The sequence below is a fragment of the Allobosea sp. CRIB-10 genome (assembly GCF_900112185.1).
Classification (GTDB): Bacteria; Pseudomonadota; Alphaproteobacteria; order Rhizobiales; family Beijerinckiaceae; genus Allobosea.
On record NZ_FOKP01000018.1, the window covers coordinates 1 to 112,964 of the forward strand.

The following is a 112,964-nucleotide window of genomic DNA, read 5'->3' on the forward strand; positions in this document are numbered from 1 at the left end:
CGAAGCCGAGGAACGCTATTACGCGATGCTGGACGAGCCAGCCATCGCAGCCTGACTCAAACCAAACGGCCTCCGGCGAACCCGGGGCGGTTCACAGGCCTGATGGAGAACCGCGCTTGCGGCCAACTTTTTCTAGGGAGATCGAGCCTCGTAGCTGACGCCGCAATAGGCGCCGAATTGTGTGGATTTCGGATGCCATGGCGCTATGGTCAGCAGCCTCTGCAGTTCACATTTTCCTTTCACACAGCAACCTAAGCGGAAGTCGAAAAAGCCTTTATAATTCAGTACTTAGGTCGCTCTACTGGAGGTTCGAGTCCTCTCCTGGGCACCACTCTTTCTTCCTCAGCAGGAGAAAGAGTTACGCATTGACAAGAGGTTAGGTGGTATCCGCTTTGACACCGCGGTGTCACACCATGGCTCTTGCGATGCTTCGTCCCTTCGCTACCAAGTCGGGATCGTACTATCTCAATGTGAGGGTTCCCCTGGCCCTTCACCCGCTCGCCAAAGGGCAGCGGGTCAGCTTGCCTGCAGGCGACGAACACCGTTCCATCGGCATCGGTGACAAGGTCGTCTTCTCGCTCAGGACGAAAGCGCCCAAGGTCGCCAAGGAGCGCTTTCCCCTCGCGCTGAACGCCCTCAATGCCTTCTTCGAATCGCTTGGGCGCCCGCCCCAGTCCAGAAGGCGAATGCTGGGCTCGAGCACGATGTCATCGAACAAGGCGGCAGGCCAGGCTGCCGTTCTCGGCATGGAGCTTGGTGCAGCGGTCCGCCGAAGTCGTCGTCTTGCGTCGGGGAGCGGGCAGGTCGAGCAATAACCGAGCTCGGGGATGAGATAGCGAATGCAGCAGACGCGCCGCAGCCGTGTCGGACCGTCTTTGTATTCGGGATAGCGGACAGGGTCGAACAACCGGTTCGGCCGGCCGTCTGGCAAGCGCCTTGCCGCCATCAGTGTCAGCGCATCAGCAACTGGCGGCCGGGCACCGACCACCTGCTCGACACGCCTGACGATGAAGTCGAACATGTTGCCCGCATTGGGCCACGACCAGGGCCGAGAGCGAAACTGCGAGGCCGAGAGTGGCGAGCCGCGTCAGCGGCAACGACAGGCCCATGGCGCGTGCGACATCATCCTGCAACGCCAGGACCGTCAATGGCCGCACCAGCAGCGTAGCGAGCCCCGCAGCGACCGCGAGGGGAGGCAGCAAGGCCCGTACCGCCAGCCAGTTGTTCTGGTTGAGCGAGCCGGCCTGCCAAACGAAGAGATCGCGCAGCGCCTCCTGATGGAACAGCGCCAGCATGGCATTGATGCCGCTAAGATAGATCGTGACGACTAGTCCGGCGAGGATCAGCGCGAGGGAATCGAAGCGCTGGCGCCAGGCGGCACCGGCCGCCAGCAAGGTGCGTCTAGAGAGCAAGCCGCGCTCACCAGCGATAGCTGAGCGAGGCCGAGACGGTGCGCGGGTCGCCATAGCGGCGGCCGGTCGAGCCGGCGCAGGTCATGAACTGCTTATCGAGCAGGTTCTTGGCCGAAACCTGCAGTACCATGCCTTTGAGAGACGGCGCGAGCTTCTCGAAATCATAGCTCAGCATGGCGTCGATGACGGTGCAGCCGGGTATGTGATAGGCGAAGCCGATCAGGTTGGTGCCGCTGAGATAGCGCACGCCGCCGCCAAGCGCCTCCTGCGCCGCCCGCCCGTCATCACGCCTCCCTCCGACCGGGACCGGCTGAATCAGAGCTTTACGCCCGCAGCAACGCCGTTTTTTTTGCGACATCGGCGCTGTTCAGTCTCAAATCCCGTGTGCAGCAAACACATACGGACCCGACGCCGTGTTATCGATGAATGGCAGGATATACGCAGGCAGATCCGGATCTCTCGGCGCGTGCGGCCCGACGCGGCGCAGGTTCGCGATCAAATTCGACCGCGGCGGGGTCCGCTCCAGGAAAACGCGGACTGCGCAGGGAACATGATCCCGATTGGCCGAGACGCCGCTCGCGACGCCGTGCAGGGCCATCCGGCGAAAGCTGTGTCGACTTCGCCGCCACGGTCCCCGGCGTCAAGAGGGTGGGGCTGCTGGCCGAGAACACCGATTACGGCCTGCCCGCCTCGCAGCAGACCAAGGCCGGGTTCGACAAGCTGAACATCGCCAGCGTGACCTTCACGGTCGATATCGGCACGCAGGATTTCGCGGGCATCATCCAGCGCGTCAAAGCCGAAAAGCCTGCCATGATCATCCAGCTCCTAACGGCCGAAGGTTTCTATAATTTCACGCAGCAATCCGGCCGAAGCGGGGATCGGGCGGCCGGCAGCGGATGACCGAGATCGGACGCACCTTGATGGCAGAGCCCAAGGTGTTACTGGTCGACGAGCCGACGGCCGGCTTGTCCAAGATGTATGCCGAGGAGGTGTATCAGATGCTGTGCGACCTGCGCGACCGCGACAATCTCGGCATCCTGCTGGTCGACCAGGAAATCCGCCACGCCTTGCGGATCGCTGACTATGTCTACGTCCTCGAGCTCGGCCGCAACAAGTTCGAAGGCCCGCAATCCAGGTTCAGCGACCTCGCCAAGGCGCTCTGGGTCGGCTGAGATGCGGTTGTTGATCCATACCGGCGGCACCATCGGGATGGTGCCCTCGGACGGTGGCCTTGCGCCCGGCGCGGGCGTGGTCGAGGCAGCGATCGGCAGCCGGGCGCGCATCCATGCCTTCGACCCGCTCCTCGACAGCGCCGCGATCACCCATGCCGATTGGAACCGCCTGCTCGACCTGATCGAGGCCGAGGCCGGGCCGGTGGTGATCACGCATGGCACGGATACGATGGCCTATACGGGGGCGGCGCTGTCCCAAGCCCTGGACGGCTGGCCGCATCCTGTCATCCTGACCGGCGCAATGCAGCCTTTGGGCGCCGGCGGCGATGCCGAGGCCAATCTCGAGCTTGCGCTGACGGCTGCGCCCGAGCCCGGGGTCTGGCTGGCCTTCGCCGGCCGACTCCTGCCGGCGGGAGCCTTGGTGAAGCATAACAGCCACGCTGCCGATGCCTTCCGATCGGTGGCCGAGCCACCCGCACCGGGCCGCTTCCGGAGCCGCCGTTTCGCCGACCGCGCACTCGGCATCCTGACGCTGTCTCCCGGCATGACCGGCGCGATGATCGCTGGAGCGCTCGCGACGCTGGATGGCGCGGTGCTACGCGTCTTCGGCGCGGGCACGATCCCGGCGGAACCGTCTCTCGCCCGAGCCCTCGCCGAAGCCGTCGGGCAAGGGCGGCGCCTTCGCGCTGTGTCCGCCTGCGAAACCGGCGGCCTCGCCCTGGGGGCCTATGCCGCCGGGGCGGCCTTGTGGGCCGCCGGTGTCGAGAATGGAGCGCGCGAAACAGCCGAAGCGGCGCTGATCCGCCTGTGGCTGTCGCTGTCGCAGGAGACTTGAGGCAGGCAGCGGCGGCCTCGCCGGGCGCCGTCTCCCTTGCGAAAGCTGAGAATGCCACCCTGAGCGGCGCTGTGGTCGCGGCGGCCGAGCTCTTTCAGATCTCGAATATCGAGTACGCGGTGATGGCGATCGCGGAGAACCTGAGAGGACCGGCGGTCGGCCAGCCCTCGGCGGCCGATGCGCGGCGCTAGTGGTTGCAGGCCAAGCGCAGGCAGCTGACGCCCTATCTGTTCATCGCCCCGAACATGGGGCTGTTCTCGGTCTTCGTCTTCTTCCCGCTGCTCTATGCGTTCTACATCAGCCTGCGGGAGTGGAGCCTGATCGATACGCCGCGCTATATCGGGCTGGAGAACTATGCTCGGCTCGCCGGCGACACGCTGTTCTGGCAATCGCTCCGCCGCTCGCGCTCGTCGCCGATGCCTTCCTGCTTGGCCGACGTCGCAGCGTCGAACCGTTCGAGTATCGAGTCGAGCGTCTTCGGCTGCGATACGCCGCGGGAGACGGCCGTCGGCTTTCCCGACACCGGCAAGCCCACCATCGCCAAGGCCAAGGCAGTGCTGCAGGAAGCCGGCTACAAGGGCGAGAAGATCGTCATTACCCCCGGCGGCATCGCCTCCTTCGCGCCGCTGGCGCCGATGACGCAGCCGCTCCTGCGCCAGATCGGCATCCCTCCGAAATTCCGACGACGGAATGGGGCGCCTTCCTGGCCCGGCGCGCCAAGCTTGATCCCCTCGCGGAAGGCAGTTGAAACCTCGCCCATGGGGTCTTCGACGGGATCGACCCGATCTTGCCGCTCGGCTTCAACTTCGATGCGCGCGGCAAGGTCGCCTATGCTGGCTTCGTCGATGAACAGCCGAGCTTTGCAATCGTCTGAGACCATGGCGCTGGCGATCTATGGATTTCCCGCCATGGATTTGGGCGCCTAAGGGATGACCGGGGCGCGGTAGGCGAAGGTGTGCATCAGGGCGACCGCGAGCAGCATCATCACCGGGAAGTGGATGAAGAACTGCATCGAGGTGTAGCCGATCAGGTCCTTCGACTTCAGCTTGAGCACGCCGAGCAGCGGCAGCATCCAGAACGGGTTGATGAAGTTCGGCAGGGTCTCGGCGATGTTGTAGACCATCACGGTCCAGCCGAGATGCGCGCCGATCTCGTTGGCCGCCTTCATGATGTAGGGCGCCTCGATGATCCATTTGCCGCCGGCCGAGGGGATGAAGAAGCCGAGGATCGCCGAATAGACGCCGACGATGAAGGAGAACACGCTGGCATCGCTGGCGAGGCTGACGAACCAGTGCGCGATCGTGTCGGACAGCGAGGCGCCCTCGGCCTTCACCCGCGTCAGCATATAGGCGATGCCGCCATAGAACGGGAATTGCAGCAGCACGCCGGCAACGCTCGGCATCGCCTGCGAGAAGCTGACCAGAAAGCTGCGCGGCCGCCAGTGCAGCAGGGCGCCGACCAGCAGGAAGACGAAATTGTAGGTGTTGAGACCCGACATGGTGATCAGCGGATTGCCTGACTTGAAGGTCTCGTAGAACCAGCCGGCCGCCAGCACGACGATCAGGATGGTCAGGAGCGGGCTGAATTCGAGATAGTCGCCCGGCCGGGTCGGCTTCTGCTCGGCTTTGACGTCGGCGAGGTCGACGCCGAGATCGGAAGCGGTCCTGGCAGCCGCATCGGACGGTGTGGTGTAGTAGCAGATCGCCGCCGATAGCAGGGTGCCGACCACGATCACCAGCAGGTTCTGCCAGGTCAGGATCGTCTCGTAGAAGCTGATCACGCCGGTGATCGGCATCAGCGAGGGCGGGATGCTCGCCGGATTGGCCTGGAGCTGCGCCGCCGAGGAGCTGATGCCGAGGGTGAAGCCGAAGCCGAGCCCGAGATAGCCGGCCGCGCCCGCCGCGCGATAATCGAGGCGTATGTCCTTGCGCCGCGCGATCTCGCGCACCAGCAGGCCGGAGAAGATCAGGCTGACGCCCCAGTTCACCAGCGAGAGCAGGATGCTGACCACGCCGACGAAGACCACGGCGCCGCGGCCGGTCGACGGCACCGCGGCGGCCCGGCGCATCAGCGCCGCGACCGGCGGCGAGAGCGCCACGATGTAGCCGCCGATGGCCACCAGCGCCATCTGCATGGTGAACGGGATGATGCTCCAGAAGCCCTCGCCGAAGGCGGTGCTGACCGCGACCGGCGAGCCGCCATGCACGATCGCCGCGAGCGCCACCGCCACCGTCGCCAGCAGGACGAAGATATAGGCGTCCGGGAACCAGCGCTCGGAAAAGGCCACCATGGTCTGCGACAGGCGCACGAGGACGCCTTCGCGCGGCGCAGCCGCGCGTTCGTTCAGGATCGTATCTGTCATTGTCCCCTCTTATGGCGGTTTGCCGCCGTTGGTTTGCAGTCTAGGCGTCGAGAACGAGGTCGCTGAGCGGTACCGCGCAGCAGGTCAGGCAATCGTCGGGCGCGCCGTCATAGGGCGAGAGATGGCTGGCCGTGCCGGAGACGACGCGCAGGCGGCAGCTCTCGCATTGGCCGCTGCGGCAGCCGCTCGGCAGCGACAACCCTGCCGCCTCCGCGGCATCGAGCAGGCTGCCTGACTGCACAGACCAGTCGAACGCTTTCCCGCTGCGCTCCAGCACGATGCGGCGCGGCACCAGGTTTGAGGGCATCTCGATCTGCGAGACGAAGACCTCGCTGAAGACGTCGAAGCCCGGAAGGCCGATACTGGCCAAAGCGGCCCGGGTTTCGGTGACGAAGCCGTCGGGCCCGCAGAGATAGGCCAGCGGCCGTCGCGAGCCGGATGCGAGGCCGAGATCTGCGATATCCGGCCGGCCGGCACGGTCATAGTCGCGGCCGAGCCGATCCTGCGGCCGCGGCCGGGTGAACGCCCGGATCAGCCGCAGCTCCGGGATTCTGCCGGCGATCTTGCTTAGCCAATCGCCGAAGGGCTGCTCGACCCCGTTGCGGCAGATGTAGACGAGCTCGACCGAGGGTGGCCGCAGCTCCGGCGCGATCCTTGCGAGCGCAGCGAGATAGCCGGCGAAAGGGGTGATGCCGACGCCGGCCGCGACCAGGATCACCGGGCGGTTGCCGGTCACGGGCGGGGTGAATATCCCCGCAGGCGGCTGCAGGGTGACGATGCTGCCCGGCGCAAGCTCGTGCAGGCGCGTCGACATCCGTCCCGGCGGCATGCCTTCGCCGCCGGCCGCGATCCGGCGCACCGCCATCTCGTATTCAGTGGGGTTCTCGGTCGGCCCGGTCAGCGAATAGCTGCGCGACAATCCTGTCGCGGTCTCGGTCACTTGGACATGCTGGCCGGGCAGGAAGCCGGGCAGCGGCTCGCCATCGACGGGAGCCAGGCCGAAGGCGAGGACATCCGCGGCCTCCTGCCGGCGCGAGCTCACGCGGAAGGCGCGCTCGCCCGTCCACCAGCCACGCGAGGCCGCCTCGTCGCGGATGATCTCGCAGGCCACCGCCCGCAACGGCACCGAGCCGCTGATCGGGTCGCGGTCGCGATCCGTGAGGATCGCGTTGATGTTGCGCGTCGCCGCGCCCGTCACCGCCCCGCCGGGACGCCCGAGCGGCGTGCAGGCCTCCCACCAGCCGAACTCGGCGATCACGGTTCCGGCCGGCAGCGTCGGCTCCAGCTTGGCGCGCAGCTTCGCCTCGCCGTCGCGCGTGCGCACGGTCACCCAGTCGCCGGAGACGATGCCGCGCGCCTGCGCATCGGCCGGGCTGAGTTCGACCGAAGGGTCGGGAGCCTTGCGCCTGAGCGAGGCGACATGGCGATGCGACGAGTGGACGAACCAGCCGGACTTGGCGGTCGAGAGCAGCAGCGGCAATTCGGGTGGGCGCCCGGCTGCGCTCGCCGGCTCGACATGGCAGGGCAGCGCCGGATGGCCCAGCGCCAGCAATTGCTCTGAGTAGATCTCGACCCGCCGGCTCGCTGTCGGGAAGCCGGCGACACCGCCCTCCCCGCGAGGCGCGGCATATTTGCGCTGCGGATTCGGCTGCGGCACGCGGATGCCGCCCGGCGCCGCCCGCAATTGCGCGACACTCAGCCCGAGCGGTGCGAGTTGGTGATTCCAGCCGGCTTCGATCGAACCGCCGAAGAAGGCATCCGCATGGCCGAGCCGGCAGGCGAGTTCGAAGGCGATGTCATAGTCGGCCCGGACATCGCCGCGCGGCGGCACCATGGCCTGGCGCAACTGGATGTGCTCGACCGCTTCCTGCGTGATCTCGAAGCCGAGCCGGAGCGCTTCGCGCTCCCAGGGCATGCTCGCCGGCAGGACGATATCGGCCTGCTCGGCGGTCGGGTTCATGAACATGTCGACATGGACATGGAAGTCGAGCGCCTGTAGCGCCGCGCGGTTGCGCCCGGAATCGCCCTGCGACACCACGAAATTGGTGCCGAAGCTCATCAGCGCGCGGACGCGGTAGGGCTTGCCTTCGAGCACGGACCGGCAGAAGTCGCGGGCGGTGATCCAGCCCTTGGCCGGCGGACCCAATGGCAATTCGGCGAGGCCGAGCGCCTTGCGGCGCTGGGTTTCGGGCAGCAGGCCATAATCATTCACCGCGCGGAAGGGCGGCGCGCTCGTCCAGACATTGCCGCCGATACTGTCGCTCGCGCCGGTCAGCGCATAGAGCGTACCTATGGCGCGCTCGATCATGGTCGCATTCGAGTGCTGGCCGACGCCGGTCCAGGAGTGATAGGCGAGCCGGGGTGAGCCCTCGAACAGCGCGTAAAAGCGGGAGAGGTCGTCCGTCGCGAGCCCGGTGATCCCGGCGACATGCTCCGGCGTGAAAGCCGCGGCCTCGCGCGCCAGCAACTGCATCACGGTGGCGCAAGCGATCATCCGGCCATCAGCGCCCTGCAGCATTGCCTCGCCATCGAGGACGATGTCCTGCGGTCGCGCCAGCGCTCCTGATGTGTCATAGGTCACAGCCGAACCATCCGGGCGCAGCAGCACGAAGGCCTCGGCCTCGCCATCCGGCCAGAGGTCGCGCGCCCGCAGCAGGCGCCCCGTCGCGAGATCGACCAGCATCGGCGCATTCGTCCATTTCCGGACGAAACCATCGTCATAGCTGCGGTTGGTCAGGAGATGGCGGATCGCGCCCATGGCGAGCGCCCCGTCGGCGCCCGGGCGGATACCAAGCCAGAGATCGGCGCTCTCGCCGGCGCCGCCGCGCTTGGGATCGACCACCGCGACGGTCGCGCCGCGCTTGCGGGCCTGCGCGATGCGGGTCGCCTGCGCCAGCCAGGTCCGCGTCGGGTTGTGGCCCCAGAGCACGATGGCGTCGGCATTGTCGTAGTCGGCCGCGCCGATGCCGCGGCCATAGGTCAGGGCCTGGGCGAAATCCTTATGCCAGCCGCAGATCTCCACGGCGTAGATCAGGTTGGGGCTGCCGAAGCAGCGAATGAAGCGCTCGACCCATTCGAAGCTGTCGACCATCGGCGTGCCGCTCGGCGTCGTCACCGCGAAGGCGACGGTCTCGGCCCCGGTCTCGCGGCGGATCGTACCAAGCTGCTCGGCGATCTTGTTGAGCGCTTCCGACCATTCGACCTCGATCCATTCCGGCGTTTCCGCGCCGCGCGGCGTGGTCCGCTTCAACGGCTTGGTCAGCCGCAGCGGGCTGTCGACCAGCTCGGGCGCCGCCCGTCCCTTGGCGCAGAGCGCAGCCCCGGTCGGATGGGCCGGATTGGGCGAAACCGCTACGAGCCGCCCGTCCAGCACATGGTTCAGCGAACCACAGCGGGAGCGGCACAGGGTGCAATAGCCCTCTTTGATCTCGGCATTCCGCATATCGGACATAAGGTAGTGTATTACGCGTGACGCGCTACTTCAAGTCAGAGATGCGACTCGCCATATCCCGACTGATCGTGGCAGAGAGCGCGGACGATTGCGCGCAAGGTGGGGAACGGATGCAGCTGGTCTCGGGAGATGCCAATCTGCGCGAACAGGTCGTCGATCAGCTGCGGATCGCGATCGTCTCGGGCGAGCTGCCGCCGGGCACGGTCTGCTCGGTGCCCTCGCTGGCGCGCACGCTCGGGATCTCAACGACGCCGATCCGAGAGGCCCTGCTCCAGCTCACTTCGGACGGGCTGCTCCAGCCGATGCGCAATCGCGGCTTCCGGGTCGTCGATCCCTCTCTCGACGAACTGCGCGGCATCTTCGAAGTGCGCATGCAGCTCGAAGCCTCCGCCTTCCGCAAGCTGGTCAGGATGGGGGCCGATGACCTGTCGGAACTCGAGGCGCAGGCCGACGCCATCGCCGAATCCGTCGAAACCGGAGACGTGCCGCGCTATCTCGCCGCCGACAGGGCATTTCATGCGGAGTTGCTGGCGCTCGCCGGCAACGAGGTCCTGGCCGACATCGTCCTGCGCCTGCGCGACCGGATGCGGCTCTATGGAATCCGATCGCAGCACGGCCTTGAACGGCAGAAGGCGTCAGTGCCGGAGCACTACCGCATCATCGAGATCATCAAGCGGGGCCTCGAAGACGAGGCCGAGGCGCTGATGACCGGCCATATCATGGCTTGGGAGCCGATTTTCACCGAGGCCATTGCGCAGAGGAACGCTCAAGTTTAGCCGCACATGAAAGAATTCGCGAGCCGGGTTCCGCCCGGCCTCCGGAAGCTCCTCTGGCCGTCAATGCCCCCTGCGCAAGACCATGCCGATCGAGCTGTAGAAAAGCTCGAACAGAACCTTGAACGGTGCCGTGCTAACAACCTCATCTGCCCGAACTCAGTGTATTTCACCACTCCGAAAAACTGCTCGATACAGCTCTGGAACTTGCTGCCTCAATTGCGGCGCCGGCCGCGCACAGGCCTTCTGGCACGTCGTGCTGCCCAATACCGCGCCCGGCGTCGCCGCAGGGGCCGTCTTCTCCTTCCTGGCGTCCTTCGACGAGGCGACCGTGGCCTTTTTCATCTCCGGCATCGAAGGCAAGACGACCACGCGAAAACTCTTCGAAGACATCGACTACAACCTGACGCCCGTCATTGCGGCCGCATCGACCGTGATGGCGGCGCTGTCACTGGTGCTGATGGGCGGTGTCGAGCGGCCCCGCTCGCGCTCGGCGCGGACGAACATCCGACGTGATCCATTCCCAAATGTCAGCGACTTGTCATGCTCAAGCTCAACGACCCGTCCCTCCTGAAATCGCAATGCCATGTCGAATGGAACCGTTGCCGCAGCCGCGCGAGGCCATCCGTTCCTCTCGGCGCAGTGATGAACGCCGGCAATTGATGAGGGGCTTGCGCACGGCCCTACTGCTTGAACCCGATCAAGACCCCGTCTGCACCCAGGGAGAGCTGCAGGCCCCTCCTCTGCGTCGCCAGGCGCATCACCACGCCCTTGGCGTTACGGAGCCAGAGTGTCCCACGACCCTGCTGGCCGATCGCCCAGCCTTCGCGAATCTGCACATAGGCGCCGGCGACGTCCTCGACGTCCTTCAGACCATAGACCGCGCCGGTCGCCGTAAGCCGCGAGGCGCCGATTCCGCCGATGCCGAGCCCTCCGACGGTGAGGTCCTAGCTGTTGTTGCGGAAGCGCAGCGTGCCGCCGCCGATCGCGCCGGAACCGATGAAGGCGACCTGCAGCTGTTTGATGCGGATGGTTGCGCTGGGCGGTCCGGCGGGACGCGGCTGCGCCTCAGCGTGCGCACTGATCAGCAGGAAGCTCAGAAGGAAGGTGGCGATCCGGACAATCATGGTTCTTCTCCCGATCGTTCATCTATGGAGCGTCTGCGTCTGGAAGACTTGCCATTTCGCGCCAATCAACGGCTGGGCTCGCGACGACGCCGATGCCTATCGCAGCCTCGACTGTTCACGATATTGCCGCGGGGTAACTCCGGAAATCCGCCGGAAGGCGCGGGTGAAGTGCGCCGGGTCCACATAGCCCGACGAGAACGCGACCTCGATGATCTTGGCATCGCTGTCGCGCAGCAGCCTGGCCGCGTTGTCGAACCGGGCCGCGCCGAGCATGTCCGAGAATGTCAGGCCGACGCCCGAGAGCCTGCGTTGAAGGCTCCTGACGCTGGTGCCGACCATGTCGGCGACTTGCGCGACGGTCGGAGTTCCTTCGCCCAGATATGAGGGCAACATCAGTCTGAGCGTGCTGACGAAATCGCCATCGCCTGGTCCGGCTTCATCATCGGACGCAGCGGCCGGCTCTTTGTGCCCGAGATTGGGACGGCTCAGATCCGACGTCGGCACCTCGATCCAGGACGCCTTCTGGCCGGGCAGGAAGCGGGTATCTTGCCAGAAGGCCAGGGTATCGCGATGAGGCGTGTAACGGGCTTCAAAGCCCATCCTCGCCGGAACCCAGTCCGGTCCGGCAAATTCCCGGACGATGTGGATCGGAAGGACGTTCTGAAGCCATTGCGAGTGCTCGAGATGCGGCATCCCGGCGGTCCCGGCGAGCTTGCTGCAGAGCCTCACATGGTCATCGTCGCGCTCGAGCCACATGTGCAGGACCGTGTCCTCGAGCGAGGCCCATTTGCAGACGCGTTGGAGTGCGGTGAAGAGCGTCGGCGACGAACCGATCAGAGTCCGAAGCCCTCCGCTGAGATGGCAAAATTGCAGACGCCGCGAGGCCTGAAACCCCAGGTCGGCGATGCCTTGCGATCTCCCCGCGACTTCGGCGAAGCGTATCATCGGTAGCAAGGGCACGAAGTGGTCGGCTTTTTCTTCCAAGGAGGCAGGCAGCCGAAATTTCTCCAGAAGCGAAGTCGTCGGGCCACCTGCCTCGTCGTGGATGTCGGCGAAAGGAATGAGGAATTGGCAACGGGCTAAAGGAATCGCGCTCATACTGTCCGCCCCCCGGCTGCAGCATCGATCGGTTTACTGATCTGGTCATTCCACGGCTGGCAGGCTGCTCCGCGATGACGTCGCGTCGGCTATCTCAGGATGATGTCTGCTCTTGTTGGATTTTGGCGTCTGATGGCCAGACGGACGCAATCTTCAGTCATCAAATGGCCCAATCGTTCAAACGGTTTGCAAAGGTTTCAGCCTTTGACGACGTGGCCATGAAGCTAGTCCATCTGCCCTCCCGATATGCGGTGCGCGCGGCGATTGCAGCGTCGCTGCAACACAATGGCGCATCCCTCCAAGATACCGCAAGGGAATTGGGCGTGAGCGCGCGCTCGCTGCAGCGTCGTCTCGCCGAAATGGGCACCAATTACAGCGAGATCGTCGCCGAAGTGCGTCTCGACACCGCCTGCCATCTCCTTGCCGAGTCCAGCGAGCGCATTTCGCAGATCGCCTCGCGCATCGGCTATGCCGGTCCGAGCAGCTTCAGCCGCACCTTCATGCGGATGATGAAGACTCGACCCGCCGCTTATCGGCGCCGATACAGGAACGGCAAGATGTTCCGTAGCGAAAGCCCAAATACCGGCGGCTCACGCTGAGCCGCTGCGTTTGGCACGAAATGGCAAGACACGCCCTGCGGGCCGGCGCGAAATGGCCAGGCAGGACCAGCCATGATCGAAGCGCCGCCAGGGTGCCAAGGGAGACAGGCTGGCCCAAGGGGGCATGATGCGGCGCGCGGGATCGAGGAATATTCGGACGGCTCGCGCACTCGCCGGTGCTGCTGCCTGCATCGGCACGGCCTCTTTCGCCGCCGACCTGCCACCGCGTCCGACAACTCCGCCACTGCCGCCGGTGCCGACCTGGACCTACATCGCCATGCCCTATGGGTGGCTGCCATCGATCAATGGCACGACCACGGTCAGGGGCCGCTCCACCAAGATCGACGCCCCGCTCGGCGAGATCCTGGATCGCCCGATTCCGGAGGAGCTCTTCGGCCTGATGGGGGCCTTCGAGGCCCGCAACGGGCGCTTCGGCATCATGACCGACCTTACCTACATGAAGCTCGGCGTCTCCGACAGCGGCGCCCGCGCCCGCAGCGTCAACCCCGACATCGCAGGAACGTTGGCGGCCGCCGTCTCGGTCCAGTTCAAGATGTTCATCGCCGAGGCGGCGCTCGCCTATGAGCTGGTCCGCTGGGACGGCGCGACACCCGGAACCGGGACCTCGATCGATCTCTACGGCGGCGGCCGCTTCTGGTGGCAGAACGCCGAGGCCAGCCTGGCGCTGACGGCGGGTCTGTCGATCGCGGACCTGACATTGCGCCGCGGCCGCGCCCTCGCCGCATCCGGCGACGTCACCTGGCTCGACCCGCTGGTCGGCCTGCGCCTGCGCCATCATTTCTCGCCGGCGACCGAGCTCGTGCTGCGCGCCGATATCGGCGGCTTCGGCGCCGGCAGCGATCTCTCCTGGCAGGCCATGGGCTATCTCAACTGGGAGTTCGCCCGCACTGCGAGCACCTCCTGGAGCGGCATGCTCGGATACCGGGCGCTCTATGTCGACTTTTCCAAAGGGCGCGGCAGGTCGCACTACGAATACGACATGCTGACGCACGGACCGGTCCTGGGCCTGACGGCGCGCTTCTGATCGGCAGCGTCGGTGCGAAGGCGTGCCTTCAGGTCGATGTTCCACTCTCGATAACATTGAGGAGGCAGACAAATGAAGATCACCCGTCGTTCCGCCGCACTGGGCGGCATGAGCTTGCTCGCCAGCGCGGCGACGAGCAACGCGGCGCTCGCGGAACACGGAGCGTTCCTCGGCCTCGGCGAAGGTCTCGAGGAATTCTGGCTCGCGACCGACGCCTACATCTTCGGCTATCCGCTGGTGACGATGGAGATGACCCGTCGAATCATGACCAATGTCGCCGAGCCCGTCGGCACCCGGGCGCCGATGGGCCATATCATCAAGCTGCGCAACTATCCCGACGCCTCATTCAAGGACGTCACGGCGCCGAACGCCGACACGCTCTACACGACCGCCTTCTTCGATGTCGGCAAGGAGCCCTGGGTGCTCAGCGTTCCGGACATGAAGGGGCGCTACTTCCTGCTGCCGATGCTCGACGGCTGGACCACGGTGTTCCAGGTGCCGGGCAAGCGCACCACCGGCACCGGCGTGCAGACCTATGCGATCACCGGCCCCGGCTGGAAGGGCACGCTGCCGGAGGGCGTGAAGGAGTGCAAATCATCCACCGACATCGTCTGGCTGCTCGGCCGCATCTACTGCACCGGCACGCCGGAGGATTATGCCGCCGTGCACAAGCTGCAGGACGAGTTCAAGCTCGTTCCGCTGAGCGCCTACGGCAAGCCCTATACACCGCCCGCCGGCAAGGCCGATCCGTCGATCGACATGAAGACCGCGGTCCGTGACCAGGTCAACCGCATGGACGCGGTCGCTTATTTCACCTTGCTCTGCGAGCTGATGAAGGAGAACCCCCCTTCGGAAGCGGACGCCGCTCAGCTCGCGAGATTTGCCAGCATCGGCATTGTCCCCGGCCAGTCGTTCGATGCGAGCAAGCTCAAGGCGGACTTCGCCAAGCGCATTCCGGACATCGCCTTCGACAGGATCATGCTCCAGTTCAAGATCAACAAGGCGATCACGCAGCAGAACGGCTGGGCGTTCACCACGAAGACCGGCATCTACGGCACGGATTACCTGATGCGGGCGCTGATCACGGCGATCGGGCTCGGCGCCAACCGCCCGCAGGATGCGGTCTACCCGACCTCGAAGGCGGATGCCGACGGGCATAAGTACAATGGAGCGAACAAATACGTCATGCGCTTCCCCAAGGGGCGCCTGCCGCCGGTCGAGGGCTTCTGGTCGCTGACGATGTATGACGACAAGTACTTTTTCGTGAACAATCCGCTGAATCGATACTCCGTCAGCGCACGGCAAAACCTGCAGACCAATCCGGACGGCTCGACGGATCTTTACATCCAGAAGGATTCGCCCGGAAAGGACAAGGAGTCGAACTGGCTTCCCGCGCCGGCCGGCGATTTCATCCTGATGCTGCGGATGTACTGGCCGAACGAGACGGACCCTTCGATCATCAACGGCAGCTGGACGATTCCCGCGGCCCGGAAACTCACCTGACGATCCGGCTCCTGCCTTCTCTTGGGAAGGCAGGAGCCGCCCGCCCAGCCGTTCGTTCGTACAATTCGAGACATGGAGACGACATGATGATCCGCCAGGCCCTTGCCGCATCGGCCTTGAGCTTGCTGTTGCTGCAGGCCGCGGGCGCTCAGACCCGGTTGAGCGCCTATGCCGATGAGAAGGGCTTCATCGACGTCCAGAAGCTGACCTGCGCCCAGCTCGCGGGAACCTTCCAGGAAGACGCCGACATGCTCACCGCCTGGTACAGCGGCTGGTACAACGGCCTCGCCCGCAAGCATTTCCTCGACGTCAAGAAGGGCAAGGAAGCCGAGCACGAGGTCATTCAGTACTGCAAGGCCAACCAGGACAAGAAGATCATCGAAGCGATCGCCGTCGTGTTCAAGGACATGCGCGCGAAGCTCGGGATCGAGATGAAGCCGTAGCGTCCGCCCGGAGGATAACGCGCGTCATCCTGGAGCAGGCTCATGACGGTGGCCGATCGGCACTGATCTCGGCTCCCCGGCATCGCTCGATCATGTCGACAAGGCCCCGTTCGCCTTCAACGCCGAGATCGCCGAGATTAAGCTGGAATACCTGCAGTAACCATTGACCCGGGGCTCGGCTGCGCTGCGGCCGTGCCCCGGGGACCGACGGAACTTCCATCATCGACAAGGAGAGGCATCATGAAAACTCTGATCTCGGCTGCTGGCATGCTCGGGCTGGCACTGATCACCATCCCGGTGGAAGCGAATGCCGTCGTTTGTGCACGAGGTGTCGTGAGAGCAGGATGCGCCGGGCCCAATGGAGCTGTCGTCGCGCGCCGCCCCGTGCCCGGAGCTGTGGTCGTGAGACCGGCCCCGCGGGCCGTGGTCGTCAGGCCGGCGCCGGTGCGCTGCGCGATCGTCAATGGCCGAAGGGTCTGCCGCTGAGCCGAGGCCCCAGGCAGGTGAATCCTGGAGCAGTCGGAGATCGAGAAGCTGCAGCGGGAGGTCGCCAACCTCAAGGCGGAGCGTGACATCCCAAAGAAGGCCGCAGCCTGCTTCGCGAAGGACGCGACATGAGGTTCGTGTTCATTGCGAAGCACAGCAATCCTCATAGGACAGCGGACCGGCGGGCTCGGCCCTGAGCATCTGCTATCACTCTTCGCGGCGGACCAGTTCATCGATATGAGCCCCGACATCGACGTCGAGGCTCAGCGAGCGTTCCGAAAAGATAGCCAAGGAGCCGACATCATCGACTACTTGGCGGTCCACTTTGGCAGCAAGGGCGCCCCCACGCGAAGGAGCGCTCGTCGGCGGGATATGCCGGAGTGTCCAGTCGTCGCAGCCGGGATCGCTGCAGCGACTCGTCACACGCCCTTCAGCAACTTTTCCAGCTTTGCGATATAGGCCGGCGGCAGCTTGTTGGCGCGCGCGCCCTTGAGCAGGGGCTCAACATAGTGCGCCGGCGCGCCGGCCGGTCCCGACGGGTTCGGCATGTCGTAGGTCGTCGACGCCACGACCTCGCCATCGGCAGTATGAAGCAGGATGGATTTGTGAGCCCAATGACCCTTGTCGGTGCCGGCCGACTTGTCCATCGCCGCCATGTCGCTCTCGGACAGCTCGTAATGGACGCCCCAGGTCTCGGCGCCCTTGACCGGGGCGAGCCGCGCGCCGTTGTAGGCGCCGTCCGTCGTCGTGCCGAAGGAGAGCTCGTAATCCCTCAGGCAGGCAATGCTGAGCGCCTTCGCCGAGGGCGCGACGCCATGGATCAGGTCGATGTCCATGAGATTGGCATAGGCGAAGTAGTTCACGTCGATCTCCATGTCGGGTTGGATTGTGAGGGGTCGGTCCGCGGTGCAGTCCCGAACCGGTGATCAGCGCGGCGGCTCGCGCCGGGCGTCCCAGGTCTGAGGCAGCGCCGCCAGCGGCGCGAGGGCGTCGATCTCGAAGGCGCGATGGCAGCGGGCCTGCCGCCCCGGCGCAATGGTGGCCAGATGCGGCGGCACGTTCCGACAGAGCGGCAAGGCGAAAGGGCAGCGCGCGGCGAAGCGGCAGCCGGGCGGCGGCTCGACGAGATCGGGCGGGCCACCGGGGATCGCGATCGGCTCGTCGCGGCTGCCGAGCCGCGGCAAGGCGTTCTTCAGGCCGAGCGTATAGGGGTGGGCCGGTCGGCGGATCACGTCGCGTGTCGGCCCGGTCTCGACGATCTCGCCGGCATACATCACCGCGACGCGCTCGCAGTTCTCGATGACGAGGGCGAGATCATGCGTCACCAAGAGCAGCGAGAAGCCGAGCCGCTGCTGCAGCTCGCGCAGGCTGCGGAAGATCTGGTCCTGGACGACGACGTCGAGCGCGGTGGTCGGCTCGTCGGCGAGGACGAGCGGCGGCTCCAGCGCCAATGCCATGGCGATGATGGCGCGCTGGCGCATGCCTCCGGAGAACTGGTGGGGATAGTCGCGCGCCCGCTCAGGCGCGACGCCGACCATGGCCAGCAGTTCTTGCGTGCGGCGCCAGGCCTCGGCGCGGGAGACCTGGCGATGGGCGAGGATCGCCTCGGCGATCTGGTCGCCGACGCGCAGGACAGGGTTGAGCGCGTTGAGGGCACTTTGCGTCACCATCGAGATGCCGGCCCAGCGCACGGCGCGGCGCTGCTCGGTGCTGGCCGAGACAAGGTCGCGGCCCTGGAAGGCGATGCTGCCGGCGTCAATGCGGGCATTGCCGGGCATCACGCCCATCACGGTCTTGAGCAGGGTGCTCTTGCCGCAGCCGGATTCGCCGATCAGGCCGAGATTCTCGCCCTGGCCGAGCGCGAGATCGATATTGGCGAGGGCGCTGGCCGGGCCGCGCGGCGTGGAATAGCTCGCGCTGAGGCCGGCGATCGAGAGCAGGGAACGGGTTTCGCTTGCTGGCATGGCGTCAGCCCGTCCTCAGGCGCGGATTGACGACCTGCTCATAGGCGCGGCCGACGAAATAGACCGCCGAGACCAGCACCATGATCGCGATGCCCGGCGGCACAACCCACCAGGGCGCGCGGTACATCATCTGCGAGGCATAGGCGTCGTAGACGATCGAGCCCCAGCTCACCACGGAAGGATCGCCGAAGCCGAGGAAGCCGATGCTGGCCTCGGTGATGATCGCCCAGGCGAGCGCGAAGGCGACGCTGACCAGTGCGATCGGCATGATGTTGGGTGCGATCTCGCGATAGATGATGGCAAGATCGCTGGCGCCGGTGATGCGGGCGGCGGCGACGAAGGGCATCTCGCGCAGCGACAGGACCTGGGCGCGCACCACCCGCGCCGTCGAGCGCCACATCACCAGCGTCATGGCGATCACCATCGTGGTCAGGCTGCGGCCGGTGAGCGAGAGCACGATGATGATGAAGGGCAGGAAGGGCAGGCCGAGGAACATGTCGGTCAGCCGCATCAGGAAGGAGTCGATCCGGCCGCCGAAATAGCCGGAGATCAGTCCGATATTGACGCCGATCACCACCGTGCCGAGCGCCGTCAGCCCGCCGACCAGAAGAGCCGGACGGGCGCCGACCAGCATCTGGCTGAGCACGTCGCGGCCGAGCAGGGTGGTGCCGAGCCAATGCTGCCAGGAGGGCGGGGCGAGCCGCAGCAGCTTGCCGGCGGCGTCATAGTTGCGCGCGACCGGATCATAGGGCGCGATGGCGGGCCCGAGGATGGCGAGCGCGACGCAGAGGCCGAGGATCACCAGGCCGGCGGGGCCGAAGGGGCCGCGCCAGACCGCGCGAAAGAAGTCGAGGATTATGCTCGGCATGGTCAGGCGTAGACGATGCGTGGATCGAGCAGACCGTAGAGCAGGTCTGCGACGAAAGTGCCAAAGACGGTGAGCACGGCGATGAGCAGGAAGGCGGCCTGCGCGACCGGATAATCGGCGCGGCTGATCGCCTCGATCATTAGCAGGCCGAGGCCGGGCCAGGAGAACACCGTCTCGATCACCACCGAGCCGGCCACGGCCCAGCCGAGGATCATCGGCAGCGTCGTCGCCAGCGGCAGCAGCGCGTTGCGGGCGGCATGGCCGAAGAGGACGCGGCGCTCGCTCAGCCCCTTCATCCGGGCAAGCTCGATATAGTCCTCGCCGATGGTCGAGAGCATGGTCGAGCGCATCAGCAGCAGCGGGAAGCAGAGCTGGTAGAGCGTGTTGACCAGGAAGGGCAGCGCCAGATGGTGCAGGAAGTCGGCGGAGAGATACATCCGCCAATCCTGCTCGGGGAACATTCCCGGCGTGACGATATGGCCGATCGGGAAGAGGTCGAGCTTGATCGAGAACAGCAGGATCGCGAGCATGCCGAGCCAGAACAATGGTGCCGATTGCAGCGCAGTCGCGGTGAAGACCAGGCTGACCTCGGCGGCGCCGCCGCGCTTCCAGGCGGCGATCGCGCCGATGACCGCGCCCAGCAGATAGGCGGCGAGCATCGAGGGCAGGATCAGCAGGATCGTGTTGAGCAGGCGGCCCTGGATCATCTCGAAGACCGGCCGGTTGGTCTGGAAGGAGAAGCCGAAATCGAGGACGCAGAGATTGCGCAGATAGAGCAGGTATTGCTCGAAGAGCGGCCGATCGAGCCCGAATTGCTGGCGCATCGCCTCCTGCGCCTTGGGATAGAGCGAGGGGCTGATCACGGTCGCGGTCGGGTCGCCCGGCAGCAGCCGGAACAGGAAGAACATCAGCGTCGCCATGGCGAACAGCGTCAGGAGCATGTGCCAGAAACGGCGGAGCAGATAGCCGGACATGGCTCAGAGCGCCGCTTGCTGGAGAGCAGGCGGCGGGACCCGGACGATGTCGGGATCGGCCGAAGGGATCGCGGCGATCAGCGTGCGCGTATAGGGATCGCGCGGCGCCGACAGCACCTCCTCGACCGGGCCGGTCTCGACGATGCGGCCGCGATACATGATCGCGAGCCGGTCGCAGACCGCGCCGACCGTGGCGAGGTCATGGGTGATGTAAAGCATGGCGATGCCGCGATCGCGGGCGAGGCGCTTGAGCAGGCGCACGATGTCCCATTTGATCGAGACGTCGAGCATCGAGACCGGCTCGTCGGCGACGAGGAAGCTGGGCTCCAGGATGATCGCGCGGGCGATGCAGACGCGCTGGCGCTGGCCGCCGCTGAGCTGGTGCGGATGCTTGGCGAGATAGCTTTCGGGTGGGTTGAGGCCGACCTCGGCGAGGACGGCGCGGACGCTCTCCGCGACTTTGGCGCGGTCGCGCACGCCCTGGTAGAGCAGCGGCCGGCCGACCAATTCCTCGACCGTGTGCTGCGGGTTGAGCGCGCCATAGGGGTCCTGGAAGACCATCTGGACCTGGCGGTGGAAGGCCTTCCTGTCACGGGAGCGCGCGGCCGTGCTGTCAACCCCGTTGATCCGGACAGAGCCCGAGGTGGGCGTCTCCAGCCCGACCAGCAGGCGCCCGGTGGTCGACTTGCCCGAGCCGGATTCGCCGACGAGGCCGAGCACCTCGCCGGCGCCGATCTCGAAGCTGACGCCCTCGACCGCCCGGGTTATCTCGCCGCGCCGGCCGGGCAGCAGCGAGCGCAGGCCCGCCGCCGCGGCGTAGTGCTTGGTCAGGTCGCGGACGTCGATCATCGCAGGACCGGCAGCTATCACTTGGCCGGAGCGCGCAGGGCGCCGTCCGGGCCCCAGCTGTAGCCGGCCGCCTTCAGGATCGCTTTGGCCTTGTCGATGTCATAGGCCGGCAGCGGGATCGAGGCGTCGTGCCAGAACGCATTGACCGGGACGATCGGCGTCGCGCTGCGGCCGGCATCGCCGCCGAGCACTTCCTCGATGATCGCGTCATAGGGGATGGCATGGGCCATGGCCTGGCGCAGCGCCTTGCTGGCGAGCACAGGACGGGCGGTGTTGTAGCGCATCGACATATGGCCGTTCGAGCGCGCCTGGATCAGCTTGACGTTCTTTTCGGCCGCGAATTCCTTGACCACTGTCGGCACGATCGGCTGGAAGGAGACGTCGATATCGCCCTTCTTGAGGGAGGCGCCGACGAGCTCGGCCGAGCCGAAGACGACGATCAGCAGGTCGGAGGCCGGCTTGGCGAAATGGTCGGCCCGGCGCTGCAGCGAGATCTCCTGGCCCTCGCGCCAGTAGCGCAGGACATAAGGGCCGCTGCCGACGAGCGGGGTGTTACGGAAATCCTGCGGCTTGGCGATGCCGGTCTTCTCGACCACGTCGCCCCAGACATGCCTGGGCAGGATCAGCACCTGGCCGAGCGTGTTGATGATGAAGGGGGCGTAGGCTTCGGTGAGCTTGAAGCGCACGGTCGTGGCGTCGACCACCTCGACCGAGGCGAGCTTCTCCAGGTACTTCTTGAAATAGGCGGCGTCCCAGCGCTTCAGATAGTCGAAGGAGAACTTGACGTCCTCGGCGGTGACCGGCTTGCCGTCGCTGAAGCTGTGGCCCTGGCGCAGCTTGACCACCACGGTGGTCGGATCGACCACCTCCAGCGCCTGTGCCAGCCACATGCGCGGCGAGCCATCGGGGCCGAGCTCGACCAGCTTGTCGTAGACCAGGCTCAGCGTGTTGAAGTCCTCGACGATCGTCGCGGCCAGCGGGTTGAAGGTGCCCTGGTCGATGGTGCGGCCGATCTTGACCGCCGTGCCGGCCTTCGAGGTCAAGCGCAGCATGTTCCAGAGCGAGCGCGGCCCGTCCGAGGTGTCCTCATAGCCGGGGATCTCGACCTTGGCGGTGTTCATCGCGAAGGTATTGACGACATAGGCGAGCACCGCCTCGGGCTGCTCGTCGGCGAGGACGCGCTGCAGTTCGTGGATCACCTTGCGGCGCTCCTGCGCGTCATAGAGCGCGAGCTGCCTGCTGCCGAGCTCGTCGACCTTCGGGCTGGAGAAGGAGCCGACATTGGAATCGCCCGGCGCGCTGTTGCGCGAATTGAACTGGGCGTTGGTGAAGAAGTCCGGCTCCGAGCGCTGCGGCGAGCCCGACAGCACCGACATCACCACGTCGAAATCATGCTCCTTGAACCATTTCGACAGCATCGGATTGGGGAAGGGCTGCGGGTCGAGCGTGACCTTGAGGCCGAGCTTACGCCAGCCCTCGGCGACATAGTTCGAGGTCTCGAAATAGTGCTGGTACTTGGCGGCGGGCCAGGTCAGCACCTTGATCTCGGGGACCGGTTGCTGCGCCAGGGCCATGCTGCTGCCCAGCCCGATCAGCGCGCCTGCGAATGCCGTCGCCAGCCTCATGGTCCTCCCCCTTGTTGTCTTGTCGAGCCGGCAAGCCGTCCCGCGCCGTCTTGCGAGCGCAGGTGTCGCGCCTGCCTGCCGCGTTCCCTCATACCGGAAGCTAGGGCTCGCGGGACGGCTTGCCCATTGCTGATTTCCGATGCAGATCATTCCGAATTGGAATGAGGTGGGCCGAGGCGACAATCAATGCGCAGGACCTTGCCGCCGACCCGGGACCTTGCCTGTTTCGAGGCGGTGGCGCGCCATCGCAGCGTCACGCGCGCCGCGGCCGAGCTCAATCTGACGCAGAGCGCCGTCAGCCGCCGTCTGGCCGCGCTGGAGGAGCTGCTCGGCCAGAATCTCTTCCTGCGCGACAAGCAGCGGCTGACCCCGACCGTTGCAGCCGAGGAATATGCCGAGGAGCTGCGCAGCCTGCTCAACCGGGTCGAGGTCGCAACCACGCGGCTGCTCTCGCATGGCCGCAAGGGCGGCGTGCTGACCGTCGCCTGCCTGCCGACCTTCGGCTCGCGCTGGCTGGTGCCGCGGCTCGCCCGCTTCATCGCCGCGCATCCGACCGTCGACATCAACCTGATCTCGAAGATCCGGCCGTTCAGCTTCGAGGAGGACAAGGCGCATGCCGCGATCCATTTCGGCAGCCCGACCTGGCCGGGCGCCCGCATCCACCATCTGATGGACGAGCATGTGATCCCGGTCTGCGCACCCCAGCTGATCGGCGGCGAGGCGCTGGTCAGCGCCGAGGGCTTCGCGCGTCTGCCCTTGCTGCAGCACACGACGCGGCCCTATCTCTGGCGCGACTGGCTGGCCGATGCGGGCGCCAGCGGCGTCAACGGCATCGCCGGGCCGAAATTCGAGTACTATTCCCTGGTGATCCAGGCCGCGATCGCCGGGATCGGCGTCGCGATCCTGCCGGATTTCCTGGTGCGGGAGGAGATCCAGTCGGGCGCGCTGATGGTGGCTTATCCGCACCGGATGCGTTGCGAGGACGCCTATTTCGTCGTCTACCCCAAGCGCTTCGACGAGAACGTCAACGTCCAGGCCTTCGTCGGCTGGCTCCGTGACGAAGCGAGACTTTACATTGACAGCCCGGAACACGGTGGGCCGGGATCATCCGACGCGAATATTGGCAAACCGCCTTCTTGAACATCTGCTGCCGATCGCAAAGCCAATGTCGGCAATTGGCCGATACTGCTGAATGCGTCGGCGTTGCCGGAGGTGTGACGTCCGTGCCAGCGGCGCTACCCAGGCCGATTTTTCCACCGGTATCCGCCAGAATGAGACATTGGGCATCGCCTGAGCGCCCCCTCGCGTTTGCTTTCATTTCGGGAGCCGTCGATGCCCTCTCGGCGGAGAATGCACTTCGACGAGCGGGACGCTCTTGGTCACGACATAGGTGTAGTAGCGCTCGATGCCGATCGCGGGATCGAGCAGCCGGTCGATCAGGCGCTGATAGCTGTCGATGTCGGGGGCGACCACCCGCATGATGTAGTCGATTCCCCCGCCGGTGGCGTCGCAGGCGACGATGGCCGGCTCCTTCGCCACCGCGTCCTCGAAGCGGCGGAAATCCGCCTGCTGATGGCTCTTCAGGCTGATCTCGACGATCACGGTCGTCTGCGGCGTATCGGGCTCAAGGTCGACGATGGCGGTGTAGCCCTTGATCACGCCGGCTTCTTCCATCCGGCGCAGCCGTTCCCAGCAGGCCGCCGGCGACAGCGCCACCGTTTCGGCAAGCTTGAGCTTGGTCATGCGGCCGTCGCACTGCAGGGCCGCGACGATCTTGAGGTCAATCGGATCGAGCTTCATCTTCGGTGACCGCGCGTGCATAATGTCATGATCGCTGCTTCCTAAGAACGAGACAATCCTATGTTCCGTCAAGCCGAACGGCCTTCCGGCAACAGGCTTTCCCAGATTGTGGAGAAGCCCGTCGAGTGGCACCCGGCCCTGACCAAGCAGAAGGGCGCGACCAAGCACGCCGCGCTGACCGAGCGCATCATCGCGGATATCGACGCCGGCATCCTGAAGCCGATGGATCGGATGCCGACCCATCGCGACCTCGCCCGCGAGCTCGGCATCTCCGTCCAGACCGTCAGCCTGAGCTACAAGGAAGCCGAGCGTCTCGGCTATCTCAGCGGCGAGGTCGGGCGCGGAACCTTCGTCAGGAGTCGCGTCACCGAGCAGGCTGGGCGGTTGATGCTCGACCGCAGCCCGACAGAGGTCGTCGACCTCTCGATCGTGCGCGGCGTCTATCTCGATGCGCATGAGGCGGCCTCGCGCCAGGCGCTGGCGGCGCTGGCCGAGGACGACACCAGCGCCTTCATGCGGCCGTGCCGGCCGATCGCGGGCCTCGACCGCCATCGCGAAGCGGCGCGCCTCTGGCTCGGGCCGCTCGGCGTCGAGACATCGTTCGAGCGCGTCTTGATCACCAACGGCGCTGCGCATGCGCTCTTCCTGGCGCTTGCCTGCGTGGTCCGTCCAGGCGACCTCGTATTGACCGAGAACCTGACCGATCACGGCGTCATCGGCTTGGCCAATGTCCTCGGCTTCAGCCTCAAGGGTCTGCCGACCGACGAGGAGGGTATTCGCCCCGATGCGTTCGAGGCGGCCTGCCGTGCCGGCGGGGTGCGGGCGCTCGTCCTCATCCCGACGCTCAACAATCCGACCAGCCATGTCGCGGGTCCCGAGCGCCGCCGCGCGATCGCCGAGATCGCGCAGCGCCATGGCGTCTTCGTTGTCGAGGACGAGGTCTACAAGCCGCTGATCCCCGAGCCTTTGCCGTCGATCACCGCGATGCTGCCCGATCTCGGCTTCTTCCTCACCAGCTTCACCAAGACGGTGCTGACCGGCCTGCGCGTCGGCTATCTCGTCGTGCCGCCGCACTATTCGATCCGCGCCGCCTCGATCCTGCGCGTGACCAGCTGGAGCGGCACCTATCTGCCCGCCCAGATCGCGACGCGCTGGGTCGAGGACGGCACCGCGCAAAGGCTGCTCGCCGTCCAGCGTGCGGAGGCGACGACGCGCCAGCGTATCGTCGCGGAGACGCTCGGCGAGCACGTCGCCTCGAGCCATCCGCTCTCGCTCTGCGCCTGGCTCAAGGTCCCCGCCCACTGGACCGAGGACAGCCTGGTCCGCTCGCTCGCCGACCGGCGCATCGCAGTGACTCCGTCCGATCCCTTCGTCGCCGGCCCCAGTCATGGCGGCGGCATCCGCATCTGCCTGGGCGGGCGGATGAGCCATGAATTGCTGGCCCGGACGCTGACGACGGTGCGCCAGACCTTCGAGCAGCTGCCGCCGGTCTTCGACATCGGCGCGATCGGCTGAGCGCAGCGAGCAATGGCCCTCCGCCCATGTCATTGCCGCCTGCGGTGCAAGATCAGCATAATTGAATCATGACAATATAATAATTGACATGAAATTTTCTCCCTCGCAGCATGACAAGCGAGGGAGACATGACGGTGATCAAACCGCGTCTTTTAACTGCTGAAGCAGAGGAGTCGGCCACGCCCGCCTCTGTAGCCCTGCACGATGTCAGGGCTGCCGCGGCGCGCATCGCCGGCCGGGTGGTTCGCACGCCGCTCGTCACCTCCCCTTCCCTGAGCCGCCTCTGCGGTCAGCCCGTCCATCTCAAGCTCGAAACCCGCCAGCCGATGGGCGCCTTCAAGCTGCGCGGCGCGATGAATGCGGTGCTGGCGCTGACCGAGGGCCAGCGCCGGCGCGGGCTGGTGACCGCGTCGACCGGCAATCATGGCCGCGCCGTCGCCTACGCCGCCCGCGAGCTCGGCCTTGCCGCCACCATCTGCATGTCCGCCCTGGTCCCCGCGAACAAGGTCGAGGCGATCCGTTCGCTCGGCGCGGAGGTCCGCATCGTCGGCCGGTCGCAGGACGATGCGCAGGTCGAGGTCGCGCGGCTGGTCGCCGAGCGCGGGCTCATCCAGATTCCGCCCTTCGATGATCCCGACGTCGTCGCCGGCCAGGGCACGATCAGTCTTGAACTGATCGAGGACCTGCCGAAACTCGCCTGCGTGCTGATCCCACTCTCGGGCGGCGGCCTCGCGGCCGGCATAGCGGTCGCGGTCAAGGCCCTGCGGCCCTCCGCGACGATCATCGGCATCTCGATGGAGAGGGGCGCTGCCATGGCCGCGGCGATCGCGGCCGGCCGGCCCGTCGCGGTGGTCGAAGAGGAAACGCTGGCGGATTCGCTCGGCGGCGGCATCGGCCTCTCCAACCGCGTCACCTTCGCGCTGTGCCGCGACCTGATCGACGAGGTCGTGCTGCTCAGCGAGGCCGAGATCGCCGCCGGCATCCGCCATGCCGCGCTCGTCGAGAACGAAATCGTCGAAGGCGCCGGCGCGGTCGGTATCGCCGCCCTGCTCGCCGGCAAGGTTAATCCGTCTGGCCCGACGGTGCTGATCGTCTCCGGCCGCAACATCGACGAGGCCGCGCACCGGCGCATCGTCTCCGGAGCCAATGCATGAGCCGCATGCTCGTCCTCACCGAAGCGGAACTGCGCCGCATCGTCGGGCTCGACCTGAGCGCGATCGACTGTGTCGAGGAGGCCTTCGCAGCACTCGCGACCAAGCCCGTGGCGATGCCGCCGATCCTGCGGCTCGACATTCCCGAGCATCGTGGCGAGGTCGATGTGAAGACGGCCTATGTGCCAGGCCTCGACGGTTTCGCGATCAAGGTCAGTCCGGGCTTCTTCGACAATCCCAAGCTCGGCCTGCCCAGCCTGAACGGGCTGATGATCCTGTTCAGCGCCCGGACCGGGTTGGTCGAGGCACTGCTCCTCGACAATGGCTATCTCACCGATGTCAGGACGGCCGCCGCCGGAGCCGTCGCGGCGCGCCACCTCGCCCGGCCGGATGCCGCGGTCGCCGCGATCTTCGGCGCCGGCATGCAGGCGAGGCTGCAGCTCGAAGCGCTGGCGCTGGTGCGGCCGATCCGCGAGGCGCGGATCTGGGCGCGCGATGCACAGAAGGCCGGTGAGGCCGCGAGCGAACTCTCCCGCAAGCTCGGCTTTCCTGTCACCGCGGCGGCCGATCCCCAGACCGCTGTGCGCGGCGCCGATGTCATCGTCACCACGACGCCGGCCGAGCGGCCTATCCTGATGGCGGACTGGCTCGAGCCCGGCCAGCACGTCACCGCGATGGGCTCGGACAGCGAGCACAAGAACGAGATCGATCCCGCCGTCTTCACCTGCGCCACCTATGTCGCCGACCGGCTCAGCCAGACAAGGCGGCTCGGCGAGTTCACCCATGCGATCCGCGCCGGCTTCGCCACGGCCGATCAGGCTTTCGCCGAGCTCGGCGAGGTCATCGCCGGCCAGCGCCCCGGCCGAACGAAAGCCGACGAGATCACCCTGGCCGACCTGACCGGCACCGGGGTGCAGGACACTGCGATCGCCAATCTCGCCGCCGCCCGCGCCCGCACCGCCGGTGCCGGGCAGACCATCGACACCAAAGCCGAAGCGGGAGACGCCGCGTGACCGTGACCCTGAACTTCACTCGCGAAGAGTACGCCGAGCGCCTCGCCAGGACGCGCGCCGCCATGGAGCGTGCCGGCGTCGAGCTGATGGTCGTCACCGACCCCTCGAACATGCACTGGCTCACCGGCTATGACGGCTGGTCGTTCTACGTCCATCAATGCGTGCTGGTGCCGCCGACCGGCGAGCCGATCTGGTATGGCCGCAAGCAGGATGCGAACGGCGCGAAGCGAACCGCTTACATCGGCCATGACAACATCATCGGCTATCCCGACCATTATGTTCAGTCGACCGAGCGCCATCCGATGGATCTGCTGGCGCAGATCATCGCCGAGCGCGGCTGGGACAAGCTCACGATCGCGGTCGAGATGGACAATTACTACTTCTCGGCGGCAGCCTTCGCCTCGCTGCAGACACATCTGCCGAACGCCCGCTTCAAGGATGCCGGCGGGCTGGTGAACTGGCAGCGCGCGGTCAAGAGCGCAACCGAGCTCGATTATATGCGAAAGGCCGGCCGCATCGTCGAATTGATGCACCAGCGCATCGTCGAGGTCGCCCGTCCCGGCATGCGCAAATGCGACCTCGTCGCCGAGATCTACGATGCCGGCATACGCGGCACGGCCGAGTTTGGCGGCGATTATCCGGCGATCGTGCCGCTGCTGCCCTCGGGCGCCGATGCCTCCGCTCCGCATCTGACCTGGGACGACAAGCCGATGCGCCTCAGCGAAGGCACCTTCTTCGAGATCGCTGGCGCCTACAGGCGCTATCATTGCCCGCTTTCGCGCACCGTCTTCCTGGGCAAGCCGACGCAGGCCTTCCTCGACGCCGAGAAGGCGACGCTCGAAGGCATGGAGGCCGGGCTCGCCGCGGCAAAACCGGGCAATACCTGCGAGGACATCGCCAACGCCTTCTTCGCAGTGCTGAAAAAGTACGGGATAATCAAGGACAACCGCACCGGCTATCCGATCGGCCTCAGCTATCCGCCCGATTGGGGCGAGCGCACCATGAGTCTCAGGCCAGGCGACCGGACCGAGCTCAGGCCCGGCATGACCTTCCATTTCATGACCGGCCTCTGGCTCGAGGAAATGGGCCTCGAAATCACCGAAAGCATCGCGATCACCGAGACCGGCGTCGAATGCCTGTCGAACGTGCCGCGCCAGCTCTTCGTCAAGGCTTGACCGCGATGCTGACCGCTTCGCCCCGCCCCTCGCCAGTGACGCCGACGATCGACCTCTCGGCACAGGGCATCCAGCACGGCCATCTGCGCCTGCCCTATAGCCGCGACGACAGCGCCTGGGGCTCGGTGATGATCCCGATCTGCGTGATCGCAAACGGCGACGGGCCGACGGCGCTGCTGACCGGTGCGAACCATGGCGATGAGTATGAGGGGCCGGCGGCGCTCTTCGAGCTGGCGCGAACGCTCGATCCGGCCGAGATCTCCGGCCGGGTGATCATCCTGCCGGCGCTGAACTATCCGGCCTTCCGGGCGGGCACGCGCACCTCGCCGATCGACAAGGGCAATATGAATCGCAGCTTTCCGGGTCGGCCGGACGGCAATGTCACCGAGAAGATCGCCGACTACGTCACGCGCCATCTCGTCCAGCTGGCCGACATCGTGCTCGACTTCCATTCCGGCGGAAAGACACTCGACTTCCTGCCCTATGCCGCCGCGCATGAATTGCCGGACAAGGCGCAGGAGGCGCGCTGCTTTGCGGCGGTCGCCGCCTTCTCCGCGCCCTACGCGATGAAGATGCTGGAGATCGACGCCGTCGGCATGCTCGACACCACCGTCGAGGCAATGGGCAAGGTCTTCGTCACGACCGAGCTCGGCGGCGCCGGAACCGCGAGCGCGCGCAGCATCGGCATCGCCCGGCGCGGCGCCAGCAATCTGCTGAGGCATGCCGGCATCCTCGCCGGCACGCCCGAGACGGCGCCGACAAGCTGGCTCGACATGCCCTCGGCCGATTGCTTCACCTTCGCGGAAGATGACGGGCTGATCGTTTTCGAGCACGACCTCGGCGAGCCGGTGCGCGCCGGCGAGGTCATCGCCCGGGTCTATCCGGTCGGAAAGACCGGCCTCGCCCCGGCCGAGTACCAGGCCGCCATGGACGGCGTCCTCGCCGCCCGCCACGTCCCCGGCCTGATCAAGGCTGGCGACTGCCTCTCGGTGCTCGCCGTGCTGAGGGAGGCGCCCTGACCCGTTCGGCCGGGCGACCGGCCCAAGCCAACCGCCGGCGCAGGAGCCCGTTTCGATCAGCGTGCAAGCTGATCGGCAAAACGGTCTCCGAACCTAGTGGGAGAGACGGATTCACCGATCAGATTGATCCCCAATTTGATCGGATCCGGCTCTCGGACGCCAGAGAAGCCGAAGCAATCGGCATGCGGAGAAACATCAACCAGAGGAGAATTGCAGATGCCGTTTCTCAAGATCGCGGGTCTCTCCGCCATTGCTCTCGCCGCCGGCCTCGCCGCCGCCGGCGCCACCACGCTCAAGGACGTCAAGGACCAGGGCTATATCCGCGTCGCCACCGCCAATGAGGTGCCCTATTCCTACATGAAGGATGACGGCACCTCGGCCGGCATCGGTCCCGACGTCGCCAATGCCGTGCTGAAGAAGCTCGGCGTCGCCGAGGCGAACTGGACGGTGACGCCGTTCGGCACGCTGATCCCCGGCCTCAAGGCCAAGCGCTTCGATTTCGTCGCCGCCGAGCAGAACATCTCGCCCGAGCGCTGCAAGCAGGTCTCCTTCACCGAGCCGAATTCCTCTTATGGCGAGGGCCTGCTGGTGAAGAAGGGCAACCCGAAGAAGCTGACGACCTATGCCGACATCGCCAAGGACCCGTCGCTCAAGGTCGCGGTCGTCTCCGGCGCCAACAATATCGACTTCCTGCGCGCCGTCGGCGTCAAGGACAGCCAGGTGGTGTTCATCAAGGCCAATGCCGACGCGCTCGCCACCGTGCAGAGCCGCGCCGACGCCTATGCCGCGACCGAGCTCACCGTCGCCTCGCTCGCCAAGGGCCAGGCCAATGTCGAGCAGGTCGCGCCCTTCACCGATCCTGTGGTCAACGGCAAGCCGGTCCGCAATTTCGGCGGCTTCGCCTTCCGACCCGAGGACAAGGAGCTGCGCGACGCCTTCAACGCCGCGTTGGTCGAGTTCCGCAAGACCGAGGACTACAAGAAGATCCTTGGCACTTACGGGCTGTCGGACGCCAGCATCAAGGCGGCGGCCGAGCGCAAGGTCGAGGACCTCTGCGCCGGCAAATGAGTTTCTGATCGACATCGTTCCGCCCGCCTCGGCGGCGGGCGGAGCTCCACGCCTGTTCAACCTCGTCGCGGAGCCTGCCGGATGGAGTGGCTGTCCTATCTGCCTGCGCTATCGCGCGGTGCCCTGATCACCGCCGGCATCACCTTGTCGGCGATCGCGATCGGCGCCGTCGCGGCCTTCGCGGCCGGCATCGCCCGCGTCGAGGGCGGGCGCGCGCTCTCGCTGGTCGCGCTCTGCTACACCGAGCTCTTCCGCGGGACGTCGCTGCTCGTCCAGCTGTTCTGGTTCTACTATGCCCTGCCGCTCGTCGGGATCAGCTTCGAGCCGGTCGCCACCGGCATCCTCGTCCTCTCGCTGCATGTCGGCGCCTATGGCTCGGAGATCGTCCGCGGCGCACTGCAATCGGTCTCCGTCCAGCAGCACGAGGCGGCGCGGGCGCTGAATTTCGGCCGGGCCCAGACGCTGCTCCACATCACCCTGCCGCAGGCGCTGGTCGAGATGATGCCGGCCTTCGGCAATCTCGCCATCGAGACGCTGAAGCTGTCCTCGCTGGTCTCGCTGATCTCGATCGCCGACCTGACCTTCCGGGCGCAGTCGATCCGCAACCTCACTCTCGACAGCGCCGGCGTCTACAGCCTGACGCTGGTCGGTTATTTCGCGATGTCGCTGGTGCTGATGCTGATCATGCGGCTGATCGAGCGGCTGGTCCGGCGCGGCGCCGCCTTCCCGCGCGCGGCGCATTCGTGAGGGGCCGCGCATGATGTACGGCTTCGAATGGGATACGACGACGCCGCTGACCTACGCGTCCTCAATCCTGCCGATCATCCTGATCGGCCTCACCGTGACCCTGCAGGCGGCCGCCGCCGGCTTTGCGATCGCGCTGGTGCTCGGCCTCGTCTTCGCGCTGCTCCGGCGCAGCCGTTACACCGCCGTCTCCTGGACGACGGCCATCGTCGTCGAGTTCCTGCGTGACACCCCACTGCTGGTGCAGCTCTTCTTCCTCTATTACGTGCTGCCGGATTACGGCATCACGCTGCCGGCCTTCCTGACCGGGGCGCTCGCGCTCGGGCTGCAATATTCGGCCTACACCTCCGAGGTCTATCGCGGCGGCATCGAGGCCGTGCCGCGCGGGCAATGGGAGGCGGCGACCGCGCTGAACCTTTCCCGGCTGCAGACCTATCGCGACATCGTCGTGCCGCAGATCGTGCCGCGCATCCTGCCGGCGATGGGCAACTACCTCGTCGCCATGATCAAGGAGACGCCGGTGCTCTCCGTCGTCACCGTGCTCGAGATGATGGGCCTCGCCAACATGATCGGCGAGCGCACCTTCGAATATCTCGTGCCGCTGACGCTGGTCGGCCTGATCTTCCTCCTCCTCACGCTGATCTGCTCGGCCGGCCTGCACCGGCTGCAGAAGGCGCTGCCGAAAGCAGGGATCCCGCTGCGATGACCGAGACCACTCAGGCGCCCATCATCGAGTTCGCCGGCGTGACCAAGCGCTTCGGCGCGCTGACCGTGCTCGACGACTTCAACTTCAGCGTCGCCCGCGGCGAGAAAGTCACGCTGATCGGCCCGTCCGGCTCGGGCAAGTCGACGGTGCTGCGCATCCTGATGACGCTGGAGCCATTCCAGGAGGGGCGACTGACGCTCGCCGGCATGCCCTATCACGAGCCGAGTGCCGGCGGGCCGTTCAAGGCCTCGGACGCGCATCTGCGCCAGATCCGCAGCCATGTCGGCATGGTCTTCCAGAGCTTCAACCTGTTTCCGCACATGACGGTGCTGCGCAATGTCGTCGAGGCGCCGGTGCGGGTGCTCGGCCTGCCGCGCGGCGAGGCCGAATGCCGGGCGGTCGATCTCCTGGCCATGGTCGGGCTCGCCGACAAGAAAGACCACTACCCGGCGCAGCTCTCCGGCGGCCAGCAACAGCGCGTCGCCATCGCCCGCGCGCTCGCCATGCGCCCGCGTGTGCTGCTCTTCGACGAGCCGACCTCGGCGCTCGATCCGCAGCTCGTCGGCGAGGTGCTCTCGGTCATCCGCGGCCTCGCCAGCGAGCACGATCTCACCATGCTGCTCGTCACCCACGAGATGCGCTTCGCCCGCGAGGTCTCCGACCGGGTCTGCTTCTTCGACAAGGGCCGCATCTGCGAGCAGGGCGAACCGGAACGCATCTTCAGCGCCCCCGAGCAGCCGCGCACCCGCGAATTCCTGGCCTCCGTGCTGGGCTGAGGTCGCGCCGAGAGTCTATCGGCGCCACCCCGAACTTCCGAGACTGTCTCGGTGCAGAGCCGGCACTTCGAAGACAGTCTCGCCAGTGTTGCGCCTAGCCTCGTCGTCAACCGAGGGAGGATGGTCATGACCGCAATGACGAGCACGGCAAGGCGCGAAACCACGATCGCCAAGCCTGCCGAGCATCCCGGACTCTCCCGCCTGACCGATCGCCGCCTGCTGCGGCAGCTCGCCTATATCGATGGCCGCTGGACCGCCGCTCCCGACGGCGAGACCTTCCCTGTGACCGATCCTTCCACGGGCGCCCTCGTTGCACAGGTCGCCGCGCTCGGCGCAAGCGAAGCGACGCAGGCGATCGAGGCCGCTCACACAGCCTTCCCTGCCTGGAAAGCGCTGCTGCCGCAGGAGCGCGCCGTGCTGCTGCGGCGCTGGCATGCGGCGATGCTGGCGGCGGCTGAAGATCTCGCACTGCTGATGACGCTGGAACAGGGCAAGCCGCTGGCGGAATCGCGCGGCGAGATCGCCTATGCCGCCGACTTCATCGCCTATTACGCCGAGGAAGCGCTGCGGGTGAATGCCGAGGGCGTGACCAGCCATCTGCCGGGCGCGCAGATGTCGCTGTCGCGCGAGCCGGTCGGCGTCGCCGCCCTGCTGACGCCCTGGAACTTCCCCTCCGCCATGCTGACGCGCAAGGCCGCCGCCGCGCTCGCCGCCGGCTGCACGATCGTCGCCCACCCCTCCTCGCATACCCCACTCTCGGCGCTGGCGCTGGCCGAGCTCGCCGACCGCGCCGGGCTGCCGGCCGGCGTGTTCAACATCGTCACCGGCGACGCCGCGCCGATCGCCGAGACCTATTGCGCCGATACGAGGGTGCGGGCCGTCAGCTTCACCGGCTCGACCGAGATCGGCCGGATCGTCGCCCGCAACGCGGCGTCGACCGTCAAGCGCGTGGTGATGGAGCTCGGCGGCCACGCCCCGCTGATCGTCTTCGACGATGCCGATCTCGACCGCGCCGTCGCGATCGCGATCGATGCCAAGTTCGCGACCTCCGGGCAGGATTGCCTCGCCGCCAACCGGCTCTATGTGCAGCGCGGCCTTTACGAGCGCTTCTGCACCGCCTTCACCGAGAAGGTCGCGGCGCTACGGGTCGGAGCCGGGCTGGAGGACGGCGTCGAAATCGGGCCGCTGATGCATGCGGCCGCGAAGCGTAAGGCCGAAGCCCAGATCGGCGATGCACTGACGCGCGGCGCGAAACGGCTGACGCAGGAGCGCGCCCTGCCCGGCCCGCTCTTCCTGGCGCCGACCGTCCTCGCCGACGTGCCGGAGGAGGCACTGATCATGCGCGAGGAGACCTTCGCGCCGGTCGCCGCCATCGCCCCCTTCGACGGCGAGGACGAGGTCATCGACCGTGCCAATGACAGCGAATACGGCCTCGTCGCCTATGTCGTCACCCGCGACGGTGCCCGGGCAGCCCGCCTGGCCAGGGCGCTCGATTACGGCATGGTCGCGGTCAACCGCGTCAAGATCACCGGCGCGCCGATCCCGTTCGGCGGCATGAAGCAGTCCGGCCTCGGCCGCGAGGGCTCGCGCCACGGCCTCGAGGCCTTCACCGACCTCAAATATGTCTGCCTCGACCTGAACTGAGGCGCCGTTTCCAGCTTTCGCGAAGGATCATCATCATGCTCGACCAGCCCGCCCGCACCGACAACGAACTGGACGCCTGGGACCGCGACCACTTCTTCCATCCCTCGACGCATATGGGCCAGCATGCCCGCGGCGAGACGCCGAACCGGATCATCGCCGGCGGCGAAGGCGTCTACATCGTCGACCGCGACGGCAAGCGCAGCCTCGATGCCTTCGCCGGGCTCTACTGTGTCAATGTCGGCTATGGCCGCAAGTCGATCACCGACGCGATCGCCGAGCAGGCGGCCAGGCTGCCCTATTACCACGCCTATGTCGGCCATGGCTCGGAGCCATCGATCCGGCTCGCCAAGATGGTGGTGGAGCGCGCGCCCAAGGGCATGAGCCGGGTCTTCTTCGGGCTGTCAGGCTCGGACGCCAACGAGACCAATCTCAAGCTGGTCTGGTACTACAACAATGTCCTGAAGCGGCCGGAGAAGAAGAAGATCATCTCGCGCTGGCGCGGCTATCACGGCTCGGGCGTGATGACCGGCAGTCTCACCGGCCTTGCCGCCTTCCACAACCTGTTCGACCTGCCGAAGGCGCCGGTCCTGCACACGCAGGCGCCCTATTACTACCGCCGCGAGGATCGCAGCCAGAGCGAGGAGCAGTTCTCCCAGCATTGCGCCGACAGGCTCGAGGAGTTGATCCAGGCCGAGGGGCCGGAGACGATCGCCGCCTTCATCGGCGAGCCGGCGCTCGGCACCGGCGGCATCGTGCCGCCGCCGGCCGGCTACTGGGCGAAGATCCAGGCGGTGCTCAGGAAATACGACATCCTGCTGATCGCCGACGAGGTCGTCACCGGGTTCGGCCGCCTCGGCAGCATGTTCGGCTCCGACCATTACGGCATCGAGCCCGATCTCATCACCATCGCCAAGGGTCTGACCTCGGCCTATGCGCCGCTCTCCGGCGTCATCGTCTCGGAGACACTCTGGCGCGTGCTGGAACAGGGCTCGGACGAATACGGCCCGATCGGCCATGGCTGGACCTATTCCTCGCATCCGCTCTGCGCGGCGGCCGGCGTCGCCAATCTCGAACTGGTCGACGAGCTCGACCTCGTGCGCAATGCCGGCGAGGTCGGCGCGTATTTCAATGCGGCGCTGAAGGATGCCGTCGGCAGCCATCGCCATGTCGGCGAGGTCCGCGGCGAAGGCCTGCTGGCGGCGGTCGAGTTCGTCCGCGACAGGGACGACCGCATCTTTTTCGATCCTTCCGAAAAGGTCGGCCCGCGCATCGCCGCCGCTTTGCTGGAACAGGGCGTCATCGCCCGCGCCATGCCGCAGGGAGACATCCTCGGCTTCGCGCCGCCGCTGTGCTTGACGAGAGAGGAGGCCGATATCGTGGTCGAGGCGACGCGGCGCGCGCTGGGAGCGGTCGCGAATACGCTTTAGCGCCGACATCTGGTCGACGAGTTTCGGCGAATGCTACGGTCTTGACGTGCCGTTTTGAGACGATCCATTCGCGCGCAGCCAAGCGGCGCGCTTGGGCAGGTTGATCGCTGGCAGGTTTGGCTCCGACAGTTCAGGCCCTGCGCCGGCCTGCGCACAGGCCCTATCGCGAAGCCTCTTGCTCGAACATTGCGAGCGCATCGTCGCGACTCTCGCAGACCGTGAGGATCTGCAGGAAGCCGCTGATCGCGAAGACCTCCTTCACCGAAGGCGCAAGGCCGGCGAGGACGACCTTGCCGCCGATCTCGCGCATGCGCTTGGCGACGACGAGGAAGACGCGCAGGCCGGCGCTGGAGACGTAAGTCAGCCCCGAGCAGTCGAGCACGAGGCGCGTGGCACCGTCCTTGATCTCGGCCACGATCGCGGCCTCGGTCTCGGCCGCGTTGATGCTGTCGAGCCGCCCCTTGAGCGACAGGACGCGCATCTCGCCGATGGTCTGCGACTCCATCATGAGCCGTTGCTCTCCTGTGGCGGCGGATGAGGCCGGAAGTGTTCGTTCAGGGGTGGGCGCCGCTCGCCGTCACCGGCTCCGGCGGCAAGAGAAGCGTCAGCGTGATGACGTTGCGATCGTCGTCGCGGCGATAGTCGACCTCGTCGATCAGCGTGCGGACGAAATGGATGCCGAGGCCGCCGATCTTGCGGTCCTCCAGCGCGGCGGCCGTGTCTGGCTCGGTCACCGAGAGCGGGTCGAAGGCGGCGGCGCTGTCGATCAGCCTCACCACGACGCGGTCGTCATGGCGGCGCATCTCGATGTCGATGACGCCATCCTTCTGCTCGGCATAGCCGTAAGCGATAACGTTGGTGATCAGCTCGTCCAGGGCGAGGTTGAGCTTGAAGATCATCGGCTGCGGCAGCTGCAGCGAGTCGGCGAGATACTCGATCGCATCGGCGAGGCGCCGGATTTCGTGCGTGTCGCTGCGAAGGACGACATGGATACCGCGCGCCAGCATTCAACGCCCTTCGATCGGCGGTTGTCATTCGCCTGTGACGCTAGGGCCCGATTGCGAAACTACGTTGACACTGCCGTAGGGCAACCGCGCCTTCCTCTTTCTGTCATTGATGTCCCCTTACTGTGCCTGCCATGGATGCCCACAGCCTCGCCTCCCCCGACCTCTTCGCCCGGCGCCTGCGCGATCTCTGCGGCGAGCTCGCGCGCGGCGACTACGACAATATCGACAGCCTGTTCGCCATGACCGCCGACGTCGATGCGCCCGAAACGGTGCGCGAGCTGGCCGAGGCCTTCGGCAGCATGGCCGTGCAGATCGAGGCGCGCGAATTCCGCCTCGGCGAGATGCTGGCCGAGCTCAAGGAGGCCAATCGCCGGCTCGAGGATGCCAACCGCAACATCGCCAGCGAGAACGCCGACCTGAAGACGCAGGTGCAGCGTCTCGCCATCGAGATCGACCTGACGCGCAAGGAGCGCGAGGTCGAAGCCATCGTCGAGACCGACTATTTCAAGGCGCTGCAGGAGCGGGCCCAGGCGATGCGGCAGCGCCATGGCACCGCCGGCCCGGATCGAGGCGAGCAGGCATGACCATCATCGTCTCGACGCATTCCTACCGGGGCGGCACCGGCAAATCCAACACGACCGCCAATATCGCTGCCCAGCTGGCGTTGCGCGGGCGGCGCGTCGCCATCGTCGACACCGACATCCAGTCGCCCGGCATCCACGTCCTGTTCGGGCTGGAACCGGACCGGCTGCGCTATACGCTCAACGACTATCTCTGGGGCCGCTGCCGCATCGAGGAGGCCGCTCATGATGTCACCGGGCGGATCGCCGAGACGACCGGAGCTACGCCGGGCGGCGCCGTCATGCTGGTCCCGTCGAGCGTGCGGCCCGGCGAAATCGCCCGCGTCATCAAGGAAGGCTACGACGTCAACCTGCTGAATGACGGCTTCCAGGAGCTGGCGCGGGCGCTGGCGCTCGACTACCTGCTGATCGATACCCATCCCGGCGTCAACGAGGAGACGCTGCTCTCGATCGCGATCTCCGACACGCTGCTCTTGGTGCTGCGGCCCGACCATCAGGACTATCAGGGCACCGCCGTCACCCTGGACCTCGCCCGCCGGCTCGGCGTGCCGCAGCTCCTGCTGATCGTCAACAAGGTGCTGCCCTCGCTCGACTTCCGTCAGCTCTCCGACCGGATCGCCAGCACCTATCGCGTGCCGGTCGCGGCCGTGCTGCCGCTCAGCGAGGACATGGTCCGGCTAGGCAGCGGCGGGCTGTTCTCGCTGCTCGCGCCGACATCGGCCTATGCCGACGGCATTGTCGCAATCACGGCCCTGGTCGACAGCAGCGAGCGCTAGAGCATTTTCGAGCGAAGTGGACACCGGTTCGCGTGAAGAAAATGCTCTAGGACTGCTCAGCCGAAGAGCGCTTTCGCAAAGCCTGCGGCATCGGCTGGACGCTGCTCGCGCTCGAAGGCGAGCGCTGCCGTCACCGCCCGCCAGACCTTGTCCTCGACATCGACGGGCCTCGCCGGCGACAGGCTCCGTTCGCGGGCCTCGATCGCTGCCTTGCCGTCGAAGGGGTGTCTCCCCACGAGCAATTCATAGGTGATGCAGCCGAGCGCATAGACGTCGTCATCCCTCCGGCGCTCGGCCGTTTCGATCATCTGCGGGCTGGCATAGGCCATGGTCAGCCCGCCGAGCGAGGTCGGATCGAAACCGCCGTCACGGGCTGCGCTGGCGATGCCGAAGTCGAGCAGCTTCACGCCGCCTGCGACCATAAACACGTTCGCCGGCTTGATGTCGGCATGGACGACGCCGCGGGCATGGGCATGGGCGAGGCCGGCGCAGAGACCTTCCAGGATCTCCCTGCCCTCCTCCCAGCCGACGGCGGTCTGGCCGGCGCGCGCGATGCGCTGATCGAGCGGCTCGCCTTCGAGCAGTTCCATGACGATGAAGAGATGGCCGCCATCGCGCTCGAAATCATGGATCGTCACGATGTTCGGGTGGGCGAGTTCCTGCGCCCGGCGCGCCTCCGCCTCGATCGTGCGTAGCGCCTCGGGGTGGTGACGGAAATCGCCGCCGAGCAGCTTCAGCGCGACATAGGGCTGGTGGCGCATCGCTTCGAGCCGGCGCCGGTCGACAGCGCGATAGACCGTTCCCATTCCGCCGCGGCCGATCTCGGCATCGAGGATGAAGCGGTCCTTCAGCATGGCGCCGATGCCGATCTGGCGTGTCTCCCGTCGCGGGTCGAGCTCGAAGCGGCGGGCGCGACCGGCCTCGGCATTGCTGGCATCGCGCCGAAAGCGCAGGCTGCGAAAATCGGCGAGGCGGGCGTCCAGCATCGGGTCAGAACGGGTTTCGCCCGTACGGTTACGGCCACGCAACCCGGCGAAATCGCCGATCAGCGCATTGACGACGACCTCGTCGACCTTGTCGCGGATCGTGCCGGCCGGCGGCAGGGCGACGGCCGGATCGGGCGCGGCCGGGCGCGGCGGTGCCAGCGGGACGGTCGGTGGGTCGAGGCCGGCATCTTCCGGCACAGCGGCCGCCGGATTGCCGCCGAGCTCGCCGGCGAGAAGCGATGCGAGATCGGACGGCAGGCGTCCTTCATTGGCCCAGCTTTCCAGCCGCGCCAGGACCGGCAGCGCGGTGCCGTCGCCCAGGACAAGGCTCTTCAGCGCCGCGACGAGCCGCTCGAACGGCATCCTGCCGGAGACGAAGGCGATGAGGGCGCGATCGGCCTCGTCCGCCTTATCCATCGCTGCGTCCTCTTCGCCCTGCCCTGCTCATGGCGTCCTGATGGCGTAGCGCTGCAGCTTCTCGACCAGGCTGCGGCGCGAGATCTGCAGCAGGCGGGCGGCCCGGCTCTGGTTCCAGCCGGCTTCGCGCAGCCGGTTCTCGATCACGATCGCCTCGTATTGCCGCACGGCCGAACGCAGGCTGGTGCCGCCCTCGGCTGCCGGCGTCTGCACGATGATATCCGGCGCAGCCTTGGCGAGATGGGCCGGCAGATGTTTCAGGTCGATACGCTCGTCGCCGTCGATCAGGAGCGCGGCGCGCTCGGCCATGTTCTTGAGTTCGCGGACATTGCCGGGATAGCGCCAGCGGCAGAGCGCATCGAGCGCGCGCGGCGTCAGCGAAAAACCCTCGCGGCCATGCACCTGCGCGATCCGCCTGAGGAAGAAATCGATCAGCAGCGGGATGTCGGATGGGCGCTCGCGCAAGGGCGGGATCGTCACCGGGAAAACACTTAGCCGGTAATACAAGTCCTCGCGGAAGCTGCCCTGGGCGATCTTCTGGGGCAAATCGAGATTGGTCGCGGCGATGATGCGGACATCGACCTTCTCCAGCCGCGTGTCGCCGAGGCGGCGCACCGAACCTTCCTCCAGCAGGCGCAGAATCTTGGCCTGCAGCGGCAGCGGCATGTCGCCGATCTCGTCGAGGAAGAGCGTGCCGCCATTGGCCTCGTGCACCAGCCCCTTCTTGTCGGCGAGCGCGCCCGAGAATGCGCCCTTGCGATGGCCGAAGAGCTCGCTCTCCAGCAAGGTCTCGGGCAGCGCGGCGCAGTTCTGCGCGACGAAGGGCCGATCCCGGCGCTTGCCGAGGCGATGGACCGCATTGGCGAAGACGTCCTTGCCGGTGCCGGTCTCGCCGAGCATCAGGACGGCGACCGATGAGGAGGCGGCGCGGCGCGCCAGATCGAGCGCCGCCCGGAAGGCCGGGCTCTCGCCGACGACCTGCTCCTCCTGCGGGGCGGCCATCACCTTGAGCCGCGAATTCTCGCGGGCGAGATCGGCATTGCGCCGGTCGAGCTGGCGGATGAGCTCGCGATTCTCCTCGAACAATCGGGCATTGGCGATCGCGACCGCGGCATGGGCGGCGAAGGAGCCGACCACACGCTCGAAGGCTTTTGGCAACGCCCCGATCTCGCCGCCCGGCGTCAGCTGGACATTGATCAGTTGCAGCACGCCGAGGGTGACGCCCTCGACGTTCCAGAGCGGAGCGACCACGAAAGAGCGCGTGCGATAGCCGGTGCGCTCGTCCTGCTCGCGCAGGCGCACGAAATCGAAGCCGCTATAGTCGTAGACATCGGCGAGATTGACGATCTTGCCGGTGACCGCAGCGAAGACATTGGCGTCGCGCAGGTTGAAGGCGTTGCCCTCGGCATAGACCGGGATCTCGCCGGAGAGCGCCGCAGCATCTGGCGCGACGTCGTTCTGGCCGACGAGGCCGTGCAGATGCCGGCCGGTGCGGTCGAGCACGAGCACGCGCCCGCCCTCGGCGCGCGTCAGGCGGCGCGCCGAGTTGACCACGGCCCCGAGCAGGGCCTCGAGGCGACGCTCGGTGGCGAGCGTCGTGGTCAGCTCGATCAGCTCCTCGGCGACCGAGAGGGGGTCGTGCATGGGGCGGGCTCGCGCAGCACCGTCACTCGGCCGCCTGCGCCACCGGCTCGGACGAGCCCGGCAGCGTGAAGCGGTAGGTAAAGCTCCCCTCCGGCCCGATATCGACCGACAGGCTTTCCGGCGCATGCTCCTCGCCCATGCGGCCGATGATCTCGGTCGCGATCTCCGGCAGCAGCGTGCGGTTGACGATGTGGTCGATATTGCGGGCGCCGGTGTCGACATCGGTGCAGCGAGCGGTGATCGCCTCGACGACGGCGTCCGAATAGTGGAACGCCATCTTCTGGCTTTCGCGCAGGCGCTTCCCGACCTTGTTGAGCTTCAGCCTGACGATCTCGCTCAGCACATCCGGCATCAGCGGATAGAACGGCACGATCTGCATGCGCGCCAGCAGCGCCGGCTTGAAATGCCGCGACAGGCTCGGGCGGATCGCCTCGGTGAGCTCGGCCGTCGAAGGCTTCTCCTCTTGCGTGCCCATCGCCGTGATGATGTCGGTGGCGAGGTTGGAGGTGAGGATGATCACCGTGTTCTTGAAATCGATGATCCGGCCTTCGCCATCGGCGAGCGTGCCCTTGTCGAAGACCTGGTAGAACAGGTTCAGCACCTCAGGATCGGCCTTCTCGCACTCGTCGAGCAGCACCACCGAATAGGGGCGCTGGCGCACCGCCTCGGTGAGGAGCCCGCCCTCGCCATAGCCGACATAGCCGGCCGGGGCGCCGACGAGCTTGGAGACGGTGTGCTTCTCCTGGAACTCCGACATGTTGATGGTGATCAGGAAACGCTCGCCACCGAAGAGCAGGTCGGCGAGCTGCGTCGCCAGCTCGGTCTTGCCGACGCCGGAGGTGCCGACGAACAGGAAGACGCCCATGGGCTGGCCGGGGTTGTTGACGCCGGCCTTGGCGGCGCGCATGCCCTCGTCCAGTGCCGAGACGGCGTGGTCCTGGCCCTTGATGCGCTGGCGCAGGTTCGCGGCCATGCCGAGGATGGCGGCGGCCTCGTCCTTGACCATGCTGCCGACCGGAATGCCGGTCCAGTCGGAGATCACCTGGCCGACGGCGTCGGCGGTGACCTCGTAATGGATCATCGCGGTCTTGCCGCGGGTCCTGTCCAGCTCGGCGACGGCCTGCTGCAGCTCCTGCTCGGCCGCCTCACGAGACGAACCGGCTTCATCAGCCTCGTCCTCGTCGCGATCATCATCATCGTTGTCGCCGTCGTTATCGGCGGCCTTGGCTTCGAGCGTCGCGATGCCGTCGGGCCCGAGGCCGAGCTCGCGGCGCAGCGCGACGATGCGGTCGACCAGCGCCTTCTCGCGCTCCCATTGCACGATCGCCTCGACCTTCTGCGCTTCGATCCCGGCGATCTCCTCCTCGATCTCGGCGATGCGCGGATTGTCCTTGCCGAGGGTGGTGCGATCGCGCTCCAGCGCGGCGAGCTCGCGGCGCAGCGTCGCGATCCGGCGCTCCTGGTCGTCGATCCCCGCCGGCTTGGTCGAGAGCGAGAGCTTCACCCGGGCGCAGGCGGTGTCGAGCACGTCGACCGCCTTGTCGGGCAATTGCCGGCCCGAGATGTAGCGGGCCGAGAGATTGGCGGCGGCGGCGACGGCATCGTCGCGGACATAGACGCCGTGGCTCTTCTCATAGGCGGCGCGCAGGCCGCGCACGATGGTGATCGCCTCCGACGGCGAGGGCTCATCGAGCTTGACCAGCTGGAAGCGCCGCGCCAGCGCCGGGTCCTTCTCGAAATATTTCTTGTACTCCGACCAGGTCGTGGCCGCGACGGTGCGCAGTTCGCCGCGAGCGAGCGCCGGCTTCAGCAGGTTGGCGGCGTCGCCGCCGCCGGCCGAGGCGCCGGCCCCGACCAGCATGTGCGCCTCGTCGATGAAGAGCACGATCGGTTTGGGCGAAGCCTTGACCTCGTCGATGATGCCTTTGAGCCGATTCTCGAATTCGCCTTTGACGCCGGCACCGGCCTGCAGCATGCCGAGATCGAGGCTCAGCAATTCGACGTTCTTGAGGAAGTCCGGGACATCACCCTCGGCCATTTTGAGCGCGAGCCCCTCGACCACCGCGGTCTTGCCGACGCCGGGATCGCCGACGCAGATCGGGTTGTTCTTGCGGCGCCGGCCGAGGATGTCGATCATCTGCCGGATCTCGCGGTCGCGGCCGAAGACAGGATCGATCTTGCCCTTGCGGGCCTGCTCGGTGAAGTTGATGGTGAAGCGGGCGAGCGCGCCATCGGGCGGCAGCGCCCCGTTGCCTGCCTGGCCCGGGGCTGCGCCCGGCGTCGCGGCGGGAACCGTCGGCTCCTCGGCCGAGGGCGCGACGATGTCGCGGAACTTGGCCTTCAGTTCAGCGAGCGGGATCGCCCGCACCGCTTCGAACCAGTCGGCCATGGCGTAGCGGCTGGGGCTGGCGAGCAGGGCCGCGACGATCGCGCCCGAGCGGATCTGCTGCTGGCTAAGCTCGATCGAGCTGATCAGCCAAGCATCGGTCAGCAATTCGATCAGGCCCGGCGAGAAGACGGGCCGGCCGGTATTGCCGGTCTTGAGGGTTTCGGTGGCGCGCTGCAGACCGCGCCTCAGACCGGACGCGTCGAGCCCGAACTGCTTCAGGATGATGCCGAGATCGCGCTGCTCGTCTTCCGACATTACCAGCAGGAGATGCTCGACCGCCACCTCGTAATGGCCGCGACCGACGCTGTGGCCGGCGGCCGTTTCCAGCGCGCGCTTGACGTAAGGGTTCAGCCGCCCGAGCAGCTGCTTGAGATCGACCTGGACCATGGTGGAACGCCCCCTGCCTGGCGCCTGGCGCCGGATGTCGCGCCGGGCTTGGGACCCGGTCTGCGCGATGGCGCACCTCACCGCGTCGAGGTGACTGGCCGATGACATCTACGTCACCGTAGCGTTGCAAGGTAACCAGCAAGACCGCCGCGCAAAGGCTGCGCGGCGGCCGAAGTCGCGAGATCAGGCGGCCTGCCAGGAATCCTCGCCCTCGGTCGAGGCCTTGGTGTGCTTCCAGGTGACCTTCTCATAGGTGAAGGACCAGTCTTCCATCGGGCGCAGATGGTCGTTCGCCTGGGCGACGGTCAGCGGCAGGTAGGACTTGCCTTCGCAGAGCTTGGCGTTTTCCCACTTGAACTCGAAGAACTCTTCCGGCTCGCCGAGGCCGGCGGTGTCCGGGCGATAGAACTTGCAGACGATCTCGGTCAGGGTCTCGCCCTTGGCCAGCGCCTGCCAGAGCAGCGGCGAGGACCGGTCCATCAGCTTGGTGAAGGTGACCGGCTGGTGGACGCGGGCGCCGGAGGTGAAGCCCGACTTCGGATCGCGCGGGTTGATCACGCCGCTGGTGAAGGAGAGCACGGTGATCTCATTGCCATGCTTGTCGTATTTGGCGCCGGCGCCGGCGCTCTTGATGGTGCTGGCCTCGCTGGAGATGTCCCCCTGCTTCTGGCCCTTGATGGTCATGTAGGCGTCGAGTGCCATTGTTCTCTTTCCTGGAATTCGTTGCCCCGGCACGAGCCGGCGCCCCTTCTCGGCAAGGGGCGTACCAAGCAGTATAAATCAGCTATCCATTTGATAGAGCTTGGATAAACCTGTTTGCGTCACTGCCGTGACTGCGCAGTTTCCTGCGCGCATCCGGCTAACTGCGCAGGCGCGCGCTCACCGCTCTCAGCCGCCATGTGGACGGGAGGTAGGCGATGCCGGCCATGCAGCGGTGGTCGCCGCACAGAATGCAGCGTCGCCACGATCTTGATTTGAGCAATGGTAGTGATTTCAGCCGGGCGGCGGCTTCAGCCGCGCGTCCGCCCCACGGCTTCCAGCCGGCTGTCGCAGGCGAGGACGGCGCGCGTCACCAGATCGACGATGAGGTCGGCGCTGACGCGGTAGCCCATCTCGCCGGCGACCAGCTCGCCGCTGACATGGATGCCGGCGCAGGCGCGGTTCTCGCGCTGCGTCTGTGCGGCCGGGCTCGCCGACAGCCTGATCCTGACAGGTCTTCCATCCGGCAAGGCCGCCTCGCGCCAGCTCTCGCCCGGCACGGAAACGAGATGGAAGCCGAAGGCCTCGCCGGGAAAGACCTGGGTGCGCACCGCCTCGTGGACGAGCGCGGCGAGCGGATCGAGTTCGCGGATCGGTGGCTGCCAGGTCATCGCAGGAAATGACCCGGAGCTCAGCTCGCCGAGCCGTCGTTCATCTCGAACAGCGTGCCCGATGGCGAGCGGAAGCGGTTGAGCGTGCGGTTGCGCTTGGAGACGACGTTCGGGGTCAGCGGGTTCGGCACGGCGCCTACGATGATCGGCCGGTCGATGTCGCCGTTGACGCAGCTGAGGATGACCTCGGTGCCCTTCAGCAGCGGGAAGTGCATGCCAGTGTCGGAGGGGCCGGCATAGGGCTCGGCCTTGCGCAGGAACTCGCTCGCCTTGCCCTCGGCGCTGTCGCCCTCGTCATAGCGCAGGCGCACCTTGTAGCGCCCTTGCGTGTCGACCTCGGCGCGCGTGCCGTCGGCCTCGCCGTCGACGAAGGCGTTGAACAAACCGGCCGCCAGCGGGCGCGGCGTGCGCCGCTCGGGCCGGAACGGGACGGAGAGCGGGATCGCCTCGAAGCGGTTGCCATAGGGCGCGCCGGCGACGGCCTCACCAGTGCCGTAGCCGACCGGAGCGGGCGTCGAGACCTCGTGCTCGACGGAGATGACGAGGTAGCGATCGTCGAGCGAGGGATGCCCGCTCAGGCTGAAGAACATGCCGGGGCGCAATTGTGGCGCATTGCTGACGCCGCGGAAGATCTTGGCCCGGCAGGCGATCTCCTCGGCCCGGACCTTGGCGAGCTGGTCGCCCTCGTCGGGTTCAAGGAAGTGCTGGCCGTATTCGATGATCGTGCCGGTCTTGCCGCCCTCGACCTCGGCACGGGCGCGCAGCAGCAGCGCCGGCTTCTCCGGATTGTACTCGCGCAGCACGACCGATTTCGTCACCGGCCGGGCGACGAAGCCGAACGAGGTCACCGCCGCCTGGGACGTGGTGATCGCGTCATGGCCATGGCGGTAAGGCAGCGCTTTTGCCTCGATGAACGCGACATTGCTGTCGCCGAACACCGCGGTCTCGCCATCCTCGCTTTGCTTGAAGAAATAGAAGATGCCGTTGCCCTCGCACCAGCGCGAGAGGAAAGACAGGTCGCTCTCGTTGTACTGGACGATGAACTCGCGCTCGCGATAGCTCGCGGCGAGATTGAGTTCGTGGTCAATTGTGATGTGGCCGTGATTGGCCGCCAGCGAGCCCTCGAGCTCCTTCTGGATGATGTCCTTGACCGAGACCTTGCTGGTCGAGCCGTAGACCTGGTTCTGGCGGCTGAGCTCGAGCATCCTGAGGCGCGGCGCAATCACCGCGGCGTAGAGATGGCCCTGGTCGCCGAGCGGGTCCTGCGCGGCGAACTCGACGACGACACCGTGGACCGCAAGTTCGCCGGCTTCGGTGTGCAGCGTCAGCTTGGCCCGCTCGCCGACCACGTCCTCGGGACTGATCGCCTTGTCCGAGCGGAACGCCACCCGGTAGGCGTAAGGCTCCGAGATCGCCTCCCGGCCGGTGACCCGCTCGACATGCAGGCCGTCCCTGATGCTGCCGCTGGCAAGCGAGAGCGCGATCGTGGTGTCGTGACTGGCGGGTCGGTCGAGCATGGCACGTCGCGTCCGGTAAGGGGAACAAGGTGACGCTAGGGCGGGGCGTTGACAGGTTTACGACGATGCAGCCGTCGAAGCAGGCTTTGGGCATGGCCGAGCACTGCGCGGCGGTGATCCGAAAGCCGCGGCCGGAGGATACGCCCGGCGAAATCGAGGGCGCTGCCCGGCCGCGTCCCAGCCTCCCAGTCGAAGCCGCGCCGCAGCGCGACCCAGCGGCCGCCGCGAAAGCCCGGCGGCGACGCCGGGGTCAGCCCCTCCGCCATCGCCGCCGCGGCCGAGCGACCGTCGAAAGGATGCTTGCCGGCGACCATCACATAGGTCAGCACCGCGAAGGAGAAGATGTCGTCGCGTGGGTCCGGCGCCTGCCCGGCGAGCGCGGCGGGCGAGGCATAGGCGGGCGTGACCGCGCGCAGCCGCTTGAGGAAGAAGCCGGTCTCGTCCTCGGACGGGCGGTGATCTGGCGGCAGCAAGGGCTGCGCCGTGCCGAAGTCGATCAGCTTCACATGGCCGTCCTGGGTGATGAAGACATTGCCCGGCTTCAGGTCGCCATGGACCATGTCGGCGGCGTGCACCGCGGCGAGCCCGGCCCCGAGCTCGGTGACGATGCGCAGCGCCAGCCGGCGCTCCAACGCCCTGCCGTCGCGCTCCTGCATCACCTGCGCCAGCGTCTTGCCGCGCAGCAGCTCCATGACGAGGAAGTGCAGCGGCCCCTCGCGATCGAAATCGTACACCTGGACGACATTGGGATGGCGCATAGCCAGCAGCCGCCGGCCCTCGCGATGCAGCAGGGTCGCGGCATCGTCATGGTAGCCGTCGCCGATATCGGTGACCTTGAGCGCGACCTCTGGATCGAGCGCCCGCGCCCGCTGGCGGACATGGTCGACGGCCCGGTAGACGGTGCTCATGCCGCCGCGCCCGACCACCTCGATCAGCTCGAAGCGCCCGCGCAGCAGCGTGCCGAGCGGGGCCGGCAGCGCCCGTTCAGCCGATTGCGGCGGTGCGGCCGCAGGCAAGGTCGCGATTAGCGGCTCGCGCACTTCGGCCGCGTGCCGACGACGTCTGCGCCTGACCTTCACAGCCGCCTCGCGATCACGGCGGTGATGTCGTCGCGGCCGCCATTGGCGACGGCACGGGCGACGAGCCGCTCGGCGAGGCCGGCCAGCGGCTCGTCCAGCAATTCGCCGATCTCGGCATCGGCGAGCGCCTTGTTGAGACCGTCGCTACATAGGAGCAGCGTGTCGCCGGGCAGCGTCGGCGTCACGCAGCGCGCGATCGGCAGATAGGCGGCCGAGCCGACTGCGCGCGTCAGGACATGGCCGGCGCCAGGCCCATGCCCGAGGACATGGTCTTCGGTCAGCTGAGCGAGAGCGTCGTCGCGCCGGCGATAGACGCGGCTGTCGCCGGCCCAGAGGCAAACGAGCATGCCCTCGCCGACCAGTGCCACCGCGACAGTCGAGCCGACGATGTCGCCCTCGGCCGAGCGGGCCGCGTGCTCGCGCAGCGCTTCGTTGATCGCGGCAATGCCTTCCTCGGCAAGTGCGACGCGCATGGTCAGCGCCGCCAGCGGCTCCGAGACCGCGGCGAGCATGCGGGTGATCGACTGGCTTGCGAGCTCGCCATCGGCATGGCCGCCCATGCCGTCGGCGACCGCGAACAGCCCTGCCTCCGGCAAGGCGGCATAACTGTCCTGGTTGACGTCATGGCGCGGGCCCCGCCGCGTCGCGACCGAGACCTCCCACTTCTCTCCGACGAGGCTCATGTGCCTTGCCGCGCGCTCGCTGCGCGCCAGCCATGGCGTGACCAGTCGCCGGAGAAGAAGCCGGCGCAGGCGGCCGGGTCCGGCAACCCTGCGCAGCGCAGCGCCGTCGCCGGCCGTGCATTCCAGCGGCCATGCCACCAATGGCTGGCGCCGTCCTGTGCCGGGCTGTCGGCGGCACCGAGCGACAGGCGTTCCGCTTCGCTGTCGACGACGAGCCGGCCACGGCCCGGCCCGAACCAGAGACTGGCCGCTTCGCGCTGAGTATCGAGCCGCCGGCGCAGGCTCACGAGCGCATCGGGCAAGGATCGCTCCGTCGCAATCAGGTCGAGCACCGCGACCTCGAACAGATCGAGCAGGCCCTCGCTCGCGGCGAAACCGGCGCCGTCCTCGGCCGGCAGCTCCAGCGCCAAGGTCAGCGGGTAATGGCGCCGGACACGATCGACCGAGCTGGCGAAGACCCCGATCCAGCCGCCTCCCCCGATCAAGCCGGGTGCGAGCCGGAAGCGCCAGGGCGGGCTGAGCAGATAGGCGTCGTCCCAGCGCGCGCCGAGCGCCTCGCGGCTCGCCGTCAGCATCGCCAGCAGCCAGGCCTCCCATGGCGTGACGAAGCGGCCGGGCAGTCCGTGCTGCACGAAATCGCCGGCCCAGGGGACCTTGCCGAACAGGCCGAAGACCGGCGCTTCGCTCACAACGAATCCGGGCAGCGGAAGGCGCGCAAGGCACCGAGATTGAACGGGTTGTTCACGCTCGCCGCCCGCAATTGGTAGACGACGCGGGCATTTTCCTCGCCCGTCACGGTGATGCTGAACTGGTCGGCGCCGCCGCGCGCCGCGAGCGAAGACGAATCGACCATGCGCAGCAGCGCCCAGGCTCCCGTGCGCTCGACACGGGTGTCCTTGCCGTTGAGGTCGGTCAGCGTGACCGCGACCGTGCTGGCATCGGTCTTGGTCGGCCACTCCAGATCGTAGGCGCGCTGCGCCTCATGACGGTAGACGATATCCTTGCCGTCGAGCGCCAGCGTCGCACGCAGCAGCTTCGGATCGAGGAAGCTCGGGCGCAGGCTGAACTTCAGCGAGGGGGCCGAGCCCGAGCCGGCGAAGAAGGCGTTGCGGATCGCCCGCGCCCGATAGAACTGCGTCAGCGCCTCGCGCTTCAACGGCAGGGCCGAGCCGTCGACGGTGATCGGCGCATAGCCGTTGCGCTGCTCGGTCACGAAGGGCGCGAGGTGCTTCTGGAAGAACTCGTCGAGCAAGCCGCCGGGCCGGAACATGTCGCTGAAATCGCGCAGCGAGACCTCATCCTTGGCGTTGGCGAAGAGCGGGTAGCGCTGGTCGAGCGCCGCCTGGCATTGCGGCAGCACGTCCCGGCGCCAGGCCTGGTTGACGTAGTCGAGGGAGTCGCCGACCACCGAGGAGGCGCTGAGGCTCGCGACCGCCCGCATGATGCCGCGCACCGGCTCCGGCCGCAGCGCCGAATCCGCCCGGAGCTGGCCGAGCGCGTCGGCACCGGAACTGCCGCGCCGCGCCACGGCCTGATAGGCCGCCTGGCGCGGATCGGGCGCGTTCGAGACGTTGCTGAGCGCGCCATAGGCGCCGCTGAACAGCTCGCGGATACGGCCCATCGGCGCCTGCGCGCCACCTTGCGGGGCGACCAGTTCGACCAGCGGGCGGAACGGCGCTGCGATCGTCGCGCCGGGCCAGGGTCCCTCCCCGAGCGCGGCAGTGGCGGCGGCGTTCGCCGCACTACTTGCCGCAGCGGCGATGAGACCGCCAGCTGCGGCCCCCGCCGGCCCGGGCAAGCCGGCGGTCGCGCCCGGCTGGGAATCGCCGGGCAGCGGCAATTCGGTATTGGTGCGGACGATGCCGATCAGCCGTTCGAGCGGCGAGTTGGCGGCGGCGAGCGCCTGCACGGCCGAGAGCGCCTGCTGCGTCTCGGCGAAGGGCACCATCCGGGCCGCCGCGAGCGCGCTCTGCCAGGAACGGATGTAATCCGCGACATAGCGGTCCATCACATCGCGTGTGCCGGTCTGGACCACGCCCGAGCCGGCCGCCTCGCCGCCGGTGACCCAGTCGATCCCGAGCTCCTCCCGGATCAGGATCGGCAGCCGAGGCAGCACGAAATCGTAGAAGCCCTCGCGCGTGAAGGCGGCAGGGATAACCGAGACCGCGGTGTTGCCGGTACGCCCGAGGCCGAAATCGATCACGCCGGCGCCGATCGCAGTGGACAGATCGATCGGGCGCAGGCGCGGGTTCTGCGCGGCCTCGCGGAGCAAACGAGCATAGACCTGCTCGCTGCGCGGCGTCCGCATCAATCGCGCCCGCGTCGTGTCGATGATGCGCCGATCGGTCGGCAGCGGCTGCGGCAACAGCGCGACGAGCTCGTCGAAATGCCGTCCGAGCTCGGCCGCCCGGCTCTGGTCGACCGGAAAGGCGAGCTGCGCCTCCTCGCGCGCGGCGCGCTGCACCACACTGCGATCGAAGCGCTCGCTGTCGCTCAGCATCAGATAGCTGCGCAGCAGCTCGCGCACCGCCTCGTTCTCGGCTCCGATCTGCGACAGGCCGGTCAGCCGCTCCGACAGCCGTGTCGCGAAGGCCGGATAGAGCCGGCCGACGATCAGGCGTTCGCGCAGTTCCGCTGCCGCCGGCGCGAGCGAGGGCGTGGCGCTCAGCCCGAAGCCGTCGAGCCAGCCGAGGATGCCGCCCTGCCCGCTGGCATCGCGCACCGCATCAGCCGCCTGGAGCACCGGCAGCAGCGTCGCCGGCGTCGCCCGCGCCGGCACAGCAGCCAGCCGCGCCTCGACCGGGGCCAGAGCCTCGTTCGTCGCGGCGATCCGGGCCTGGCTGCGGCTCGCCGCGCCCCACCAGAGCACACTGAGCCCGATCACCAGCGCCGCCGCGACGCCGTAGCCGATGTTCTGAGCCCGTACGAGGCTGCGTTCGAGCTTGCGGTCGACGCCGACCAGCCCCTGCTCCTCGAAGATGACGTCGGTCAGCAGACGGTTGACGAAGAAGGCCTTGCCCTGCCCGGAGAACGGCGCGCGCTGGGCACTGGTCAGGCCGAAGCTGCGCCCGAACGCAGCGAGCACGCGGTCGATCGGCGTGCCCTCCTGCGTGCCGCTGGTGAAGTAGACGCCGCGCAGGCGCGACTGCGTCTCGAATTTGCTCTGCTTGAAGATCTCGTGGACGAAGCTCGCGAGGTCCTTGCGCAGTCCGGCGAACTCCTTGGGAAAGAGATAGATGCGTCCGCGCCGGTTGAGGCCGCGCTCGGCATGAGCTCGCTCGCGCATCACCTGGTCGAGCCGCTCGGCGAGCTCGCGCAGGTTCTGGTCGAGCAGCTCGGTCAGGCGCGTCGCCAGATTGGCGTCGGGCGGGAAGGTCATGCCCCAGACCTGCGACCGCCCGGTCTCGTTCAGCCCGTCGAAGAATTCGGAGAAGCCGGGGATCAGGTCGCATTTGGTGATCAGCAGATAAGTCGGCAATTCGACGCCGAAGGTCTTGGTCAGTTCCTGCAGGCGCGCGCGCAGCGCCGCGACATGGCGCTTACGCTCGACCTCGTTCTGCAGGAGGATGTCGGACAGGCTGATCGCCAGGACGACGCCGTTGAGCGGCCGGCGGCCGCGATGGGTCTTGAGCAGATCGAGGAAGCCGCGCCAGGCGGCGCCGTCGACCGCGGCGTTCGATTCATGGGTGGTGTAGCGGCCGGCGGTATCGATCAGCACCGCCTGGTCGGTGAACCACCAGTCGCAATGGCGGGTGCCGCCGAGGCCGGCGACGGGATCGGTCCCGAGCGTGCGCGCCAGCGGGAAGTCGAGCCCGGAATTCTTCAGGATCGTCGTCTTGCCCGAGCCGGGCGGGCCGATGATGACGTACCAAGGCAATTCGAACAGATAGGCGTCGCCCTTGCGCCCGGCGAAGATCGTCTCCTTGAGGGTGGCGAGCGCACCCTCGAAACGCTCGCGGATGATCTCGATCTCGTCGGTGCCGCCGGAATCGGCCATGGCCGCGAGCCCGCCGGTGTCGAGCAGCGACTTGATCATCCGGGCATTGGCGCGCCGCGCCAGATAGAGGCGCAGCAGCGAGACGCCGACCAGGCCGGCGAGCAGCACGACGATCGCGCTGGTGCGCGCCTCCGCCGAAACCAGCGGCGCCCAGCCCAAGAGCGAGAGATAGGGCCCGCCGGCCCAGATCACCACGCAGAGCGCGATCACGCCGAAAACGGTGACCAGCCCGCGCAGCGACAGAAAGCCGAGCAGATAAGAGCGGATCATGGCCGCACCGTTCCGGCGGCGATCGTGTTCTGGAGCACCTGCATGCGCTCGACCACCGGCGCGACCTCGACCGCGAGGCGGTAGCGATGGAAGCTGTACATCGTCACCAACAGGAAGCCGGCGGCGGCGAAGACGATCCAGAGCGGGAAGAAGCTCCGCAGCGCCTTCTCGGCGCCGACGCCCTGCCAGTGCGGCGAGAGTTCGGAGGGCGGCGGCGGCAGATTGCGGCCGACGAGCTGGCCGACCTCGTCCCGCAGATCGGCGAGACGCTCGCGGCCATTGTCGAGCACGCGATGCATGCCCTCGAAGCCGAGCAGCAGCACGAAATCGATCAGCTTGAGCAGCGCGATGTTCTTGCGCGGATCGGTCTTCACCCGGTCGAGGATGGCGAAGACCTTCTCGCCGCCCCAGGTCTCGTTGTGGAAACGGTTGAGCAGCGAGCTGGTGCTCCAGTCGCTGGCGGCGCCCCAGGGCGTCGTCATCACCGTCTCGTCGATCAACGAGCACAGGACATAGCGCGCTGCCTGGACATCGCCGGCGGCGGCGCCGTTCCTGACCGCCGCCTCCTCGAATTTATGGATCTGCTCGATCACCTCGCTGCGCAATTGCGTGACATCGGCGAAGTCGACGGCGTCGCGCAATTGCGCCACCAGCGCCAGCAGCGGATTGGCGGCCGCGACCAGCGCATCGGAGCCATCCGCGATGCCGGTGCTCGCCTGCAAGGCGGCGGGAGGAACTTCGCGCGTCGCAGTGGATGCACTGCGACGCTGCTGCGGTTTGGCAGGCTCATTGCGGGGGATGAGCGAGGGAGCCGACGCTGACGGCGAGAAGCCGGTCGATCGGGCCGCCGGCGGGGGAACGAAGGTCGGAGCCGCGAGCGGCTGGCGCGGCGGTGCGAACGGCGTCGTCGGCGGATCATGGATAGCCGATCCGGCCGGCCGCGGCTGCGCCAGGCCGACCGGCCTGTGCCCGACGACGGTCGGTGGATCGAAGCTCTGATCGCTGCTCACGCGCGTTTCCCGCGAATGGCCCAGAATTCGAGGTGCAGATCGGGATAGTCGCCGCTGACATGCAGGGCGAAGGCGGCCGAGCGCGTCAGGTTGCGCCAGAGCTCGACGCTCTGGTCGAGTTCGAAATAGACGCCGCCCTGCAGGAAGGGCAGCTCGCGCGGCGCCACCGGCAGCGCCGTCAGCGGGATGCCGGGCAATTGCAGATTGACGAGATCGCGGATCTGCTCGACCGAGCCGACCTTCATCGAGATCGGCAATTGGCTGCGCAGCGTCTCGGTCGGCACGCTCGCCAGCGCGATCAGGACGAAGCGCGCATCCTGGAACAGGGTGCGGTCGCTGATCGTCGAGAGGCGGATGCCATAGCCACGGTCCTGCAGCGGCAGCGCGATCGCATTGCGCTCGATCACCACCGCGAGGAGCTGACGGAGCTGGTCGAGCACAGTTGCGAAGGAGGCGTCGAGATCGAGATGGTCGTAAGGCGGAAAATCGGCGCTGCGCCGGCGCGAGACCGAGAAGGTCGAGAGCTGGCCGGCAAGCGCCAGCGCCGCGCGATAGACCTGCTCGGGATGCAGGCCCGGCGTCGCGGCGAAATGGTCGAACACCGCTTCCTGGCCGTTGACGATCGAAAGCACGACGAGGTCGACGAGGCCGCCGCTCTCGGCCGCGGCCGGACCAGCGGCGGATTGGCCGGCCAGCGCCTCCGCCCGGCTGCGCAACAGCGAACGGATTTCGCTGACGATACGCACGAGGCGCTGCGAGGCCTGGAAGTCGAGGCAGGGCGGAACGTAGTTCTCGTCGAGGAGCACGGCGCCGGTCGCATCGACCTCGCGGATCCGCGCGATCGGCAGCGTGACGAGATCGTCCTCGGCTTCGCCTTCGAGCAGGAGCCGCGCCGAGAGCCGCCCGACCTTGAGGCTGACCGAGGCGCGGTTGGGGGCGGTGACATCGCGCACCGCCTGCTCGGCCGCCTCGTAGCGCCGGCTGCGGCCACCATCGCCGATCTCGGCACCGTCGAGCGGGCGCAGCGCGACGGCAAGCTTCACCAGCGCATTCTTGGTGTTCGGCGGAACCGCCCTCGCCTCGATCGCGATGCCGCCGGCGGTGTCGATCACCGTCCCGTCCGGCATCACGGCAGCGACCGACTGGACGGCGATGCGGCCGAGCGGCAGCAATTCGGCCCCGAGCGTCAGCTTGCGCAGGCCCCAGGCGAAGGCGGCGAGCGCGGTGCTGCGGCCCTCGACCACATGCTCGATCCAGCGGTCATATTGCTGGAAATGCTGCGGGCGGATCAGCATGCCCTCGGACCAGAGCGGTTTGCTCACCAGCGTCATTGGGCGACCTCAGATCAGGCCAAAATTACGGGAGGCACGCTGCAACTCGATCCTTACGGCCAGAGCGCGCACGGTGATCAGGAAGGCGTTGTCGCGGTCCGGCACGATGTCGACCAGCGCGCGCCATTGCGCGACCTCGATCTGGCGGAAGCCGGCGATCACGCCGATATGCTTGGCCTCGGCCGGCGAGTCGCGCTTGACCGAGCTCTTCTCGCCGGGCTTCACCTCGAATTCGCGCTTGGCGACGAGATCGGCGCCGAGCTTGGCGGTGTCGCTGTCGAGCAGTTCGAAGAAGCTCGCCTGCTCAAAGGCGTTCTTGGTCTTGAGCTCGTAGATGCGCAGCACGATCGGCGAGGGATCGCCATTCGCGTTGAGGTTGATCTCCTGGTCGGCCTCGATCCCGAATTCGAGCGAGGTCGTCTTGGCCGCCGGCGGCCCCAAGGAGCAGGCGGCGACGAGCGGCGCGCCGGCACCGACTGCCATGCCAGCGAGCAGCGACCGACGCGTCGGCAGCAGCAGCGATCTGGTGAGCGGTCTCACGCCTTGGCTCCCGGCCCACGGGCGGAGGCGCGCGCCAGCTCGTCCGAGACGAGCATGCGGATCGTGCGGTCGAGATCGCCGGCGAGATCGCCATGCAATTCGGCATAGCGCTCCCAGAGACGGCTGCGATCCGGCTTGCGGCCGAGCAGGTCGGGCTCGGCCTCGGCTTCGAGCCGTGACGGCGCCAGCCGGTCGAGCAGTTCGCGAATGCCGGTCTGCACCGCCGAGGCCAGCGCGACCTCATGCGCGTGCATGTCGGCGAAACACTGCTTCACCGCCATGTCGAGCGGCAGGAAGCCGGGCGCGCCCTCGACCACGACGCGGCGCAGCGCCTCGTCGCCATGCGAGAAGAACTTGAACGGGTTGTTTTCCTGCGGCGCGAGCCGGGTCTGGTCGAGGCGGAATTCGTCCTTCATCGACTTGCGCGCCGACAGCATCGAGACCAGCCCGCCCGCCGCCTGACGCAGCGCGCCGCCGAGCTCCTCCAGCAAACGCGCCCGCGCCTCAGGCGGGATGCGGGCGGGATCGATCCCGATCCCGGACCAGAAAGCGGCGGCGTCGCCCGAGCCCGACGCAGATGAGCCTCGCGGTAGTGCGACATCAGCCACTGGACGAGGCGCCGCACCGGGTTCCTGCGGCGTCAGATCGATCGAAGCGGCCCGCGCCATGGCGCGCTGGCGCAGCAGAGCGAGCGGATCGACCGCCGCGGCAGGGGCCGGCTGGGGGGCGACTGGCGACACAGCAGGCATTGCCATCAGGGTCGCGGGTGGTGGCATGACAGGCACCGGCATCGCGACGGCCGGAGCCGGGGCGGCCTGCGTCCGTGCCGGGGCAAGGTCGCTGAAGTCGAAATCGTCCGGGATCAGGCCGGGGACCTGCGTCGGCTGGCGCTCAGTCGCCGCCCGTATCGTAGCCGGCATGACGGGCGCTGGCGCCGACAGCTCCAGCGCCATCGGAATGGCTGGCGCCGCAACGGCGACCGGCTGCATCGGCAGCGGCACAACAGGCGGCGGAGCCACGGGCGCCGGCGGTGCCATGGCGGCTGGCATGGGGATCGGCGCAGGTGCCGATTCCTCGCGCAGGATCGCGACGGAGATGATGTAGTCGGCGATATAGATCGTATCGCCATTGCTCAGCGGCGCGCTCTGCTCGCGGCCGAGTGGTGCATCGACGGCATTGAGATAGACGCCGTTGGTGCTGGTGTCGGTGATCAGGAAGCCGCGGCCATTATGCGAGATGCGCGCATGCCGGGCCGAGAGCGTGTTGCGCTCGTCGGGCAGAACCCAGTCGCAGCTGGCGCTGCGTCCGAGCGTGCCGCCAGCCTCCGCGAAGATATGCGTAGACCGGTCGCCGAGCGTGCTGCGTTGCAGCCCGAGCACGGTCAGCAGCAGTCTCATCTTACCCCCGGCCCCACATAGACGCATGCCCCGCCGACCGGTCGGGCCGGCTCTTGGCGCTGCTGGCGCAAGGTTGGGCGAGGCGAACAACAATCATGTGACGCAACTGGATCTCAGATGACGAATTCGACCGCGGCAGCCGGATCGGCGTCGAGCCAGCCCGACCAGCCGAGCCTGGTCTCGCCCAACTGGAAGGGGCGTGCCTCCCCCGGCGCCAGCAGGAAGGCGATATCCCAGTCTAGCGGCTCGCGGATCGAGAGGCGGATCAGCTCGGTCAACGTGGCGTGATCGCGCCCGCTCGGCAGCAGCCGGTCGCATTGCGCCGCGGTCAGCGGCCCGAGGCGCAGGCGGAACTTGCCCATGACGTCGCGCATGGCTTCGCCGGCGACCGTATCGACGCCAAGCTCGATGCCGGGAGCGCCAAGGCGCCACTGCGCCTCCTCCGGGATGCGGATCTCGCGCGGCACGAATTCCTCGATCGCGCAGGGCACGCCGAAATAATGGCTCACCACGCCGGCCACCACCGAGGCCGAGCGACTGTGCAAGGCCAGCACCCCGGCATAGGGCAGCAGCAGCGTTCGCGCCGGCCGGTCGCCCTCCTGTGCCACGCCGAACATGCCGAAGAGCGCGGCGACCGCGCCGGAGATCGGATCGGTCGCTCCCGGCTCGTAGCGGTGCTGATGGCGGTAGTGTTTCCAGATCCGGAAAAGCAGCCCGAGCAGGCGATGGTTGAAGAAGTCGGAGAAGTCGCGCAGCGCCCCGCCATCCTCGGCGAAGACGATCCGCTCGGTGAAGGCCGGCGGCAAAGGCGAGGACGGGCCGTGCAAGCCGAAGTGATTGGCGGTGACGGTGATGGGCTCGCCGGCGCGCGCCGGCAATTCGATCGCCGCGACCTCCTCGGCCGGGAAGCCGAGCGTCGGATTGGCGCGGAAGCGCACGGCCTCGCGCCGCGGCGAGCCGGACGAGCCGATGCCGCCCGGCTGCGGGAAGGCCTCTTCCAGCTGAAGGCAGAGGGCATTGAACTGGACCGTCGCAGCGTCGAGCGCCGCGACGGCGCTCAGGTCGCGCTCGTCGTGCCGGCTCGCGGCGTCCATTTGTACTGCACCTTGCTCTCGGCGCCCTGGATGGCAAAACGGTGCAGGCTGTTGAGGCTGGCATAGACCGCAAAGAAGCGCTCCAGCACCGCTCCGAACAGATAGAGTTCGGCCTCGCCACCGATCTTGCTCTCGGCCACGGCGAGCCTGATCGTGCGGATGCGGACCGGCTGGCCGCGCAGCACGCCGTCCTCGACGCCGCTCTCGAACGCCTCCAGCCCTTCCAGCAGCAGTTCCAGTCGGCGGCGCGCCTGCGCATCATGCACGGCGCAGAAGTCGTAGCTGGCGATCAGTGTCCGCAGCGCCCCGACGTCGACGAGGGAGCCGTAATTGCGCGACAGGTTCGAGATCAGGCGCCAGAGCAGGTTCTCGCCGATCGGCGGCGGCGTATGCGGCGTCACGCCCATGACGTTGGTGAAGCTGACGGTCGCCGGCGTCTCAGAGGTCGGCTGGTCGATCGCGCCGACAGGCAGCCGCTCGGCGAGAGCGCCGTTCGAGCAGGTCAGGCCGATCGAGATCACCTCGGCCGGCGGGGCCGAGGTCCTCTCCAGCCGCGAGACGAAGGAGAGGTAATGGTCGACGCCGCGGCCGACCACGGCTGGGCGCAGGCGCTCGCGATAGTACAGCTTGCTCTCCGCTTCGCCCGGCAGGTCATGCCGGAAGGCTTCGAAGGGCTCGTAGACGATGCGTTCGGCCCGGCCCTGCAGATAGCCGGTGACCTTGTCGATCGCGTAGATCGCCGCCCCGGCCCGGCCACCGGCGACGACGCGATATTCGCTGCGCGAGCGGTCGATGCGCAGAGGGTGCGCCTCATGGGCGAAGAGGTTGACCACCGGCGTGCAGTTCAGCCGGACATGGCCCTCCGCCACCCGAACCTGATCCGGAAAGGGCCGCGAAAACTCGAAGGCGAAGGTCGCAGCCTTGCCCGACAAGCCCGCCAGCGCTTCCAGCCCGGTGACGTCGACGAACAGGAACTTGGCTGGGAAGGCGAGGTATTCCTGCACATGCCGGAAACCGATGAAGGCGTTCGAGGGATAGGGCAGGACGCCCTCCCCGTCCTCGAAGCCGACCGGGCGGATCACGCTCACCGGCAGGGAAACGCTCTCGCCGGCATCGCTGGTCACGCTGATCGAGCGCAGATGGCGCGAGAGCCAGAGCAGCAGCGTGCGCCCGACCTGCGGCTCACGCTCGGTGTTGAAGAACAGTCTGAGGCGCCCGCCTTGCAGGCCCTGCAGCGTGCCGCGCCCGGCCGCCTGCAAGGTCAGCGCGAGGCGCGCCGTGGTCGGCCGGTTCTCGCTCTCCGTGCGCGTGATCGAGAAAGGCAGCACCTCGACCGGATAGCAGGTGCGGAAGCGGCAGGAGACGCCGTCGACCGGCCGCGAGGCCAAGGCGATGCCCGCCGGCACCCGTGTTACGCCCGGCCCGCCGCCGGCGGCCGCTTCGAAGGCGACGACGCTCATCGGCGGGATCGGGCGCAGATAATGCGGCCAGACCAGCCGGATCAGCCCGTGGACGAGCTCCGGCATTTCGTCTTCGAGCTTCTGGCGCAGGCGCGCGACCGTGAAGGCGAAGCCCTCCAGCAGGCGCTCGACATCGGGATCGCTCGCCTCGCGCGACAGGAAGCCGGCGAGCTTGGGATTGGCCCGGGCGAACTCCTGGCCGAGCTCGCGCAGATAGGAAAGTTCATCCTCGTAATGGGCGTTCAACGACATCGGTTCTAGCTCCGCAGCCGCATCTGCCGGTCGTTGCCGAGCACGGTGTCGAAACGCATCGCCTCGCCGTTCTCGCCGTCGATCAGGATGGCGCTGACCGAGAAGGCGAACTCGCCGGGCGCCTCGGTCGGCATCGGCTTGACCAGCACCTCGCGCAGGCGCGGCTCGAAGGTCTCGAGCTGGGCCTTCACCGTCCGCGCGATCGCCGGAATGGTCTCCGAAGCCTCACGCGAGATGTCGTTGAGATCGGGCATACCGAAATCCGGCCGCGTCTCGCAGCAGCCCTGGCGCGCGTTCAGGATGCGCCTGACATTGGCCAGCACGCTGTCGGACAGGCTCAGGGCCGGCGTTGCATCCGGCGAGCCGGCGCCGGGCTCGCGCGCGGTTTCCAATCGTTCGAACAGGCTCGCCACGGATTTCTCGTCGATAGCAGCCGCCCCGCCTCCGATCGGAAGCGGGGCGGAGCAGAATGCGTCACTGCTTGTCGAGCTTGCCCTTCAGCGAGAGCGTGAAGTCGGCGCCCATATACTTGAAGTGCGGCACCACCGACATGGCGACGCGGTACCAGCCCGGCTCGCCCTCGACGTCCTCGACCCGGATCTCGGCCTTGCGCAGCGGCCGGCGCGCCCGGACCTCCGGCGAAGGATTGTCCTGGTCGGCGACATACTGGCTGATCCACTTGCCGAGCTCTTCCTGGAGCTCCTCGCGGCTCTTCCAGGAGCCGATGTTCTCGCGCTGCAGCACTTTGATGTAGTGCGCCAGGCGGTTGATCATGAACATGTAGGGGAGCTGCGTGCCGAGCTTGTAGTTGAGCTCCGCCTGCTTGGCCTCCGGCGTGTTCCCGAAATATTTCGGCTTCTGCACCGAGTTCGCCGAGAAGAAGGCGGCGTTGTCGCTGCCCTTGCGCATGGTCAGCGCGATGAAGCCCTGCTCGGCCAGCTCGTATTCGCGCCGGTCGGTCACCAGCACCTCGGTCGGGACCTTGGACTGGAGCTGGCCCATCGATTCGAAATTATGGACCGGCAGATTCTCGACCGCGCCGCCCGATTGCGGGCCGATGATATTCGGGCACCAGCGATACTGCGCGAAGGACTCGGTCAGGCGCGTCGCGAAGGTGTAGGCGGCGTTGCCCCACAGATAATTGTCGGTCTCGCCGGCGCTCTTCTCCTCGTAGTTGAAGGCCTTCACCGGGACCGTGTCCGCGCCGTAGGGAATACGCAGCAGGAAGCGCGGCACCGTCAGGCCGAGATAGCGGGCGTCCTCGCTCTCGCGGAAGGCGTTCCACTTGGCATAGCGCGGCCCCTCGAAGATCGATTCGAGATCCTTGAGGTTGGCGATGTCCTCGTATTTCTCGACGCCGAACATCTGCGGCCCGGCCGAGGCAATGATCGGCGCATGCGAGATCGCGCCGACGCTCGACATGAACTGCATCAGCTTCACGTCCTGCGGGCCGGCGGAGAACTCGTAATTGGAGATCACCGCGCCATAGGGCTTGCCGCCGAACTGGCCGAACTCGGCCGAGTAGATGTGCTTGTAGAGGCCAGACTTGACGACTTCCGGGCTGTCCTCGAAATCGGCCAGGAGTTCGTCCTTCGAACAGTTGAGCAGCTCGATGCGGATATTCTGGCGGAAATCGGTGCGGTCGACGACGAATTTCAGGCCGCGCCAGGCCGATTCCAGCTTCTGGAACGACTCGTCGTGCAGGATCTCGTCGAGCTGGGCCGAGAGCTTTCCGTCGATCGCGGCGATCATCTGGTCGATGACGGCGTTGTTGACCTTCTCGTCCTTGCGCGCCGGCAGCATCAGTTCGGAGATGAAGGCGGCGACGCCGCGGCGGGCGACGTCATAGCCCTCGTCGTTCGGCTGGATCTTGGTCTCGCCGAGAATCTGATCGAGCAGCGACAATTCGGTCGTGACGACCGAAGCGTCCTGGGCGACCTCGAGTTGCTGATTGCTCATGGTTGCGGGTCCTGTCGGGCTGACTTGATCAGGGGGTCTTGCCGTCGGTCGAGCCGGTCAGCTCGCGCAGCAGCTTCTCGCGGGCGGCATCGTCCTCGAGCACGCCCTGGATCGCCTTGCGGAAGGCCGGGACGTTGCCGAGCGGGCCCTTCATCGCGACCAGCGCCTCGCGCAGCTCCATCAGCTTGCGCAATTCCGGCACCTGGCGCGCGACCGAATCCGGCTCGAAATCCTTTAGCTTGTTGAAGGAGAGCGAGGCGCGGACATCGGGCGCGTCGGCGGCTTCGTCGAGCTTGTTGGCGACGGCGATGTCGAGCTTGAGCTCATGGCCCTTCAGCACGTCGTCGAAATTGTCCTTGTTGATGTCGGCAAGTGAGCGCTCTTCCACCGGGCGGTCGTCGGCGCGGCCGGTGAAGTCGCCGACCATCAGGAGCTTCAGCGGCAGCTCGACCTCTTCCTTCACATTGCCGGTAGCAGGCTTGAACTTGATGTTGACGCGCTCCTTCGGAGCGACCGAGACTTCCTTCGACATGACATGCTCCCCAGCGTGGTGAAACTTGGTCTTCGGATGGAGCCGGTCACCGGAACAGGCGCGCGGCGGTGGCAAGGTCGAGCCGGACGAGGCGCTGGCGCGTCTCGTCGAGGCCGATGCGGCGGCGGTCCTCGGCGACGAGGCGGGCGGCGTCGGCATGGGTGAGCGCCCGGAAGCGCAGTTCCGCCACCTGAGCGGCGAGCTGCGGCTCCCAGTTCTCGAGGTCGTGCGTCTTGAGCAGGTTCTCGAGATGGTCGAGCAACGGCAGGGCCGCGGCGATCAGACCGGCATCGAGGCAGAAGCGCGCCTGGGCGATCTGGCGCAGGACGCGATTGCGCCCGCCGATCTCGCCGCGGGTCAGTGCGGCCAAGAGATCGACCGCTTCCGGCGCCTTGCCGGCGGCGGTCAGCATCCGCGCCTCGCCGAGCGCCCGGTCGAGCCCGTCGGCATCGCCTGAAGCAGTGCCACCTCCGCCGCCACTCTCCTCGATCCAGTCGCGAGTCGCCGGATCGACGAAAGGCTTGCCGTCGCCGAAGCTGAAATTCATCAGATCGGGGAAGCGCCGGAACAACATGTTCATCGCCCCGCCGACGGCAGCGGCCGCATCGGCGTGATCCGGGCCCATGCCCTTCAGGATTTCGGCGGTGAGGCGATGGCCCTCGAACCAGAACGGGGCGGTCCAGACCAGCTCGTTCAGCGCCTTCAACGCATCCTGGTTCTGGCCCGCCTGGCGCTGCGCCTGAACGGCAGCCGCCTCCTCGACCGGCGGCATTGCGCCGGTGCGGCCGCCCTCGTTGGGCGGCAATTGCCGGATGCGCCACCAGGAGGCGACGCGCGACAAGAGATAGGCGCGCGCATCCGCGCTGCTGCGGCCAATCAGCCCCGCCGAGAGGCTGCGCAGCGTCTCGGGCAGGGTGTCGATCATCGAGAGGTCGAGCGCCGGCATCGCAGCGGGTGTCGGCGCCGCGGCTGGTGTCGGGGTGGGAGATGCCGGCGCAGCGGCCGGAGTCGCGATGGGCGCTTCGGCCGCGCGCGTGGCGGCCTGCGCCTCCTGCTCGGCCCGCACGGCAGCTTCCGCCTCGGCGTTTTTGCGCTGCTGCTCCGCCTCGGCCAAGGCGCGGCGGGCGGCGTCGCGATGCGGTCGCAGCGCACGCACGAGATCGCCGAGCGCGACCTGCTCCTTGCGCAATTTCTCGCCGGCGAGCGTGTCGATCTCGGTCAGCGCGTCATAGGCGTAGAGCACAGCCGGCCAGTCGCCCTCCGCGGCTTCGCCTTCGCAGAGCGGGGCGGTGCGGCCGACCAGCCATTCCAGGGCGCCGACACGAGCCCGCTCGCGGGCGGCTGGCGGCTGCATGGCGTCCCAATGGGCGGCGATCATCCCGCGCAGGATGCCGAGCCCGACGGCGAGGCCGTGATAGCGCTCCTCGCGGCAGAGCGCATGCGCCAGCCAGGCGCCGACGAGCAGGTCCTTGCCGCGGGTCTCGATCACGGCCGTCGACAGCCGCGCGACCTCGCGCCAATTCACCGCGAGCGGGCCATCGGTCTCGAGCTTGCGGACCTCGCTCTCCAGCTCCTCGAATTCGGCCGAGCTGCGCGGCTCCGAGCCGGCAGGCGCCGCCTCGGACACGGGCGATGCGCCGCTCGCGATCCGCGGATCGAAAAAGATGGAACTGGACTCTGACATCGACGCTCGCAGCGGCGACCATTGTGTATTTGGCCCCGTTGACGTTGATGACGATCGTTATTGAAGCTTCGATGACTTTGATATGACCGAGCGACTATGGCGTCTGAAACCGATCAGCGGGCCGCCACGACTTGCCCAAACGCAGAAAAGACGAAGCCGGCTCAAGATTAGACGGCTTTCATTGCCCATAGCGTGCCGGCATCTTCGACCCGCTTGATCGTTTCGAGCTCGATCGGCTCCGGCGGACCCTTATAGCGGACGACGAGATAGGTGATGTCGTCATGCTGAGGGGCATCGCCGACGAAACGGCTGACGGCGTCGGTGACGTTGGAGACGACGATGTCGAGCGACTGGCGATGGCTCTCGCTCAGCGAGGCGACCAGGCGATCGACGGTGAACTCGCGACCCTCAGTGTCCATCGCCTCGGAGATGCCGTCGGTATAGAGGAAGAGTGTGTCGCCCTTGTCCAGCCTGAGGCTGCCCTGATCGTAGGAGAAGCCGGGCATGATGCCCATGGCGATGCCACCGGTGATGGGCAATTCGGCGACCTCGCCATTCTCGCGCACGATGATTGGCGGATTGTGCCCGCCATTGGCGTAGCTCAGCTCGCCGGTGCGCAGGTTGAGGATGCCGTAGAAGACCGTGACGAACATATCGAGCGGGTTCTGCTCGCACAGGATCGAATTGGTCTCGGCAAGGCAATCGCCGGCCGAGCGGCCCTCGCGGGCGCTCGACTGAAACACCGTGCGCGAGATCGCCATGAAGAAGGCCGCCGGCACGCCCTTGCCGGAGACGTCGGCGATGACGAGGCCGATCTCGTCCTCGCCGATCACGAAGAAATCGTAGAAATCGCCGCCCAGCTCGCGCGCCGGCCGCATGATCGCCCGGCCGGAATAGCTCGGATGCTTCGGCATGCGCTGCGGCAGCATCGCGCCCTGCAAGGAGCGGGCGATGTCGAGCTCGGTCTCCATCCGCTTGTGCTGCTTTTCCAGCAGTTCGTTCTTGGTTTCGAGGTCGCGTGTGCGCTCGTGGACGAGCCCTTCGAGCTCCTCCTCGCGCCGCTGCACGTCGACCGCCATCTTCTGGAAGACGCGGGCGAGCGAGCCGAGCTCGTTGCGCTGGCCGGCGACGGCCTCGATCGAGCTCGGCTCGAACTTGCGGCGTTCGACATCGCGCGCCGCGAAGGTCAGCGCCGCGATCGGCATCGCGATCTGGCGCGCGACCAGGAAGGCGATGACGATCAGGAACGGCACCGCCGCCGCAACCGCGATGGCGACCAGCGTTGTCGTGCGCTGCGTCTCCTCCAGGGCGTTCAGCTCCTCGTCGGCGAGCCGGTCGAGGAAGGCGGTCAATGTCGACAGAGACTCGCGCATTGCCGCTTCGTTGCGGCCGTCCTCATCGTAGAGCCGGGCCGCCTTTTCCGCGTCGCCGGCCTTCCAGGATTCGAAGATCTCGGTCGCGACCCGGCGTGACTGGTCGAGCGCGGCGATGAAGGAAGTGACCGCTTCGCGGACGCCCTCATTGGTGATCGAGCGGAACACGTCGATACTGGTGTCGGCGAGCTTCTGGTCGATGACGTTGAAGGCGGCGTCGGCCCTGGCGATCTCGTCCTTGCTGGTACTGGCGCTGATGCCGCGCACGAAGGTCCGGCTCTGCTCGAACAGCACGACCAAGGTCGAGATGTTCTTGTTGACGAGCAGCGCATTGTTGAAGATCGAATGGCTGGCGCTCGACATGGCCGCAACGCCGTAGACCGCCGCCGCGGCGACGATCGCCGCAATCAGGATGCCGAGCGCGGCGAGCCCGTAGAGTTTGCGTTTGACGGTCATCTTCAACGCTCGGGCCTCATGCCGCTCGCCGGGACGCAGCGAGACGACGCATCGGAGCATGGGCATGTGACAGTTGCGCGCCACCCGCGAGCGGCCGGGCTACTCGACCTCGATCGTCATCCGCATCGAAGGATGGATGGCACAGCGGACATCGACCTTGCCGGCCTTCGGAAAGGCGACCCGGGTGCTGGCGCCCGGGCGCTGCGCCTTGAGATCGAAGCTGTTCGCAGCGCTCTCGGAGAAGACATTGTGCGTGCCGGTGTCGTCGTTGACGAAGACGACCTCATCGCCGGCCTTGATCGTCAGCACGCGCGGATTGAACTGCTGGCCTTTCTGGGTGATCCGGAATTCTGTCGCCTCTGCCAGGGTCGACACGGCACCGGCGCAAGCCAGCGCGAGAAGGATGACGGGGACGTGCTTCATTGGGCCATGGCCTCCGGATCGGCTTGGGTCTGGGCGGATGTCGCGGGGCCCGAGAGCGAGCGCATGAAGGCGATGAGATCGCTCTTTTCCTGCGCGGCGAGCCCAAGCGGGAACATGTCGGGCGACAGGCTCGGGCGGCGCACGCCACCGCGATCGTAATGTTCGATCACGGCCTCCAGCGTGGCGATCGAGCCGTCATGCATATAGGGCGCGCGCTCGGCGACGCCGCGCAGGGTCGGCGTCTTGAAGGCGAAGGCGAGGCTCTCGATCTGCGGCTTGATCCAGCCGCGACCGCGATCGCTGGTGTCTTTCAGGCCGATATCGCGAAAACCCTCGTCGGTGAAACGCCAGCCGGAATGGCAGGCGACGCAATTGGCCTTGCCGTTGAACAGCTTGAAACCGCGCAATTCCGCCGGCGTCAGCGCCCGCTCATCGCCCTTGACCCAGCGGTCGAAGCGGGTCGCCGGCGAGCGCAGCGTGTTCATATAGCCGGCCAGCGCGTCGGAGACCGTCTCCGGCGTCGGCCCGACGCCCGCATAGACGCGCTCGAAATCAGCCGAGAACTCCGGTGAGAAAGCGAGGCGCTGCACCATCGCATCGAGCGACAGGCCCATGATGTCGGGCGAGGCGATTGGCCCGCTCACCATTCCAGCGAGGGAATCCTGCCGGCCGTCCCAGAGGAAGGCACTCGCCCAGGCCATGTCGTAGAGTGTCTGCGAGCGCCGCGCCATCGGCCGGCCATTGTCGGCGATCGGCTTGGCCTTGCGATCGGCCCAGGCGGCATTCGGCAGATGGCAGGTGACGCAGGCGATGCGACGATTGCCGGACAATTCGGTGCTGTGAAAGAGCTTGTGGCCGAGCGCGACCACCGGCGCGGAGGCGCGTGCGCCATCGGGCAATTCGGCTGGCCGCCGATATTTGGCGCGCAAGCTCGCATGGTCGAGCGGGCGCGCGGCTGCCCTTGCCTTCTGCTCTGCCTGCTCGCTCGTCAGAGCGCCGCCTTCACCATCGAGGCTCGCCGGGCTCTCGATCAGCGGCTCGATGGTCGAGCAGCCCGCTAGCAGCACCATCGCGACGCCGGCCAGCAGCCGCCAGCCGCGCAGGCGCGAACAGGGCTCCTCCCTGCCGGGACCCGGTCGCGCCATCGATCTATGCCAGACTGCCATAGGCCAGACCGTGTGCGCCGTAATACATCAGGAAGAAGAGCAGGAGGACGCCGACATAGGTCGCTGCCTGCTCCAGCCCGCCGATACGATAGGAGCGGATGCCGCTTTGAACCGCGCGGTTGACCAGCGTGTTGCCCTCGATCACGGCGACGCCAAGCGAGGCGATGATCATCAGATGGCCGACGGCGTCGACCTTGCCGAAGTCGATGATGGCGGCGACGAAGATGCCGAGGAGCATTGCGGCGACCAGGCGCTGGCTGAGCATGCCGAACAGGAGCAGGAAGGCGGCGACGAACTCTACGAAACCCGCCAGCATGACATAGATGTGATGGTTGATGCCGAGCGTGATGCGCTCGTGCTGGGCGAGCAGCGGCAGCGTCCACGACGCATAGGCCCATTTTTCCACCGACGCCCAGAGCAGGGTCTGCGCCATGGCGGCATAGAGAATCGACAGGGCGTAGGGCTGGAGCCGCGCCAGCCGCAGCGAATGGATGATCAGATAGGCGGCGATGCCGAGAAAGAGCGGATAGTCCATCAGATGGAAGCCGCCATATTGCGCGACCGCCAGACTGTAGAGCGCGACGATCCCGAAGCCGGCGATGAAGACCGTCCGCCACCAGAGCGTGCAGATGGCGAGGAGGAGCTGGAACCAGGAGACGGCCTGGCTCTCGGTCTTCAATTCGGGGGTGAGCAGGATGCCGCCGAGCAGCCAGAGGCAGAGCAGGAAGGCGCCGAGGCTGACGCGCATGATGTCGGGGCCCGTGCCCTTCAGGGGCTCGAACAGCGCATCGACGGCATCCTCGACCCCTGCGGCACTCATCGCGCGATCGGCCACGAAAACGATCGCGATCAGCAGGATCGACAGCGACAGGGCGATCACGAAAGGGACCGAGAACACGTCCCAGAGCGCGGCGGGCGGAACGGCGACATTATAGGGCGCGAACCATTTGACATGCGCCTGCGCGGTCCCCGTCGATACGCAGAGGGCAGCCGACGCGACAAGATGCGCGAGCCGGACCCTTCGTCGCCGGAGCCGGGCGCCTATCGCTGGAGGAGAGGATCGCGTCAAAGCCCGGCCTTCGCGGAAACCTGCGCCTCGGCCGGCGTGCACACGGCCTGGAAGGTCCAGTCGGCACCGGCCCGCCGCTTGAGCTCTTCATCCGGCCACCAGGACATGACATAGGCCAGCACGGAGACGATCTCCTGTTCCGACAGGGTGCCGCGGAAGGCCGGCATGGCGATGCGGCCATCGGCCGTGCGCGCTCCGGCCGAGACGCGGAAGAACAGATCGGCGTCGCTGTGATTGGTCGCGTGGCCGCTCTCGTTCAGCGCCGGTGCCGCCTGCGGATCGCCGCGCCATCCGGCCGCACCGCTGAGAAAGGCGCCGTGGCAGCCCGCGCAATTGGCGCGATAGAGCGCAAAGCCCGCCTCCCGCTCGGCATGGCTGGCGGGCTGGGCGATGCGGAACTCCGCGGGGCGAAGCCCTTGCCGCAGCAGCAGCGAGCCGGCTGCGAACAGGCAGACGACGCCTGCGATGACGAAGACCGCAGGCAGCACCGACGAGAAGGCCATAGCACCTGTCGCACACGGCTCGGCGATCGGAGACGCCTCGGCCTCTCCGTTCAAGCGCGCAGGCGTCTCATCGCCCAGGACCTTCGTCACGGACGGTCTCTCGTCAGCGGCCGGGAAATCACCCCGGCACGTCTAGAGCGGAATTCTGACAGTATTGTTTCAATATGTCGGCTAATTACTTCACTATACGTCTTTTCAAATATAGGCAGATTCAATGCCGCTGCGTCCTCACAATAACCGGGCCGTCATCGTCCTGTCGTCACCGGCATCGTGTTCTGTCGCCTCGGCTCGGGGGGAGCAATGGCGGCGAGCACGCAGGTCAGATCGAAATTCGTCCAGATCGGCCTCTACAGCGCCGCGATCATCGCCGTGCTGGCGGTGCTCGCCATGTTGTTGCCTTGGCTGCTGCCTGCGCCCAAGCCCGCCCAGCCAGTCGTGGCGCAGCCCGCTCCGGCCCCTGCGCCACGCCCCGGCCAGCTCGAACGCATCCGGGCGGCGCTGGCCGAGGAGATCAAGGCCGGCTCGATCACGGTCGATCCGTTCGGCGGCTGGGTCGCGATCAGGGTCGGCAACCTCATCACCTTCGCCTCGGGACAGGCGACCGCCCTGCCCGGCTTCGTGCCGGTGGCGCGCCGCATCGCCGGCGTGATCGACGGCGAGAACGGCCCGGTGCGCATCGTCGGCCACACAGACGACCAGGCGGTCACGGCCGGCGGCCCCTTCCGCGACAACCAGGCGCTCTCGATCGCGCGGGCGGAGGCGGTCGCGGCCCTGATCCGGCCGGCCCTGCGCGAAGGCGGGCGTCTTGCGGTCGACGGCCGCGGCTCGTCCGAGGCGATCGCCGACAATGGCAGCATCGAGGGCCGGGCCCGCAACCGGCGCGTCGAGATCCTGATCACCCGCGAACCCTGAACAGCGTCGTCAGCCTGTCGTCTACCCGCCCTAGCGTCACCTGCGAGCCACCAAGACAGCTTCATGCCGACGATCATCAAACCACGAAAGCTCGGCATCCTGACCAAGGTCAAGCGCCGCGGCAGTTCGGCGACGCTCGTCGTCTCGGCGCTCGGACTGTTCTCGCTGCTCGAGCCCGGCGATTTCGAGCCCGACACCGCGCTCTGGCCGACGGCGATGGAGCAGATGCCGGCCGGCACGATCTTCGACGCCGCGATGCCCAAGCCCTGCGGCGAGGTCCTCGTCGCCGGCTTCGCCCGTACCGCGGGGGGCGAACCGGTTCCGGCGCTTTCGCTCGAGATTGCGCTCGGCGCGGTCCGCAAGCGACTCGCGGTGTTCGGCGACCGCGTCTGGCGCCAGACCGCCGGAGGGCCGGTCTTCGAGCAGCCCAGGCCGTTCACCGAGATGCCGCTCGTCCCGGAGCGCTGCTTCGGCGGCCCGAATCATCCGGACAATCCGCTTGGGCGGGGGATGGAGGCGGCCCGCCGCGTCGATGCCGGCGAGATCGTCCTCTTGCCGAACATCGAGCGCGCCGACCGGTTGATCCGCAACGCCGAGGACGCGCCCGAGCCGATCCGTCTCGGACCGATCGATCCGGCGCATCCCTCCCGGCGGGCACTGGCCGGCACCTATGACGAGCGCTGGCTGAAGCACGGCTTTCCGGGACTCGCCCCCGACGCCGATCCGCGCCTGTTCTGCGTCGCGACGCCGGACCAGCGCATCGAAGGCTACTTCTCCGGGCAGGAACCTTACCGGCTCGTTGGCTTCTCGGCTGAGCATCCGGTGATCGAGGGCGCCCTGCCGGGCATGCGCGTGCGCATCTTCATTGCGCGCGTCGACGGGCTCTTCGAGCTGCCGAACGTCCTCGATACCGCCTGGCTCTTCCCCAGCGCCCATAAGGGCGTGCTGATCTATCGCGGCGCCTGCCCGGTCGCCGATATCGACGGGGACGACGTCAGCCATGTCATGCTCGCCTATGAGCGCCTCGCCGACGAGCCGCGCCCGGCCGAGCACTATGCCGAGGCCTTCCGGCTGCGCAGCGATCCGGCCGAGAAGCTGAAATACCCGCTCGCCGACGGCGCCCTGTCGCCTCTTCCGGATCCCGCCGCGGTCGAGCGGCGCCGGATCGCCCGCATGGCCCATCACGAACGCCAGCGCGAGCGGACCGAGAAGGCGCAGCGGCTCGTCCTGCGCGACGCACTCGACAGGGCCGGACTGCCCGCCGCCTTCATGCCGGACCTGCCGCCCGCCGAGCCGCCTCCCGCGTGGATGCCCTCGCCGGAGGAGATCGCCAGCGGTGAGATCGATTTCGCCACGCTGTTCGAAGGCACGCAGCAGCTCCAGGCGCAGATGGACGAACGCGGCCGCGAGCTGGGAGCCCAGGCCCATGCCGCGGCGAACCGTGGCGATCGCTTCCGCCAGACCGGAGATTTCGGCGAACTCGACGCGCTGCTGGCCGAGCTCGACCTGCCGGAGCAGCCCAACCTCGCCGCAACCGCGTTGCCGCCTGACTTCAAACTGCCGGCGAGCACGGTCGATCCGGAAGCGGCGCTGCGCGATGCGCTGCAGCGCTTCCAAAGCGGGCCAGGTGCAACGCTGCTTGCTGCCGCACGCGACGGCCTCGCAGGCGCGCAGGCGGCTCAGAGCGACGATCTCGTCCCGGACGTCGCGACGATCAGCAAAGTGGAGCGGCCGACGATCTCTTTGCCTGCCGAGGCTGACGCGGCCGGCGACAAGCTGAGACGAGCCTTCCCTGAGCTCGCACCACCGGGGCAATCGCTCGACGATCTCCTCGGCTCGCTGCTGGCGGGCGACATCCTGCCGGACGCCAAAGAGCCGGCCGATCCGAAGACGCAGCTCGCCCGCGCGAGTGCACAGCTCGACCAGCTCGAGCCGCAGCTCGGCGAGGCCATGGCGACGATGCGCCGGCTCGCCCCGGAGCCGATTCATCCGATCACGCCATTGCCGCCGGACCCGGCGCAGCGTTTCGGCCAGGCGATCATGGCAGCGAAAGCGGACGGCCTCGCCGGCCGAGACATGGCCGGCGCTGATCTCTCCGGCCAGGACTTCAGCGGGCTCGACCTGAGCGGCGCCTTCTTCGAGCAGTGCGATCTGCGCGGTGCGCGCTTCCACGGCGCCAATTGCACCAGCGCGGTCTTCGCCGGTGCCGATCTGCGCGGAGCGGATTTTTCGCAGGCCAGCCTGCTGGAGGCCAATCTCGGCGCTGCCGACGCCCGTGGCGCCCGCTTCGCCGGAGCGGACCTGCGCCGGGCGCAATGGCTGAAGAGCCAGTTGTCGCAATGCGATTTAGCCGGCGCGACGCTCGAAGAGGCCAATTTCATCGAAACCGATCTGTCGGACGTCTCCTTCGCCGGTGCCAAGCTCGACCGGGTCACGATCCTGCGCTCCGACATGACGCGGGTCGTCCTCGCCGATGCGATCATGGAGAGCTGCGCGCTGATTGAGGTCAAGGCGAAGAGCCTCGATGCCCGCAGGCTCAAGGCGTTCAAGCTCTCGGCGGTTAAACTGAAGGCGCCCGGCGCCGATTTTTCCGGGGCGCATCTGCAGCAGAGCGGCTTCCATGCCGGCTGCGATCTCGCCGGCGCGCGTTTCGACGGCGCCGTCGGCATGAACGGCTCCTTCCGTGGCGCCAGGCTGATCCGTGCCAGCTTCGCACGGGCGAGCTTCAACCGGGTCGATTTCGGCGAGGCCGATCTGAGCGAGGCCGATCTTGCCCTCGCCTCGCTCAAGCAGGCCTCGCTTGGCAAGGCAATCCTGCTGCGGGCCGATCTCTTCGGCGCCAATCTGTTCAATGCCCAGGCGCGCCGCGCCCATCTCGACGGCGCCCGGCTGCTGCGGGCCAATCTCTATGGCTGCGACCTCTCGGATGCCTCGCTCGTCGGCGCCGACCTGACGCAGGCGCTGCTCGACAAGACCCTGTTCGGGATGCCCGCCGATGCGCCCTGAGGATCTGCTTGAGCGCGTCGAGCTCGGCCTGCCGGTCGAGGGCGCCTCCTTCGCCGGAGCGGATTTCGGCGGCATAACGCTGGATGGCGCGATCCTTATCGGCTGCGACTTCTCCGGTGCCCATTTTCGCGAGGCGCAGCTGAAGCGATGCCAGCTCGTCCAGTGCCGTTTCGAGCGGGCGGATTTCAGCGGCGCGGGCTTCGACACGGTGCAATGGCCTCGCACCGGGCTGATCGCCGCATCCTTCGCCCGCGCGACGCTGCTTCATTGCCAGTTTGCCGAAACCGACGCGACCGAGGCTGATTTCACCGGCGCGAAACTCGCAAGCACGAGCTTCGCGCGGGTCGATCTCTCCCGATCCTGCTTCGCCGGGGTCGAATTGACGACGGTCGCGCTGGTCGAATGCACCCTCGCGAGCGTCGACCTATCGGATGCGACGATCCGCGGCCTGACGCTGGTCAAGGGCGATCTGCGGACCGCCATTCTCGATGGCGCCGACATCGACACGATGTTCGCCATGGAGGCGGATCTGTCGGGTCGTGACCTGCGCAAGATCAGGCTGTCGCGCCTCAATCTGATGAAGGCGCGCCTCTCCGGCTGCAACCTCGCCGGCATCGACCTCTCCCAGAGCCTCTTCCTGGAAGCCGATCTCTCGGGCGCAGACCTCTCCGGGGCGAGGCTGCCGATGGCGCTGATGGTCGGCGCCGATCTCACAGCGGCGAAGCTGGTCGGAGCCGATCTCACCAGCGCGAATTTCAGCGAGGCGAAGCTCGCCGGCGCCGACCTTTCGGACGCAAGGTTGAGCAACGCCCTGTTCGAACGCACCGACTGTAGCGCCGCCCGCTTCGAGCGCGCCTTGCTCGACCATGCGCAGTTCCCCTACGCCCGGCTCGACGGCGCCTCCTTCATTGCGGCGCGCTTTCATCGCACCAGCCTTCACGCCGTCTCGGCCGAGGGCGCGCTGTTCCAGCATGCGACGGGCTCGACCCTTCCGACCGACCCACAGCGTGCCGTCGCCGATCTCTACGATCCCGCGCGTGTCGCAGCCCTGGCCTGAGGAGAGGCGCGATGGTCTTCGTCAACTCCTCCGGGCCGATCCCCGCCCCGGACTTCGCCTTCCCGGATGTCTGCCTAACTCCGGCCGTCGTACCGATCCCGGTGCCCTACCCCAACATTGCGCTGGCGCCGACGGCGATCCCGACGCAGCTCACCACCTTCCTGACCTGCATGCCCGCGCACAACCTGCTGACCACCAAGCCGCTGAGCCTCGGCGACCAGCCCGGCGTCCTGCTCGGCGTCGCCTCCGGCTTCGTCATGGGCCCGGTTAGGCATGCGATGGGCTCGGTGACGATGTTCCTCGGCGGCCCGCCCGCCACGAAGATGCTCAACCCGACCATGCAGAACGGCATGAGCCCGAACATCGTCGGCGTGACGCTCGCCCCCAGCCAGGTCACCACGATCTGTCTGTCCTGAACACCGGCCGCATTTCTGATCCCACGGGAGAGCACCGATGATGCCCGCCGCGACCACCTCGATCCCGCCCTCCGGCGTCATGCCGGCTTTGCGCCCGGCGACCGTGGTCGCCCGCGCCGGCGACCAGCTGCTTCTGCGAACCGAGACTAGCGAGGTGCCGGCCAGCGTCGCCCTCTCCTGCCCGCTCGCGCCGCAGGTCGGCGACCAGGTTCTCGCCTGGGCCGGCGGCGAGGAATGGCACATCCTCGCCGTACTGGGTCGCGAGGCGCGCCCGGCGCAGCATGCCGGTCCGGCTGTCATCGACGACGAGCCGAGGCCATTGCCGCCAGTGCCGCACTACGAAGATGCCTCGGTCACCGAAGGCGAGGCTTCGGCCGGCCGGCCATATACCCGCATCGACGTGCCGCTGAAGCCAGACGAATTCGGCAGCGGCACCTATCTGCGCCTCGGCGCCTATGTCGAGGGCGAGGAGGGCACGATGATGCCCGAGCTCACGCTGTCGAAGAGCACCGCCTCCAACACGACCAAGACCGAGCCTAGCCCGGACCTGTCGCTGGCCTCCCTGCTCAGCGGCAAGAACCCCTATGTCGCCGTCGCCGAGACGGCCAATGCCGCCAAAGAGAGCGACGCGACCAATGCCGATGGCAGCGTCAAGCAGGGCTATCTGAAGCGCGGCGACAAGTTCGTGAAGAACAAGGCCGGCCAGATGGAACTGATGACCATCTCGACCAAGGCGACGACGACGACCTCGTCCGGCGACGGCTTCCTCGGCAAGACCGACTCGGACGTCAACCTCAGCGTCGGCGGCGGCATGCTGGTCGACATCGTCAAGGGCCAGACCACCAACGTCTCCGACGGCGACATCAAGTTCACCGCGCCCGCCGGCGTCTTCGCCGTCAACGCGCTCTCCGGCGTCTCGATCACCGCCGGCACGCCAGACGCGCCGGCCAACATCTCCCTGCTGGCTTATGGCTATGTGAAGAACGAGGCCAAGGGGCCGCTCTCGGAATGGCTCTATTCCACCTCCGAGAAGAAGACCTATGGCACGGCCAAGGAGTGGTTCTACGGCGAGAAATATACGGAGTTCCACGGCTACGAGGAGAAGAAGTTCTTCGGCGTGTCGACCAGCTATTTCCTCGGCGACCAGACCTCGACCAACCTGGCAGCGCGCATCAACCTGACCATGGCGGCGACGCTGACGCTCGCCATGGGCGTCGAGTTCCGCCTCAACGCCGCGATCGACCTCAAGATCAATCTCGCCATCGACATGAACATCATCATCGGCGTCGCCTTCAAGGCCGTGGTCGGCTTCGACACGAAGGCGGTGCTCGGCTCGGACTTCAAATACGTCAACGGCCTGGACTTCAAATGGGTCGGCATCGACGGCAAGAAGTTCGGTCTGGAAGTGAAGAACGCCGATATGAACGCCTATCTCAAGGCGGTCGTGCTGGGGAAAAGCACAGTCGAGATCGGCGGCAAGGACGTCGATGTCAAAACCGGACTGCTTCTTCGGTCATGAATCGAGCCTTGCACAGCCCCTTCGCCATCGTCGAGGCGTCCGCCGGCGCGAGTTCCACACCTTTCCAGGAGGCGGATCGGCTGACTTCTGCGCGCGTGCTCGCCGTCACCGGAGAACGCTGCCTGGTGCAGGACGAGGCGGGGACGCGCGAAGCCTCGCGCGCCGTGTCGTGCCTGATCCAGCCGCAGCCCGAGGACGAGGTGCTCATCGTCGTCTCCGGCCGGCGTGTCTTCATCCTCGCCGTATTGACCCGCACTGGCCTGGGCGATGCGACGCTCGCCTTGCCGGACCGGGCTGCCAACCTCGCCATCGCGGCGCCGAGCATCGCCCTCAACGCCACGGCCCGGCTCGGGCTCGACGCGCCGGAAGTAGCAGTGACCAGCCGGCGCTTCCATCTGGTCACCGACGTGCTGACGCAAATCTCGCGGCTGGCCTCCATCGTCGGCGATGCCCTGACCACAGTCGTCGGCTGCCAGTCGACCGTGGCGCAGCGCATCGAGGTGACCTCGCAAGAGCGCAACACCGCGATCGCCGGCATCGACGCTGAGCGTATCGGCACGCATGTCTCGCAGACCGAGCTCACTACCGTGAGCGCTGCCGTCGAGACGCATCTGGCGCGCGACGATATCCGCCTCGACGCCAAGCGCGTGACGATCGGATGAGCGCGCCTTCAGCCGCCACCAGCCATGCGACCAGAGTGCGGGCCGGGCTGATGCGCCTGTCCGAAGGCCGCACCGACGAGGCCGAGGCGATCCTGCGCGAGGCGCTCGCGGCCCGGCCGGACGATCCCTGGGTGCTGAACGGGCTCGGCGGCGTCGCGCTGCTGAGGCGCGACACAGCGATGGCGGAAAGGCTGATCGGCGCCGCGGCGCGCTTGCTGCCGGGCGAGCCCGAAATCCTCGCCAATCTCGCTGCCCTGCACGCCGAATGTGACCGCATCGACGACGCCGAGCTCTGCCTCGACGAAGCGGTCCGCCTCGCTCCTCGCCATGCCGGCATCAGGGAACGCCGGGCCGAGCTTCTTCTGGCACAACGGCGCCCCTCGGACGCGGCCAACGAGGCGCAGCGGGCGCTGGAATGCGATCCCGAACGGCCGCGCGCCTGGCTGCTGCGCGGCCTTTGCGCACTCGCCGCCTCAGACCGGCCGCTCGCCGTCGCCTGCTTCGAGGAGGCCGTCGCCCTGGATGAGGCCTGCGTCGAGGCCTGGCACAACCTCGCGGAAGCCCATGCCTCGCTCGGCGACGAAGCTGCAGCGCTCGACTGCGCCGAGCGCGCCTATCTCTGCGTGCCGTCGGATCCGGTGCACATCACCACCCTGGCGCGGCTCCTCGTCGTCCGCGATCCCGGACGTTCGGGCGAGTTGCTGCGGCGGGCGCTGGCCCTCGCACCCGGCTACCTGCCCGCGCTGGAGCTGCAGGCGCTGATCGCGACGGACGCTGCAACCGTCCGGCAAGCCTTTGCCGAGCTGGCTGCGGCTGCCCGCGAACCCGGGAACGGCTTGGCTCTGCTCGCCTTGGCGCGGACGCTCGCCGGCGCAGGACGCTTCGGCGATGCGCTGCTGGCGAGCGAGCGCGCCGTGGCGCTGCAGCTTCCCGAGGCTCGCCCGTTGCGGCACGCTTGCCTGTTCGCGCTCGGCCGCTTCGGCGAAGCCTATGGCAACCTGCCGGAGCCTCACCCTGGGATCGACGCGGTGCTCATTCCACCGGACATGTCCCTCGGCGAGGTCGTCTTCGCGCTTCGTCTGCTGCCGAAGCTGGCAGCGCAGGCCGGCCGGGAGCTACCGCTGCTGGCCCCGCCGGCCCTCCATCCGCTGCTGGCGCCGCTCGCACCCGCTCTTTCGGAAGCGGGTCGAGCCGACGCCATGCAGCCGCTCGTTCTCGCCGAGGCGATGGCGCATCTGCGCGCCGATGCCGACACGCTCGCGATGGCGGCGCCCTACATCACCCTCGAGCCCGGCCACGCCAGGCGCTGGAAGGATGCGGTCGCGGCGCTGCCGGGCCCGCGCATCGGGATCGTCTGGTCGGCGCATCTCCGGGGAATAGGGCTTGATGACCTTCTGGCAGCCGCCAGGCCGCTCGGCACGGTGGTGAGCCTGGCGACGGGCGCAGCGCGGGACGCGCTCGCCCATGCGCCTGACGTGATCGATGCCGGCCATCGCATCGCCGGCCCGGAGGACCTTGCCGCCGTCATCGCTGCGCTCGATCTCGTGCTGGCGCCGGATTGTCTTGCCTTGCATCTTGCCGGCGCGCTCGGCCGCCCCGGCATCGCGCTCCTGCCGCGCGCGCCACACTGGATCTGGCAGGAAGAGGGCGGGCGAACGCGATTCTATCCGTCGCTGATGGCCTGGCGAGCGAAACAAGCACTGGATGCGACCGCATCGCGCGCGGAACTCGAGCATCTCCTGCGCATGCATCTTGCCGTCGAGGCGGACGCATGACGTCGGAAACTCGCCTGCCAGCCGAGCGGGCGCAACTGACCCTCGATCTCGCCTACGCCTTCGATCAGCCCGCGCATGATCTCGATATCCAGCTTCGGGTACGGCCGCTGCTCGCGACCGACACGGGTCTGCCGTCCATCCATCTCGCCAGCGAGCCGGAGGGCCGCTTCGATCCGGCGGAGGTCGATGGGAACGGCAGCGTCGTCGACAGGCTGAGGCTCGCCGGGCCGGCCCTCCGCCTGCGCCTCAATGCCAGCTTCGACCATCCGGTCGACCCTGATGCGGCCTTGCCGGCCCTCGCGCCGACCGCCGCAGACCTTGTCTTGGAAGGGCTGTTGGATACGACGGCCTCGACGCCTTGGCGCCAGGCCTTGGCCGACCTCCGCCAATCCTGGCGTTACAGCGACGAACCGCATCGCCAGCGGCAAGCCTTGCAGGAGATCGCGCAGCGACGGATAGGCTCCTGCGAAGCAATCGCGCGCCTCGCCGTCGAGATCATCCGCGCTCGGAACATCCCCGCTCGCTTCGTCGGCGGCTACCGCCTCTCCGGCCCATCAGGCGATATGCGCCCGGTTCGGCGTCACGCCTGGATCGCGATCTGGGAGGGGGCGCAATGGCGCATGCTCGACCCGCTCGCCCCATCAGCAACGGGACAGTGCCTGATCCCGACAGCATTCGCGAGCCGGCTGCCGGAGATTGCGACCCTCCAAGGGTCCTTCAAGGGCGCTGGCACGGCCCGGCTGACTGTTTCGGCCCATGCCCAGCGATATAGATCGTCGATCGAGCATGGCCATTCGCCATGATCTCATGACTGTCCGGTTCTAGGCGACCTGCCAGTATCCGCTCCTGGCGCATCACAAGAGCGAAAGAGTTGCGGATGCGGCACCCACATCCCGCCTGTCAAAGAAAGCCTCGCAGGCCTCGGCGACGCGCCCGAGGGCTGCATCGTCCACGTCGAGATGGGTGACCCAGCGCAGTGTGCCATAGCGCCCGCTGACAGCGATACCGCGCTCGCGCAAGAATCTGGTGAAGGCGGCGGTGTCGAGCTCCTTGGGTGTCATGAACACCATGTTCGTGCGCGCGGGTCCGGCGCCGAGCTCCGGATGGCGCATCAGTACCTCCGACAGCGCCGCGGCACGCCGGTGATCTTCGCCGAGCCTGGCGACATTGTGCTCCAGCGCGTAGATCGCAGCCGCGGCGATCACGCCGGTCTGACGCATGCCGCCGCCCAGCATCTTCCGGATGCGCCGTGTCTTCTCGATGAACTCCCTGGGGCCGACGAGAACGGAGCCGATCGGGGCACCCAGTCCCTTGGACAGGCACAGTGACACCGTGTCGAACCGCCCGGCGATCCAGGCTGCGTCCCGGTTGCCCGCTGCGGCGGCGTTCATCAACCGGGCGCCGTCGAGATGGGTGGCAAGACCGCGCGAGCGGGCGAGCCCGGTCGCGGCCTCCAGATAGGCATCGGGCAGGGGAAGGCCGTTGAAGGTGTTCTCCAGCGCGAGCAGCCGCGTGATCGCGAAATGAAAGTCGTCCGGCTTGATCGCATTGGCGATCGCGCCCAGCGCGATGGTTCCGTCCGGCTCGTTGGGCAAAGGCTGCGGCTGAATCGAGCCCAGCACAGCCGCGCCGCCTCCTTCCAGGCGATAGGTATGGGCCATCTGGCCGACGAGATACTCCTCGCCGCGGCCGCAATGGGCCATCAGCGCGGCGAGATTGGCCTGCGTGCCTGTGGGGAAAAAGAGGCCGGCTTCCTTGCCCAGTCGCTCGGCGCTCATCGCCTCCAGCCGCTTCGTGGTCGCGTCGTCGTCATAGACGGCGTCGCCGACCTCGGCTGCCGCCATGGCGGCCCGCATGCCCGGCCCGGGGCGCGTCACGGTATCCGAACGGAAATCATCCACGATCATGCAACCAGGTCCTTATTGGCCTCGCCAGCGTCCATTGAAGGTTCGCTGGGGGCTATCGTACAGAAGACGTCGGGCTCAGCACTCCGGCAGATTGACCGCGAGGCCACCAAGGCTGGTTTCCTTGAAGCGCTCGTTCATCGCTTCGCCGGTCTGGCGCATGGCCTCGATGCAGTTGTCGAGCGGCATGAAATGCGAGCCGTCGCCGCGCAAAGCAAGCGATGCGGCCGCGACCGCCTTGATCGCGCCGATGCCGTTGCGCTCGATGCAAGGTACCTGGACGAGACCTGCCGCGGGATCGCAGGTCATACCGAGATGGTGTTCCAAGGCGATCTCGGCGGCGTTCTCGACCTGCTCGGGCGAGCCACCCAGCACCGCGCAGAGCCCGGCCGCAGCCATCGCGGCGGCCGAGCCGACCTCGCCCTGGCAGCCGGCCTCGGCACCTGAGATCGAGGCATTGTGCTTGATCAGGCCGCCGATCGCCGCGGCCGTCAGCAGGAAATCGGCGACTTTCTCGGGCTCCGCCCCGATGCAATGGTCGAGATAATAGCGCAGCACCGCAGGCACCACACCGGCAGCCCCGTTTGTCGGCGAGGTCACCACCCGGCCGCCGGCGGCGTTCTCCTCGTTCACCGCCATGGCGTAGACGCTGAGCCAGTCCGTCGAGGCGTGCGGTTGGGAGCGATTGGCCAGCCGCTCGGCCTCGAGCTGGCGATGGATCGTCGCCGCCCGGCGGCGCACGCGTAAACCGCCGGGCAATTCGCCCTCCTGGCCTAGGCCGCGCTCGATGCAGCCGTTCATCACCGACCAAAGACGGGCCAGACCGCGATCAACCTCGTCCGGCGATTGGCGGTGGACTTCGTTGGCGCGCTTCATCTGCGCGATCGACAGTCCGCTCTCACGCGCCATGCGCAGCATCGTCGCCGCAGTCGCGAACGGATAGGGCCAGGACGACGCCGCGGCGGCGGCTGGCGGCGCCTCGCGCTCCTGCGCCGTCACCACGAAGCCGCCTCCGATCGAATAGTAGGTCTCCGACAGGAGCTCCGCGCCGGTAGCACCGCGGGCGCAGAAGACGAGGCCGTTGGCGTGGCCCGGCAAGGGCGGCCCATAGTTGAAGACGATATCGGTGGTGGGATCGAAGGCGAGCGGCGGCAGGCCGTCGAGCCGAAGCAGATGCGTCGTCCCGAGCGCATCGAGCTGGCGTTCGGCCTCGTCGGGATCGAGCTCGGCCGGCGTCCAGCCGAGCAGCCCGAGCGCCACGGCGCGATCCGTGGCATGGCCCTTACCGGTGAAGGCGAGCGAGCCGTAAAGGGTCGCGCCGACCGCCACCGCCTCATGACGGGACGGATGCTGGCGCAGCAGGTCCAGGAAATGCCCTGCAGCCGTCATCGGCCCCATCGTATGCGATGATGACGGGCCGATCCCGATCTTGAAGACGTCGAACACGCTCAGGAACATCAAACGTCTCCAGCCCGCCGCGATCCTACACGCTCGGCGAACACCGACTACCCCCGTAACGGCTGCCGAGCCTCAAACCGAGATCGCCATGCCGTCGCGCTGGGGGGTCGGCTCCGCCCGAGCACAAGCCGTCGACGATCCCGATCGCATGCAGGGCGGCGAAAGGAATGTCTGGGCCGAGCGCTTGACGTCGTAGCGGCGGCGGTGAGCTCCTCGCCGACGCTGCGGCGACTGCGATTGGAGATGTCGATCGCGTTCGAGACGGCCATGATCCGCGGTGCAGCGACCGCCTCGCAGGTCACCCGTGTCGTCACCGAATTCGGCGTCGCGGCCGTGGCCGGCCTGTCAGGAACCGCGCTTGCGCTCGCCCCGACTGAGATCGCGGCACCGGAATTCCGGGTCTCGCTCCGGCGCGGCATCGCTTGATTTCACAAGTCGCTGTGCCGATTTGGCGCCCCTTATGCGTCTGACGTGATTGCCCAGCTCGGACGTTCCCAGACAAAGACGCGGTGTTCGGCGGCAATGCCGTCATAGCGATGCTCGCCGGAGCAAGCAAAGAACATATTGCATTTATACATCAATATATGCAATTAGGTTGGCATGAACCGGCAACTGCCCACCACAGCCATTTCCTCCCGACGAACGCCGCGCTCGCTGGTCCGGATCGCAGCGGCGGAGGCGTTCGGCGTCGATTTCTCGCGGTTGCCGCATGTCTTGCGCATTCTCGTCGAGAACCTGCTGCGGAATGCATCGTCCGACGACGAGTGCGCGGAAGGGCTCGCTGCGGTTCGCCAATGGCTCGCAGCCGGGACCAGCACGGCCGAGATCGCATTCCAGCCCGAACGCGTGCTGATGCACGACACCACCTGCACGCCGGCGCTGGTCGACGTGGCGGGCCTGCGAGACGCGCTCGCCGAGGCCGGCGGCGACCCTGACGCGCTGAGCCCGATGCTGCCGGTCGACGTTTCAGTCGACCATTCGCTCGGCGTCGATGTTTCGGGTTCGCCCGCCGCCGCTCAGCTGAACAAGGCGCGCGAATACCGCCGCAATGGCGAGCGCTACCGTTTCCTGAAATGGGCGACCCGGGCGCTGCGGGGCGTGCGCGTGCATCCGCCGGGCACCGGCATCATGCACACCATCAACCTCGAGCAGCTCGCGAGCGTGGTCAGCACCCGGATGATCGATGGGCAGCTCGTGGCGCTGCCGGACACCCTGATCGGCACCGACAGCCATACGCCGATGATCAACGGCATCGGCGTCCTCGGCTGGGGCGTCGGCGGCCTCGAGGCCGAGAGCGTCATGTTCGGCATGCCGGTGATGATGCGCCTGCCGGAGGTGATCGGCGTCAGGCTCACCGGCCGGTTGAAAGAGGGCGTGCTGGCGACAGATCTCGCCCTCACGGTGACGCAGCGCCTGCGCGAGCGCGGCGTCGCCGGCGCCTTCGTCGAGTTCTTCGGGCCGGGCGTCTCGACTCTGTCGGCCGGCGAGCGCGCGGTCGTCGCGAACATGACGCCTGAGTTCGGCGCCGCGACGGCGTTCTTCCCGATCGACGCCGCAACGCTCGCCTATCTCCGGCAGACCGGCCGCGCGCCCGGGACGGTGACGCTCGTCGAGGACTACGCCAGGGCGCAGGGGCTGTGGTTCGAACCGGAGGCGCAGCCGCGCTTCACCGACACCGTTGCAATCGATCTCGACGCGGTGAGGATGAGCCTTGCGGGGCCGTTCCGCCCCCAGGACCGCATCTGCCTGTCGGATGTTCCCGGAGCATTGTCGCGACTGCCGCAGCCGGAGCGGCCGACCTCGGAGCTGCCGCGTCATCCGGTCGCGATCGCCGCGATCACGAGCTGCACCAACACCAGCGATCCGCGCCTGCTCGTCGCGGCCGGCCTCGTCGCGCGCAAGGCGCGGGCGCTCGGCCTGGCGCCGCCGCCCTGGGTCAAGACCTCGCTCGCGCCGGGCTCGCCGGCGGCAGAGCGCTTCCTGCGACGCTCCGGCCTGCTCGACGATCTCGAAGCGGTCGGCTTCGCCATCGTCGGCTATGGCTGCACCACCTGCATCGGCAATTCCGGGCCCTTGCTGCCGACGATGGAGCGCGCCGTTCTCGCCGGCGAGACCCTGCCCGTCGCCATTCTCTCCGGCAACCGCAACTTTCCCGGCCGCGTCCACGGCCAGGTCGAGGCCGGCTTCCTGGCGTCGCCGCCTCTGGTCGTGGCCTATGCGCTGGCCGGAGCCGCCCAACGCGATCTCAGCCGCGAGCCGCTCGCCCATGCCGGCGACAAGGCGATCTTCCTGGCGGATCTTTGGCCGAGCGGGGCGGAGATCGATGCCGCTCTCGGCACAAGCCTGGATGAGCGCGATTTCCGTGCGGCCTTCGCCGAAGCCGAGGCCGATAAGAGCTGGGCCGAGCTGGATGCGCCGGCGACCGCCCGCTTCCCCTGGGATCGCAGCTCGACCTATCTGCGCCGGCCACCCTTCGCGAGCGCCGGTGCGCCGTCGGCGCTCGGCCGCTACTCGGCCCACCCCTTGCTGGTGCTTGGCGACGACATCACCACCGACCATATCTCCCCGGCCGGGCAGACCCCGGCCGCCAGCGAGGCGGGGCGCTGGCTCGTCGCGCAGGGCGAGGATGCCCGCGACCTCAATGTCTATGCCGCGCGGCGCGGCAATTGGGAGGTGATGCTCCGCGGGCTCTTCACCAACCGGACCGTGGTGAACCAGCTGGGGCGGGCTTTGCCGGCCGGCTCGACCGTGCATGTCCCGAGCGGTGACGTCCTCCCGCTCTGGCGCGCCGCAGAACGCTATCGCGCTGCAGAAGAGGAGACCGTCGTCATTGCCGGCGAGCGCTACGGCACCGGCTCGTCGCGCGATTGGGCGGCCAAGGGGCTCGCCCTGCTCGGCGTGCGCGCCGTGCTGGCGGCGAGCTTCGAGCGCATCCACCGCTCCAACCTGATCGGCATGGGCATCCTGCCGCTGGTCTTCGAGGATGCGACCCAGAGTACGAATCTCGGATTACGGCCTGGCGACCGGCTGGAGATCGCCGTGCCGGCGGCAGAGCTGGCGCCGCGTCTGCGCACGGTGGTGACGCTCCTCCGAGCCGAGGGTGCGCGCGCCACGATCCCGATGCGTCTCGCTGTCGAGACCGCGCTCGAATGCGAGACGCTGCGGGCGGGCGGCATGTTGCCCCTGATCCTGAGGCGCTTCCTGCCGAAGCCCGCGGCATTCAGCCGGAGATCGAGAAACGATCGCAGGAGCCCCGCCCGCCAAGCCTGACTGCGCCTGAGCGCGCGTATCGACCATAACAGTGGAGGAGAAGAGATGTTTTCGCGCAGGATCATCATTGCGGGGCTTGCCGCAGCAGGGCTTTGCGGACCGGCTTTGGCGCAGGCGCCGGCCGAGCTCAAGATCATGGCGCCGGCAGGGCCGGGCGGCGGCTGGGACACCGCGGCACGCTCGGTCCAGCAGGTCTTGACGGGTACGGGCCTTGCGAAGAGCGTCCAGGTCCAGAACGTCACCGGCGCCGGCGGTACGGTCGGGCTCGCCCAGTTCATCAACGGCGCCAAGGGCGATCCGAGCCAGCTCATGGTCAACGGCATCACCATGGTCGGCGCGATCCTGACCAACAAGGCGCCGGTCACGCTCGACCAGGTCACGCCGCTGGTCCGCCTCACCGGCGATCCGCTCGTCATCGTCGTGCCGGAGAACTCGCCGCTCAAGACGGTCAAGGATCTCGCAGCGGCGATCAAGGACAACCCGGCGCGCTTCATCTGGGCCGGCGGCTCGGCCGGGGGCGCCGATCACATCCTCGCTGCCCTCATGGCCAAGGCCGCCGGCAGCGACCCCGCCAAGCTCAACTATGTCGCCTTCTCCGGCGGCGGCGAGGCACTCGCCGCCATGCTCGGCGGCCGCGTCACCGCCGGCGTCTCCGGCTATGGCGAGTTCGAGAGCCAGATCAGGGCCGGCAAGCTGCGGGCGCTCGCCCTGTCCTCCGGCAAGCGGCTCGACGGCGCCGACGTCCCCACGCTCAAGGAGCTCGGCTTCGACGTCGAGGTGACCAATTGGCGCGCCGTCATGGCCGCCCCCGGCATCAGCACCGATCAGAAGAAGGAGCTGACCGCGATCTTCGACAGGATGGCGACATCGAAGGAATGGGCCGAGGTGCTCAAAGCCCGCGGCTGGGACGACTACTATCTCGCGGGCGAGCCCTTCGTCGCCTTCCTCAAGGAGGAGCAGCTCCGCGTCGCCGAGGTGCTGCGTTCGATCGGGCTGGTGAAATAAGCGAGCGCGAGAAACAGGGTTGTGTCCCGCAGCCCGTCGACTACACCTTTTGCCGGCGCGTCATGCGCCGGCGGGACGGCGGCGTTGGCAAAAGGCGATCTCGGCGAGGTGCTGGCGGCTCGGCTGCTCGGCGAGATGCGCGAGCAGCGCCTTGCCGCCGGCACGCATCTGCGCTCGCAGGATCTGGCCAGCCGCCTCGGCGTGTCACGGTTCCCGATCGGGCAGGCGCTGCAGATCCTCGCCGAGAAGGGGGTGCTGCGCCATGAACGCAATCGCGGCTATTTCGTCGCCTCCGAGACGCAGCCCTCGGCCGACGAGCTCGGTCTCGCTCAGGACGACAGGATCGGGGCGGCCTATTTCCGCATCGCCGACGATCATCTGCGCGCGCAGCTGCCTGAGCAGATCACGGAATCGGAACTGCGCGAGCGCTATCAACTGACGCGCACCGAGCTCTCGACCGTCCTGACCCGGATCAGCGCCGAGGGCTGGGCCGAGCGGCGCGCCGGCTATGGCTGGAGCTTCCTGCCGGTCCTGACCACGCCCGAAAGCCTGGAGCAGACCTACCGCCTGCGGCTCGCGCTCGAGCCGGCCGCCTTGCTGGAGCCCGGCTACACTCTCGCACCCGAGCTGATCGCGAGCTGCCGCCAGGCCGAGGAGCGCCTCCTCCAGGGCGCCATCGAGACCGACAGCGCCGATGCCCTGCATGAGCGCGGCGTGCGTTTTCATGAAACCATCGTCGGCGCCAGCGGCAACCCGTTCTTCCTCGACGCGATCAGGCGGCTGAACCGGATCCGCCGCCTGCTGTCCTATCGCTCCATGCTCGACCGCAAGCGCTACCGCGCACAATGCGAGGAGCATCTCGCCATTCTCGACAGCCTCGCCCGCCGCGACCAGGACGAGGCTGCGGCCCGGCTCAGAAGCCACCTCTCACACACCATCGACAACCTTGCCCGCATCCGCCCGCTCCTGTCAGCCCGAGGGGTGGCGGGGTTCGACCCGGGTGCAGCATGATTGCAGTGTGATTTTGACATTCGGCTTGGACTCTCATGGACCGCTTCGATGCGATGCAGGTTTTACTGGCCGTCGTCGACGCTGGCAGTCTGTCGGCTGGAAGCCGCAAGCTGAACGCGCCGCTGCCGAGTGTCAGCCGGAAAGTCGCGGAGCTCGAGCGCCATCTCGGCACGCGCCTCCTCGTCCGGACCAGCCGCAATATCCAGCTCACCGATGCGGGACGCGACTATGTCGAAGCCGCGCGCCAGATCATGGCGCAAGTCGAAGACGCCGAATCGCGGGCATCGGGGGAATACGAAACCGCGAGGGGCGTCCTGACGATCACCATGCCGATCGCATTCGGCCATGATCATGTGCTGCCGCTCGCCTACGACTTCCTGCGCGAGCATCCCGAGATCGCGTTGAACGTGCTCGCCCTCGACCGCCTCGTGAATCTGGTCGAGGAGCATGTCGATGTCGGGATCCGGCTGGGCGAACTCGCCGACAATGCGCTGCACGCGGTGAAGGTCGGCGAGTTCGGCTTCGTGACCTGCGCCAGCCCGGACTATGTGGCGCGCAAGGGATCGCCTGCGAGCCCGGACGATCTCGGGCAGCATGACGGCGTGGTCTTCGGCCAGATCACCCAGCCGGGCTGGATCTACCAGCATGAAGGCCGCCAGGTGGAAGGAAGACCGACCATTCGGATGCGCGCGAACACGGCCATGGCGACCGTCGCCGCCGGCCTGCGCGGGGTCGGCATCATCCGGATGCCGCGCTATCAGGTGGCGAAGGGCCTGCAATCAGGCGCCTTGATCGCCATGCTCGGCGACTGCGAGAGCCAGTCGTTCCCTGTCCACCTGGTCTATGCCCGCCAGGGGCTGCTGCCGCTGAAAGTGCGGGTGTTCATCGACTGGATGGTGCCGCGGCTGAGGCACGCCTTGAAGGCGCTGGCCGTACCTGCCCCGACCTCGGAACCCGGCGGATAGCGGCGCCCGCCAGGAGCGCGCGGTCTGCGGCGCTCAGGCCGAAGGCCGGCGATAGACGACCAGCTTGGCGGTCAAGATCTGCAGGACCTCGCCGCGCTGGTTGAGCGTCTTGCTGACGATGGTGGCGATACCGCGCTCGGGGCGCGAGCGCGAGGGAACGACCTCCATCACCTCGCTCTCGACATGGAGGATGTCGCCCGGCCGCGTCGGGGCCGGCCAGGCGATCTCGCCTCCGGCGCCGATGATGCCGCCCGCGAGCGGCAAGCCCGATTCGACGTTCAACCGCATGGTGATCGCCGCGGTGTGCCAGCCGCTGGCGGCCAGGCCGCCGAACAGGGTGCCTTTCGCGGCTGCCCCGTCGAGATGGAAGATCTGGGGATCGAACGCCGTCGCGAAGGCCTTGATCTGCTCCTCGTCGAGCGCATGCGAACCGCTGACGAAGGTCTGGCCGGGCTGAAGATCGTCCAAGTAGAGCTGTGTCATGTCCCCTCACCTTCCCTATCGTCTGAAAATCCGCCGCTGCCACAGCCGGCACATATCAACAGGCTGCGCAACTTTGGGCGCGGCCGGCCGAGCCCCTAGGCAAACGTCACCTCGTCGAGATCGATCGAGACCATCAGGAGGTCGGTCACCGGCCGGGCGTCGGGCCCGCGGACATAGGCGCGCCGCCGCGTCGGGACGCGCAGGCCCTGGACTTCGACATAGCCGCCGATCATCTGCGCGGCGGCGAAGCCACCGGCGATGTCGACGCGGTAGTCGTGCCGCCGCAACTCGAACGCCCGGTCGAAATAGAAGTCCTGCTGCCGGCTGTGCGTGACCATCTGGCCCGGAAACGAGGCCCGCAGGACGCGCCATTCCTCCTCGCCTTCCCGCCAGGGCGCGAGTTCGCGGACCGTGACACCCTCCGCCGCCAGCAGGAAGGGCGAGTTGAGGTAGAGCCACATCGCATAGCCGTTGAAATAGGCGCGGTGGAGCGGCCCCCAGGGCGTGCCGAGCCCGTGCCCGGCGAACAGCGCCGGCAGGTCCCGGCTCTCGGCGACGACGGCGCCATCCACCTTCTCGACGGCGACCCGCTCGGCGGTGAAGCTCGTCCGCTGATCGGGTGCGCCGAACGGAGCGACCGAGGCCCGCTGCTCATGCAGCCAGACGCTCATGCGTCGCCTGGTCTTGTCCGTCGGCAGGCCCTTGAGCGGAAACAGACCGCCGGTGGTCACGACCGAAGCTTCGACCCGCTCGAACGCCTTGCGCCGTGCCAAGCCGCCATGTGCCTCGATCACCTCGTCGAGCAATGCCATCGTGGACCTCCCATCTTGTGCCGCGGCGGGCCGGAACGCTCAGGCCACAACCCGGTAGCGCGGTGCCGGAGTGGCTGTCGACAGCTTGCCGATCATCGCCCGCCGGGCGGCTTCATAGGTGTCGAAGAGCTTGCCATCCTGGAGGGAAGGGATGGTCGCGAACTCGCCGCGATCGAGCCCGAGGAGCGCCGCGTCGACGAGGTCTTCGCTGCGCATGACGATCTCGCTCGGCAGTTGCTCGACCGGGCGGCCGGCGATCGCCCAGAAATCGGTGGCGGTGGCGCCCGGAAGCACGACCTGCACGGTCACGCCGGTGCCGGCGAGCTCGTGCCGTAGATTCTGGCTGAAGGCGAGCACGAAAGCCTTGCTGCCACCATAGACGCCGTTGAGCGCTTCCGGATTGACGGCGACGATCGAGGCGATGTTGACGATCGTCCCTGCGCCGCGGGCGATGAACTGCGGAACAATGGCGTAGGTCAGGCGAGTCAGCGCGGTGACGTTGAGTGAAATCAGCGAGGTCATCTCGTCGATGTCGGACTCCAGTAGCTTCAGCGCCCCGCCGAGACCCGCATTGTTGACGAGCATGCTGACGTCCGGGGTTTCCTTCAGGAAGGCTTCGACGCGGGCCAGGTCGGAGGCATCGGCGAGGTCGGCGGGCAGGATATCGACCTTGCGCCCGGTCCTCCTGCCGATCCTGTCGGCGACCGCGGCGAGCTTGTCGGCGCTGCGGGCGACGAGAACGAGGTCATATCCCCGCTCGGCCAGCCTGTCGGCATAGACCGCACCGATGCCACTCGATGCGCCGGTCACGACGGCAGTTCCCAATATCTCTGTCATCTTCGTATCTCCTGGTTGCGGTGCGAGGCATCAAGCGCTCGCGGCGTCTGGTGGTGACCGGAAACTAAGGACGTCCGCTCCGGCGCGGCAGCCGTCGAGACTGAAAGTCAGCCTCTCGCGACGCTGAAGGGGCGATGGTGGAGAGAGCCCCAATCGGAGCGCGACGACGCCGGCACGCCTTGCTCCGTCAATCCCGGCCCCGACGGCGCCTGCGCCTGCCTTGCCGAAACGGATTGCGCCGATACGTCATCGTGGATGCAATCGGGACGCGCCCGGGAGCCGCCGAGCCCATTCGACAGGCTATCGCGCGCGTGCTCAGCGGAGGACCAGGTCGGCGACGGATACGAGAAACCACGGCCCAAAGGGCAGAAGGAGAAGCCATCGCGCCTGCCAGACGCTGCTGTCCCGCACCGGCGCGTCAACCACATCGATGAGCTCAAGACCGTCCATGACGCATCTCCCTGAATCGGACGCGACAGAGATCGGCCGGCGGAGAGGGCTAATCCATCGCACAATATTGTCGCCGATACCTTTGGATGGGTCGGCCGCGCGGCGCGCGGATCACGACCCGCCAGAACGACATGTCTTATTTTTACATATCCCTTACAAATTAATCGTATAAGTTGCAGATCGCATCGCGAAACGCTCGGCTGGATGCCCTTCGCCATCCTATGAGCGCCGGCGTGCCGGCCCCAGGACGAGGTGGGCGAAGATGCCTTGCTGCCGCATTCCCCTCCCGAGCCCGCTCCGCGACGCAAGCCCGGCGAGCGCCCTTTGATGCGGCCGATCGAGCCGCAGACCGCAATCGAAGCGCGCGTTTCACGCAAGGGTTCAGTCAGGCCGATGCGCCCCGCCGATGTGCCGGCAGTCGCGCAGCTGTTCCTGAAAATCTTCAGGGGGGCCGACAGGCCGGCGGATATGGAGCTTCAACACTATCTGGGAAGCCTGACCCTGGCGTCTCCAACCTATGACGAGACGATGGGCACGCAGGTCTACCAGCAGCAGGACGGACGCATCCGAAGCGCGCTGCTGGCCGTGCCGATGCGGTTCGTCGCCTGCGGAACGAGCTTGCCGGGCAGGCTGCTCGGCGTCTTCATGAGCGACGCCGACAAGGAGGCTGCCGGCGCGGCACAACTGATCCTCGCCTTGCGCCCCAGACGTGCCGATTTCGCCTTCTGCGACAGCGCCTCGCCCACCAGCCGGAGCCATCTCCTCGCCATCGGCGGCAAGCCGGTTCCGATGCAGAACCTCGAATGGACGCGCAGCTTCCGCCCCGTCGGTGCCCTGACGCAACGCTTCGCCGAGCGGTTCCTGCGCGGCAGGTCTTTCGGCCTCCCTATCGTCGCGCGCCCGTTCGACAGTCTGCTGCGGCATCTGCGGCCTGACCAGGATGCGCCGGAAGCCGCCGTAGCGAGCGTCACGGACATGTCCATTCCGAATTTCCTGGACCATGCCCCCAGGCTCATCGCCCACTACACCGTGCGGCCGCTCTGGGCGCGGGAGGAGCTCTCCTGGCTGGTGTCGCTGGCGGCGCAGAACAGCCGGCTCGGCGCCTTCACGATCCGCGCCGTCGTCGACCACCCAGGGACGATCATCGGCTGCTTCGTCTACTATGCGGCGCCGGGGCGAACCGCGCATGTCCTCAACGTCCTGTCGCTACCCGACCGCGAGACTGTCGTCCTCGACGCGATGTTCCGCCATCTCGACGAGACCGGCCATGTCGCGGCGCGCGGCCGAGCGCAGCTCGCCCTGATGGCCGGACTCTCGCTGCAGCGCTGGCTCGTCTTCCGGCACCGGGCCTTCGCGATGGTGCTGACGCGAGTTCCCGAGATCAACGACGCGGTCGCGCGCGGCGATGTCTATGTCGGCGGCCTCGCCGGCGAGGACTGGAGCCGGCTCCTCGGCGATTTCCACTGAGGCGGATGCGATGGCGGTCTCGGTCATCCTCAAGGCGCTCAACGAGGAGGCGAGGATCGGCGCCGCGGTCGAGAGTGTGCTGGCGGCGCTGGAAGGCATCGGCGGCGAGGTCATCGTCGCCGATGGCGGCTCGCGCGATCGCACGCTCGCCATCGCCGCGCGCTACCCCGTCCGTGTCGTCCAGCTCGAACCGGCCATCCGCCCGAGCTGCGGCATCGGCCCCCAGCTCGGTTTCCAGTACAGCCGCGAGCCGTTCATCTGCCTGATGGACGGCGACATGCTGCTCGATCCCGATTTCCTGCCCGAGGCCCTCGCCTATCTCGACAGCAATCCCCGTGCTGCCGGCGTGACCGGCCATGTCGAGGAGATGAACGACACCAGCCTCGAATACATCAGGCGCGGACGCCGGGTCTCACCCGAGAGCCGCACCGGCACGATCGACCGGATGAACGGCGGCGGCCTCTATCGCAGAAACGCGGTCGAGCAGGCCGGCTATCTCTCGGACCGCAATCTGCACGGCTATGAGGAGTTCGACCTCGGCCTGCGCCTGCGGGCGCGGGGCTGGAGCCTGCACCGTCTCGACCGCCGCTTCGTCCGTCATTTCGGGCATGCGATCAACGCCTACAGCCTGCTGCTGCGGCGCTGGAAATCGGGCTATTTGCGCGGGATCGGCGAATTGCTGCGCGCCGCGCTCGGCAAGCCGCAATGGCGGCGATTGATCGAGGACCTGCCCGAGCTGAAGCTCTGGGCCGGCGTCTATCTCTGGCTGATCGCGATGATCGTGCTTCCATTCGCCTTGCCGAGCCCGGCCATGGGGCTCGCGTTGGACGCCATCCTGACCGCCGGCATCGTCGGCGCGATGAGCCTGCGGCAGCGGAGCTTGTCGCTCGGACTGTATGCGGTCGTCGCCTGGGTGTTCCACGCCGCCGCCTTGCCGCTCGGCTTCTTCCAGTCACGGAAGGCTCCGGAAGCCTGGATCGAGAGCCGGATCGTCAAGGACCTGTCATGACGGGGCTCGCCCGCGCGAGCGCAGCCACATGCGAGCGGCTGCGCCGTGCGAGCCGAAGCAGCGCGAGCCACGCTGCCAAGACGATGGCCCCGTCGACCGCATAGAGCGCGATGAAGGTGCCGATCGGCGCCGCCTGCGAGGTCGCCGCCGCGATGACCACGCTGCCCAGCAGATTGGCGCCGTTCAAGATCCAGGCCCGCACATCCTGCCGACCAGAGGCGCCGAGCAGGTCGACCGCAGCCGCCCAGGCAGCGATCAGGACGATGGTGCCGGACAGGCAGCGCACAAAGAACGGCAGGTCGTGATAATCGCGGCCGAACAGGGCTGGAAGGGTGGGCGACAGCAGGAACAGGGTGAGGCCCGTCAGCACACCGAGGGCGAGCGCGGCGATCAGGGCCCGCTTGGCGATCGGCAAAGCAAGGTGCAGGCCGTTGCGGCTCTCACGTGCCAGCCGCGGATAGAGCAGCCGGTTGAGCGCATCGATCGCAAGGTAGCTGCTGTCCATGATCCGCCTGGCGACCCCGTAGCTGCCGACCGTTTCGATCGAGGTGAACAGGCCGATCGCCAGCAGGTCGATATTCGAGCGGACGGCTCGGCCCACGAATTGCGAGCAGAACAACAGTCCGGAGCGCAACTCCGCGCGCAGGATCGCGAAGCGGGGCCGGCCGAGAGGCGAGAGCCAGATGGCTCCGAGCAGGGCGTAGAGAAAATTCCCGCCGCATTGCCAGAGCGCCCAATCCGCCAGGCTCGTGACCCGGAACACCAGGCAGCCCAGAGCCGCGGCGGCCATGCGCGCAAGCGCGAAGCCGACAACGGCGCGATTGGCCGCCTGAACCCGGCCGAGGCCGAGGAACACCGTTTCGACGAGAAGGATCACCCGCACGAGAACGACATTGCCGAGGAACAGTAGCGCCAGGGTCGTCATGTCGACCGAGGGGCCGGAGCCGATGCGAGACCATGACGACATCGCCGCGACGCCGCCAATGACGAGTACGCCTCCGCTGAAACCGATCAGGAGAAGATTGTGACCGAGCAGACGCGCATAGCTGCCGGGATCTCGCGATACGCCACGGAGCAGGCAGTCGGACGCGCCCAGGCCGCAGAGCTGAACCGCGACCGCCGTCACAGCCGAAATCTGCACGAACAAGCCGAATTCGGCCGGCCCGAGCGAGCGAGCCAGGATGGCGAAGGTCACCAGCTGCGACAATGCGGCGGACGCCAAGGCCCCACCCGACAGCAAGTAGCTGAGGAGAATTGGGCGACTACGCCGAATTCTGTCGCCGATGTCCTTCAAGCATTCGTCCAATAACAGCTCCCTCCGGATGTCCGTTCCGTATTGGGCGAGATACGTGGCCCCGCTCGGTAAGGTTAACGTTTAATTAAATAAACTACCATAGGTTGCATAATTGCAGAAGAACGCGGCAATCTCAACCAGTAATTGCAGTCCTTGAAAGACTAGCGGATACGGGGAGAGCCATGGCCACGATTGCAACCGCCAGCCTTGCGCCGATTTTCAGCGCGTCGGGCCATGCAGCTTCGCCAGCGAAGGCGCGCATCGCCCGCCACACGCGCCTCGCCAAACCAGAACGGCCTGGCGTCTCGGGTCTCGGGCTTTCCCGCTGACGCAGGCCCCGCCATGTACCTCACGACCGACACCAGCAAGACGCGGCCCGGAGATGAGTTTTCCTATCGACGGACCGTCGAGCAGGGACCTGCGTCCGCCCGCTCGATCAATGCCGTCCAGGTCCTCGGGTGGCTGCGGCGCGGCTGGCTCTGGGTCATGATCGCCGTGCTGGTCGGCGCCGTTGCCGCCGTCGGCGCCACACGTCTCCTGACCCCGCGCTTCACAGCGACGACGGAGCTGACGATCGCGCCGTCAAACCTGCTGATCGCTCCCAACGACCTCTACGCGGCGAATATCCAGAGCGACAGCCAGATCCTGGATGTCGAAAGCAAGATGAGGATGATCACCTCGGGCAACGTCCTGCGCCGTGTCGTCGACGGGCTCGCCCTGAAGAGCGATCCCGAGTTCGCAGGTAAGCCGCCGCTGTTCGGCCTCCTGGGTATTTTCGATCAATCCCAGCCTTCCAGCAGCGGAGCCGATGTCGCCGCGGCCTTGGCCAAGCGCATCACCGTCACCCGGCAGGAACGCTCTTATGTCGTCTCCCTGTCGGTCTGGGCGAGCGAAGCGGCGCTGGCGGCCAGGCTCGCGAACGCCGTCGCAGACACCTTCCGCGAGGAGGTCGTGCGGGCCGATGCGGAGCGGGTCGGCCGTGCCGCGCAAGGGCTGACCGCCAGACTCGCCGAGATCAAAGCTGCCGCGACCGAGGCCGAGGACCGGGTCGAGGCCTTCCGCCGCGACCATGGCCTACAACAGAACACATCGCGGCAGGCGCTGAGCGCGGAAGCCCTGGAGCGGATGAGCGGCAAGCTGACCGATGCCAAGGCGCGCCTCGCCGAGGCGGAGGCACGCTATGCCGAGGTCTCGCGGGCCGTGTCGCAGCATGGTGCGCAAGGCGGCGGCGTCCAGTCACAGACCCTGGCCGGGTTGCTCGCCGACGAGGCGGCCCTGCGCCGGCAGGTCGCCGTGCTCTCCAAGACCCTGGGGCCACGCCATCCCTCGCTGACGAGCGTGCTGACCGAGGCCGATGCCCTGGCCAAGGCGATCAGATCCGAGACCGAGCGTCTGCGGCGCACCGCCCGGATCGAGGTCGATCAGGCCAGGAAGGCGCTGGATGCGCTGACCGGCGAGACACGCCTGCTGCGCGGCAGCGTTTCGATCGACGACCAGGCCCAGGTGAAGCTGCGCGAGCTCGAGCGCGAGGCCAGCGCCAAGACCGCGCTCTACCAGACCTTCCTGACCCGGGCGGGCGAGGCCGCCCAGCGGCAGCAGATCGACGCGACGGATGTCCGCGTGATCACCGCCGCCGCCCCCCCCTCACGCCCGACCTGGCCGCCACGCCCGATCGTCGCGGCCGCGGTGGGCATGCTTCTGGGCCTGCTGCTGTCGGCGAGCGCACTCCTGGCTCTCGGCTATCTCGGCGAATTCCGGTCCGGCGGGAGCACAGCCCCATGACCCAGACGAATGATAGGCGCGAGACCGCGACCGCGGGCACCTTGGGCGCCCTGCTCTTCACGGCGACATTGCTGTTCTACCTGGTCACGCTGACTCCTTTCATCGACCTGTCGGCGGCCGGCACGAGCGACGCGGCGACGGCCAAGTCGAACACGATCAATCAGTTGATCTATCTTTGCCTGACCGCGGCCCTGTGGCTGACCGTCTTCAACTCGCCCGGGCGCCATCTGGTGGCGCGCCCGCGCGGCCTCCTGATCGTATTGCTGTTCTGGTTCGCGGTCGTCTCGGCGTTTTCGGCACAGCCCGATCTGGCCCTGAAGCGCGTCTTCCTGGCGATGCTCACCATCATCAACGGCAGCATCCTTCTGCTGCTGCCACGTTCGGAACGCCAGTTTGCCGGCATGCTGACGCTCTGCTGCCTCGGCGCGCTCGGGGTCGCCTATGTCGGCGTGGTGCTGATGCCCGAGCTCGCCATCCACCAGGCCAGCGAGGTCCGCGAACCGATGAATGCCGGGCTCTGGCGCGGCCATTTCGCCCACAAGAACGTCGCGGCCGCGGCCATGGTGATCATCAGCTTCGCCGGGCTCTATTTGTTCGGCACCGGCCGCCGGCTCCTCGGCGGGGCGATCGTGCTGCTGGCGGTCGTGTTCCTCACCCGCACCGGCGGAAAATCCGCCGCCATGGCCCTGCCCGGCATTCTCGCCATCGCCTGGGTTTTCGAGCGCTGGCGCACCATGCGCACTCCGATGGTCGTCATCGGAATTGCCGCGGTCAACATGCTGACGATCGGCTGCTCGGTGTCGCCCGCCATGCGCGGCCTGGTCGCCCAGCTCGGCATCGATCCGAGCTTCACCAACCGCACCGACATCTGGAAGATCGGCGCCGGCGCCGCCCTGGACAATCCGCTGACCGGCTACGGCTTCCAGCTCTTCTGGCAGACCGACGCGATGGTCCACAAGGGCGGGGCCGCAGCGAGCTGGGCGTTCGCCGCCTTCAACGGCCACAACGCCTATCTCGACATGGCGATCACCACGGGCCTTCCCGGCCTCGCCTTGACGCTGATCCTGCTGGTCTGGCTGCCGCTGCGCGACATTGGTCGGGCCGAGGCCACCACGAACGACCCCGCCCTGACGCGCTTCTTCGTGCGGATCTGGCTCTACGGGGTCCTGGTCGCCTGCGTCGAGAGCCTGTTCTTCCAGTCGGGCAGCCTGATCTGGTTCATGCTGGTCGTCGCGATCTTCGGCCTGCACCTCCAGGCGAACGCACACGAGATCAAAGAGCCGGCTCATCATCGCCGCAGCATCGAGCCGGCCCATGTCTAGCGCAGCCACGTTTCCGCCGTCACCCAAACGCCTGTCTCGTCTGCCGGCCCTGATCGACCGCTTCGCCGGGCGCCTGGAGAACCGGCTGCTCCGGGTCGCGCCATGGCAAGTCATGCAGGTTCCGACAGACGAACCGATCGTCTCCTTCAGCTTCGACGACGTGCCTGCTTCCGCCCTCGACGTCGGCGCGACGATCCTCGAAGCGGACGGCGTGCGTGGCACCTTCTACATTTCCGGTGGGCTGCAGGGGCGCATCGAGCCTGGCCGCACCCTGATCGACCAGACCGGCTGCAGGGCGCTCGCGGCACGTGGTCATGAGATCGGCTGCCACAGCCATGCCCATCGCGACCTGCGACATGTCGACGGCGATGCCCTGGTCGAGGACCTCGCCCGCAACGCCCGTTACCTCGACGCGATCGATCCAAAGCCGGGCCGGCGCAATTTCGCCTATCCCTACAATAGTGGCTCCTTCGGCAAGCGAGCCATCCTCGCGAACACCTTCCGCAGCTGCCGCGCCGGGGGCGAAGGGATCAATCGCGGCCCGACCGACCCGACCTTCCTGCGCGCGGTCGAGATCCGCCAGCCACAGCAGCATGTATTGGGGCTGGCCCGCTGGATCGATGCGCTGGTCGCCGATCCCGGCTGGCTGATCTTCTTTACGCACGACATCTCGCCGCGGCCCACGCCCCATGGCTGCACGGCTGCCGGCTTCCGGCTGCTGGTCGGCTACGCGCTTGCGCGCGGCTGCCGGGTCCTGACCGTCGACGCGGCGCTCGACCGCATGGGATTGCGGGAGCAGGCGAAATGACACGCGCCCGGCGGCTCCTGGCCATCAACAACTACTTCTATCGACGCGGCGGCGCAGAGAGCGTCTTCCTCGACCATATCGAGCTGTTCGCCGCGGCCGGTTGGGAGGTCGTGCCCTTTGCGATGCGGCATCCCGCCAACCTGCCGAGCCCCTGGTCCGACTATTTCGTTTCCGAAATCGAATATGGCGGGGCCGGCGGACCGCTCACCAAGGCCAAGCAGGCCGCCAAGATCATCTTCTCGCTGGAGGCCCGCCGAAACATCCGCGCCCTGATCGGGCGGGCGCCGCCGACGATCGCGCATGCCCACAACGTCTATCATCACATCTCGCCGTCGATCTTCGGCGCCCTCAAGGCGCAGGGCGTGCCGCTGGTGATGACGGCACATGATCTGAAGATCGCCTGCCCGGCCTACAAGATGCTGAGCCAGGGCCGCGTCTGCGAGCGCTGCCAGGGCGGGCGCATCCACAACGTCTTGCTCCATCGCTGCGTCAAGGAATCGGCGCTGGTGAGCGGGCTCGTCCTCCTGGAGACCCTGGTCCATCGCAGTTTCGGCCTCTATCGCGACACGATCGACCGTTTGGTCGCCCCGAGCCGCTTCTATCGCGACAAGCTGATCGAATGGGGCTGGGATGCGGGGCGCATCGCCTACATCCCCAACTGCATCGATGCGGACGCGTATTCGCCGGCACGCGATGAAGGCGACTATATCGTCTATGCTGGCCGGCTCGCGCCCGAGAAGGGGCTGACGACGCTGGTGCGCGCCGCGGCCCTGTCACGCCAGCGGCTGGTGCTGGCCGGCAGCGGCCCCGAAGAGTCCGCCCTACGCAAGCTCGCACAGGAACAGGGCGCCGAGGTCGCCTTCACCGGCCATCTCGACAAGCCGGAACTGAAACGGCTGATCGGCGAGGCGCGCGCGCTGGTCCTCCCCTCCGAATGGTACGAGAACGCGCCGATCAGCGTCCTCGAAGCCTATGCGCTCGGGCGCCCGGTCATCGGCACGCGGATCGGCGGCATTCCCGAACTGGTCGCCGACGGGCAGACGGGCCGCCTGGTCGAGCCGGGCAATGCCGTGATGCTGGCCGATGCGCTCGCCGCCCTTGCTGATCTCACTCCCGCCGCCCGCGCCGCCTTGGGCGCCGCCGGTCGCGACTGGGTGCTCCGGGAGTTCTCGCCCGCCGGATACCGCGACCGCACCATGGCTCTCTACGAGGCGCTCGGCTGATGTACACCCTGATCCCACCAAGCAGCGCCACTCCGCCTGAGCGAACCGTGATCTTCGTCGGCCTGCGCGGCATTCCGGAGATCCAGGGCGGGGTCGAAACCCATGTCGCGGCGATCTCCGCGCGCCTGGCCGAGCGGGGCTGGCGCGTCGAGGTTCTCGGCCGGGCCCCGTATCTACCCTCGCAACGGCCCTATACCTGGAAGGGCGTCACGATCACGCCGGTCTGGACGCCGCGCTCGCGCAGCTTCGAGGCGCTGGCGCATACGGCGCTCGGCCTGATCGTCGCGGCCGGGCGCAACCCGGACCTCGTCCATATCCATGCGATCGGGCCGGCCCTACTCACGCCGTTCGCGCGCCTGCTCGGCCTGCATGTCGTGGTGACGCATCACGGCTTCGACTATGAGCGCCAGAAATGGGGGCGCCTCGCCAAGTCTGTGCTGCGGACCGGCGAAGCCATGGGCATGCTGTTCTCCCATGCCAATATCGGCGTGTCGAAGGGGATCGTCGACAGCGTCCGCCGCAGATTCAGCGTCGGCGCGACCTTCATCCCGAACGGCGTCGAGAACCCGTTCCCGCAGCAGGACACCTCCTATCTCGACCGGATCGCGGTCGTGCCGCACCGCTATGTCCTCAGCGTCGGCAGGATCGTCGAGGAGAAGCGGCATCTCGACCTGATCCGCGCTTTCGCGCGCCTCGGCGATCCCGGCCTCAAGCTCGTCATCGCCGGCACGGCCGACCATGCCGGGCGCTACCAGCGCGAGGTCGAAGCGGCGGCCGCGGCGACGCCCGGCGTGGTGATGGCGGGCTTCCAGCGCGGCGAGGCCCTGTCCCAGCTCTACCGGCACGCCGCTCTCTTCGTTCTTCCTTCGAGCCATGAGGGCATGCCGATGGTGCTGCTCGAAGCCCTCAGCTACGGGGCGCCCTGCCTGGCGAGCGACATCGATGCCAACCTCGCGCTCGATCTCGGCGGAGACAGCTACTTTCCGTTGGGCGACATCGCTGCGCTCGCCGAGGCTCTGCGCGCGAAACTCGCCGCTCCCAACCCGACCGAAGGCGCCGAGCGCGCCGCCCGGGTCCTCGATTCCTTCGGCTGGGGCGCGATCGTCGATCGCACAATGGAGGTCTACGAGAGCGCGCTTCTGGGCTGGAAGGCCAGCAGCCCGCGCCGCGGCAGGGCAGGCCTCGGGACACGGGTCGAATTCGGGGGGCGTTGATGACACCCACACTGCGCAATCTAGAAATGACGATCCTCGGCCTCGGCTTCCTCGGCCTTGCCTGTGGCAAGAGCAAGCTCAACGGCTACACCACGCCGAACCGCGTGGCGAAATCGGACGAGGAGGGAAAGATCGACTATCTCCTCGACATCTTCGCCTCGCTGCGCCGCTTCCTGCCGCCGAAATTCGACCTGCGCGGCCGCGACGTGCTGGAGCTGAGCCCCGGCGCCTCGCGCGGCAACGGTGTGCTCTTCCTCGGGCTCGGGGCACGCTCCTATCACGCCATCGATGCGTTCGACCTCGCGGGCGACGAAGCGCCCGCCTTCTACGACAAGCTGCTCCACCGCTTTGCCGAAGGCCGCGCGGCCGATCGGGAGCGCGCCGGGTCCATCGCGCGTAGCGCCGGCGCACGCGAATTCGGCTATGCAGTCGGGCGTGACTTCGACATCCCGCGCCTAGCGCAGGGACGCAGCTTCGACCTGATCGTCAGCTGCGCCGCCTTCGAGCACTACGACAATCCGGCAGCGGCGATCGCCGGCCTGACGCAGGTCGCACGGCCGGGCTGCCGAACCGTCCACATCGTCGATTTGCAGACGCATTCGCGCTGGATCCGCGAGCACGACCCGAACAACATCTATCGCTATCCCGAGGCCATCTACCGGCTCTTCCGCTTTCCCGGCCAGCCGAACCGGCAGCGCCCTGCCGACTATGTCCGGAGCTTTTCGGCCGAGGGCTGGAGCGATGTCTGCTTCATGCCGTCGCGCTTGATTGCTCCCCCGCTTCGCGAGGCCTCGCTGCGCGGCCTTGCCGCGCCCTTCACGGGGCGGGGCGACATGCTCGTTCTCGATGGCGCGCTGACGGCGCGCTATCCCGGACCGGGCGGCGATCGGGGGATTGCGTCATGACGAGCCGCCGCTCCGTCCTCGGCGGCCTTACCGGCATTGCTGCGCTTGCCGCGTTCCCGGGCATGCAAGCCACAAGAGCAGCCAGCGACGGCATCCCGCTGTTCCGCCGCGGCATCGGCGTCTCGCATGCGCTGGGCTGGGCCGAGATCGAGGCCGACGGCCCCTATCGGGCCGCGCCGTTCTCAGGCCCGCGTTTCCGTTTCGACCTGGCGCAGCGGCAGGCGATCCGGGCGGCCGGCTTCGACTTCGTGCGCCTGGCCGTTGACCCCGGTCCCTTCCTGGCCTTTACCGGAGCCGCGCGCGATCAGCTCGACGCTCTCCTGATCGGCACAGTCCGTGGCCTCGTCGAGGCCGATCTCGGCGTGATCGTTGATCTCCATCCGAGCGCGATGAATCCGGCTTATCGGCCTGCGGCGCTGACTGCAGGCGTCGAGACGCCGAACTTTCAGGCTGTACTTGGCCTGCTGCGGCGCGTTGCCCATCTTCTGGAACAATCGGGGCAAGGCAGGGCGGTGACGGGCGCGCCGAGGCTTGCACTCGAACTCATGAATGAGCCGGAACTGTCGCAATCGGCCTGGCAATCCATGCTCGAAGCCGCCTATCGGGCGGCGCGCAGCGGCTCGGCGACGTTGACGCTGGTCTTGGGTGGCGGCGCGATGAACGCGGCGGCGGCGCTAACCCAGATCGACATGCGCCCGTTCGTCGGCGATCATCGTCTGATCTACACCTATCACGACTATTCGCCCTGGCAGTTCACCCATCAGGGCGTGCGCGGCAATCCGGCGTATGCGCTGGACGCGATCACTTATCCGGCGCCGCAATCGGTCGACGCGATGATCGCAGCGACCCAGCGGCGTATCGAAAGCCTCGGCCTGGACGGCACAGCCCTGAAGCAGGCGCGACGGGCGAAGCGGACGCTGACGCACTATGCCGGCTTTGATCGATCGGCCCTCGAACGGACGTTTCGACAGGTAAGCGCCTGGCGCGTAGCGCAACGCCTGCCAGCCCAGGCCATCCTGCTCGGCGAGTTTGGTATCCATCGGACGCCTTATCTGGACACGCCCGAGGGTGCGGCTGCACGCGAGACCTGGCTGCGCGACATGCGCGAGCTCGCCGAGGCGTACGGCTTCGCCTGGGCCTGCTGGACCTATGCCGGGACGGGCGGCTTCGCGCTCGCCGAGAACGAGAGCGGTCCGGGCTTCGACGCTTCGACCCGTCGCGCGCTGGGGCTGCTGCGATGAGCCCCGACGTGCCGCGACAGCGTTACGCCCATCTGGACGCCTTGCGGGCGATCGCGGCGCTCGCCGTGATGGTCGAGCACATGGTCGGCGACCTGCTCAGGCAGGCTCCCGCCGCGACAGGTGCGATGAGGATGTTAGCCGGATCGGTCATCGAGAATCTTAGCCTCGGGCGGTTCGGCGTGGCGCTGTTCTTCCTGATCAGCGGTTTCGTCGTGCCATTTAGCATCTCTGGTGAGCGGCCGCTCAGGCATTTCGCGATCTCGCGCTTGTTCCGGCTTTATCCCGCATTCTGGCTGGCGTTGGCGGCGCTGACGATGACAGCCTGGCTCGATGCGGATACGCCGCGAACAGCGACGGTGCTGGCCAATCTGACCATGGCGCCGCCGCTCTTCGGCCGGCCGTGGCTCTCGCCGATCCACTGGACCTTGTTCGTCGAACTGCTGTTCTACGTCCTCGTCGCACTGCTGTTTTTCGCAAGGGTGCTGAGACATGTCGGCATCCTGCTCGGCCTGAGCCTGGCCCTGATCGCCGCGACGGTCCTGCCGGTGCAACTGCATGTGCACGGCATCGCCAGCCTGCCGGCTCAGTATCTCGGCATGCATCTGTCCTTCCTGTTTCTCGGCCTGTTGCTGCGGCTCTGGCTGATCGAGCAGAGGCAAAGGAGCGGGTTCGCGGCGTCGATCCTCATTCTCACGCAAATCGCCGGCCTTCTCCTGGTCACGCGCTTTTCGCTGGCGCGAGGGGACAATTTCGTCATGGAGGGGCTGAAGCCTGTCCTGAGCGCTTACATGCTCGCCATCGCGGTGTTCCTCGCCGCGATCGGGCTGGAGTGGCCGCGCTCGCGCCTGCTCGCGCGGATCGGTCTGATCAGCTATTCGATGTATCTATTCCACGGGACGGTGAACGGGCTCGTCTATCGCATCCTGCCCTTGACCGGACAGTTCAGCGACATCGGCACGATGCTGCTTTGCGTCAGCCTGACCTTGCTGCTGTCCTGGCTCGTCTACCTCACAGTCGAGCGCCCGATGATCAGACTCGGCCGCTGGATATCGTCACGGCACAACCCTCTCCCCGCCCGGCCTTCTCAGTTCGCGGATGCGGTCCACGCCCGATCGCAAAGCCCGCTCGCTCCCCGTGATGCCGACATCCAGGGCTCGGCGATCCATCGGCCGTCGGCTTGCCGCGCCGTCGCGCCTGACGACGGATGCTCGCCGACGAGAGAAGCCGAGCCGGCCTTGTACGATATCGCACCGGCCAGCCATGCCAGCGACAAGCTCGTCGGCACGATCCTCGGCACCGCCATCGCCGCCGTCGCGCTGAGCTGGTTCGCGCTGCTCGGCTATGTCGGCTGGAAGATCGCCGAGTCGTTGTGATCGCACGGATTGCCCGGCAAGTGGCGAACCGGAGCGATCCGGCGACTATTCCGTCAGTCCGCTGCTGGAGCGTTCATAGATCGTGCTCCCCGTCTGCGCATCGACGCCTTGCAGGCTCACCTCGTAGCCCCAGAGCCGCTGGACATGGCGCAGGGTCGCGTCGCAGCTGCCGCTGTCCAGCACGATGCCGTCGCGGACCTTGTGCTGCAGGCGCAAGTGCCGCTGTCCGAGCAGATCGACATCGACGACCTGGATGTCGGTATGGTTGGCGCCGATGTCGTATCTCTGCGCCAAAGTGGAGCGGATGCGCTCGTAGCCGCGCTCGTTGTGGATCGAGGCGACGCTGTAGAACGACTCGTTCGCCGCGTCGGAGAGTACGAACAGTCGCCATTTCCGGATCAGGGCGGGGCTCAGATACTGGCGAATGAACGACTCGTCGCGGTGATTGGCCCAGGCGTCGAGCAGGACCGTGCGCCAGTCGCCGCTCCCGGCGATCTCGGGAAACCAGTCGCGATCCTCCGCGGTCGGCTCGGTGACGATGCGGCGGATGTCCTGCATCATGTCGAGGCCGAGGGCATAAGGGTTGATGCCGGAAAAGCGGGGGTCGTCGAAGCCGGGCTGGAAGACGACGTTCGAATGGCTGCGCAGAATTTCCAGCATCGCGCCTTCGCCGATCCGACCGCGGTCGAACAGCGCGTTCATCACCGTGTAGTGCACGAAGGTGGCGCAGCCCTCGTTCATCACCTGCGTCTGTCGCTGCGGATAGAAATACTGCGCGATCACCCGCACGATCCTGAGGATTTCGCGCTGCCAGGGCTCGAGGATCAGGCTGGTCTTCTCGAGGAAATAGAGCAGGTTCTCCTCGGGCAGATTGAGCGCCTTCTTGCGCTCGGCGATCAGGTCCGCATTTTCCGCCGCCGCCTTGGCGCCATCAGCCTGGCGCGGGAGCGTGCGCCAGAGGTCGTTATAGGAGCGCTCTTCATATTCCAGACGCTCACGCAAGCCTTCGCGCTGCTTCTCGGAGGAGAGCCGGGGCGGGCGGCGATAGCGGAAGACGCCCTGGTCCATCAGCGCATGGGCAGCGTCGAGAACGGCCTCCACCGCCGCAACGCCGTGTTTTTCCTCGCAGCGGCTGATGTAGCTCTTGGCGAAATCGAGATAGCCCAGAATCGCGTCGGCATCGGTCCATTGCCGGAACAAATAGTTGTTCTTGAAGAAATGGTTGTGCCCGAGGGCCGCATGCGCCGTCACCAGGGCCTGCAGGGCCATGGTGTTCTCTTCCATCAGATAGACGATGCAGGGATCTGAGTTGATGACGATCTCATAGGCGAGGCCGCGACCGCCCTTGCGATAGAGCAGTTCGTGATGGAGGAAATGCTTGCCGAACGACCAGTGGCGATACATCAGCGGCATGCCGATCGAGGAATAGGCATCAAGCATCTGTTCGGAGGAGATGACCTCCATCTGCACCGGGTAGATATCGAGCCCGAGCTCCTCCTTCGCGACCGCCTCGATGACGTCGTAGGCATGCGACAGGGTCGCGAAATTCCAGTCCGAGCCGGAGAACAGCAGGCCGGGTCTGGACGCCGCCCTCGTCATCGCCGTCTCCCAAGGCTGCGCTGCTGCGCCGGCTGGCGGGTGAAGAGCTGCCGGAAGACCGGGTAGATGTCGGCGGCCCTGGCGATGCGGCTCATGTCGAAATTCGGCCAGCGTTCCTTGACCGCGAGATAGGAGCGCCAGAGCGAGGTGCCGTTGTCGGTGGAGCCAAAGATCTCGCTCTCGCGCTCGTCGATGATCTCGACATAGGCGAAATACTGGCACAGGCGCATGATCTCGCTATCCAGCATGCCGAGGCAGCGCTCGGAGTCGCTGGCGAGATTGTCGCCGTCCGAAGCCTGCGCGGCGTAGATGTTCCACTCCCGGCTGGGGTAGCGCTTGGCGATGATGCTCTGCATCTCCTCCAGCGCGGTGGAGACGACAGTGCCGCCGCTCTGCGTGCTGTAGAAGAACGTCTCCTCGTCGACCTCCTGCGCCGTGTGGGTGTGGCGGATGAAGACGATGTCGGTGCGGTCGTAGCGCCGCTTCAGGAACAGGTGCAGCAGAACGAAGAAGCGCTTCGCCAGATCCTTCTCGCGCTCCCCCATCGAGCCCGAGACGTCCATCAGGCAGAACATCACCGCTTTCGCGTTCGGCAGGGGCTGCGCATCGAAGCGGTTGAAGCGGATATCGACCGGGTCGACGAAGGCGATCACCTTTCGCCGGCGCTCCAGCCGTTCGAGCTCGGCGCGCAAGGCGGCCGCCCTGGCACGAGCGGGTTCCGTCCCCTCGGCCTCGATCCTCGCCAGCTCAGCGAGGATGGCCTCGACCTCTGCGCGCTTGGGTCGCTGGAGGGCTATGCGACGGCCGAGACTGTTGCGCATGGTGCGCGCGACGCTGATGTTGGTCGGCGATCCGCTCGCCGAGAAGCCGGCCCGCCGCGACTTGAAGGCGAGTATCTCCTTGAGGTTGAGCTTGACCATGTCGGGCAGCTCGAGATCCTCGAAGAACAGGTCGAGCACCTCCTCGCGCGAGAGCACGAAGCGGAAATCGTCCTCGGACTCTTTCAGGCCGGGCGACGATCCCGCGCCGCCGCCCCCCTGGCCCGGCTTGGGCATCTTGTCGCCCGGCGAGAAATGCTTGTTTCCGGGCAGGACGTGCTGGCGCCGGCCGCTGTCCCTGGCGTCGCGGAAGCTCGGCTCGCTCGTGCCTTTGGCCGGCAGCGAAACGGAATGCTCCCCGTCCGCGTCGGCGATCTTGCCGGCGCGGATCTGCTCCTGGACGCTGCGCTTCAGCTCCGCGCGGACGCGATGCAGGAAGCGCTGGCGATTGCCCAGGCTCTTGTCCTTGGGATTCAGCCGGCGGTCGATGAAGATCGGCATGGCACGCTCCGATCGTGGTCAGCCCGCCTTGTTGACGCGCATGTACCAGTCCACCAGGCGCCGGACCTGGCGCTCTGTATAGCCGCGCTCGACCATGCGCTGCACGAAGCCGTGATGGCGCTTCTCGGTCACGCTGTCCTGCTTGGAGCCGAAGCTGATCACCGGGAGAAGGTCCTCGACCTGGCCGAACATCCGCTTCTCGATCACCTCGCGCAGCTTCTCATAGCTGGTCCAGGACGGGTTGCGGCCGTTGTTCCTGGCCCTGGCGCGCAAGGTGAACTTCACGACCTCGTTGCGGAAGTCCTTGGGATTGGCGATCCCCGCCGGCTTCTCGATCTGCGACAATTCGTTGTCGAGGACCTGCCGGTTGAGGAGCTGGCCGGTGTCGGGATCCTTGTAGTCCTGATCCTCGACCCAGGCGTCGGCATAGGCGATGTAGCGGTCGAACAGGTTCTGGCCATACTCGCCATAGGATTCGAGATAAGCCTTCTGGATTTCGTGCCCGATGAACTCGGCATAGCGCGTGGCGAGTTCCGACTTGATGAAATCGAGATAGGCCGCTTCCGTTTCCTTCGGGAACTGCTCGCGCTTGATCGCCCCTTCGAGGATGTACATCAGGTGCACCGGGTCGGCGGCCAGTTCCTCGGTGTCGTAGTTGAAGGTCTGCGACAGGATCTTGAAGGCAAAGCGCGTGCTGACCCCGGTCATGCCCTCGTCGACGCCGGCGGCGTCGCGGTACTCCTGGATCGCCTTGGCCTTGGGCTCCAGCTCCTTGAGGTTCTCGCCGTCATAGACGCGCATCTTGGTGTAGAGCGGCGAATTCTCGAACTCGGCGAGCCGGGTCGAGACCGAGAAGCGGCTGAGGATGTCGAGCACCTCCGGCGCGCAAGGGCTGCCTGCCAATTCGCTCTCGCGCAGCAGCTTCTCGTAGATCTGCCGCTCTTCGGTGACGCGCAGGCAATAGGGCACCTTGACCACCAGGATGCGGTCGAGGAACGCCTCGTTGTTCTTGTTGTTCTTGAACTGAAGCCACTCGGACTCGTTCGAGTGGGCCAGGATGATGCCCTGGTAAGGGAATGCGCCGAAATTCTCGGTGCCGTTGTAGCTGCCTTCCTGGGTGGCGGTCAGCAGCGGATGCAGCACCTTGATCGGCGCCTTGAACATCTCGACGAATTCGAGCAGGCCCTGCGTCGTCCGGTTGAGGCCGCCGCTATAGGAATAGGCGTCCGGGTCCGACTGGCTGAAGTTCTCGAGCTGGCGGATGTCGACCTTGCCGACCAGCGTCGAAACGTCCTGATTGTTCTCGTCGCCCGGCTCGGTCTTGGCGATGCCGACCTGCCGCAGGCGCGAGGGGGTCAGCTTGACGACGCTGAACTTGGCGATGTCGCCCGAGAGCTCGTCGAGCCGCTTGGCCGCCCAGGGCGAGATCAGCCCGGTCAGGCGCCGCCGCGCAATGCCGTATTTCTCCTCGAAGAGATCACCCATCCTGTCCGGACGGAACAGGCCGAGCGGCGATTCGAAGACGGGGCTGATCTGGCCGCCGACCTTGAGCGTGTAGAACGGACGCTCCTCCATCAATTTCTTGAGTCGCTCGGCCAGTGACGATTTGCCGCCACCGACGGGCCCGAGCAGATAGAGGATCTGCTTGCGCTCCTCCAGGCCCTGCGAAGCATAGCGGAAATAGCCAGCGATTCGCTCGACCGTATCCTCCATGCCGAAGAAATCGGCAAAGGAAGGATAGATCTTGATAGTCCTGTTCGCGAAAATCCGACCGAGGCGCTCGTCCCGGCTGGTATCGAACAATTTTGGTGTACCGATCGCATCGACCATCCGCTCCGCAGCGGAGGCGTACATCGACTTGTCTTCTCGACAAGCCAGCAGATACTCCTGAAGGCTCATCTCTTCCTGTGAGTAGCTTCGATAATCTTCAGAAAATAGACGAAATACCTCGCTGTCCCGTTCCATCGTGGTAGCCCTCCAGCGCCGGCCGGCCTTGCCGACAGTGCCCCTGAAGAATCAACTGCCGGCAAGCTCCCAGGTTCCGGCCAGATAGGGGCCCTTTGATGGCTGCCAGCGCCGGCTTCAGCACCTTTTTGAAGCGGCGCGCATCGCCCGGGTTGTCGGCTCGTCAGGACAAGGCCGGCCCGCGCACATGTCTCGATCGCGCAAGGGGCCACGGGTCGCCAGCGGCGCAAACCCGCCGGCCCAGCTCCACAACCGCGGGAACCATCCCTTACACGCCGTTCCTGACGGCGCGGAATTGGGCGATAAAGGCCTGCGGCTCGGGTAGCGAGGCCATCCGCGCGACCTCGCGCTCCTTCGGCGGCTTCGCCGCCAGCCCGGCGGCGCTGGTCGGGAAGAACTGGATCGCCGGCGTCCCCTCGATGCCGTAACGCTTCGCCAGCGCCTTCTCGGTCAGCTTGCCGCCGCCGAAATCGGTGACCTCGCGCGCGCCGAGGATGTTGAGATGGAGCACCGCGAAATTGTCGCGGATATAGGATTCGATCGCCGGGTCGGCGAGATGGACCTCGTGCATGCGGCGGCAGGCCGGGCAATTGCGCAGGCCCCAGAGGATGACGAAGCGCTTGCCGCTCTGGCTCGCATTGGTCAGATCCTCGGCGAGATCGAGGAAGCTTTCGAGATACCAGTCTTCCTGGTAGAGCCCGTCCTCGCCGAGCTTCGCCTTGGCCAAAGCCGGCGCCGACATCGCCACCACCGTGCTCGCCAGCAGGCCGCGTCGTGTGATCATGGCGTCGCCTCCGCAGGAGCCCGTGTCGGCTCTAGTATAAACATATGAATACGACTATGTTCCGCGGATGATTGCAAGCGGCAGATATCGCGCGGGGCTGGCGGCAGCGTTCACGTTGCCGCTATTGCTGTCCTTGCCTGCCGTCGCCGCCGAGCTCGTGATGTACACGCGCAATGGCTGTCCGTTCTGCGTCCGCTTCGAGCGCGAGATCGCGCCGGTCTATGCCAGGACGCCGGAAGGCAAGGCGGCGCCGCTGCGGCGGATCAATCTGCCCGCCGGTGGCGTGCGGGGCGAGGGCCTGCGCGAGCCGGTGATCGCGACGCCGACCTTCGTGCTGGTGGACAAGGGCGAAGAAATCGGCCGCATCACCGGCTATCTCAACGACGACATGTTCTGGGGTTTGCTCGGGCGGCTGGTTGCTGTCATTGAGTCACCCGACCAGGTTCAACGATCAGGCACACGGACCCAATGACCGCGATCGTCTCGAAAGCGCTCGAAACCGAACTGCGCGACGGCGCCGAGTTCTCGCCCGAGCTCGACCAGCTGATGCGCAAGGCCCGCAAGGCCAGCGATTTCCTCAAAGCCCTCTCGCATGAGAACCGGCTGCTGCTGCTCTGCCTGCTGGCCGAGCGCGAGCGCACGGTGACCGAGCTCGAGAACCTGCTCTCGCTGCGCCAGCCCATGGTCTCGCAGCAGCTCGCGCGCCTGCGCCTCGACCAGCTCGTCACCACCCGCCGCGACGGCAAGGCGATCTATTACAGCCTCGCCAGCGACGATGTCCGGCGCGTCATCGCCGTGATCTACGACATCTTCTGCAATCCGCCCGGACCCGAAGCCGGACAATCGTGAGCAACCACCGCCCGCCTCGGCGCCTGCCATGATCGAGCTGCCGGCCTGGGGGGCCGCGCTGGCGGGCGTCGCTGTGGGCGCGGCCTGCGGCTTCACCGTCCGTCGGGCGCGGCTGTGTTCCTTCGGCGCGGTCGAAGATGCCTGGATGGGCGGCGACACAAGGCGCCTCAGGATCTTCGGCCTTGCGCTGGCGATCGCGCTGGTCGGCACGCAGGTGCTGATCGGGCTCCATCTGCTCGACCCCGCCAATTCCACCTATGTGCAGCCGGCTTTGCCCTGGCTGTCGATCCTCGTCGGCAGCACCTTGTTCGGCCTCGGCATGGCGCTGGTCGGCACCTGCGGCTTCGGCTCGCTGATCCGGCTCGGTTCCGGCGACCTGCGCAGCCTTATCGTGATGATGGTGTTCGGCGCGGTCGCCTATGCGACGCTGCGCGGCATGCTCGCGCCGATCCGGATCGAGGTGCTGGAGAAGGTCTATTGGCCGCTGCCCGGCGGCCTGAAGGGCGATCTCGCCGGCATCCTGACCTATCTCGGCGCCCCTGCCGCACGCATCCTGATCACCGCTGCCGGCGCACTCGCCCTGATTGCGATCGTCGCCGTCGATCCGCGCTTGCGCCGTTCGCCGCGGCTGCTGCTGGCCGGCGCGACGCTCGGCCTTGCCGTCATCGCCGGCTGGTGGGTGACCGGTATTGCGGTCGATGCCTTCGACACCGTGCCGCGGGCGCAGAGCCTGACCTTCGTCTCCCCGGTCGGCCGGGCGCTCTATGCCGTGCTGAGCGTGCCCTCCGCCCTGCTCGAATTCGGCATCGGCACGCTCGCGGGCGTCACGCTAGGCTCGTTCCTCTCGGCGCTCTACGATCGCGAATTCCGCTGGGAAGCCTTCGACGACGACCGCGAGATGCGCCGCCATCTCCTCGGCGCCGTGCTGATGGGCGGCGGCGGCGTGCTCGCCGGCGGCTGCACGATCGGTCAGGGCATCTCGGCCGGCTCGATGCTGGCGCTGTCCTGGCCGCTGGCGATCGCCGGGATGATGGTCGGCGCACGGATCGGCATCGCCTTCCTGGTCGAAGGCTCGCTCAGGGGTCTCTGGCAGCGCGGCTGACGGCCTGCGCCGGCGCGCAATAGAGCGCGTGTAATGTTTCCAGCACCGCCTTCGCCTCGTCGCTCGCTAGCGAGAAGACGACCGCGACGCCGCGGCGCTGGGCGGCGATCAACCCGAGCCTGCGCAGCTGTGCCAGATGCGAGGCGACACCCCCCGGGCTGAGACCGGTGACCCCGGCGAGTTCGGCGGC

At 67.3% G+C, this 112,964-nt stretch carries 104 protein-coding genes and 2 pseudogenes (1 of these 106 running past the window's edge); 53 read left to right on the top strand and 53 right to left on the bottom strand.

Annotation, left to right across the window (positions count from 1 at the left end; all coding sequences use genetic code 11):
• Positions 1–490 precede the first annotated feature (490 nt).
• From BMZ69_RS20420 to BMZ69_RS20430, 3 genes are read right to left on the bottom strand one after another with little or no spacing between them, the layout of a single operon-like run.
• A complete protein-coding gene (locus BMZ69_RS20420) occupies positions 491–1,021 on the bottom strand; it encodes a (2Fe-2S)-binding protein (protein WP_092160080.1) in 531 nt (176 codons plus the stop codon).
• The gene (locus BMZ69_RS20425; RefSeq protein WP_175506897.1) at positions 960–1,412 is read right to left on the bottom strand and encodes an iron chelate uptake ABC transporter family permease subunit; all 453 of its coding nucleotides are present in this window, start codon (positions 1,410–1,412) and stop codon (positions 960–962) included. The genes BMZ69_RS20420 and BMZ69_RS20425 overlap by 62 nt, the downstream gene beginning before the upstream one ends.
• A gap of 7 nt (positions 1,413–1,419) precedes the next feature.
• The gene (locus BMZ69_RS20430) at positions 1,420–1,659 is read right to left on the bottom strand and encodes a TonB-dependent receptor (RefSeq protein WP_092160084.1); all 240 of its coding nucleotides are present in this window, start codon (positions 1,657–1,659) and stop codon (positions 1,420–1,422) included.
• A 179-nt stretch (positions 1,660–1,838) separates the two neighbouring features.
• Here BMZ69_RS20430 and BMZ69_RS32395 point away from each other — a divergent pair, with 179 nt between their 5' ends.
• Genes BMZ69_RS32395 through BMZ69_RS20455 form a run of 5 tightly spaced genes read left to right on the top strand, consistent with a single transcriptional unit; the run spans position 1,839 to position 4,345 of the window.
• Positions 1,839–2,312 (top strand): ABC transporter substrate-binding protein, encoded by a 474-nt coding sequence (locus BMZ69_RS32395; RefSeq protein ID WP_092160086.1) that lies wholly within the window; start codon positions 1,839–1,841, stop codon positions 2,310–2,312.
• Entirely contained in the window at positions 2,309–2,584 is a 276-nt protein-coding gene (locus BMZ69_RS20440) for a P-loop NTPase family protein (protein ID WP_210188056.1), read from the top strand. The genes BMZ69_RS32395 and BMZ69_RS20440 overlap by 4 nt, the downstream gene beginning before the upstream one ends.
• Before the next feature lies 1 nt (position 2,585).
• Positions 2,586–3,419: an asparaginase gene (locus BMZ69_RS20445; RefSeq protein ID WP_092160088.1), complete on the top strand. Its 834-nt coding sequence runs from the start codon at positions 2,586–2,588 to the stop codon at positions 3,417–3,419.
• The gene (locus tag BMZ69_RS20450) at positions 3,416–3,610 is read left to right on the top strand and encodes a hypothetical protein (RefSeq protein ID WP_092160090.1); all 195 of its coding nucleotides are present in this window, start codon (positions 3,416–3,418) and stop codon (positions 3,608–3,610) included. Before BMZ69_RS20445 ends, BMZ69_RS20450 begins: the two co-directional genes overlap by 4 nt.
• A gap of 3 nt (positions 3,611–3,613) precedes the next feature.
• A complete protein-coding gene (locus BMZ69_RS20455; RefSeq protein WP_092160092.1) occupies positions 3,614–4,345 on the top strand; it encodes a carbohydrate ABC transporter permease in 732 nt (243 codons plus the stop codon).
• Here BMZ69_RS20455 and BMZ69_RS20460 read toward each other — a convergent pair.
• Both BMZ69_RS20460 and BMZ69_RS20465 read right to left on the bottom strand, forming a co-directional pair.
• Entirely contained in the window at positions 4,342–5,781 is a 1,440-nt protein-coding gene (locus tag BMZ69_RS20460; protein WP_092160094.1) for a short-chain fatty acid transporter, read from the bottom strand. The two genes, BMZ69_RS20455 and BMZ69_RS20460, sit on opposite strands and share 4 nt — an antisense overlap.
• A gap of 40 nt (positions 5,782–5,821) precedes the next feature.
• Positions 5,822–9,232 carry a molybdopterin-dependent oxidoreductase gene (locus BMZ69_RS20465; protein ID WP_244543457.1) on the bottom strand — a complete coding sequence of 1,137 codons (3,411 nt, stop codon included), beginning with the start codon at positions 9,230–9,232 and terminating at the stop codon, positions 5,822–5,824.
• 110 nt (positions 9,233–9,342) lie between these two features.
• Here BMZ69_RS20465 and BMZ69_RS20470 point away from each other — a divergent pair, with 110 nt between their 5' ends.
• Together BMZ69_RS20470 and BMZ69_RS20475 are read left to right on the top strand one after the other, a co-directional pair.
• Positions 9,343–10,008 carry a GntR family transcriptional regulator gene (locus tag BMZ69_RS20470; protein WP_092160096.1) on the top strand — a complete coding sequence of 222 codons (666 nt, stop codon included), beginning with the start codon at positions 9,343–9,345 and terminating at the stop codon, positions 10,006–10,008.
• A 211-nt stretch (positions 10,009–10,219) separates the two neighbouring features.
• Positions 10,220–10,579 (top strand): annotated as a pseudogene (locus tag BMZ69_RS20475) (ABC transporter permease subunit); the annotation flags it as partial.
• A 373-nt stretch (positions 10,580–10,952) separates the two neighbouring features.
• On the opposite strand, the gene BMZ69_RS20480 reads toward BMZ69_RS20475, so the two are convergent.
• Together BMZ69_RS20480 and BMZ69_RS20485 are read right to left on the bottom strand one after the other, a co-directional pair.
• Positions 10,953–11,132 (bottom strand): hypothetical protein, encoded by a 180-nt coding sequence (locus tag BMZ69_RS20480; RefSeq protein ID WP_092160098.1) that lies wholly within the window; start codon positions 11,130–11,132, stop codon positions 10,953–10,955.
• Positions 11,133–11,228: 96 nt separating this feature from the next.
• On the bottom strand, positions 11,229–12,230 hold the full coding sequence (locus tag BMZ69_RS20485; protein WP_092160099.1) for a helix-turn-helix transcriptional regulator: 1,002 nt from the start codon (positions 12,228–12,230) through the stop codon (positions 11,229–11,231).
• Between the two features lie 164 nt (positions 12,231–12,394).
• Between BMZ69_RS20485 and BMZ69_RS20490 the strand changes: the two genes are divergently transcribed.
• From BMZ69_RS20490 to BMZ69_RS31275, 6 genes and pseudogenes are all read left to right on the top strand, one after another.
• On the top strand, positions 12,395–12,829 hold the full coding sequence (locus tag BMZ69_RS20490; protein ID WP_175506898.1) for a helix-turn-helix domain-containing protein: 435 nt from the start codon (positions 12,395–12,397) through the stop codon (positions 12,827–12,829).
• A 253-nt stretch (positions 12,830–13,082) separates the two neighbouring features.
• Positions 13,083–13,874 carry a hypothetical protein gene (locus tag BMZ69_RS20495; RefSeq protein WP_139219132.1) on the top strand — a complete coding sequence of 264 codons (792 nt, stop codon included), beginning with the start codon at positions 13,083–13,085 and terminating at the stop codon, positions 13,872–13,874.
• 72 nt (positions 13,875–13,946) lie between these two features.
• On the top strand, positions 13,947–15,377 hold the full coding sequence (locus BMZ69_RS20500) for a DUF1254 domain-containing protein (protein ID WP_092160102.1): 1,431 nt from the start codon (positions 13,947–13,949) through the stop codon (positions 15,375–15,377).
• Positions 15,378–15,463: 86 nt separating this feature from the next.
• Positions 15,464–15,820, top strand: coding sequence for an HdeA/HdeB family chaperone (locus tag BMZ69_RS20505; RefSeq protein ID WP_092160378.1), 357 nt, complete (start codon positions 15,464–15,466; stop codon positions 15,818–15,820).
• Positions 15,821–16,060: 240 nt separating this feature from the next.
• Positions 16,061–16,306, top strand: a complete 246-nt coding sequence (locus tag BMZ69_RS32165) for a hypothetical protein (protein ID WP_092160103.1) — start codon at positions 16,061–16,063, stop codon at positions 16,304–16,306.
• Positions 16,307–16,333: 27 nt separating this feature from the next.
• Positions 16,334–16,461 (top strand): annotated as a pseudogene (locus BMZ69_RS31275) (IS3 family transposase); the annotation flags it as partial.
• 264 nt (positions 16,462–16,725) lie between these two features.
• Here the strand turns inward: BMZ69_RS31275 and BMZ69_RS20515 are convergent.
• The 6 genes from BMZ69_RS20515 to BMZ69_RS20540 all read right to left on the bottom strand — a co-directional run bounded on the left by BMZ69_RS20515 (position 16,726) and on the right by BMZ69_RS20540 (position 22,586).
• Positions 16,726–17,169 (bottom strand): gamma-glutamylcyclotransferase, encoded by a 444-nt coding sequence (locus tag BMZ69_RS20515; RefSeq protein ID WP_175506899.1) that lies wholly within the window; start codon positions 17,167–17,169, stop codon positions 16,726–16,728.
• Between the two features lie 63 nt (positions 17,170–17,232).
• On the bottom strand, positions 17,233–18,270 hold the full coding sequence (locus BMZ69_RS20520; protein WP_092160106.1) for an ABC transporter ATP-binding protein: 1,038 nt from the start codon (positions 18,268–18,270) through the stop codon (positions 17,233–17,235).
• 4 nt (positions 18,271–18,274) lie between these two features.
• Positions 18,275–19,138, bottom strand: coding sequence for an ABC transporter permease (locus BMZ69_RS20525; RefSeq protein ID WP_092160107.1), 864 nt, complete (start codon positions 19,136–19,138; stop codon positions 18,275–18,277).
• Between the two features lie 2 nt (positions 19,139–19,140).
• Positions 19,141–20,112: an ABC transporter permease gene (locus BMZ69_RS20530; protein ID WP_092160108.1), complete on the bottom strand. Its 972-nt coding sequence runs from the start codon at positions 20,110–20,112 to the stop codon at positions 19,141–19,143.
• 3 nt (positions 20,113–20,115) lie between these two features.
• Positions 20,116–20,961 carry an ABC transporter ATP-binding protein gene (locus BMZ69_RS20535; RefSeq protein WP_092160111.1) on the bottom strand — a complete coding sequence of 282 codons (846 nt, stop codon included), beginning with the start codon at positions 20,959–20,961 and terminating at the stop codon, positions 20,116–20,118.
• Between the two features lie 17 nt (positions 20,962–20,978).
• A complete protein-coding gene (locus tag BMZ69_RS20540) occupies positions 20,979–22,586 on the bottom strand; it encodes an ABC transporter substrate-binding protein (protein ID WP_175506900.1) in 1,608 nt (535 codons plus the stop codon).
• Between the two features lie 186 nt (positions 22,587–22,772).
• Between BMZ69_RS20540 and BMZ69_RS20545 the strand changes: the two genes are divergently transcribed.
• A complete protein-coding gene (locus tag BMZ69_RS20545) occupies positions 22,773–23,726 on the top strand; it encodes a LysR substrate-binding domain-containing protein (protein WP_092160141.1) in 954 nt (317 codons plus the stop codon).
• A gap of 174 nt (positions 23,727–23,900) precedes the next feature.
• Here BMZ69_RS20545 and BMZ69_RS20550 read toward each other — a convergent pair whose 3' ends face one another.
• A complete protein-coding gene (locus BMZ69_RS20550; RefSeq protein WP_092160151.1) occupies positions 23,901–24,386 on the bottom strand; it encodes an Lrp/AsnC family transcriptional regulator in 486 nt (161 codons plus the stop codon).
• Positions 24,387–24,446: 60 nt separating this feature from the next.
• Here BMZ69_RS20550 and BMZ69_RS20555 point away from each other — a divergent pair, with 60 nt between their 5' ends.
• The 11 genes from BMZ69_RS20555 (at position 24,447) to BMZ69_RS20605 (ending at position 36,624) form a co-directional block, all read left to right on the top strand.
• Positions 24,447–25,901, top strand: a complete 1,455-nt coding sequence (locus BMZ69_RS20555; RefSeq protein WP_092160153.1) for a MocR-like ectoine utilization transcription factor EhuR — start codon at positions 24,447–24,449, stop codon at positions 25,899–25,901.
• Between the two features lie 128 nt (positions 25,902–26,029).
• Positions 26,030–27,055, top strand: a complete 1,026-nt coding sequence (gene eutB / locus BMZ69_RS20560) for a hydroxyectoine utilization dehydratase EutB (RefSeq protein WP_092160155.1) — start codon at positions 26,030–26,032, stop codon at positions 27,053–27,055.
• On the top strand, positions 27,052–28,065 hold the full coding sequence (gene eutC, locus BMZ69_RS20565; RefSeq protein ID WP_092160157.1) for an ectoine utilization protein EutC: 1,014 nt from the start codon (positions 27,052–27,054) through the stop codon (positions 28,063–28,065). Before eutB ends, eutC begins: the two co-directional genes overlap by 4 nt.
• Positions 28,062–29,240, top strand: a complete 1,179-nt coding sequence (gene doeA, locus BMZ69_RS20570; RefSeq protein WP_092160159.1) for an ectoine hydrolase DoeA — start codon at positions 28,062–28,064, stop codon at positions 29,238–29,240. Before eutC ends, doeA begins: the two co-directional genes overlap by 4 nt.
• Before the next feature lie 5 nt (positions 29,241–29,245).
• Positions 29,246–30,259, top strand: a complete 1,014-nt coding sequence (doeB, locus tag BMZ69_RS20575; protein WP_092160161.1) for a N(2)-acetyl-L-2,4-diaminobutanoate deacetylase DoeB — start codon at positions 29,246–29,248, stop codon at positions 30,257–30,259.
• Between the two features lie 216 nt (positions 30,260–30,475).
• On the top strand, positions 30,476–31,327 hold the full coding sequence (ehuB, locus tag BMZ69_RS20580; protein ID WP_092160163.1) for an ectoine/hydroxyectoine ABC transporter substrate-binding protein EhuB: 852 nt from the start codon (positions 30,476–30,478) through the stop codon (positions 31,325–31,327).
• 81 nt (positions 31,328–31,408) lie between these two features.
• Positions 31,409–32,074, top strand: coding sequence for an ectoine/hydroxyectoine ABC transporter permease subunit EhuC (gene ehuC, locus BMZ69_RS20585; protein ID WP_092160165.1), 666 nt, complete (start codon positions 31,409–31,411; stop codon positions 32,072–32,074).
• 10 nt (positions 32,075–32,084) lie between these two features.
• Complete coding sequence (gene ehuD, locus BMZ69_RS20590) at positions 32,085–32,777, top strand: ectoine/hydroxyectoine ABC transporter permease subunit EhuD (RefSeq protein WP_092160167.1); 693 nt, start codon at positions 32,085–32,087, stop codon at positions 32,775–32,777.
• Positions 32,774–33,553: an ectoine/hydroxyectoine ABC transporter ATP-binding protein EhuA gene (gene ehuA / locus BMZ69_RS20595; RefSeq protein WP_092160169.1), complete on the top strand. Its 780-nt coding sequence runs from the start codon at positions 32,774–32,776 to the stop codon at positions 33,551–33,553. The genes ehuD and ehuA overlap by 4 nt, the downstream gene beginning before the upstream one ends.
• A 135-nt stretch (positions 33,554–33,688) precedes the next feature.
• Positions 33,689–35,197: an NAD-dependent succinate-semialdehyde dehydrogenase gene (locus BMZ69_RS20600; RefSeq protein WP_175506916.1), complete on the top strand. Its 1,509-nt coding sequence runs from the start codon at positions 33,689–33,691 to the stop codon at positions 35,195–35,197.
• A 35-nt stretch (positions 35,198–35,232) separates the two neighbouring features.
• A complete protein-coding gene (locus BMZ69_RS20605) occupies positions 35,233–36,624 on the top strand; it encodes an aspartate aminotransferase family protein (protein ID WP_092160173.1) in 1,392 nt (463 codons plus the stop codon).
• A gap of 160 nt (positions 36,625–36,784) precedes the next feature.
• On the opposite strand, the gene BMZ69_RS20610 is transcribed toward BMZ69_RS20605, so the two are convergent.
• Together BMZ69_RS20610 and BMZ69_RS20615 are read right to left on the bottom strand one after the other, a co-directional pair.
• Positions 36,785–37,132, bottom strand: coding sequence for an STAS domain-containing protein (locus BMZ69_RS20610; protein ID WP_092160175.1), 348 nt, complete (start codon positions 37,130–37,132; stop codon positions 36,785–36,787).
• A gap of 46 nt (positions 37,133–37,178) precedes the next feature.
• Positions 37,179–37,631 (bottom strand): ATP-binding protein, encoded by a 453-nt coding sequence (locus BMZ69_RS20615; protein ID WP_092160177.1) that lies wholly within the window; start codon positions 37,629–37,631, stop codon positions 37,179–37,181.
• A gap of 131 nt (positions 37,632–37,762) precedes the next feature.
• Here BMZ69_RS20615 and BMZ69_RS20620 point away from each other — a divergent pair, with 131 nt between their 5' ends.
• Together BMZ69_RS20620 and BMZ69_RS20625 are read left to right on the top strand one after the other, a co-directional pair.
• Positions 37,763–38,215 (top strand): hypothetical protein, encoded by a 453-nt coding sequence (locus tag BMZ69_RS20620; RefSeq protein ID WP_092160180.1) that lies wholly within the window; start codon positions 37,763–37,765, stop codon positions 38,213–38,215.
• A complete protein-coding gene (locus BMZ69_RS20625; RefSeq protein WP_092160182.1) occupies positions 38,212–38,988 on the top strand; it encodes a MinD/ParA family ATP-binding protein in 777 nt (258 codons plus the stop codon). The genes BMZ69_RS20620 and BMZ69_RS20625 overlap by 4 nt, the downstream gene beginning before the upstream one ends.
• 56 nt (positions 38,989–39,044) lie before the next feature.
• On the opposite strand, the gene BMZ69_RS20630 is transcribed toward BMZ69_RS20625, so the two are convergent.
• From BMZ69_RS20630 to BMZ69_RS20750, 25 genes are all read right to left on the bottom strand, one after another.
• Positions 39,045–40,391 (bottom strand): serine/threonine-protein kinase, encoded by a 1,347-nt coding sequence (locus BMZ69_RS20630; protein ID WP_092160185.1) that lies wholly within the window; start codon positions 40,389–40,391, stop codon positions 39,045–39,047.
• A 27-nt stretch (positions 40,392–40,418) separates the two neighbouring features.
• Entirely contained in the window at positions 40,419–42,035 is a 1,617-nt protein-coding gene (locus tag BMZ69_RS20635) for a sigma 54-interacting transcriptional regulator (RefSeq protein ID WP_175506901.1), read from the bottom strand.
• Between the two features lie 22 nt (positions 42,036–42,057).
• Complete coding sequence (gene tssH / locus BMZ69_RS20640) at positions 42,058–44,919, bottom strand: type VI secretion system ATPase TssH (protein ID WP_244543458.1); 2,862 nt, start codon at positions 44,917–44,919, stop codon at positions 42,058–42,060.
• Between the two features lie 75 nt (positions 44,920–44,994).
• Positions 44,995–45,513 (bottom strand): Hcp family type VI secretion system effector, encoded by a 519-nt coding sequence (locus BMZ69_RS20645; protein ID WP_092160192.1) that lies wholly within the window; start codon positions 45,511–45,513, stop codon positions 44,995–44,997.
• Positions 45,514–45,821: 308 nt separating this feature from the next.
• Positions 45,822–46,181, bottom strand: a complete 360-nt coding sequence (locus BMZ69_RS20650; protein ID WP_092160195.1) for a hypothetical protein — start codon at positions 46,179–46,181, stop codon at positions 45,822–45,824.
• Positions 46,182–46,201: 20 nt separating this feature from the next.
• The gene (gene tssI / locus BMZ69_RS20655) at positions 46,202–47,698 is read right to left on the bottom strand and encodes a type VI secretion system Vgr family protein (RefSeq protein WP_092160197.1); all 1,497 of its coding nucleotides are present in this window, start codon (positions 47,696–47,698) and stop codon (positions 46,202–46,204) included.
• Positions 47,699–47,733: 35 nt separating this feature from the next.
• Positions 47,734–48,738 (bottom strand): serine/threonine-protein kinase, encoded by a 1,005-nt coding sequence (locus tag BMZ69_RS20660; RefSeq protein WP_092160200.1) that lies wholly within the window; start codon positions 48,736–48,738, stop codon positions 47,734–47,736.
• 35 nt (positions 48,739–48,773) lie between these two features.
• On the bottom strand, positions 48,774–49,460 hold the full coding sequence (locus BMZ69_RS20665; RefSeq protein ID WP_092160203.1) for a PP2C family protein-serine/threonine phosphatase: 687 nt from the start codon (positions 49,458–49,460) through the stop codon (positions 48,774–48,776).
• Positions 49,457–50,149: a type VI secretion system-associated protein TagF gene (tagF, locus tag BMZ69_RS20670; RefSeq protein ID WP_175506902.1), complete on the bottom strand. Its 693-nt coding sequence runs from the start codon at positions 50,147–50,149 to the stop codon at positions 49,457–49,459. Before tagF ends, BMZ69_RS20665 begins: the two co-directional genes overlap by 4 nt.
• A complete protein-coding gene (tssM, locus tag BMZ69_RS20675; protein ID WP_092160208.1) occupies positions 50,146–53,727 on the bottom strand; it encodes a type VI secretion system membrane subunit TssM in 3,582 nt (1,193 codons plus the stop codon). Before tssM ends, tagF begins: the two co-directional genes overlap by 4 nt.
• Positions 53,724–54,737, bottom strand: coding sequence for a type IVB secretion system protein IcmH/DotU (gene icmH / locus BMZ69_RS20680; RefSeq protein ID WP_175506903.1), 1,014 nt, complete (start codon positions 54,735–54,737; stop codon positions 53,724–53,726). The genes tssM and icmH overlap by 4 nt, the downstream gene beginning before the upstream one ends.
• Positions 54,734–56,068, bottom strand: coding sequence for a type VI secretion system baseplate subunit TssK (gene tssK / locus BMZ69_RS20685; RefSeq protein ID WP_092160212.1), 1,335 nt, complete (start codon positions 56,066–56,068; stop codon positions 54,734–54,736). Before tssK ends, icmH begins: the two co-directional genes overlap by 4 nt.
• Positions 56,069–56,077: 9 nt before the next feature.
• On the bottom strand, positions 56,078–56,608 hold the full coding sequence (tssJ, locus tag BMZ69_RS20690; RefSeq protein ID WP_092160215.1) for a type VI secretion system lipoprotein TssJ: 531 nt from the start codon (positions 56,606–56,608) through the stop codon (positions 56,078–56,080).
• Positions 56,605–58,005, bottom strand: a complete 1,401-nt coding sequence (tagH, locus tag BMZ69_RS20695; protein ID WP_175506904.1) for a type VI secretion system-associated FHA domain protein TagH — start codon at positions 58,003–58,005, stop codon at positions 56,605–56,607. Before tagH ends, tssJ begins: the two co-directional genes overlap by 4 nt.
• Positions 58,006–58,118: 113 nt before the next feature.
• Positions 58,119–59,099, bottom strand: a complete 981-nt coding sequence (tssG, locus tag BMZ69_RS20700) for a type VI secretion system baseplate subunit TssG (protein ID WP_092160219.1) — start codon at positions 59,097–59,099, stop codon at positions 58,119–58,121.
• Positions 59,063–60,811, bottom strand: a complete 1,749-nt coding sequence (gene tssF / locus BMZ69_RS20705; RefSeq protein ID WP_092160222.1) for a type VI secretion system baseplate subunit TssF — start codon at positions 60,809–60,811, stop codon at positions 59,063–59,065. The genes tssG and tssF overlap by 37 nt, the downstream gene beginning before the upstream one ends.
• 5 nt (positions 60,812–60,816) lie before the next feature.
• Positions 60,817–61,224 carry a type VI secretion system baseplate subunit TssE gene (gene tssE, locus BMZ69_RS20710; RefSeq protein ID WP_175506905.1) on the bottom strand — a complete coding sequence of 136 codons (408 nt, stop codon included), beginning with the start codon at positions 61,222–61,224 and terminating at the stop codon, positions 60,817–60,819.
• A gap of 61 nt (positions 61,225–61,285) precedes the next feature.
• Positions 61,286–62,770 (bottom strand): type VI secretion system contractile sheath large subunit, encoded by a 1,485-nt coding sequence (gene tssC, locus BMZ69_RS20715; protein WP_092160227.1) that lies wholly within the window; start codon positions 62,768–62,770, stop codon positions 61,286–61,288.
• Between the two features lie 28 nt (positions 62,771–62,798).
• Positions 62,799–63,302 (bottom strand): type VI secretion system contractile sheath small subunit, encoded by a 504-nt coding sequence (gene tssB / locus BMZ69_RS20720; protein WP_092160229.1) that lies wholly within the window; start codon positions 63,300–63,302, stop codon positions 62,799–62,801.
• A 46-nt stretch (positions 63,303–63,348) separates the two neighbouring features.
• Entirely contained in the window at positions 63,349–64,986 is a 1,638-nt protein-coding gene (gene tssA / locus BMZ69_RS20725) for a type VI secretion system protein TssA (RefSeq protein WP_092160231.1), read from the bottom strand.
• Between the two features lie 167 nt (positions 64,987–65,153).
• Positions 65,154–66,815: a SpoIIE family protein phosphatase gene (locus tag BMZ69_RS20730; protein WP_175506907.1), complete on the bottom strand. Its 1,662-nt coding sequence runs from the start codon at positions 66,813–66,815 to the stop codon at positions 65,154–65,156.
• Positions 66,816–66,914: 99 nt separating this feature from the next.
• Positions 66,915–67,238, bottom strand: a complete 324-nt coding sequence (locus BMZ69_RS20735) for a cupredoxin domain-containing protein (RefSeq protein ID WP_092160235.1) — start codon at positions 67,236–67,238, stop codon at positions 66,915–66,917.
• Positions 67,235–68,383, bottom strand: a complete 1,149-nt coding sequence (locus tag BMZ69_RS20740; RefSeq protein WP_175506908.1) for a cytochrome-c peroxidase — start codon at positions 68,381–68,383, stop codon at positions 67,235–67,237. The genes BMZ69_RS20735 and BMZ69_RS20740 overlap by 4 nt, the downstream gene beginning before the upstream one ends.
• 4 nt (positions 68,384–68,387) lie before the next feature.
• Positions 68,388–69,302, bottom strand: coding sequence for a hypothetical protein (locus tag BMZ69_RS20745; RefSeq protein ID WP_092160239.1), 915 nt, complete (start codon positions 69,300–69,302; stop codon positions 68,388–68,390).
• A 167-nt stretch (positions 69,303–69,469) separates the two neighbouring features.
• A complete protein-coding gene (locus BMZ69_RS20750) occupies positions 69,470–69,976 on the bottom strand; it encodes a c-type cytochrome (protein WP_092160241.1) in 507 nt (168 codons plus the stop codon).
• 300 nt (positions 69,977–70,276) lie between these two features.
• On the opposite strand from BMZ69_RS20750, the gene BMZ69_RS20755 reads away from it, so the two are divergent.
• The 8 genes from BMZ69_RS20755 (at position 70,277) to BMZ69_RS20790 (ending at position 80,126) form a co-directional block, all read left to right on the top strand.
• Positions 70,277–70,888, top strand: a complete 612-nt coding sequence (locus tag BMZ69_RS20755; protein ID WP_092160243.1) for an OmpA family protein — start codon at positions 70,277–70,279, stop codon at positions 70,886–70,888.
• 63 nt (positions 70,889–70,951) lie between these two features.
• Positions 70,952–73,894, top strand: a complete 2,943-nt coding sequence (locus tag BMZ69_RS20760; protein WP_092160245.1) for a DUF2169 family type VI secretion system accessory protein — start codon at positions 70,952–70,954, stop codon at positions 73,892–73,894.
• Positions 73,884–74,951: a pentapeptide repeat-containing protein gene (locus BMZ69_RS20765; protein ID WP_092160247.1), complete on the top strand. Its 1,068-nt coding sequence runs from the start codon at positions 73,884–73,886 to the stop codon at positions 74,949–74,951. The genes BMZ69_RS20760 and BMZ69_RS20765 overlap by 11 nt, the downstream gene beginning before the upstream one ends.
• A gap of 11 nt (positions 74,952–74,962) precedes the next feature.
• On the top strand, positions 74,963–75,367 hold the full coding sequence (locus BMZ69_RS20770) for a DUF4150 domain-containing protein (protein WP_092160249.1): 405 nt from the start codon (positions 74,963–74,965) through the stop codon (positions 75,365–75,367).
• A 37-nt stretch (positions 75,368–75,404) separates the two neighbouring features.
• A complete protein-coding gene (locus tag BMZ69_RS20775; protein WP_092160251.1) occupies positions 75,405–76,886 on the top strand; it encodes a DUF3540 domain-containing protein in 1,482 nt (493 codons plus the stop codon).
• Positions 76,887–76,894: 8 nt separating this feature from the next.
• Positions 76,895–77,548 (top strand): DUF3540 domain-containing protein, encoded by a 654-nt coding sequence (locus BMZ69_RS31705; protein WP_175506909.1) that lies wholly within the window; start codon positions 76,895–76,897, stop codon positions 77,546–77,548.
• Positions 77,545–79,323, top strand: a complete 1,779-nt coding sequence (locus BMZ69_RS20785) for a tetratricopeptide repeat protein (RefSeq protein ID WP_092160253.1) — start codon at positions 77,545–77,547, stop codon at positions 79,321–79,323. Before BMZ69_RS31705 ends, BMZ69_RS20785 begins: the two co-directional genes overlap by 4 nt.
• Positions 79,320–80,126, top strand: coding sequence for a transglutaminase-like domain-containing protein (locus tag BMZ69_RS20790; RefSeq protein WP_092160255.1), 807 nt, complete (start codon positions 79,320–79,322; stop codon positions 80,124–80,126). Before BMZ69_RS20785 ends, BMZ69_RS20790 begins: the two co-directional genes overlap by 4 nt.
• Positions 80,127–80,177: 51 nt before the next feature.
• Here BMZ69_RS20790 and ltaE read toward each other — a convergent pair whose 3' ends face one another.
• Together ltaE and BMZ69_RS20800 are read right to left on the bottom strand one after the other, a co-directional pair.
• Complete coding sequence (ltaE, locus tag BMZ69_RS20795) at positions 80,178–81,230, bottom strand: low-specificity L-threonine aldolase (protein ID WP_092160257.1); 1,053 nt, start codon at positions 81,228–81,230, stop codon at positions 80,178–80,180.
• Between the two features lie 75 nt (positions 81,231–81,305).
• The gene (locus BMZ69_RS20800; protein WP_092160259.1) at positions 81,306–82,685 is read right to left on the bottom strand and encodes an L-serine ammonia-lyase; all 1,380 of its coding nucleotides are present in this window, start codon (positions 82,683–82,685) and stop codon (positions 81,306–81,308) included.
• Between the two features lie 267 nt (positions 82,686–82,952).
• Here BMZ69_RS20800 and BMZ69_RS20805 point away from each other — a divergent pair, with 267 nt between their 5' ends.
• The 5 genes from BMZ69_RS20805 (at position 82,953) to BMZ69_RS20825 (ending at position 88,936) form a co-directional block, all read left to right on the top strand.
• Entirely contained in the window at positions 82,953–83,111 is a 159-nt protein-coding gene (locus BMZ69_RS20805) for an acetyl-CoA hydrolase/transferase C-terminal domain-containing protein (RefSeq protein ID WP_175506910.1), read from the top strand.
• Positions 83,112–83,285: 174 nt separating this feature from the next.
• Positions 83,286–85,955, top strand: a complete 2,670-nt coding sequence (acnA, locus tag BMZ69_RS20810; protein ID WP_092160264.1) for an aconitate hydratase AcnA — start codon at positions 83,286–83,288, stop codon at positions 85,953–85,955.
• A gap of 45 nt (positions 85,956–86,000) precedes the next feature.
• A complete protein-coding gene (locus BMZ69_RS20815) occupies positions 86,001–86,960 on the top strand; it encodes a Bug family tripartite tricarboxylate transporter substrate binding protein (RefSeq protein ID WP_092160266.1) in 960 nt (319 codons plus the stop codon).
• 84 nt (positions 86,961–87,044) lie between these two features.
• On the top strand, positions 87,045–87,971 hold the full coding sequence (locus BMZ69_RS20820) for a GntR family transcriptional regulator (protein ID WP_210188058.1): 927 nt from the start codon (positions 87,045–87,047) through the stop codon (positions 87,969–87,971).
• Positions 87,972–88,006: 35 nt separating this feature from the next.
• Entirely contained in the window at positions 88,007–88,936 is a 930-nt protein-coding gene (locus BMZ69_RS20825; RefSeq protein WP_092160267.1) for a LysR family transcriptional regulator, read from the top strand.
• A 33-nt stretch (positions 88,937–88,969) separates the two neighbouring features.
• Here BMZ69_RS20825 and BMZ69_RS20830 read toward each other — a convergent pair whose 3' ends face one another.
• The 4 genes from BMZ69_RS20830 to BMZ69_RS32400 form a co-directional block, all read right to left on the bottom strand.
• The gene (locus BMZ69_RS20830) at positions 88,970–89,419 is read right to left on the bottom strand and encodes a MaoC family dehydratase (RefSeq protein ID WP_092160269.1); all 450 of its coding nucleotides are present in this window, start codon (positions 89,417–89,419) and stop codon (positions 88,970–88,972) included.
• A 95-nt stretch (positions 89,420–89,514) separates the two neighbouring features.
• Positions 89,515–90,231 (bottom strand): hypothetical protein, encoded by a 717-nt coding sequence (locus BMZ69_RS20835; protein WP_092160271.1) that lies wholly within the window; start codon positions 90,229–90,231, stop codon positions 89,515–89,517.
• A gap of 39 nt (positions 90,232–90,270) precedes the next feature.
• Positions 90,271–91,068, bottom strand: coding sequence for an SDR family NAD(P)-dependent oxidoreductase (locus tag BMZ69_RS20840; RefSeq protein WP_092160274.1), 798 nt, complete (start codon positions 91,066–91,068; stop codon positions 90,271–90,273).
• Positions 91,069–91,383: 315 nt separating this feature from the next.
• Entirely contained in the window at positions 91,384–91,518 is a 135-nt protein-coding gene (locus tag BMZ69_RS32400) for a hypothetical protein (RefSeq protein ID WP_280142121.1), read from the bottom strand.
• A gap of 468 nt (positions 91,519–91,986) precedes the next feature.
• On the opposite strand from BMZ69_RS32400, the gene BMZ69_RS20845 reads away from it, so the two are divergent.
• Positions 91,987–92,985, top strand: a complete 999-nt coding sequence (locus BMZ69_RS20845) for a GNAT family N-acetyltransferase (RefSeq protein ID WP_139219134.1) — start codon at positions 91,987–91,989, stop codon at positions 92,983–92,985.
• 10 nt (positions 92,986–92,995) lie between these two features.
• Positions 92,996–93,994: a glycosyltransferase family 2 protein gene (locus BMZ69_RS20850; RefSeq protein ID WP_092160279.1), complete on the top strand. Its 999-nt coding sequence runs from the start codon at positions 92,996–92,998 to the stop codon at positions 93,992–93,994.
• Here BMZ69_RS20850 and BMZ69_RS20855 read toward each other — a convergent pair.
• Positions 93,978–95,216 (bottom strand): lipopolysaccharide biosynthesis protein, encoded by a 1,239-nt coding sequence (locus tag BMZ69_RS20855; RefSeq protein ID WP_175506911.1) that lies wholly within the window; start codon positions 95,214–95,216, stop codon positions 93,978–93,980. The two genes, BMZ69_RS20850 and BMZ69_RS20855, sit on opposite strands and share 17 nt — an antisense overlap.
• A gap of 414 nt (positions 95,217–95,630) precedes the next feature.
• Here BMZ69_RS20855 and BMZ69_RS20860 point away from each other — a divergent pair, with 414 nt between their 5' ends.
• The 8 genes from BMZ69_RS20860 to BMZ69_RS20895 are packed head-to-tail and all read left to right on the top strand — an operon-like array spanning position 95,631 to position 105,156.
• Complete coding sequence (locus tag BMZ69_RS20860; protein ID WP_175506912.1) at positions 95,631–97,070, top strand: GumC family protein; 1,440 nt, start codon at positions 95,631–95,633, stop codon at positions 97,068–97,070.
• The gene (locus BMZ69_RS20865) at positions 97,067–98,392 is read left to right on the top strand and encodes an O-antigen ligase family protein (protein ID WP_092160285.1); all 1,326 of its coding nucleotides are present in this window, start codon (positions 97,067–97,069) and stop codon (positions 98,390–98,392) included. The genes BMZ69_RS20860 and BMZ69_RS20865 overlap by 4 nt, the downstream gene beginning before the upstream one ends.
• A complete protein-coding gene (locus tag BMZ69_RS20870; protein WP_092160287.1) occupies positions 98,385–99,200 on the top strand; it encodes a polysaccharide deacetylase family protein in 816 nt (271 codons plus the stop codon). Before BMZ69_RS20865 ends, BMZ69_RS20870 begins: the two co-directional genes overlap by 8 nt.
• Entirely contained in the window at positions 99,197–100,423 is a 1,227-nt protein-coding gene (locus BMZ69_RS20875) for a glycosyltransferase family 4 protein (RefSeq protein ID WP_092160289.1), read from the top strand. The genes BMZ69_RS20870 and BMZ69_RS20875 overlap by 4 nt, the downstream gene beginning before the upstream one ends.
• Positions 100,423–101,637 (top strand): glycosyltransferase family 4 protein, encoded by a 1,215-nt coding sequence (locus BMZ69_RS20880; protein WP_092160291.1) that lies wholly within the window; start codon positions 100,423–100,425, stop codon positions 101,635–101,637. The genes BMZ69_RS20875 and BMZ69_RS20880 overlap by 1 nt, the downstream gene beginning before the upstream one ends.
• Entirely contained in the window at positions 101,637–102,542 is a 906-nt protein-coding gene (locus BMZ69_RS20885) for a class I SAM-dependent methyltransferase (protein ID WP_139219136.1), read from the top strand. Before BMZ69_RS20880 ends, BMZ69_RS20885 begins: the two co-directional genes overlap by 1 nt.
• Positions 102,539–103,783, top strand: coding sequence for a glycoside hydrolase family 5 protein (locus BMZ69_RS20890; RefSeq protein WP_092160295.1), 1,245 nt, complete (start codon positions 102,539–102,541; stop codon positions 103,781–103,783). Before BMZ69_RS20885 ends, BMZ69_RS20890 begins: the two co-directional genes overlap by 4 nt.
• A gap of 8 nt (positions 103,784–103,791) precedes the next feature.
• Positions 103,792–105,156: an acyltransferase family protein gene (locus BMZ69_RS20895; protein ID WP_175506913.1), complete on the top strand. Its 1,365-nt coding sequence runs from the start codon at positions 103,792–103,794 to the stop codon at positions 105,154–105,156.
• 45 nt (positions 105,157–105,201) lie between these two features.
• On the opposite strand, the gene BMZ69_RS20900 is transcribed toward BMZ69_RS20895, so the two are convergent.
• The 4 genes from BMZ69_RS20900 to BMZ69_RS20915 form a co-directional block, all read right to left on the bottom strand.
• Positions 105,202–106,755, bottom strand: coding sequence for a SpoVR family protein (locus BMZ69_RS20900; protein ID WP_092160299.1), 1,554 nt, complete (start codon positions 106,753–106,755; stop codon positions 105,202–105,204).
• Positions 106,752–108,074, bottom strand: coding sequence for a YeaH/YhbH family protein (locus BMZ69_RS20905; protein ID WP_092160301.1), 1,323 nt, complete (start codon positions 108,072–108,074; stop codon positions 106,752–106,754). Before BMZ69_RS20905 ends, BMZ69_RS20900 begins: the two co-directional genes overlap by 4 nt.
• Before the next feature lie 18 nt (positions 108,075–108,092).
• A complete protein-coding gene (locus BMZ69_RS20910; protein WP_092160303.1) occupies positions 108,093–110,039 on the bottom strand; it encodes a PrkA family serine protein kinase in 1,947 nt (648 codons plus the stop codon).
• A gap of 268 nt (positions 110,040–110,307) precedes the next feature.
• Positions 110,308–110,823: a thioredoxin family protein gene (locus BMZ69_RS20915; protein WP_092160305.1), complete on the bottom strand. Its 516-nt coding sequence runs from the start codon at positions 110,821–110,823 to the stop codon at positions 110,308–110,310.
• Between the two features lie 67 nt (positions 110,824–110,890).
• Between BMZ69_RS20915 and BMZ69_RS20920 the strand changes: the two genes are divergently transcribed.
• The 3 genes from BMZ69_RS20920 to BMZ69_RS20930 are packed head-to-tail and all read left to right on the top strand — an operon-like array spanning position 110,891 to position 112,774.
• On the top strand, positions 110,891–111,295 hold the full coding sequence (locus BMZ69_RS20920) for a thioredoxin family protein (RefSeq protein WP_092160307.1): 405 nt from the start codon (positions 110,891–110,893) through the stop codon (positions 111,293–111,295).
• A complete protein-coding gene (locus BMZ69_RS20925) occupies positions 111,292–111,672 on the top strand; it encodes an ArsR/SmtB family transcription factor (protein ID WP_092160309.1) in 381 nt (126 codons plus the stop codon). Before BMZ69_RS20920 ends, BMZ69_RS20925 begins: the two co-directional genes overlap by 4 nt.
• A gap of 28 nt (positions 111,673–111,700) precedes the next feature.
• Positions 111,701–112,774, top strand: coding sequence for a YeeE/YedE family protein (locus BMZ69_RS20930; protein WP_092160311.1), 1,074 nt, complete (start codon positions 111,701–111,703; stop codon positions 112,772–112,774).
• Here the strand turns inward: BMZ69_RS20930 and BMZ69_RS20935 are convergent.
• On the bottom strand, positions 112,749–112,964 hold the 3' portion of the coding sequence (locus BMZ69_RS20935) for an ArsR/SmtB family transcription factor (RefSeq protein ID WP_092160313.1). The gene runs 135 nt beyond the window's last position; 216 of the gene's 351 nt are visible here — the last part of the coding sequence; its start codon lies off the right edge, out of view — the gene reads right to left on this strand; it ends in the stop codon at positions 112,749–112,751. The genes BMZ69_RS20930 and BMZ69_RS20935 overlap by 26 nt on opposite strands.

Coding starts and splice junctions, on each gene's coding strand:
- tssH (WP_244543458.1), bottom strand. CDS start 44,919: ATGTCATCGGCCAGTCACCTCGACGCGGTGAGGTGCGCCATCGCGCAG.
- BMZ69_RS20770 (WP_092160249.1), top strand. CDS start 74,963: ATGGTCTTCGTCAACTCCTCCGGGCCGATCCCCGCCCCGGACTTCGCC.
- BMZ69_RS20620 (WP_092160180.1), top strand. CDS start 37,763: ATGGATGCCCACAGCCTCGCCTCCCCCGACCTCTTCGCCCGGCGCCTG.
- BMZ69_RS20460 (WP_092160094.1), bottom strand. CDS start 5,781: ATGACAGATACGATCCTGAACGAACGCGCGGCTGCGCCGCGCGAAGGC.
- BMZ69_RS20615 (WP_092160177.1), bottom strand. CDS start 37,631: ATGCTGGCGCGCGGTATCCATGTCGTCCTTCGCAGCGACACGCACGAA.
- BMZ69_RS20920 (WP_092160307.1), top strand. CDS start 110,891: ATGATTGCAAGCGGCAGATATCGCGCGGGGCTGGCGGCAGCGTTCACG.
- ltaE (WP_092160257.1), bottom strand. CDS start 81,230: ATGATCGTGGATGATTTCCGTTCGGATACCGTGACGCGCCCCGGGCCG.
- BMZ69_RS20880 (WP_092160291.1), top strand. CDS start 100,423: ATGTACACCCTGATCCCACCAAGCAGCGCCACTCCGCCTGAGCGAACC.
- BMZ69_RS20830 (WP_092160269.1), bottom strand. CDS start 89,419: ATGACACAGCTCTACTTGGACGATCTTCAGCCCGGCCAGACCTTCGTC.
- BMZ69_RS32400 (WP_280142121.1), bottom strand. CDS start 91,518: ATGGACGGTCTTGAGCTCATCGATGTGGTTGACGCGCCGGTGCGGGAC.
- BMZ69_RS20650 (WP_092160195.1), bottom strand. CDS start 46,181: ATGACCTGGCAGCCACCGATCCGCGAACTCGATCCGCTCGCCGCGCTC.
- BMZ69_RS20550 (WP_092160151.1), bottom strand. CDS start 24,386: ATGAAGCTCGATCCGATTGACCTCAAGATCGTCGCGGCCCTGCAGTGC.
- ehuC (WP_092160165.1), top strand. CDS start 31,409: ATGGAGTGGCTGTCCTATCTGCCTGCGCTATCGCGCGGTGCCCTGATC.
- tssB (WP_092160229.1), bottom strand. CDS start 63,302: ATGTCGAAGGAAGTCTCGGTCGCTCCGAAGGAGCGCGTCAACATCAAG.
- tssG (WP_092160219.1), bottom strand. CDS start 59,099: ATGGACGCCGCGAGCCGGCACGACGAGCGCGACCTGAGCGCCGTCGCG.
- BMZ69_RS32395 (WP_092160086.1), top strand. CDS start 1,839: ATGGCAGGATATACGCAGGCAGATCCGGATCTCTCGGCGCGTGCGGCC.
- BMZ69_RS20540 (WP_175506900.1), bottom strand. CDS start 22,586: ATGAGGCTGGCGACGGCATTCGCAGGCGCGCTGATCGGGCTGGGCAGC.
- BMZ69_RS20445 (WP_092160088.1), top strand. CDS start 2,586: ATGCGGTTGTTGATCCATACCGGCGGCACCATCGGGATGGTGCCCTCG.
- BMZ69_RS20905 (WP_092160301.1), bottom strand. CDS start 108,074: ATGCCGATCTTCATCGACCGCCGGCTGAATCCCAAGGACAAGAGCCTG.
- tagH (WP_175506904.1), bottom strand. CDS start 58,005: ATGAGACTGCTGCTGACCGTGCTCGGGCTGCAACGCAGCACGCTCGGC.
- BMZ69_RS20730 (WP_175506907.1), bottom strand. CDS start 66,815: ATGACCGTCAAACGCAAACTCTACGGGCTCGCCGCGCTCGGCATCCTG.
- BMZ69_RS20535 (WP_092160111.1), bottom strand. CDS start 20,961: ATGATCGACGTCCGCGACCTGACCAAGCACTACGCCGCGGCGGCGGGC.
- BMZ69_RS20875 (WP_092160289.1), top strand. CDS start 99,197: ATGACACGCGCCCGGCGGCTCCTGGCCATCAACAACTACTTCTATCGA.
- BMZ69_RS32165 (WP_092160103.1), top strand. CDS start 16,061: ATGAAAACTCTGATCTCGGCTGCTGGCATGCTCGGGCTGGCACTGATC.
- eutC (WP_092160157.1), top strand. CDS start 27,052: ATGAGCCGCATGCTCGTCCTCACCGAAGCGGAACTGCGCCGCATCGTC.
- BMZ69_RS20865 (WP_092160285.1), top strand. CDS start 97,067: ATGACCCAGACGAATGATAGGCGCGAGACCGCGACCGCGGGCACCTTG.
- ehuB (WP_092160163.1), top strand. CDS start 30,476: ATGCCGTTTCTCAAGATCGCGGGTCTCTCCGCCATTGCTCTCGCCGCC.
- BMZ69_RS20525 (WP_092160107.1), bottom strand. CDS start 19,138: ATGCCGAGCATAATCCTCGACTTCTTTCGCGCGGTCTGGCGCGGCCCC.
- BMZ69_RS20465 (WP_244543457.1), bottom strand. CDS start 9,232: ATGTCCGATATGCGGAATGCCGAGATCAAAGAGGGCTATTGCACCCTG.
- tssF (WP_092160222.1), bottom strand. CDS start 60,811: ATGTCGTTGAACGCCCATTACGAGGATGAACTTTCCTATCTGCGCGAG.
- BMZ69_RS20420 (WP_092160080.1), bottom strand. CDS start 1,021: ATGTTCGACTTCATCGTCAGGCGTGTCGAGCAGGTGGTCGGTGCCCGG.
- BMZ69_RS20740 (WP_175506908.1), bottom strand. CDS start 68,383: ATGGCGCGACCGGGTCCCGGCAGGGAGGAGCCCTGTTCGCGCCTGCGC.
- BMZ69_RS20635 (WP_175506901.1), bottom strand. CDS start 42,035: ATGCACGACCCCCTCTCGGTCGCCGAGGAGCTGATCGAGCTGACCACG.
- BMZ69_RS20485 (WP_092160099.1), bottom strand. CDS start 12,230: ATGAGCGCGATTCCTTTAGCCCGTTGCCAATTCCTCATTCCTTTCGCC.
- BMZ69_RS20755 (WP_092160243.1), top strand. CDS start 70,277: ATGGCGGCGAGCACGCAGGTCAGATCGAAATTCGTCCAGATCGGCCTC.
- tssC (WP_092160227.1), bottom strand. CDS start 62,770: ATGAGCAATCAGCAACTCGAGGTCGCCCAGGACGCTTCGGTCGTCACG.
- BMZ69_RS20840 (WP_092160274.1), bottom strand. CDS start 91,068: ATGACAGAGATATTGGGAACTGCCGTCGTGACCGGCGCATCGAGTGGC.
- tssK (WP_092160212.1), bottom strand. CDS start 56,068: ATGACGCTGGTGAGCAAACCGCTCTGGTCCGAGGGCATGCTGATCCGC.
- BMZ69_RS20480 (WP_092160098.1), bottom strand. CDS start 11,132: ATGATTGTCCGGATCGCCACCTTCCTTCTGAGCTTCCTGCTGATCAGT.
- BMZ69_RS20785 (WP_092160253.1), top strand. CDS start 77,545: ATGAGCGCGCCTTCAGCCGCCACCAGCCATGCGACCAGAGTGCGGGCC.
- BMZ69_RS20750 (WP_092160241.1), bottom strand. CDS start 69,976: ATGGCCTTCTCGTCGGTGCTGCCTGCGGTCTTCGTCATCGCAGGCGTC.
- BMZ69_RS20845 (WP_139219134.1), top strand. CDS start 91,987: ATGGAGCTTCAACACTATCTGGGAAGCCTGACCCTGGCGTCTCCAACC.
- BMZ69_RS20885 (WP_139219136.1), top strand. CDS start 101,637: ATGACACCCACACTGCGCAATCTAGAAATGACGATCCTCGGCCTCGGC.
- acnA (WP_092160264.1), top strand. CDS start 83,286: ATGAACCGGCAACTGCCCACCACAGCCATTTCCTCCCGACGAACGCCG.
- BMZ69_RS20500 (WP_092160102.1), top strand. CDS start 13,947: ATGAAGATCACCCGTCGTTCCGCCGCACTGGGCGGCATGAGCTTGCTC.
- BMZ69_RS20735 (WP_092160235.1), bottom strand. CDS start 67,238: ATGAAGCACGTCCCCGTCATCCTTCTCGCGCTGGCTTGCGCCGGTGCC.
- BMZ69_RS20765 (WP_092160247.1), top strand. CDS start 73,884: ATGCGCCCTGAGGATCTGCTTGAGCGCGTCGAGCTCGGCCTGCCGGTC.
- BMZ69_RS20630 (WP_092160185.1), bottom strand. CDS start 40,391: ATGGATAAGGCGGACGAGGCCGATCGCGCCCTCATCGCCTTCGTCTCC.
- BMZ69_RS20505 (WP_092160378.1), top strand. CDS start 15,464: ATGATCCGCCAGGCCCTTGCCGCATCGGCCTTGAGCTTGCTGTTGCTG.
- doeB (WP_092160161.1), top strand. CDS start 29,246: ATGCTGACCGCTTCGCCCCGCCCCTCGCCAGTGACGCCGACGATCGAC.
- BMZ69_RS20605 (WP_092160173.1), top strand. CDS start 35,233: ATGCTCGACCAGCCCGCCCGCACCGACAACGAACTGGACGCCTGGGAC.
- tssM (WP_092160208.1), bottom strand. CDS start 53,727: ATGATCCGCTCTTATCTGCTCGGCTTTCTGTCGCTGCGCGGGCTGGTC.
- ehuA (WP_092160169.1), top strand. CDS start 32,774: ATGACCGAGACCACTCAGGCGCCCATCATCGAGTTCGCCGGCGTGACC.
- BMZ69_RS20890 (WP_092160295.1), top strand. CDS start 102,539: ATGACGAGCCGCCGCTCCGTCCTCGGCGGCCTTACCGGCATTGCTGCG.
- BMZ69_RS20760 (WP_092160245.1), top strand. CDS start 70,952: ATGCCGACGATCATCAAACCACGAAAGCTCGGCATCCTGACCAAGGTC.
- BMZ69_RS20805 (WP_175506910.1), top strand. CDS start 82,953: ATGATCCGCGGTGCAGCGACCGCCTCGCAGGTCACCCGTGTCGTCACC.
- BMZ69_RS20490 (WP_175506898.1), top strand. CDS start 12,395: ATGGCCCAATCGTTCAAACGGTTTGCAAAGGTTTCAGCCTTTGACGAC.
- BMZ69_RS20610 (WP_092160175.1), bottom strand. CDS start 37,132: ATGATGGAGTCGCAGACCATCGGCGAGATGCGCGTCCTGTCGCTCAAG.
- BMZ69_RS20930 (WP_092160311.1), top strand. CDS start 111,701: ATGATCGAGCTGCCGGCCTGGGGGGCCGCGCTGGCGGGCGTCGCTGTG.
- BMZ69_RS20815 (WP_092160266.1), top strand. CDS start 86,001: ATGTTTTCGCGCAGGATCATCATTGCGGGGCTTGCCGCAGCAGGGCTT.
- BMZ69_RS20915 (WP_092160305.1), bottom strand. CDS start 110,823: ATGATCACACGACGCGGCCTGCTGGCGAGCACGGTGGTGGCGATGTCG.
- tssI (WP_092160197.1), bottom strand. CDS start 47,698: ATGCTCGACCGACCCGCCAGTCACGACACCACGATCGCGCTCTCGCTT.
- BMZ69_RS20800 (WP_092160259.1), bottom strand. CDS start 82,685: ATGTTCCTGAGCGTGTTCGACGTCTTCAAGATCGGGATCGGCCCGTCA.
- BMZ69_RS20645 (WP_092160192.1), bottom strand. CDS start 45,513: ATGGCACTCGACGCCTACATGACCATCAAGGGCCAGAAGCAGGGGGAC.
- BMZ69_RS20440 (WP_210188056.1), top strand. CDS start 2,309: ATGACCGAGATCGGACGCACCTTGATGGCAGAGCCCAAGGTGTTACTG.
- BMZ69_RS20900 (WP_092160299.1), bottom strand. CDS start 106,755: ATGACGAGGGCGGCGTCCAGACCCGGCCTGCTGTTCTCCGGCTCGGAC.
- BMZ69_RS20665 (WP_092160203.1), bottom strand. CDS start 49,460: ATGAGCCTCGTCGGAGAGAAGTGGGAGGTCTCGGTCGCGACGCGGCGG.
- BMZ69_RS20470 (WP_092160096.1), top strand. CDS start 9,343: ATGCAGCTGGTCTCGGGAGATGCCAATCTGCGCGAACAGGTCGTCGAT.
- BMZ69_RS20860 (WP_175506912.1), top strand. CDS start 95,631: ATGTACCTCACGACCGACACCAGCAAGACGCGGCCCGGAGATGAGTTT.
- BMZ69_RS20790 (WP_092160255.1), top strand. CDS start 79,320: ATGACGTCGGAAACTCGCCTGCCAGCCGAGCGGGCGCAACTGACCCTC.
- BMZ69_RS20850 (WP_092160279.1), top strand. CDS start 92,996: ATGGCGGTCTCGGTCATCCTCAAGGCGCTCAACGAGGAGGCGAGGATC.
- BMZ69_RS20520 (WP_092160106.1), bottom strand. CDS start 18,270: ATGCCAGCAAGCGAAACCCGTTCCCTGCTCTCGATCGCCGGCCTCAGC.
- BMZ69_RS20775 (WP_092160251.1), top strand. CDS start 75,405: ATGATGCCCGCCGCGACCACCTCGATCCCGCCCTCCGGCGTCATGCCG.
- BMZ69_RS20530 (WP_092160108.1), bottom strand. CDS start 20,112: ATGTCCGGCTATCTGCTCCGCCGTTTCTGGCACATGCTCCTGACGCTG.
- tssA (WP_092160231.1), bottom strand. CDS start 64,986: ATGTCAGAGTCCAGTTCCATCTTTTTCGATCCGCGGATCGCGAGCGGC.
- BMZ69_RS20825 (WP_092160267.1), top strand. CDS start 88,007: ATGGACCGCTTCGATGCGATGCAGGTTTTACTGGCCGTCGTCGACGCT.
- BMZ69_RS20625 (WP_092160182.1), top strand. CDS start 38,212: ATGACCATCATCGTCTCGACGCATTCCTACCGGGGCGGCACCGGCAAA.
- eutB (WP_092160155.1), top strand. CDS start 26,030: ATGACGGTGATCAAACCGCGTCTTTTAACTGCTGAAGCAGAGGAGTCG.
- BMZ69_RS20910 (WP_092160303.1), bottom strand. CDS start 110,039: ATGGAACGGGACAGCGAGGTATTTCGTCTATTTTCTGAAGATTATCGA.
- BMZ69_RS20925 (WP_092160309.1), top strand. CDS start 111,292: ATGACCGCGATCGTCTCGAAAGCGCTCGAAACCGAACTGCGCGACGGC.
- BMZ69_RS20600 (WP_175506916.1), top strand. CDS start 33,689: ATGACGAGCACGGCAAGGCGCGAAACCACGATCGCCAAGCCTGCCGAG.
- BMZ69_RS20555 (WP_092160153.1), top strand. CDS start 24,447: ATGTTCCGTCAAGCCGAACGGCCTTCCGGCAACAGGCTTTCCCAGATT.
- BMZ69_RS20870 (WP_092160287.1), top strand. CDS start 98,385: ATGTCTAGCGCAGCCACGTTTCCGCCGTCACCCAAACGCCTGTCTCGT.
- BMZ69_RS20545 (WP_092160141.1), top strand. CDS start 22,773: ATGCGCAGGACCTTGCCGCCGACCCGGGACCTTGCCTGTTTCGAGGCG.
- BMZ69_RS20835 (WP_092160271.1), bottom strand. CDS start 90,231: ATGGCATTGCTCGACGAGGTGATCGAGGCACATGGCGGCTTGGCACGG.
- ehuD (WP_092160167.1), top strand. CDS start 32,085: ATGATGTACGGCTTCGAATGGGATACGACGACGCCGCTGACCTACGCG.